Origin of the sequence: Agrilactobacillus yilanensis, from assembly GCF_003946725.1 — a bacterium.
GTDB lineage: Bacteria > Bacillota > Bacilli > Lactobacillales > Lactobacillaceae > Agrilactobacillus > Agrilactobacillus yilanensis.
Map to the genome: position 1 here is coordinate 115343 of NZ_RHOY01000003.1, position 115343 is coordinate 230685.

General features: G+C 38.4%; 116 protein-coding genes, 3 tRNA genes, 2 pseudogenes, 1 riboswitch and 2 other annotated features (2 of these 124 running past the window's edge). Of the genes and pseudogenes, 28 read left to right on the top strand and 93 right to left on the bottom strand.

Annotated features, from left to right (window positions below):
* The 6 genes from nusB to EKM93_RS03480 form a co-directional block, all read right to left on the bottom strand.
* Positions 1 to 88, bottom strand: partial view of a transcription antitermination factor NusB gene (nusB, locus tag EKM93_RS03455; protein ID WP_125713114.1) — the 5' portion only. The gene continues 359 nt to the left of window position 1, outside the view; the window shows 88 of its 447 coding nt (coding positions 1-88); the start codon lies at positions 86 to 88; its stop codon lies off the left edge, out of view.
* Entirely contained in the window at positions 88 to 564 is a 477-nt protein-coding gene (locus EKM93_RS03460; RefSeq protein WP_125713115.1) for an Asp23/Gls24 family envelope stress response protein, read from the bottom strand. The genes nusB and EKM93_RS03460 overlap by 1 nt, the downstream gene beginning before the upstream one ends.
* Before the next feature lie 207 nt (positions 565 to 771).
* Positions 772 to 1056 (bottom strand): 50S ribosomal protein L27, encoded by a 285-nt coding sequence (gene rpmA / locus EKM93_RS03465; RefSeq protein ID WP_125713117.1) that lies wholly within the window; start codon positions 1054 to 1056, stop codon positions 772 to 774.
* A gap of 19 nt (positions 1057 to 1075) precedes the next feature.
* Complete coding sequence (locus tag EKM93_RS03470; protein WP_125713119.1) at positions 1076 to 1423, bottom strand: ribosomal-processing cysteine protease Prp; 348 nt, start codon at positions 1421 to 1423, stop codon at positions 1076 to 1078.
* A gap of 57 nt (positions 1424 to 1480) precedes the next feature.
* On the bottom strand, positions 1481 to 1789 hold the full coding sequence (gene rplU / locus EKM93_RS03475; RefSeq protein ID WP_125713121.1) for a 50S ribosomal protein L21: 309 nt from the start codon (positions 1787 to 1789) through the stop codon (positions 1481 to 1483).
* Between the two features lie 15 nt (positions 1790 to 1804).
* Positions 1805 to 1870: a sequence feature (ribosomal protein L21 leader region), on the bottom strand.
* Between the two features lie 81 nt (positions 1871 to 1951).
* Positions 1952 to 2203 carry a hypothetical protein gene (locus EKM93_RS03480; protein ID WP_125713123.1) on the bottom strand — a complete coding sequence of 84 codons (252 nt, stop codon included), beginning with the start codon at positions 2201 to 2203 and terminating at the stop codon, positions 1952 to 1954.
* 132 nt (positions 2204 to 2335) lie between these two features.
* Here EKM93_RS03480 and EKM93_RS03485 point away from each other — a divergent pair, with 132 nt between their 5' ends.
* Both EKM93_RS03485 and EKM93_RS03490 read left to right on the top strand, forming a co-directional pair.
* Positions 2336 to 2950: a DUF5067 domain-containing protein gene (locus EKM93_RS03485; protein ID WP_125713125.1), complete on the top strand. Its 615-nt coding sequence runs from the start codon at positions 2336 to 2338 to the stop codon at positions 2948 to 2950.
* 217 nt (positions 2951 to 3167) lie between these two features.
* Positions 3168 to 4514, top strand: a complete 1347-nt coding sequence (locus EKM93_RS03490; protein ID WP_125713127.1) for an MATE family efflux transporter — start codon at positions 3168 to 3170, stop codon at positions 4512 to 4514.
* A 457-nt stretch (positions 4515 to 4971) separates the two neighbouring features.
* Here EKM93_RS03490 and EKM93_RS03495 read toward each other — a convergent pair.
* A tRNA-Arg gene (locus tag EKM93_RS03495) sits at positions 4972 to 5045 on the bottom strand.
* Between the two features lie 73 nt (positions 5046 to 5118).
* Here EKM93_RS03495 and EKM93_RS03500 point away from each other — a divergent pair.
* Positions 5119 to 7560, top strand: coding sequence for a Xaa-Pro dipeptidyl-peptidase (locus tag EKM93_RS03500; RefSeq protein WP_376923122.1), 2442 nt, complete (start codon positions 5119 to 5121; stop codon positions 7558 to 7560).
* 62 nt (positions 7561 to 7622) lie between these two features.
* On the opposite strand, the gene glnA is transcribed toward EKM93_RS03500, so the two are convergent.
* The 3 genes from glnA to miaA all read right to left on the bottom strand — a co-directional run bounded on the left by glnA (position 7623) and on the right by miaA (position 10401).
* Positions 7623 to 8966, bottom strand: coding sequence for a type I glutamate--ammonia ligase (glnA, locus tag EKM93_RS03505; protein ID WP_125713131.1), 1344 nt, complete (start codon positions 8964 to 8966; stop codon positions 7623 to 7625).
* A gap of 37 nt (positions 8967 to 9003) precedes the next feature.
* Positions 9004 to 9396, bottom strand: coding sequence for a MerR family transcriptional regulator (locus EKM93_RS03510; protein WP_125713133.1), 393 nt, complete (start codon positions 9394 to 9396; stop codon positions 9004 to 9006).
* Between the two features lie 81 nt (positions 9397 to 9477).
* Complete coding sequence (gene miaA / locus EKM93_RS03515) at positions 9478 to 10401, bottom strand: tRNA (adenosine(37)-N6)-dimethylallyltransferase MiaA (protein ID WP_125713135.1); 924 nt, start codon at positions 10399 to 10401, stop codon at positions 9478 to 9480.
* Positions 10402 to 10486: 85 nt separating this feature from the next.
* Between miaA and EKM93_RS03520 the strand changes: the two genes are divergently transcribed.
* Positions 10487 to 10666, top strand: coding sequence for a DUF3042 family protein (locus EKM93_RS03520; RefSeq protein WP_125713136.1), 180 nt, complete (start codon positions 10487 to 10489; stop codon positions 10664 to 10666).
* Positions 10667 to 10745: 79 nt separating this feature from the next.
* On the opposite strand, the gene EKM93_RS03525 is transcribed toward EKM93_RS03520, so the two are convergent.
* From EKM93_RS03525 to EKM93_RS03550, 6 genes are all read right to left on the bottom strand, one after another.
* Positions 10746 to 11150, bottom strand: coding sequence for a rhodanese-like domain-containing protein (locus EKM93_RS03525; RefSeq protein ID WP_376923127.1), 405 nt, complete (start codon positions 11148 to 11150; stop codon positions 10746 to 10748).
* Positions 11151 to 11189: 39 nt separating this feature from the next.
* Positions 11190 to 12164, bottom strand: a complete 975-nt coding sequence (locus tag EKM93_RS03530; RefSeq protein WP_125713138.1) for an ROK family glucokinase — start codon at positions 12162 to 12164, stop codon at positions 11190 to 11192.
* 25 nt (positions 12165 to 12189) lie between these two features.
* Positions 12190 to 12414 (bottom strand): YqgQ family protein, encoded by a 225-nt coding sequence (locus EKM93_RS03535; RefSeq protein WP_225423615.1) that lies wholly within the window; start codon positions 12412 to 12414, stop codon positions 12190 to 12192.
* Complete coding sequence (locus EKM93_RS03540; protein WP_125713140.1) at positions 12407 to 13090, bottom strand: rhomboid family intramembrane serine protease; 684 nt, start codon at positions 13088 to 13090, stop codon at positions 12407 to 12409. The genes EKM93_RS03535 and EKM93_RS03540 overlap by 8 nt, the downstream gene beginning before the upstream one ends.
* 12 nt (positions 13091 to 13102) lie before the next feature.
* Positions 13103 to 13657, bottom strand: a complete 555-nt coding sequence (locus tag EKM93_RS03545) for a 5-formyltetrahydrofolate cyclo-ligase (protein WP_125713142.1) — start codon at positions 13655 to 13657, stop codon at positions 13103 to 13105.
* Between the two features lie 78 nt (positions 13658 to 13735).
* Positions 13736 to 15847: a peptidoglycan D,D-transpeptidase FtsI family protein gene (locus EKM93_RS03550; RefSeq protein WP_125713144.1), complete on the bottom strand. Its 2112-nt coding sequence runs from the start codon at positions 15845 to 15847 to the stop codon at positions 13736 to 13738.
* A 189-nt stretch (positions 15848 to 16036) separates the two neighbouring features.
* Here EKM93_RS03550 and EKM93_RS03555 point away from each other — a divergent pair, with 189 nt between their 5' ends.
* The gene (locus EKM93_RS03555; RefSeq protein WP_125713145.1) at positions 16037 to 18670 is read left to right on the top strand and encodes a YfhO family protein; all 2634 of its coding nucleotides are present in this window, start codon (positions 16037 to 16039) and stop codon (positions 18668 to 18670) included.
* Positions 18671 to 19323: 653 nt separating this feature from the next.
* Here the strand turns inward: EKM93_RS03555 and EKM93_RS03560 are convergent.
* The 11 genes from EKM93_RS03560 to EKM93_RS03610 form a co-directional block, all read right to left on the bottom strand.
* On the bottom strand, positions 19324 to 19629 hold the full coding sequence (locus EKM93_RS03560) for a HesB/YadR/YfhF family protein (RefSeq protein WP_125713147.1): 306 nt from the start codon (positions 19627 to 19629) through the stop codon (positions 19324 to 19326).
* A 56-nt stretch (positions 19630 to 19685) separates the two neighbouring features.
* Complete coding sequence (locus EKM93_RS03565) at positions 19686 to 20318, bottom strand: response regulator transcription factor (RefSeq protein ID WP_125713149.1); 633 nt, start codon at positions 20316 to 20318, stop codon at positions 19686 to 19688.
* On the bottom strand, positions 20311 to 21378 hold the full coding sequence (locus EKM93_RS03570; RefSeq protein ID WP_125713151.1) for a sensor histidine kinase: 1068 nt from the start codon (positions 21376 to 21378) through the stop codon (positions 20311 to 20313). The genes EKM93_RS03565 and EKM93_RS03570 overlap by 8 nt, the downstream gene beginning before the upstream one ends.
* Positions 21375 to 22169, bottom strand: a complete 795-nt coding sequence (gene liaF, locus EKM93_RS03575; protein ID WP_125713153.1) for a cell wall-active antibiotics response protein LiaF — start codon at positions 22167 to 22169, stop codon at positions 21375 to 21377. The genes EKM93_RS03570 and liaF overlap by 4 nt, the downstream gene beginning before the upstream one ends.
* 238 nt (positions 22170 to 22407) lie before the next feature.
* Complete coding sequence (gene greA, locus EKM93_RS03580) at positions 22408 to 22881, bottom strand: transcription elongation factor GreA (protein ID WP_125713155.1); 474 nt, start codon at positions 22879 to 22881, stop codon at positions 22408 to 22410.
* Positions 22882 to 23090: 209 nt separating this feature from the next.
* Positions 23091 to 24236: an endolytic transglycosylase MltG gene (gene mltG / locus EKM93_RS03585; RefSeq protein ID WP_125713157.1), complete on the bottom strand. Its 1146-nt coding sequence runs from the start codon at positions 24234 to 24236 to the stop codon at positions 23091 to 23093.
* An 87-nt stretch (positions 24237 to 24323) separates the two neighbouring features.
* On the bottom strand, positions 24324 to 26741 hold the full coding sequence (gene pheT / locus EKM93_RS03590; protein WP_125713159.1) for a phenylalanine--tRNA ligase subunit beta: 2418 nt from the start codon (positions 26739 to 26741) through the stop codon (positions 24324 to 24326).
* Positions 26742 to 26749: 8 nt separating this feature from the next.
* The gene (pheS, locus tag EKM93_RS03595) at positions 26750 to 27796 is read right to left on the bottom strand and encodes a phenylalanine--tRNA ligase subunit alpha (protein WP_125713162.1); all 1047 of its coding nucleotides are present in this window, start codon (positions 27794 to 27796) and stop codon (positions 26750 to 26752) included.
* 48 nt (positions 27797 to 27844) lie between these two features.
* Positions 27845 to 28070, bottom strand: a binding site (T-box leader).
* Positions 28071 to 28116: 46 nt separating this feature from the next.
* Complete coding sequence (locus tag EKM93_RS03600; protein ID WP_191988483.1) at positions 28117 to 28482, bottom strand: winged helix-turn-helix transcriptional regulator; 366 nt, start codon at positions 28480 to 28482, stop codon at positions 28117 to 28119.
* 82 nt (positions 28483 to 28564) lie between these two features.
* The gene (locus EKM93_RS03605) at positions 28565 to 29065 is read right to left on the bottom strand and encodes an HD domain-containing protein (protein ID WP_125713166.1); all 501 of its coding nucleotides are present in this window, start codon (positions 29063 to 29065) and stop codon (positions 28565 to 28567) included.
* Positions 29066 to 29142: 77 nt separating this feature from the next.
* Complete coding sequence (locus EKM93_RS03610) at positions 29143 to 29901, bottom strand: TrmH family RNA methyltransferase (protein ID WP_125713168.1); 759 nt, start codon at positions 29899 to 29901, stop codon at positions 29143 to 29145.
* Between the two features lie 71 nt (positions 29902 to 29972).
* Here EKM93_RS03610 and EKM93_RS03615 point away from each other — a divergent pair, with 71 nt between their 5' ends.
* Positions 29973 to 30254 (top strand): acylphosphatase, encoded by a 282-nt coding sequence (locus EKM93_RS03615; protein WP_125713169.1) that lies wholly within the window; start codon positions 29973 to 29975, stop codon positions 30252 to 30254.
* Positions 30255 to 30325: 71 nt separating this feature from the next.
* Positions 30326 to 31324: a membrane protein insertase YidC gene (gene yidC, locus EKM93_RS03620; protein ID WP_125713171.1), complete on the top strand. Its 999-nt coding sequence runs from the start codon at positions 30326 to 30328 to the stop codon at positions 31322 to 31324.
* A 69-nt stretch (positions 31325 to 31393) separates the two neighbouring features.
* Here the strand turns inward: yidC and hemC are convergent, their stop codons facing one another.
* From hemC to EKM93_RS03645, 5 genes are all read right to left on the bottom strand, one after another.
* A complete protein-coding gene (gene hemC, locus EKM93_RS03625) occupies positions 31394 to 32302 on the bottom strand; it encodes a hydroxymethylbilane synthase (RefSeq protein ID WP_125713173.1) in 909 nt (302 codons plus the stop codon).
* Positions 32299 to 33321, bottom strand: a complete 1023-nt coding sequence (gene cobA, locus EKM93_RS03630) for a uroporphyrinogen-III C-methyltransferase (RefSeq protein ID WP_125713175.1) — start codon at positions 33319 to 33321, stop codon at positions 32299 to 32301. The genes hemC and cobA overlap by 4 nt, the downstream gene beginning before the upstream one ends.
* A 2-nt stretch (positions 33322 to 33323) precedes the next feature.
* Entirely contained in the window at positions 33324 to 33635 is a 312-nt protein-coding gene (gene nirD, locus EKM93_RS03635; protein ID WP_125713177.1) for a nitrite reductase small subunit NirD, read from the bottom strand.
* Complete coding sequence (gene nirB / locus EKM93_RS03640) at positions 33636 to 36089, bottom strand: nitrite reductase large subunit NirB (RefSeq protein ID WP_125713179.1); 2454 nt, start codon at positions 36087 to 36089, stop codon at positions 33636 to 33638.
* A gap of 107 nt (positions 36090 to 36196) precedes the next feature.
* Positions 36197 to 36634, bottom strand: a complete 438-nt coding sequence (locus EKM93_RS03645; RefSeq protein ID WP_125713181.1) for a precorrin-2 dehydrogenase/sirohydrochlorin ferrochelatase family protein — start codon at positions 36632 to 36634, stop codon at positions 36197 to 36199.
* Between the two features lie 89 nt (positions 36635 to 36723).
* Between EKM93_RS03645 and yjeM the strand changes: the two genes are divergently transcribed.
* Entirely contained in the window at positions 36724 to 38205 is a 1482-nt protein-coding gene (gene yjeM, locus EKM93_RS03650; protein WP_164506977.1) for a glutamate/gamma-aminobutyrate family transporter YjeM, read from the top strand.
* Positions 38206 to 38274: 69 nt separating this feature from the next.
* On the opposite strand, the gene EKM93_RS03655 is transcribed toward yjeM, so the two are convergent.
* From EKM93_RS03655 to EKM93_RS03785, 27 genes are all read right to left on the bottom strand, one after another.
* Entirely contained in the window at positions 38275 to 39837 is a 1563-nt protein-coding gene (locus EKM93_RS03655) for a HAMP domain-containing sensor histidine kinase (RefSeq protein ID WP_125713185.1), read from the bottom strand.
* A gap of 28 nt (positions 39838 to 39865) precedes the next feature.
* Entirely contained in the window at positions 39866 to 40552 is a 687-nt protein-coding gene (locus tag EKM93_RS03660) for a response regulator transcription factor (protein ID WP_125713187.1), read from the bottom strand.
* A gap of 347 nt (positions 40553 to 40899) precedes the next feature.
* The gene (gene gndA / locus EKM93_RS03665; protein ID WP_125713189.1) at positions 40900 to 42321 is read right to left on the bottom strand and encodes an NADP-dependent phosphogluconate dehydrogenase; all 1422 of its coding nucleotides are present in this window, start codon (positions 42319 to 42321) and stop codon (positions 40900 to 40902) included.
* A gap of 61 nt (positions 42322 to 42382) precedes the next feature.
* On the bottom strand, positions 42383 to 42949 hold the full coding sequence (locus tag EKM93_RS03670; RefSeq protein WP_125713191.1) for a YceD family protein: 567 nt from the start codon (positions 42947 to 42949) through the stop codon (positions 42383 to 42385).
* A gap of 3 nt (positions 42950 to 42952) precedes the next feature.
* Positions 42953 to 44128, bottom strand: coding sequence for a nucleotidyltransferase (locus EKM93_RS03675; RefSeq protein WP_125713193.1), 1176 nt, complete (start codon positions 44126 to 44128; stop codon positions 42953 to 42955).
* Positions 44110 to 44850, bottom strand: a complete 741-nt coding sequence (locus EKM93_RS03680) for a class I SAM-dependent DNA methyltransferase (RefSeq protein ID WP_125713195.1) — start codon at positions 44848 to 44850, stop codon at positions 44110 to 44112. The genes EKM93_RS03675 and EKM93_RS03680 overlap by 19 nt, the downstream gene beginning before the upstream one ends.
* Positions 44847 to 45188, bottom strand: a complete 342-nt coding sequence (gene rsfS, locus EKM93_RS03685; RefSeq protein ID WP_125713385.1) for a ribosome silencing factor — start codon at positions 45186 to 45188, stop codon at positions 44847 to 44849. The genes EKM93_RS03680 and rsfS overlap by 4 nt, the downstream gene beginning before the upstream one ends.
* Positions 45189 to 45249: 61 nt before the next feature.
* The gene (gene yqeK / locus EKM93_RS03690) at positions 45250 to 45855 is read right to left on the bottom strand and encodes a bis(5'-nucleosyl)-tetraphosphatase (symmetrical) YqeK (RefSeq protein WP_125713387.1); all 606 of its coding nucleotides are present in this window, start codon (positions 45853 to 45855) and stop codon (positions 45250 to 45252) included.
* Positions 45824 to 46477, bottom strand: a complete 654-nt coding sequence (locus EKM93_RS03695) for a nicotinate-nucleotide adenylyltransferase (protein WP_376923121.1) — start codon at positions 46475 to 46477, stop codon at positions 45824 to 45826. Before EKM93_RS03695 ends, yqeK begins: the two co-directional genes overlap by 32 nt.
* Before the next feature lie 23 nt (positions 46478 to 46500).
* Entirely contained in the window at positions 46501 to 46812 is a 312-nt protein-coding gene (locus EKM93_RS03700) for a YhbY family RNA-binding protein (protein WP_125713198.1), read from the bottom strand.
* Positions 46813 to 46824: 12 nt separating this feature from the next.
* Positions 46825 to 47946 (bottom strand): ribosome biogenesis GTPase YqeH, encoded by a 1122-nt coding sequence (yqeH, locus tag EKM93_RS03705; protein WP_125713200.1) that lies wholly within the window; start codon positions 47944 to 47946, stop codon positions 46825 to 46827.
* A 9-nt stretch (positions 47947 to 47955) separates the two neighbouring features.
* Positions 47956 to 48504, bottom strand: coding sequence for a YqeG family HAD IIIA-type phosphatase (locus EKM93_RS03710; RefSeq protein WP_125713202.1), 549 nt, complete (start codon positions 48502 to 48504; stop codon positions 47956 to 47958).
* Between the two features lie 212 nt (positions 48505 to 48716).
* Positions 48717 to 49070 (bottom strand): 50S ribosomal protein L20, encoded by a 354-nt coding sequence (rplT, locus tag EKM93_RS03715; RefSeq protein ID WP_125713204.1) that lies wholly within the window; start codon positions 49068 to 49070, stop codon positions 48717 to 48719.
* A gap of 64 nt (positions 49071 to 49134) precedes the next feature.
* On the bottom strand, positions 49135 to 49335 hold the full coding sequence (gene rpmI / locus EKM93_RS03720) for a 50S ribosomal protein L35 (RefSeq protein WP_125713206.1): 201 nt from the start codon (positions 49333 to 49335) through the stop codon (positions 49135 to 49137).
* A gap of 104 nt (positions 49336 to 49439) precedes the next feature.
* The gene (gene infC / locus EKM93_RS03725) at positions 49440 to 49964 is read right to left on the bottom strand and encodes a translation initiation factor IF-3 (protein WP_191988480.1); all 525 of its coding nucleotides are present in this window, start codon (positions 49962 to 49964) and stop codon (positions 49440 to 49442) included.
* Between the two features lie 190 nt (positions 49965 to 50154).
* Positions 50155 to 52095, bottom strand: coding sequence for a threonine--tRNA ligase (gene thrS / locus EKM93_RS03730; protein ID WP_125713208.1), 1941 nt, complete (start codon positions 52093 to 52095; stop codon positions 50155 to 50157).
* Positions 52096 to 52424: 329 nt separating this feature from the next.
* Positions 52425 to 53348, bottom strand: a complete 924-nt coding sequence (gene dnaI / locus EKM93_RS03735; RefSeq protein WP_125713210.1) for a primosomal protein DnaI — start codon at positions 53346 to 53348, stop codon at positions 52425 to 52427.
* A gap of 19 nt (positions 53349 to 53367) precedes the next feature.
* The gene (locus tag EKM93_RS03740; protein ID WP_125713211.1) at positions 53368 to 54723 is read right to left on the bottom strand and encodes a DnaD domain protein; all 1356 of its coding nucleotides are present in this window, start codon (positions 54721 to 54723) and stop codon (positions 53368 to 53370) included.
* A gap of 12 nt (positions 54724 to 54735) precedes the next feature.
* Entirely contained in the window at positions 54736 to 55230 is a 495-nt protein-coding gene (gene nrdR, locus EKM93_RS03745; protein ID WP_125713213.1) for a transcriptional regulator NrdR, read from the bottom strand.
* Between the two features lie 113 nt (positions 55231 to 55343).
* Positions 55344 to 55943 carry a dephospho-CoA kinase gene (gene coaE, locus EKM93_RS03750; RefSeq protein WP_125713391.1) on the bottom strand — a complete coding sequence of 200 codons (600 nt, stop codon included), beginning with the start codon at positions 55941 to 55943 and terminating at the stop codon, positions 55344 to 55346.
* 5 nt (positions 55944 to 55948) lie between these two features.
* Positions 55949 to 56776, bottom strand: coding sequence for a DNA-formamidopyrimidine glycosylase (mutM, locus tag EKM93_RS03755; protein WP_125713215.1), 828 nt, complete (start codon positions 56774 to 56776; stop codon positions 55949 to 55951).
* An 8-nt stretch (positions 56777 to 56784) separates the two neighbouring features.
* A complete protein-coding gene (gene polA / locus EKM93_RS03760) occupies positions 56785 to 59448 on the bottom strand; it encodes a DNA polymerase I (protein WP_125713217.1) in 2664 nt (887 codons plus the stop codon).
* 158 nt (positions 59449 to 59606) lie between these two features.
* Complete coding sequence (locus EKM93_RS03765; RefSeq protein WP_125713219.1) at positions 59607 to 60320, bottom strand: Bax inhibitor-1/YccA family protein; 714 nt, start codon at positions 60318 to 60320, stop codon at positions 59607 to 59609.
* A gap of 83 nt (positions 60321 to 60403) precedes the next feature.
* Positions 60404 to 61723: a UDP-N-acetylmuramate--L-alanine ligase gene (gene murC / locus EKM93_RS03770; RefSeq protein WP_125713221.1), complete on the bottom strand. Its 1320-nt coding sequence runs from the start codon at positions 61721 to 61723 to the stop codon at positions 60404 to 60406.
* A gap of 18 nt (positions 61724 to 61741) precedes the next feature.
* Positions 61742 to 64093: a DNA translocase FtsK gene (locus tag EKM93_RS03775; protein WP_125713223.1), complete on the bottom strand. Its 2352-nt coding sequence runs from the start codon at positions 64091 to 64093 to the stop codon at positions 61742 to 61744.
* 148 nt (positions 64094 to 64241) lie between these two features.
* Positions 64242 to 64877: a YtpR family tRNA-binding protein gene (ytpR, locus tag EKM93_RS03780; RefSeq protein WP_125713225.1), complete on the bottom strand. Its 636-nt coding sequence runs from the start codon at positions 64875 to 64877 to the stop codon at positions 64242 to 64244.
* 24 nt (positions 64878 to 64901) lie between these two features.
* The gene (locus tag EKM93_RS03785) at positions 64902 to 65225 is read right to left on the bottom strand and encodes a thioredoxin family protein (RefSeq protein WP_225423616.1); all 324 of its coding nucleotides are present in this window, start codon (positions 65223 to 65225) and stop codon (positions 64902 to 64904) included.
* A 131-nt stretch (positions 65226 to 65356) separates the two neighbouring features.
* Between EKM93_RS03785 and EKM93_RS03790 the strand changes: the two genes are divergently transcribed.
* The gene (locus EKM93_RS03790) at positions 65357 to 65671 is read left to right on the top strand and encodes a hypothetical protein (protein ID WP_125713229.1); all 315 of its coding nucleotides are present in this window, start codon (positions 65357 to 65359) and stop codon (positions 65669 to 65671) included.
* 48 nt (positions 65672 to 65719) lie between these two features.
* On the opposite strand, the gene trmB is transcribed toward EKM93_RS03790, so the two are convergent.
* From trmB to EKM93_RS03810, 4 genes are all read right to left on the bottom strand, one after another.
* The gene (trmB, locus tag EKM93_RS03795) at positions 65720 to 66361 is read right to left on the bottom strand and encodes a tRNA (guanosine(46)-N7)-methyltransferase TrmB (RefSeq protein ID WP_125713231.1); all 642 of its coding nucleotides are present in this window, start codon (positions 66359 to 66361) and stop codon (positions 65720 to 65722) included.
* Positions 66362 to 66369: 8 nt separating this feature from the next.
* On the bottom strand, positions 66370 to 67155 hold the full coding sequence (locus EKM93_RS03800; protein ID WP_125713232.1) for a phosphotransferase family protein: 786 nt from the start codon (positions 67153 to 67155) through the stop codon (positions 66370 to 66372).
* A gap of 262 nt (positions 67156 to 67417) precedes the next feature.
* Positions 67418 to 68635 carry an ABC transporter permease gene (locus EKM93_RS03805; protein WP_164506979.1) on the bottom strand — a complete coding sequence of 406 codons (1218 nt, stop codon included), beginning with the start codon at positions 68633 to 68635 and terminating at the stop codon, positions 67418 to 67420.
* A complete protein-coding gene (locus EKM93_RS03810; RefSeq protein WP_125713236.1) occupies positions 68628 to 69371 on the bottom strand; it encodes an ABC transporter ATP-binding protein in 744 nt (247 codons plus the stop codon). Before EKM93_RS03810 ends, EKM93_RS03805 begins: the two co-directional genes overlap by 8 nt.
* A 102-nt stretch (positions 69372 to 69473) precedes the next feature.
* On the opposite strand from EKM93_RS03810, the gene EKM93_RS03815 reads away from it, so the two are divergent.
* The 3 genes from EKM93_RS03815 to EKM93_RS03825 all read left to right on the top strand — a co-directional run bounded on the left by EKM93_RS03815 (position 69474) and on the right by EKM93_RS03825 (position 71299).
* Positions 69474 to 69902 carry an HIT family protein gene (locus EKM93_RS03815; protein WP_125713238.1) on the top strand — a complete coding sequence of 143 codons (429 nt, stop codon included), beginning with the start codon at positions 69474 to 69476 and terminating at the stop codon, positions 69900 to 69902.
* Between the two features lie 7 nt (positions 69903 to 69909).
* Positions 69910 to 70248 (top strand): YtxH domain-containing protein, encoded by a 339-nt coding sequence (locus tag EKM93_RS03820; protein WP_125713240.1) that lies wholly within the window; start codon positions 69910 to 69912, stop codon positions 70246 to 70248.
* A 163-nt stretch (positions 70249 to 70411) separates the two neighbouring features.
* Positions 70412 to 71299, top strand: a complete 888-nt coding sequence (locus tag EKM93_RS03825; RefSeq protein ID WP_164506983.1) for a peptidylprolyl isomerase PrsA — start codon at positions 70412 to 70414, stop codon at positions 71297 to 71299.
* Between the two features lie 63 nt (positions 71300 to 71362).
* Here EKM93_RS03825 and EKM93_RS03830 read toward each other — a convergent pair whose 3' ends face one another.
* The 5 genes from EKM93_RS03830 to EKM93_RS03850 all read right to left on the bottom strand — a co-directional run bounded on the left by EKM93_RS03830 (position 71363) and on the right by EKM93_RS03850 (position 78869).
* Entirely contained in the window at positions 71363 to 72298 is a 936-nt protein-coding gene (locus EKM93_RS03830) for a 3'-5' exoribonuclease YhaM family protein (RefSeq protein WP_125713243.1), read from the bottom strand.
* A gap of 9 nt (positions 72299 to 72307) precedes the next feature.
* A complete protein-coding gene (locus EKM93_RS03835; RefSeq protein WP_125713245.1) occupies positions 72308 to 74980 on the bottom strand; it encodes an ATP-binding protein in 2673 nt (890 codons plus the stop codon).
* Positions 74980 to 76191 (bottom strand): metallophosphoesterase family protein, encoded by a 1212-nt coding sequence (locus EKM93_RS03840; protein ID WP_125713247.1) that lies wholly within the window; start codon positions 76189 to 76191, stop codon positions 74980 to 74982. The genes EKM93_RS03835 and EKM93_RS03840 overlap by 1 nt, the downstream gene beginning before the upstream one ends.
* Before the next feature lie 169 nt (positions 76192 to 76360).
* Positions 76361 to 76705, bottom strand: a complete 345-nt coding sequence (locus EKM93_RS03845; protein WP_125713249.1) for a YlbF family regulator — start codon at positions 76703 to 76705, stop codon at positions 76361 to 76363.
* Between the two features lie 25 nt (positions 76706 to 76730).
* Positions 76731 to 78869, bottom strand: coding sequence for a PBP1A family penicillin-binding protein (locus EKM93_RS03850; RefSeq protein WP_125713251.1), 2139 nt, complete (start codon positions 78867 to 78869; stop codon positions 76731 to 76733).
* A 120-nt stretch (positions 78870 to 78989) separates the two neighbouring features.
* Between EKM93_RS03850 and EKM93_RS03855 the strand changes: the two genes are divergently transcribed.
* On the top strand, positions 78990 to 79868 hold the full coding sequence (locus tag EKM93_RS03855; protein WP_164506980.1) for an RluA family pseudouridine synthase: 879 nt from the start codon (positions 78990 to 78992) through the stop codon (positions 79866 to 79868).
* A gap of 56 nt (positions 79869 to 79924) precedes the next feature.
* Here the strand turns inward: EKM93_RS03855 and argR are convergent, their stop codons facing one another.
* The 3 genes from argR to EKM93_RS03870 form a co-directional block, all read right to left on the bottom strand.
* A complete protein-coding gene (gene argR / locus EKM93_RS03860; protein WP_125713253.1) occupies positions 79925 to 80380 on the bottom strand; it encodes an arginine repressor in 456 nt (151 codons plus the stop codon).
* A 16-nt stretch (positions 80381 to 80396) separates the two neighbouring features.
* Positions 80397 to 82088 carry an arginine--tRNA ligase gene (gene argS, locus EKM93_RS03865; RefSeq protein ID WP_125713254.1) on the bottom strand — a complete coding sequence of 564 codons (1692 nt, stop codon included), beginning with the start codon at positions 82086 to 82088 and terminating at the stop codon, positions 80397 to 80399.
* A gap of 368 nt (positions 82089 to 82456) precedes the next feature.
* Positions 82457 to 82527: transfer RNA gene (locus EKM93_RS03870), tRNA-Gly, on the bottom strand.
* A 199-nt stretch (positions 82528 to 82726) separates the two neighbouring features.
* On the opposite strand from EKM93_RS03870, the gene EKM93_RS03875 reads away from it, so the two are divergent.
* The 4 genes from EKM93_RS03875 to EKM93_RS03890 all read left to right on the top strand — a co-directional run bounded on the left by EKM93_RS03875 (position 82727) and on the right by EKM93_RS03890 (position 84230).
* Positions 82727 to 83116, top strand: a complete 390-nt coding sequence (locus EKM93_RS03875) for a hypothetical protein (protein WP_125713256.1) — start codon at positions 82727 to 82729, stop codon at positions 83114 to 83116.
* Between the two features lie 65 nt (positions 83117 to 83181).
* The gene (locus EKM93_RS03880) at positions 83182 to 83367 is read left to right on the top strand and encodes a hypothetical protein (RefSeq protein ID WP_125713258.1); all 186 of its coding nucleotides are present in this window, start codon (positions 83182 to 83184) and stop codon (positions 83365 to 83367) included.
* Between the two features lie 176 nt (positions 83368 to 83543).
* Complete coding sequence (locus EKM93_RS03885; protein ID WP_125713260.1) at positions 83544 to 84038, top strand: hypothetical protein; 495 nt, start codon at positions 83544 to 83546, stop codon at positions 84036 to 84038.
* A gap of 120 nt (positions 84039 to 84158) precedes the next feature.
* Positions 84159 to 84230: transfer RNA gene (locus EKM93_RS03890), tRNA-Gln, on the top strand.
* Positions 84231 to 84613: 383 nt separating this feature from the next.
* On the opposite strand, the gene EKM93_RS03895 is transcribed toward EKM93_RS03890, so the two are convergent.
* Entirely contained in the window at positions 84614 to 85270 is a 657-nt protein-coding gene (locus tag EKM93_RS03895; protein ID WP_125713262.1) for a hypothetical protein, read from the bottom strand.
* 123 nt (positions 85271 to 85393) lie between these two features.
* On the opposite strand from EKM93_RS03895, the gene EKM93_RS03900 reads away from it, so the two are divergent.
* Positions 85394 to 85990, top strand: a complete 597-nt coding sequence (locus tag EKM93_RS03900) for a class I SAM-dependent methyltransferase (RefSeq protein WP_125713264.1) — start codon at positions 85394 to 85396, stop codon at positions 85988 to 85990.
* A gap of 84 nt (positions 85991 to 86074) precedes the next feature.
* Here EKM93_RS03900 and EKM93_RS03905 read toward each other — a convergent pair whose 3' ends face one another.
* From EKM93_RS03905 to EKM93_RS03925, 6 genes are all read right to left on the bottom strand, one after another.
* Positions 86075 to 86614, bottom strand: coding sequence for a GNAT family N-acetyltransferase (locus EKM93_RS03905; protein ID WP_125713266.1), 540 nt, complete (start codon positions 86612 to 86614; stop codon positions 86075 to 86077).
* A gap of 179 nt (positions 86615 to 86793) precedes the next feature.
* Positions 86794 to 88131: a (Fe-S)-binding protein gene (locus EKM93_RS03910; protein WP_125713268.1), complete on the bottom strand. Its 1338-nt coding sequence runs from the start codon at positions 88129 to 88131 to the stop codon at positions 86794 to 86796.
* Positions 88124 to 89524 (bottom strand): FAD-linked oxidase C-terminal domain-containing protein, encoded by a 1401-nt coding sequence (locus tag EKM93_RS03915; RefSeq protein WP_125713271.1) that lies wholly within the window; start codon positions 89522 to 89524, stop codon positions 88124 to 88126. The genes EKM93_RS03910 and EKM93_RS03915 overlap by 8 nt, the downstream gene beginning before the upstream one ends.
* Before the next feature lie 480 nt (positions 89525 to 90004).
* Positions 90005 to 90130: a hypothetical protein gene (locus tag EKM93_RS13715; RefSeq protein WP_263853564.1), complete on the bottom strand. Its 126-nt coding sequence runs from the start codon at positions 90128 to 90130 to the stop codon at positions 90005 to 90007.
* 127 nt (positions 90131 to 90257) lie between these two features.
* Positions 90258 to 91553 (bottom strand): sensor histidine kinase, encoded by a 1296-nt coding sequence (locus tag EKM93_RS03920; RefSeq protein ID WP_225423617.1) that lies wholly within the window; start codon positions 91551 to 91553, stop codon positions 90258 to 90260.
* A complete protein-coding gene (locus EKM93_RS03925; RefSeq protein WP_125713273.1) occupies positions 91537 to 92223 on the bottom strand; it encodes a response regulator transcription factor in 687 nt (228 codons plus the stop codon). Before EKM93_RS03925 ends, EKM93_RS03920 begins: the two co-directional genes overlap by 17 nt.
* Before the next feature lie 234 nt (positions 92224 to 92457).
* On the opposite strand from EKM93_RS03925, the gene EKM93_RS03930 reads away from it, so the two are divergent.
* The 4 genes from EKM93_RS03930 (at position 92458) to EKM93_RS03945 (ending at position 98843) form a co-directional block, all read left to right on the top strand.
* Positions 92458 to 94611 (top strand): glycosyltransferase family 39 protein, encoded by a 2154-nt coding sequence (locus EKM93_RS03930; RefSeq protein ID WP_225423618.1) that lies wholly within the window; start codon positions 92458 to 92460, stop codon positions 94609 to 94611.
* A 14-nt stretch (positions 94612 to 94625) separates the two neighbouring features.
* A complete protein-coding gene (locus tag EKM93_RS03935) occupies positions 94626 to 95600 on the top strand; it encodes a glycosyltransferase family 2 protein (RefSeq protein ID WP_125713275.1) in 975 nt (324 codons plus the stop codon).
* A 478-nt stretch (positions 95601 to 96078) separates the two neighbouring features.
* A complete protein-coding gene (locus EKM93_RS03940; RefSeq protein ID WP_125713399.1) occupies positions 96079 to 97437 on the top strand; it encodes an amino acid permease in 1359 nt (452 codons plus the stop codon).
* A gap of 71 nt (positions 97438 to 97508) precedes the next feature.
* Positions 97509 to 98843 carry a D-serine ammonia-lyase gene (locus tag EKM93_RS03945; RefSeq protein WP_125713277.1) on the top strand — a complete coding sequence of 445 codons (1335 nt, stop codon included), beginning with the start codon at positions 97509 to 97511 and terminating at the stop codon, positions 98841 to 98843.
* A gap of 65 nt (positions 98844 to 98908) precedes the next feature.
* On the opposite strand, the gene EKM93_RS03950 is transcribed toward EKM93_RS03945, so the two are convergent.
* Genes EKM93_RS03950 through EKM93_RS03965 form a run of 4 tightly spaced genes read right to left on the bottom strand, consistent with a single transcriptional unit; the run spans position 98909 to position 101703 of the window.
* On the bottom strand, positions 98909 to 99649 hold the full coding sequence (locus tag EKM93_RS03950; protein ID WP_191988484.1) for an ABC transporter ATP-binding protein: 741 nt from the start codon (positions 99647 to 99649) through the stop codon (positions 98909 to 98911).
* Positions 99646 to 100671 (bottom strand): ABC transporter substrate-binding protein, encoded by a 1026-nt coding sequence (locus EKM93_RS03955; protein WP_125713280.1) that lies wholly within the window; start codon positions 100669 to 100671, stop codon positions 99646 to 99648. Before EKM93_RS03955 ends, EKM93_RS03950 begins: the two co-directional genes overlap by 4 nt.
* Positions 100668 to 101438, bottom strand: a complete 771-nt coding sequence (locus EKM93_RS03960) for an ABC transporter permease (RefSeq protein WP_125713282.1) — start codon at positions 101436 to 101438, stop codon at positions 100668 to 100670. The genes EKM93_RS03955 and EKM93_RS03960 overlap by 4 nt, the downstream gene beginning before the upstream one ends.
* Positions 101407 to 101703, bottom strand: a complete 297-nt coding sequence (locus EKM93_RS03965; protein WP_125713284.1) for a thiamine-binding protein — start codon at positions 101701 to 101703, stop codon at positions 101407 to 101409. Before EKM93_RS03965 ends, EKM93_RS03960 begins: the two co-directional genes overlap by 32 nt.
* A gap of 66 nt (positions 101704 to 101769) precedes the next feature.
* Positions 101770 to 101872, bottom strand: a riboswitch (TPP riboswitch).
* A gap of 142 nt (positions 101873 to 102014) precedes the next feature.
* Between EKM93_RS03965 and EKM93_RS03970 the strand changes: the two genes are divergently transcribed.
* Entirely contained in the window at positions 102015 to 102899 is an 885-nt protein-coding gene (locus tag EKM93_RS03970) for a phosphate ABC transporter substrate-binding protein PstS family protein (protein ID WP_125713286.1), read from the top strand.
* A gap of 85 nt (positions 102900 to 102984) precedes the next feature.
* On the opposite strand, the gene EKM93_RS03975 is transcribed toward EKM93_RS03970, so the two are convergent.
* Positions 102985 to 103197: a DUF3923 family protein gene (locus EKM93_RS03975; protein WP_125713288.1), complete on the bottom strand. Its 213-nt coding sequence runs from the start codon at positions 103195 to 103197 to the stop codon at positions 102985 to 102987.
* 172 nt (positions 103198 to 103369) lie between these two features.
* On the opposite strand from EKM93_RS03975, the gene aroD reads away from it, so the two are divergent.
* Complete coding sequence (gene aroD, locus EKM93_RS03980; protein WP_125713289.1) at positions 103370 to 104137, top strand: type I 3-dehydroquinate dehydratase; 768 nt, start codon at positions 103370 to 103372, stop codon at positions 104135 to 104137.
* Between the two features lie 74 nt (positions 104138 to 104211).
* Here the strand turns inward: aroD and EKM93_RS03985 are convergent, their stop codons facing one another.
* From EKM93_RS03985 to EKM93_RS04000, 4 genes are all read right to left on the bottom strand, one after another.
* Positions 104212 to 105555 carry a glucose-6-phosphate isomerase gene (locus EKM93_RS03985; protein WP_125713291.1) on the bottom strand — a complete coding sequence of 448 codons (1344 nt, stop codon included), beginning with the start codon at positions 105553 to 105555 and terminating at the stop codon, positions 104212 to 104214.
* Between the two features lie 107 nt (positions 105556 to 105662).
* Complete coding sequence (locus EKM93_RS03990; protein WP_125713293.1) at positions 105663 to 106544, bottom strand: GRP family sugar transporter; 882 nt, start codon at positions 106542 to 106544, stop codon at positions 105663 to 105665.
* Positions 106545 to 106729: 185 nt separating this feature from the next.
* A complete protein-coding gene (locus EKM93_RS03995; RefSeq protein ID WP_125713295.1) occupies positions 106730 to 106990 on the bottom strand; it encodes a LysR family transcriptional regulator in 261 nt (86 codons plus the stop codon).
* Positions 106991 to 107611, bottom strand: coding sequence for a VanZ family protein (locus EKM93_RS04000; RefSeq protein ID WP_125713296.1), 621 nt, complete (start codon positions 107609 to 107611; stop codon positions 106991 to 106993).
* A 347-nt stretch (positions 107612 to 107958) separates the two neighbouring features.
* Between EKM93_RS04000 and EKM93_RS04005 the strand changes: the two genes are divergently transcribed.
* Positions 107959 to 110193, top strand: coding sequence for an LTA synthase family protein (locus EKM93_RS04005; protein ID WP_125713299.1), 2235 nt, complete (start codon positions 107959 to 107961; stop codon positions 110191 to 110193).
* Positions 110194 to 110195: 2 nt separating this feature from the next.
* Here the strand turns inward: EKM93_RS04005 and EKM93_RS04010 are convergent, their stop codons facing one another.
* From EKM93_RS04010 to EKM93_RS13480, 4 genes are all read right to left on the bottom strand, one after another.
* Positions 110196 to 110492 carry a MazG-like family protein gene (locus EKM93_RS04010; RefSeq protein ID WP_125713401.1) on the bottom strand — a complete coding sequence of 99 codons (297 nt, stop codon included), beginning with the start codon at positions 110490 to 110492 and terminating at the stop codon, positions 110196 to 110198.
* Positions 110493 to 110575: 83 nt separating this feature from the next.
* A complete protein-coding gene (locus EKM93_RS04015; RefSeq protein WP_164506981.1) occupies positions 110576 to 110872 on the bottom strand; it encodes a DUF2314 domain-containing protein in 297 nt (98 codons plus the stop codon).
* 946 nt (positions 110873 to 111818) lie between these two features.
* Complete coding sequence (locus EKM93_RS04020) at positions 111819 to 112028, bottom strand: helix-turn-helix domain-containing protein (RefSeq protein ID WP_125713302.1); 210 nt, start codon at positions 112026 to 112028, stop codon at positions 111819 to 111821.
* A 141-nt stretch (positions 112029 to 112169) separates the two neighbouring features.
* On the bottom strand, positions 112170 to 112307 hold the full coding sequence (locus EKM93_RS13480) for a hypothetical protein (RefSeq protein ID WP_164506982.1): 138 nt from the start codon (positions 112305 to 112307) through the stop codon (positions 112170 to 112172).
* A 259-nt stretch (positions 112308 to 112566) separates the two neighbouring features.
* Between EKM93_RS13480 and EKM93_RS13600 the strand changes: the two are divergent.
* The 3 genes and pseudogenes from EKM93_RS13600 to EKM93_RS04040 all read left to right on the top strand — a co-directional run.
* Positions 112567 to 112734, top strand: a pseudogene (locus tag EKM93_RS13600) (zinc ribbon domain-containing protein); the annotation flags it as partial.
* Positions 112735 to 112788: 54 nt separating this feature from the next.
* A pseudogene (locus tag EKM93_RS04030) lies at positions 112789 to 113189 on the top strand (type II toxin-antitoxin system HicB family antitoxin).
* Positions 113190 to 113579: 390 nt separating this feature from the next.
* On the top strand, positions 113580 to 114260 hold the full coding sequence (locus EKM93_RS04040) for a YoaK family protein (RefSeq protein ID WP_125713306.1): 681 nt from the start codon (positions 113580 to 113582) through the stop codon (positions 114258 to 114260).
* 5 nt (positions 114261 to 114265) lie between these two features.
* Here EKM93_RS04040 and EKM93_RS04045 read toward each other — a convergent pair whose 3' ends face one another.
* The gene (locus EKM93_RS04045; protein ID WP_225423619.1) at positions 114266 to 115021 is read right to left on the bottom strand and encodes an ABC transporter permease; all 756 of its coding nucleotides are present in this window, start codon (positions 115019 to 115021) and stop codon (positions 114266 to 114268) included.
* Positions 115018 to 115343, bottom strand: partial view of an ABC transporter ATP-binding protein gene (locus tag EKM93_RS04050; RefSeq protein WP_125713309.1) — the end only. Its footprint extends 595 nt past the window's final position; 326 of the gene's 921 nt are visible here — the last part of the coding sequence; its start codon lies off the right edge, out of view; its stop codon occupies positions 115018 to 115020. The genes EKM93_RS04045 and EKM93_RS04050 overlap by 4 nt, the downstream gene beginning before the upstream one ends.

The following is a 115343-nucleotide window of genomic DNA, read 5'->3' on the forward strand; positions in this document are numbered from 1 at the left end:
CTTCTTTAGCATCCACGTCTGTCCCATCGGCGACCATGAACAAAACTTGAAAGGCAACTTTTCGAATATTATGTTGGTTTACTTCCATTAATCTTGAGCTCCATCTTCTGTAAGTGTTGCATCGGCAGCTGTATCTTCAGCTTCATCATCGTTATCGTTAAACAACGTACTTGGATCTAATTTTTGTGCTTCTTTTTCTGGAATTAAGCCAACGACGTGAATGTTGATCTCATCTACTTTTAAATCTGTCATATAAAGTAGTTGTTCTTTTAAAGCTTGCTGCAATGCCACTGCAACTTTAGGAACGGAAACGCCATAATTTAAATAGGCATAAATATCAACAATTAAACGACCATCTGAAATCTTAATCGTCACGCCTTTACCGCGATTGACTCGGCCGAATAATTCATTAATATTGTTGGTTAATGTGCCCCGCATTTCATAAACGCCATCAATTTGACTAGCTGCGATTCCTAAAATGATTTCTAAGACCTCTGGTGCAATCTCAATGCGTCCTCGACCGTCTTCTTGAGCCTGCACAATAATATTTGTATTTTCAGTCATCATTAAACTCCAATCTAGATCTTAATTGATCAGCTTTTCCTGTATTGTAGTCTTTATATTATAACATTTTCAACAAAACAATGCAGTTTAATCATAGCAAGCCAACCGCTATGATTGCAAGCTTTCTCAACAAAAAAGTCGATAAAATTAGCCTATTTTCGTATAAAAAAAGAGTTTGACACGAATTGGTCAAACTCCAAAAATTTATTAATCAGCTACTGGGTAAACTGAAACTTTCTTTTTATCTTTGCCAAGACGTTCGAAACGTACGATACCTTCAGCAGTTGCGAATAAAGTATCGTCACCACCACGGCTTACATTAGTGCCGGGATGAATTTTAGTACCACGTTGACGGAAGATAATAGAACCAGCAGTTACACGTTGACCATCTGCTGCTTTAGCGCCTAAACGACGACCAGCAGAGTCACGACCGTTAGCAGTAGAACCGCCACCTTTATGATGGGCGAAGAATTGTAAATTCATTTCTAACATAAGTTTCACCTCCAAAAAATTAATTTTCTGAATTATTGCGATTCACAATAATATAATCTTTATATTTAGTTTCAATACTTTGCAACGTTCCCAACAAATTCTCTAACAGAATTTGGCAGATTAACATTTTATCTTTGTCAATCTTCAAGGGGACGGCAACTTCAAGTAGACCACCGTTTTGCTCATCAGCGGTAATAATCGGTTCAATTCCCGCTAAATTCTCAAGACTATTAGTAGTCCCAATCGCAGTTGCAGATACTGCTGCACAGACAATATCTTGCCCATATTCACCAGCATCCGCATGTCCTGTAATGCGAAAACGTTCGATGTTACCATCACTGTTTCTAAAGAAATGCGCACTTATCATAATTAAACACTCTTCTTTAACAAAACTTTCGGTTAGTCAATCACAAAACGCGCTTAATTAAGCGTTGATCTTGTCAATAACAACTTTCGTGTATGGTTGACGATGACCCTTCTTTTGATGACTGTGTTTTTTAGGTTTGTATTTGAAAGTGACAACTTTCTTTTCCTTACCTTGTTTTTCAACAGTCCCTGTAACAGTGGCACCTTCTACAACAGGTGTGCCAATTTTAGTTTCATCACCGCTTACTAAGATTACTTGATCAAAAGAAACCTTTTCACCAGCTTCAACAGGTAATTTTTCAATATAGATTGGTTGACCTTCTTCAACCTTATATTGTTTACCACCAGTTTCAATAATTGCGTACATTCTTTTGCACCTCCTACTTTTTCTTAGACTCGCCGTCATAGGCGCTATGCTTTAACCTATTCCGAGCGGTTGCAGATGTGGCGTGCACAAATACAACTCGTTTAATATATCAAATTCTTTTATATTAGTCAAATAATTCTTGGCGTACCTCAAACACACCGATTACCTTTTATCTTTTTCATCAAAAATATCATAATGGACCATCGAATTTAAATCATAGCGTTGATCTTGACTATCGGTTAGTACCCCCCGCCGATCTCTAAGTTGTGCTGCCAGCGTATCTCGGGGCCCATAATTACCATTTTCGATCTTTACTGGGACTTCTAAAACCCGGCCATCTGCAAATTCCACATAAAAATAAATATAATGGCTAATAACTGGTTTCTTTTTTCGTCGCCTCAATTTCTTTTTCATAATAACACCGCCTCAAATTGTACCGCCTGATGCCTTATATATAAATATAACAGTTTTATTTTCAAGATAAAATCAATTTTCCTCAAATTTCTTGATATAATTTAAGGTGAGAATCTATTTTAGGAGTAAACCATGGCCCAAACAAGACGACAACGTTATCAAAAGAAAAGACCCTTTTATAAAAAAAATAAATTTTGGCTGTTCGTTTTAATCTTTCTGCTGGCTTTAGGCTTTGGCAGCAATTATTTGCTGCAGCAAAATACAGCGGGTCAAAAGTCATCAGCCGCTAAAAGGGAATCCCAAATTATTTCTAAAACCGCTAAGAAATCCAAACTTGCTAAAAGTAAAGCGCAATTCAAAAAAGATACTTTTGAAACAAAACAATTCAAATTAAGTTTAATCAGTGGTAAAATCACTGCTGACAAAGCAGGCAATCCTGTTTTATGGCTAGACTATCGTTTTAAAAATCAAAGTGATCAAAAGCTTAAAGCACAAACGGTGTGGCAGACAAATGCCAAACTTTATCAAAATCAAACACGTCTAAGCTCCACGGACCAGCTTATTTCAACTTTACCAACGAGTGATCAAACGGAAATTGACCAAACGTCTAAATGGACCCCTGCTCAAGCCACAACCACCGGGGCCATTGCTTATAAGCTTGTCAATAAACAGGATATTGTTTTAAAGTTTATTGATCCAACGACGCAAACTGTTGTGGGCACAAAAAACTATAAATTAACAGAATAACCCCTGATATAACTGGACTTTTTAGAAATAAATAAAAAAAATTAGAAATTTCAGAATTTTAAACTATACATTTATTTTTCAACATGTTAAACTAAGTACGTCACTTTCCTCCCAAAAAAAGTGGCGAGCTCTGACTCCTACCCGATGGTCAGAGCTTTTTTTTCGTTTATTTTTAATAAATTAAAATTTATCATAACTTAGCTTAGAGGTTAATATAATGCAAACAACTGATTTAACCACTGGGGCGCCTCTGCGGAAGATCCTTTTATTCGCATTACCTTTAGTGGGTGGCGCTTTATTTCAACAGCTCTACAATTTTACAGATACTGTCATTGTTGGCCATTTGATTGGCATTGACGGTGTCGCCGCAGTAGGTACTTTTTATCCTTTAAATTTTTTAATCCTAGGTTTTATCCAAGGCGCTTGTATCGGTTTTAGCATCCCGCTTTCTCAACAAGTTGGCGCTAAAAATAAAGCAGCGGTCAATCGTTTTTTCACAAACGCTTGGTGGTTATGTCTTGGTCTAACGTTGCTACTAACCCCGCTCATGATTCTTTTGACCCCCAGCCTTTTAACGCACTTACATACCCCCGCCAATATTTTAGAAATGGCGATAAAATTTACAACTATTTCGTTTATTGGTATACCTGCAAATATTCTTTATAATTATGCCGCTGCCGCATTACGCGCCTTTGGAGATTCCGTCCATCCGTTATATTTTTTAATAATATCTTTAATCATTAATGTGGGCTTGGATTTGTTTTTCATTGCAAAATTACATATGGGTATTGCCGGCGCTGCTTGGGCCACTGTCATTAGTGAATTTATCGGTGGCCTATTAAATTTGAGCTTATTTCTAATTGGTCCACAACGTTTAAAATTGATTAAATCGGATTGGCAAATCAAAGCCCAATCCATTAAAGAATTATGTCGAATTGGATTGCCCATGGGCTTTGAATATGCTGTCTCCGCTATTGGCGCGCTAATTATGCAAACGGGTATTAATCGTTTGGGCTCCAATATTGTAGCCGCACAATCCGCCGCTGAAAAAATTCGGCAGCTATTTACCTTGCCCATGGAAAGTGTTGGTGCGGCAATGGCGACTTACCAAGCACAAAATTACGGTGCCCATAATCGGCAGCGTTTAAAACAAGGCGTTCTCAGTGGTGTCCTGATCCAAATCATTTATGCCTGCAGTGCTTTTTTAATCTTGATGCTTTCAAAACAATACTTACTCACTTTAGTTTTAGGTACGAATGTGACGCCTATTTTAAATAACGCCAATCGTTATATTTTAATTATTAGTTTATTTTTCCCAATCCATGGTTTCTTAATGATTTTCAGAAATACTTTACAAGGTTGGGGCTATAGTTTGCCCGCCATTTTTTCTGGATTTGGTGAATTAATCGGTCGAGCAGCTGGCGGCTTTTTAGCCATGGGGGCCCTGGGTTTCACCGCAATTTGCTTCGCGAATCCACTGGCCTGGGGGTTAGCGTTGATTTATTGTCTGATTATGACCCGTATTATTTATAAAAATAAATTACAACAGATGTTGTTATCTTGATAGGTGTATAAAAATAACATCTTATTTGATATTTTGTTTTAAAAAATGAACTGAATAACTTCCACAAAAAAGATAGAACGCTTATAATATTGGATGTGGGTAAAAGTTCATTAATTAAAATTTTATATGTACACAATGCGTGTCACAAATAAAGGCATTAATCTAATTTAATTTCTGCTTATAGTGAAAGGGGATGCAAGCAATAGTAATCTCTACGGGACCATTTCAAAAACAAAAATCGATAAGACAATCAGCGCTTTACGAATGTTAAGTGTGTGACGGGATATTTTAAAAAAGTCCTAATCCATTGCTATAACTGCTCTGTTTTGTATAGTAGATTTTTCAAACTGGCCTTTTTTTCTAATTTTTAAAAAAAACAAAAATCGCTGTAACCCTTAACATGTAAGGACTACAGCGATAATCAGTAGTTTTAGATTTCTTTAGAAACCTGTTAAAGTGTCACAGGTGAGACTTGAACTCACGACCTACGGTTTAGAAGACCGTTGCTCTATCCAGCTGAGCCACTGTGACATATGGTGCGACGCAACGTTTACTATTTTACACAAGGATACCCTTTTTTGTCAATTATTATTTTAATCTCGAGGTGTTTTATTTGAAATTATATCAATTTGCCCATTATGAAACGACTAATGACCAGCGATTGGCAGATTTAAGCAATATAAACTTACTGCCAGATAACTATAATAAAATTTCTGAAAATGATTTATTTAATTATTTTATCCAACATCTATTTCCAGAGCAGCTGACCACTACCGCGCTGTTGGAGGCCTTGGATCACATCTTAATTAATTCTGCAACAACGCTTAAAATTTTTTACCAAGCCACTACAAAGACATTAGAGGTTTCAGACTTCTACAATTTAACATTACAACTACTAGGCTTTGAAGTCGGCGTTGATTTTGAACTTGACCAAGGCCAAGATTATCTACAAAATTTAGAACTACCACTTTTAAAAAATATTGAGCGCATCGCTACTAAAGCTTCTATAGTTGAAGCCACTTATTACCTACTTACTTTAAGATGTAAAAACGGCCTTATTTTTTTAGACGAACTTGCTAACCGTGGCTTTTTTAATGATTTTTTCCAGGCTAAAGCACCGCGGTTCATCATTTTTAATGGCCGGCTACAGGCAACTTTTGATGCCACTAAGACACTGCGGGAAGTCGTCTACGTCAAAAGTGACTTGGACACCGATCAAGACGGCAAACCAGATTTATTGGAGACGACCATCTTCAGACCAAAAGCAACAGATGCCGGTTTAAGAACCCCGGTGTTATATACCGCAAATCCTTATTTCAAGGGCACAAATGATATGACTGCCAGTTTACATGATGTTCAAACAACCTTAGAAACAAAGCCGGTCTTAAAAACTAGTTTAGCAACTCTCCACCAACAAAGCCAAAATCAGCCTGTGGATCAATTGAAACCTACATCTGACACGATTCAAGAAACCACTCAAACAGCAGAAATCCAGTCTACTGAAGAAAATATTTACAGTTTAAACGATTACTTTTTAGCCCGAGGACTCGCCACAGTTTACGCTGGCGGCATTGGTACCAGAAACTCTGATGGCATTCGTACTTGTGGCTCACCTGCGGAAACTTATGCCGCAACAGCCGTTATTGAGTGGCTCCATGGTGATCGAATTGCCTATACAAATAAAACAGATCATATTGCCATTAAAGCTTGGTGGTGTAACGGTAATGTAGCGATGACTGGTAAATCTTACTTAGGTACATTAGCTACCGCTGCTGCAACCACGGGTGTACCGGGGCTAAAAACAATTATTAGTGAATCGGCGATTTCCAGTTGGTATGACTATTACCGTGACAATGGCCTCGTTGTTGCACCTGAAGCTTGCCAAGGTGAAGATGCGGATGTTTTGGCCATTGATACGTTCAGCCGATTAAAAGATGCCGCGGACTATCAAAAAATCAAACCTGTTTTTGAGCAATCTTTAGCAGCCTTACGGACCGGACAAGATCGAACAACTGGCAACTACAACGCTTTTTGGGATGCTCGAAATTATCGAAAAAATGTGGCCAACATTAAATGCCCTATTTTGATCGTCCATGGTTTAAATGATTGGAACGTTAAATTACGAAATCCTGGAAAACTCTGGGCCGCTCTAAAGGCTCAGCAGCTGCCAGCTAAGATCTTTTTACACCAGGGGCAACATGTCTACATGAATAATATTCGCTCCATTGATTTTAACGACATGGCTAATTTATGGCTGACAGATAAGTTGCTAAACTATCCTAACCATAGCGACACTATACTGCCTAATGTTTTAATTCAAGATAATGCACAAGCTGAAACTTGGCATCATTATCACGACTGGGGCAATGCTGAAAATCCCGTACGCCGCTTTGCTTTTTCTAAAAACGAATTGGTGACCAAACCATTGAGAACAGATAATGTTCAAACATTTGTTGACAACGGAACAAAAACATTTTTAGCCCGTAAAGATACAGAACAACAGTGGCTGCAACAAATTATGGCAGATACCTCCCCTTACCAGACCAATCGGCTGCAGTTTAAGACCCAACCCCTGTCCGCTGATTTGTATATCGACGGCGATATAACGCTTACCGCACAAATCGCCAGCAATGTGGCTCACGGCTTTTTAAGTGCCATGGTCATTGATTACGGCTCAAGCCGGCGACTACAGCCGAATCCGACAATCCTAGAACGGGACGGCCTTAAATTAGGCTATAATTGGCACACTGAGGACTTAAAGGAATTTCAGCTGTCTAACCGACCAACGCCTTATAAAATGATTACAAAAGGGCATATTAACTTACAAAATCGGCTAAATAGCTATGAGAACCAAGCCGTCACCCCCAATGCCTTCTATACTTTACATTTTGAATTGCAACCAACGCATTATCATTTGTTGGCCGGCCATCAGTTAGGTATTTTACTCTATGCCACCGACATGGGCATGACCATTCGCAGTACTGAAGCAATTACCTATCAAGTCGATTTAAACGCTTGTCAATTAGCTGTCCCTTATATTAAATAATACAAAAAAATCACACGATCACTAGTTTCGTCATCGTGTGATTTTTTTATTTTTAATTTAAATTAATAAAGTTCTAGATATTGGTCTCTTTCCCATTGTGAAACGGTTTGACGATAAGCAGACCATTCCAAGTCTTTAGAATCCACAAAACTACGATATAGATGTGGGCCTAAAGCGCCTTTGATAACCTCATCTTTGGCCAGTGATTTCAGAGCATTATGCAAAGTTGATGGTAAATCGGTAATCTTATTATCTTTACGTTCATCTTCGTTCATCCGATAGATGTTACGATCTACGGCAGCTACTGGTTCTTTACCTTGTGCTAAGCCGTCTAAGCCAGCGTTTAATACTGAAGCAATCGCCAAGTATGGATTAGCGGTTGGATCAACAGAACGCATTTCTAATCGTGTAGATAGGCCTCTAGATTGAGGGACTCGAATTAATGGTGACCGGTTACGACCAGACCATGCCACATAAACCGGCGCTTCAAATCCTGGGACTAACCGTTTATAGGAATTGACAGTTGGATTATTGATTGCTGTTAATGCCCGGGCATGTTCCAATAAGCCAGCTAAGAAATGATAAGCCGTTTCAGAAAGTTGATCCTCACTATGGCTATCAAAAAAAGCATTTGTTTTATCATCTTTGAATAGGGACATGTTGATATGCATCCCTGAACCGTTAATACCTTCCAAAGGTTTCGGCATAAAGGTCGCATGCAAACCATGTTGTCTTGCGATTGTTTTAACAACCAATTTAAAGGTTTGGATATTATCTGCAGCATCCAAGGCATCTGCATATTTAAAATCAATTTCATGTTGTCCTGGTGCAACTTCATGGTGTGATGCTTCTACTTCAAAGCCCATCTTTTCTAATTCCAAGACGATATCACGCCGGGTATTTTCACCTAAATCAATCGGTGCAAAATCAAAATAACCGCCCTTGTCATTCAAATCCAATGTTGGTTTGTTCTCATCGTCCAACTTAAATAAGAAAAACTCTGGTTCAGGGCCGATGTTAAAATCAGAAAAGCCTTGTGCCTTCATTGTTTCCAACACCCGTTGTAAGTTACTCCGTGGATCTCCAGGGAACGGTGTGCCATCTGGATTATAAATATCACAGATTAAGCGGGCAACTTTACCATGTTCTGAACCCCAAGGAAATACTAGAAAAGTAGATAAATCAGGATATAAAAGCATATCACTTTCTTCAATTCTAACAAAACCATCAATAGAGGAACCGTCGAACATAATTTTGTTTGCAAGTACTTTTTCTAATTGATCCACTGGAACTTCAACATTTTTGATAATACCATTGATATCCGTAAACATTAACCGTAAGAATTGAACATTTTCCTTAACAACAGTTTCACGGATTTCATCTGCAGTGATCGTTTTTCTGGCCATTAATATCTATCTCCTTTATGCACTTCATACAAAACGCCTAGAGTGATTTTTTATGAAAGAAACCAGGGATGTCAGGTCCTTCAAAACCACCTGTTTGTAGTAATTCTTCCCTTAAAATGCGCCGAACATCATCATCCGTAAGTTCATGGGACGCCCCCTGAATACTTGTTAATTTGGACTTACGTTTCTGCTCTTCAAAAGCATACCTGATACCAGCAATATTCATCCCATCAGCTAGATAATCTTTGATCTCCAATAATCGGTCAATATCGTTTAGTGAAAACATCCGTTGATTGCCCTCATTGCGATGGGGATGAATCAAGTCTTGATCCTCATAATAACGAATTTGCCGAGCGCTTAAATCGGTCAATTTCATGGCCGTACCAATTGGGAGAACTGCCAGCGTTCGCCGTAATTCTTTTTCCTTCATAATTAACCTCCTCTCTGTTACGAAACCTATCATACCAATTCAAGTTTTCTCTGTCAATAAAAAGTGTTAGGTTTTATGACATTAATTTAACCATTGTGTCACGAGATCCGAAACCTTGTCGTACCAAAGATCGTCTGCAAATGGATCGAACCAATTCACCGTTAATTGGTTTCTAAAATACGTTAATTGCCGTTTTGCAAAATGTCGAGAGTTCCGTTTAATCAATTCAATGGCCTCTGGTAATGTTATTTCATTATCAAAATACATAAAAAGCTCTTTATAGCCAATCCCCCGACTGGCTTGAGGGCTGGAATCCCGTCGATCATAGAGCCAGCGGGCTTCAGCTTCCAATCCTTGTTTTAAAAATTGATCCACGCGCTGATTAATTCGATCATAGAGTAATGCGCGATTTGTATTTAGACCAATTATTAAACAATCTAAATTTGGCTCATTTTGAGTCTGTTCTGAAAACAGCTGATCCGTCTCATTAATAACTTCCAACGCTCGAATAATTCGGCGTGGATTATGCACCGATATTTTAGCAGCACTATTAGGATCCAGCTGTTTTAAACGTTGCCAAGCAGCTTCAGGCCCTACTTCTTCATAATAGTCTGTCCACTTTTGTCTATTTTTAAGCGCAACATCTGAATCCAGATGATCGCCTAAATTCAAATTGGCGCTGAGGGCATTCAAATAAAAGCCTGTGCCACCGGCAATAATCGGTAGCACTTTTCGGTCTGTCATTGCCGTAATCAACTGATTGGCCTGTGTCTTAAAATCATAAACCGTGTAACGTTGTGTCACATCACAGTTATTAATTAAATAATGTGGTACCCCCGCCATTTCTTCAGGAGTTACTTTCGCCGTTCCAATATCTAAATGTCGATAAATCTGCATTGAATCCCCGGAGATGACCTCTCCGCCGAATTGTTTGGCCAGACGAATACTTAACGCGGTTTTACCAACTGCGGTCGGTCCAGCGATCATTAATACTTTAGATTTCATAATTTTTACCCCAATTAACGATAATAATGGTAAATTCTGTTAAAATAAGTGATAATAGACTATAAACATATAGGAGGTTTAGGATATGGCAAATAAATTTGTTTCTGGCGTCGTTGTTGGCGCCTTAGCAACCGTTGGTTCAATTTGCGGTGCAGTCCTGGCATTCAAAAAGACAGTTATCGAACCCGAAGAAGCATTTAACGAAAAGGTAGAAGAAAACCGTCGTAAGGCCAACCGCAAACAACATGCCGCACATCAAGGCTAATATGTTCCAAATTAATAGAGGCTAAGTCAAAACAGCTGTTTTGAACCTAGCCTCTATTTATTTTGCCATAGTCATTCAATCAATAGTTTGATTTCTTTTTCTTAGTTTTACCTTGCCAACTACGATAGCCATCATTTAACCAATTTACTTTTTCAAATCCGGCTTTACGAAGTTTTAAGGTTGCTCGGATACTAATATTTTGACCATCGTCATAAACATAGACTGGTAAATCTTTGCGTAATTCACCGATCCGCTGTTTTAAAGTGGTATAAGGCAAGCTACGAGCGCCTAAAATATGACCCGCATCAAAATCCTTTTTTTCACGGAGATCAATTAATTGTGCTTTACGCATCGTACTTTCAAAGTCAGCTTCTGAAAGACCTGCTTTTAATTGCTTCGCTCTTAGCCAATAGTATAACCAGTTACCACCAAAACCTAAAATAACCGCTAGTAAAACGATATTAATCATCCAAAAACCTGAAATTGCACCAAAAAACAAATATTCCGCCTCCAACACTTTTTATTACTTAGATGCCATTACATTTTTTGCCAGCCAAGCAGCTCCAATTACCCCAGCTTCATTACCTAGAGTTGCTAAGCGAACTTGCGTTGTTTCACGTACATTAGGAAAAACGTTTTCTTTGAAGACTTTTGTAACCCGTTGCAATAAGAAGTCTCCGGCTGCTGAAACGCCACCGCCAATAACGATATAGGCTGGATTCAATAAGTTAGCCACATTCGCTAAAGAAATCCCTAGATAATTAGTGACACGATCGACAACCATAATTGCCAATGGGTCGTTAACTTTGGCCAAATCAAATACAATTTTAGCAGAAATTTCGTCCCCGTCATCTAAGCTGCGTTTTAGTTGGGAATCGCCAGAATATTCTTCAGCCATATCCCGAGCAACCCGGACAATCCCAGTTGCGGACGCAATTGTTTCTAAACAACCGTGCTTACCGCAAGTACACAAATAACCGCCTGGTTGCGCTGTCATATGACCGATCTCACCACCAGAACCTGCGATACCGTGGATTAATTGACCGTTGGAAATTAAACCGCCACCAACACCGGTGCCCAAAGTGATAAAGGCAACTTCATCTTCGTTTTCACCAGCGCCTTTCCAGCGTTCACCTAATGCAGCCACATTGGCGTCATTATCAATCGTAAAGGCCATTCCTGTACCAGCTTCAATATCTCTTTTAACATATTGCAATGTTTTCCAATTTAAGTTAAAAGCACCGATAACTGTCCCTGCTTTTAAATCAACAGAGCCTGGAGAACCCATACCAATACCAGCAAATTGATCCGCTGTCATTTGATAAAGTTTTAAATGATGATTAATAGAGTCAATAATATCTGGTACAATATGTGCCCCATCATCTAAAATATTTGTGTCAATGCTCCAACGTTGTTGAACTTCACCGTTGTTCGTTAAAATTGCAAACTTAATTGTTGTCCCGCCTAGGTCAACACCAATAAGTTTTTTTTCAGCCATAAAAATAATTACTCCCTTCGATTTCTTAAAGTTGCTCGTCTGTTTTTGCTTGTTCATACCGATGTTCGCGTTTTAATACAAGAGCAGCCGTTTGAAAAACTTTATCTTCAATTAATCGTGCATCATGAATTCGGATCAATTCTTCATGCATCAATTCAATATCCCAAAGTCGCTTACCCAAATGTACAAAAATACCATAACCTTTTAAAAGTTGCTGAACATCATATAAAGTTCTAATGTTTTCATCCATTTAAACCAATCCAATACAAAACGATACTTAATAATAATACCAGAATAATCGCTAAAATTTGATAAATTTTTGAGATATTTCCGAAACGTTTGGGGACCCCTAGACAAAAGGCGATCAATACACCGCCAATAAAGCCACCAATATGGCCCCAAATATCAATATTATTAGCAAAAAGATCAAAAACTAAATTAACTAAGACTAATACGCCGAATTGCTTAGCTACAGTTTGGATAAAAGGATTGTGCTTAAAAGATAACCCTAGCATGATAAATGCGCCAAACAAGCCAAATAATGCGGTACTGGCCCCGGCAGAAACGCTGTTGTCGCTGCCAAAAGCAAAACTTGCTAAATTTCCAAAAATACCGCTAAGGATAAAAATTACTAAAAAGCGGGTATGACCAAAAATATGTTCAATTTGCGTGCCCACATAATAGATCATGACGCCGTTCACGGCAATATGCAAAAATCCAACATGTAAAAATATCGGTGTTATCAAACGCCACCAATCGCCTTGGGCCACTAAATAATTTACCTTGGCACCATAGCGTACTAAAACACTGATGTTTTGACTGCCACCACTAAATACTTCAAGGATAAACATCACAACTGCCAGACCTAACATTGTCCAAGTCATAAACGCGGTATTGTCTATCCGTCGAAGTCGATTTTGAATCATACTAAATCCCCTTTATCCATGCGCAATTAACAAATCTTCCACCGGTACATCTAACATAGAAACCGGCCACTGTGGCGCATCATAGAGCATTGGTGACAGCACCAATGCCGTTGTTTTAGGTTGATACCGATTTAAATACCGATCATAATAGCCCGCACCAAAGCCAATGCGATAATGGCCATCTTTTGAAAAGGCAATACCTGGAACGATTACTAAATCCGGTGGATCTAAACGGGCAGTTTCATCCATTTTAGGTTCCAAAATACCAAATGAACTCTTTTCTAAATCCGTTTCTTTTTCAGGATAAGGCAAAAATGTCATTTGATAATCCGGTAACGTTCTAGGTACATAAACCTTCTTACCTAAGTTTTGAATCGCTTTAATCAAAGGTTTTGTATTAAATTCAATGGCTTGTCCAATCACAATACCAATTGTTTCGGCATTTTGAAAACTCGCTAACTGGTAAAGCGCCTTAGTTAGCTGTGCTTCTTCTGTTACCTTTTGATCTGTCTTTGAAAATTCAACTAGTCGATCAATTTGCTGCTTACGAAAAGTGACTTTATCCATTAGGTACCCCCTAAGAAAGTTAAGACTATCATACCATGTTTACATTTAATAACCTAAGTTATTCCGTAATTTCATACCCTAATCCGAAGTGGTATCCGAACTATCTGTTGATCCAAAATAATCTTGAATCATTTCCTGGGCCATATTTAGATTATAATGGGCTGTTGCGGATTCAGATAAGTTAGGGAAAACAATGGCAACGGCAATTTCTGGATCACTGGATGGTGCATAACCTACAAAACTTGAGGTAATTGTACTCGTCAAACTGTCCCCGTCGCTATAAAAAGATTGGGCCGTCCCAGTTTTACCGGAAACAGACGGTGAAATATCCTTTAATGTATGGGCCGTCCCCCAAGCATTACTACCATGAACAACGTTATAAAATCCTTGTTTTACAACAGCAAGCTCTGAAGAAGTAAAACCGACTCTGTTCAAAACTGTTGGGCTTGTGTTGGTTACAGATTTATTGGCATTCCCATTGTTATCGCTGCTTTCAACGGATTCCACCAAATAAGGTTTCATTCGATAACCGCCGTTAGCAATGGTTGAAACATATTGTGCCATTTGAATTAACGTATAGGCGTCATAGTTCCCATAGGATAAATCCAGTGCTGAACCTACTTTTAACAGACCTGATTCATTTAATGTACTACCTTCATACCCGGACAATTCTCCAGGAATATCAATGCCGGTTTTAACCCCTAAGCCAAACTGATTAAAGTAACCCCGTAATTTTGTAAAGATATCGTCGTCCATATGAATATACGAATTGGCAATATAATCCGCATTCCCTTCTTTTAGGGCTAAGCGCATCATATAGATATTTGAAGAAACTTCTAACGCCGTTACGGCATTCATGCTGCTAAACGTTCCTACTGGATAAACAGATTTTTTGACAGGTGTACTTGGCAAATAAATCGCATCATCTGACTGGACATTGTTGGTTGGCGAGATAACCCCATCCATCATCGCCCCTAAAACTGTCGCCCCTTTGACAGAAGAACCCATAACAAAAGTCCGGTTAATCGTACCTAATGCGTCATCGGTTGTCTTCCCTGTTTTAGGATCGTTATAAACGCCGGCTAGCGCTAATACTGCACCTGTTTTTGGATTCATAGCTACAGCATAAGCCCCATCGGAATAAGAAGCATCCCCAGCTGCCACTGCGGCAGAGAACTGCGTCTTTAAAGCCGCCTCAACTTTTGCTTGGTAGTCGGAATCTACGGTTAGTTTCAAATCATCACCTTTAGAGCCAGCATAAATCTGATTAGATTTTAAGACTTTATTGTTTGACCCCACGGTTACTTCAGTCTGGGATTTAGTACCTTTTAAAATACCTTCATATTCTTGTTCTAAATAACTTGTACCCACACGATCATTTCGAGAATAGCCTTCAGCTAACAAAGAATTGATCTGATCTTCTGGCAGACCTTGTTTTTCACTGGAAACACTGCCAATGATACTAGACATAGAATCCCCATTAGGATAAGCCCGCTCCCAATCAGTCCCAATATTAACGCCTGGTAAATCTTCCAAATGTTCACTGACTTCAGCAACTTCTTTTGAAGACACATCTGAATTTTTGATAAATACCGTCGATAATTGATAAGCGCCATTAATCGTTTTATAAATTGCCGCCTGCTGCTTTACTTTTTTGCTATAACTATGATCGGCCTTCATTACTTTAGCAACGGCCAATTTATAAATGGCCGTATCTGATATTTTATCGCTATTACTATTATGTGTCGCCGCATTGGATAAAGAATTCATCACTTTTTCTAATCGCTTTGTATCGGATAAATAGTAATCTGCTAAATCTCGCTCTGTCAGCTTACTGGTATCTACTGTAATATAATTGCTTAAGCGCTGGGCAACTTTTACCATATCAGAAGTTTTGACGTCCATTGATTTAGTATAGGCAATCGCACTATTGGCCTGATTGCCCACCATGACCCGGCCTTTGGAATCGTAGATCATCCCTCTAGGTACACTACCCTGGATTACCGTTCGATCCGTACGATCAACTTCGGACTGAAAAGACGCCCCATGAATGATTTGCAAGTAGGCTAATTGTGCAACTAACGCCGCAAATAATAAAAAGACGACGAAAAATAGTATATTTAAGCGAATTGGAATTTTAGAATTACTGGCTTGTCTTGAAGATTGTATTTGCTTTTTAAGATACTTCAAATTGTTAAACTCCTAATTATTTCATTGTATAAAGATTGTGAACTGACTGCATTGGTTGTAAACTGTTATTTATTGTAATATAAAACTGTGATTTTGATAAGAGGGCTGCCTTAAAGTTATAGTTTTTTTAAAGGCCAGTCCCCAGCTTCTACAAAATCCAAAAATCATTAAACATTGAGGTAATTCACGATGCTCAAGCACATCAAAAGAAACTATCAATACTATCTGAGCTTTTTTATTCCGGCTCTCTTAATATTACTCTATTTTGCTTGTCGAGGCACCTATCCTTTTGGAAAATCTTCATTATTGACTGTCGATCTCGGCCAACAATATATTGATTTTTTTGCCTACTATAAAGCAAGTCTTTTACATCATCCCACCACACTGCTGTATTCCTTTAGTAAAGCACTGGGCGGCGATATGGTTGGCGTTAGTGCCTATTACTTAATAAGTCCTTTTAACCTTATCTTTTTAATAACCCCCCAGAAATATTTTCCGGTGGCTATTTGGCTGATGACCATTTTAAAATTTGGCTGTGCCGGTTTAACCAGTGCCATTTTTTTCAAAAAATCTAAGCTGCTGGATGGCCTGCTCGTGCCTACTTTTGGCGTCAGCTATGGCTTAATGAGTTATTTAGTCGTCAACCATTTTAATCTGATGTGGTTAGATGGCGTCATTATGCTGCCATTAGTTGCCTTGAGCCTGTCTGATCTTTGGTATCGAAAATATCCATTTTGGTTTGCAATTACTTTAGGCGTGACCATTTTATTAAATTACTACATTGGATTTATGGTGGTTCTATTCAGTATTTTATACTTCTTATTTTTAGCCGTCATTCGTAATTTGAATTTTAAACAATGGTGGCAGTCTTTTCTAAAATTTACCACTGGCGGGCTTTTAGGTGCTGGCTTAGCTGCCGTTTTATTACTTCCAACTTTAAGTGCCCTCACTGAGAGTAAAGGCCAATACACCATCACTAAAATTCATTGGCACTTTGAATATGCGCCTTGGCAAGGTTTATTAAAATTATTTATCGGTACTTTTAATTTTGATCAAATGTCCACTGGCTATGCCAATATTTTTACAGGTTCTTTAGCCTTGTTCGGTTTTATTTTATTTTTCACCGTGCGTCGAATCCCACTGCGGGTAAAAATCACTGCGGGACTAATCAGTTTATTTTTAGCACTTTCTTTATGTTATGAACCCTTGGATCTATTATGGCATGGCTTACAATTTCCAGTTTGGTACCCCTATCGTTTCTCATTTGTCATCAGTTTTTGGCTCTTAATTTTAGCCGCCTACACCTTGCGTTATACCCGCCAAATCTCTACTTTACAAACCCTACTCTGTCTTGGGGTTACTAGTGGTTTGAGTATTTTAGCGCTAAGTGTTAATAAAGATTTTAATTTCTTAGATCGCTCCCAAATTATCATCACCGCTTTGTTTATGCTGTCCATTCTTGTCCTGTTGAACCTGCGAACAACGCATTTTCACGGCATCAATAATTTATTTTTAATTGTTGTCACCATCGAAATGGGCACTAATCTTTGGCTGAGCTTAGATCCTATCAGTTATTTGACCGAAAACGAATTTGCCAATTATACGACCCAGCTCGTTAAAGGCAGCAATGCGGTCAAACAAAAAGCAACCCAGCCTTTTTATCGTATTGGCAAAACTTATGAACGGACTAAAAATGATCCTATGGAGGCAGATTATTACGGGGCTTCCCAATTTAATTCTATGATGGAACCTAAAGTAACCAAATTCTTTGGCAAAATTGGGCAACCAAAAGGTGATGGCTTCGTCACTTATAATAACGGTACGTTATTGACAGACGCCTTGTTAGGGATGCAATATTTCATGCATGAACGCCAAGATACTTTGTTACCAGCTATTGGCTCAACAAATAACAGCGTTTTACCAGTGGTGTCCTCTAGACCGGACTTAGCAGAATATACCACGACAGACGTTTTGAGTTTACAAACCATTCATAAAAATCCTTATGCCCTCCCTATCGCCTACATGGTAAATCACCAAGTGACCACCACTAAGGCTTATACAAGCTTTCCTTTAGCGCAGCAGGAAGCCATTCTCCATAGCACCGCACCAAACTTAACCCAACCGCTCTTCACAGCTGAAAGCTATCAAATAAAACTACAGAATATGAAACTTAAGAAAAAAGCCATTGGGCTAGATTATACTAAAATCAATACATCTAATCCCGGCAAAGTGACCCTGACTTTCACCCCAACTACTGATGATCCATACTACATGACCTGGGGCGCTTCATTAAATAATAAAGTCGTCGGTCTAAACATCAATGGACAAACGATTAAATTAGATGATAGTTATGACAACACACTGGTTTATGGCATTGCCGATCATCAAAAAGACGAGCCCATCAAAATCACATTAACTTCAAAAGGCGATAATCTTTGGTTAGATAACTTGAGCATCTCGCAAATGAATCGAAAACTCTTTAAACGCTGGAATCAACAGTTACAAGCGCAAAGTCTGAAGTACACCAAAGTAACCCCATTGACAATCTCTGGCACCATCACCGCCAAAGAGGACCAAGTTTTAATGACCTCGATTCCTAATGGTAAAGGCTGGCACATTAAAGTCGATAATAAACACGTTAAAAAGCGCCAATTACTCAAAACATTCGTTGGCGCCCAGTTAAAACCCGGGAAACATAAAATTACAATCTATTATCGACCACCCTACCTCATTACCGGATTAATCATTACCAGCCTCGCAATTATCGGCATCGGCAGCAGCATCATCTTGGAAAAGAAAAGAGCGGGAAAGGGCACGGTTTGACTTTGAGCATAACCTAAAATTACGCTGGAAGTCCGAACTTGGCTTACAAGTAATTTGTAGTTATGTGAAAAGTCAGTGACCTTGAACGCGTTTAACTCAGAGCGCGAACTAGAGCGGGAAAGCCTCGAATACTAACCTAGAATCTTGCAGGGTGTCGTCAGACACACAAGAGATTCGTAGTTAGGTGAGAGCTTTGCTCTAGTGAGCGCGTTTAGGTCAGAGCGCGAACTAGAGCGGGACAAAAGACGAGTTGATTTTGAGCATAGCCTAGGCTAACGCCGTGAGCGGGCTTCGCTTACAAGTTAGACGTGGCTAAGCGCAGAAATCAGTCTTTTTGAACGCGTTTAAGCCAGAGCGTGAGCCAACACGGGTGATTTCGCAATATAACCTAGACTTGGTAGATAGTCGCCTGCGACTAGCAACAAGGCGTAGTTATATGTAGAAATCAGTGTTGGTGAACGCGTTTAGAGCGGGAAAGCCTCGAATACTAACTTAGAATTATAAAAGATCAATAGATAACCTAAAAGGAGCCTGAATCAAATTAATTTTTGACCCAAGCTCCTTTTATATTGTCCTGCATAGCCCCAATAACCGTTTAGCCATTGCACAAAAAAAGTGCTGGTAAAATCTGCCAACACTCAAAATCAAAAAAACTAAATTGAAGACTTCGCAGGTTCAAAGTGATAAACCGGACTATCCGCTGCAGCATCATAATCCACAGTTAAATCATATCCGGAAAAGAACCAATCATCTGTCGCATCTATAGAAAAAATTAAACCGTCAATTTCTGTCTTAACAAGTGGTGTTGTAGCAATTTCTCGGGCAATGCCAATTGAAAAACCTTCATGAACATTGGTCTTGCCATAAACTTTACCAAAAAAACGAATACCTTCACCAGCTACTAAATCCATTTCGGACTTAAACCATTGAATAGCCTCATTAGAAACGGTTATTTCCATCTGAAATACCCCTTTTCAATAAAATTACGGTACATTCTTATTATACCAAAATTAATCTAAGAAACTAGTCCGTGTTTAAAAGCATAAATTGCCGCCTGTGTTCGATCTTCTACTTGTAATTTAGATAAAATATTAGAAACATGGGTCTTAACTGTTTTTAACGTAATAAATAAAGCATCCGCAATTTCCTGATTACTTTTACCTTGCGCAATCAATTGCAACACTTCTTGTTCCCGATTCGTTAAATCTTCATAAAGCTCTGTCTTATTTTGATTAGAGATATGGTTCATCATTTTCGTGGTTACTTCAGGTTCCAATACCGATTCACCTGCAAAAGTCTGGCGAATGGCTTTAGCAATTTCCTCAGCCGTAGACGTCTTTAAAATATAAGACGCCGCACCAGCTTCAATCGCCGGATAAACCTTCTCATCATCAATAAAACTCGTCAAAATAATAATTTTAGCTTTAGGCCAAGCTTTTAGGATCTGCTTAGTTGCTTCAATGCCATCCATTTCTGGCATGACCACATCCATTAAAATGACATCTGGCTTTAAATCTAATGCCTTTTGCAAACCAATTGCCCCATTATCCGCTTCTCCAACAACATCAATATCATCTTGAATACTTAAGTAGGTTGAAATACCTAATCGAACCATTTCATGATCATCTACAATTAATACTTTAATCAACTTGCCCCTGCTCCTTTATGACGGGTATGCGAATTTCCACACTCGTACCTTTATTCGGAAAACTAATTAACTTGAAAGCCCCACCAATTGCATTCGTTCGTTCACGAATGTTATTCAAGCCATAACTGCCGGCCTCACTAACTTGTGCCATATCAAACCCAACACCGTCATCGACAACCTTTAATAAAATGACTTGATTTAATTTCTTTAAGTAAATATCAATTCGATTGGCCTTAGCATGACGTAAGGTATTAGAAAATAATTCTTGAACAATTCGGAACAAGTTATCTTCTACCCCCACAGGTAAGTGCACATCATCTAATTCTGCATTAATCTCAATCTTGATCTTAGTCTGTAATTCCTTCACCAAAGATTCAATCCCTTGGCGCAGACTCTTACCTTCTAAGTTCGTTGGCCGTAAGTGCAATAACAAAGCCCGCATTTCTGATTGTGCTTCATTAATGACCTTTTCAATCGTGGCTACTTGTTTCATGAGTTTGTCGCTATTTTCAGCAGAAGCCTGTCGTTGAACGACTTCATTCAATGCCGATAACATCATCATCGCCGCAAAAAGCTGCTGGCTCACTGAGTCATGGAGCTCTCGAGCTAAACGATGGCGCTCTTCTTCTAATATTTGTTCCTTAGATTGTCCAGACACATCAATCGGCTGCTCAGAATAAATTTGAACCTCTTGTTGTAATTTTACAAGTTGTTGCCGCAATTGTTCAAGCCCTAATTCAATATTATTATCCGAAACATCACTTTTAAACAGGTCATCTTGATATTGCTGACCTACTAATTTCTGTACTTTATTATTCAGTTGCTCATACTGCCGTTTTTGGCTCACAAAAACGACGAGTGTTGCAATCGCACCCGTCACAACTGCTATTAAAAACAAATAAACCCCAATGGGGACTTTAAAAATTCTTGTTCCTAAAACGGTTAATAATGCCGCTGCATCCCGATAAGCAATAAAATAAGCTAAACTGATAGCAACCATCAAAATCAAAGCACTAAACGTTGTTGCGAGAAATATAGAAATTCTAGATGATCTGGTCATACATAAATCACCTCTAGATCCCCAATCAAAACATTCGTAATGATACGTAACTCACGACTATCTTCTTGGTCATTTAAAGTCATATTAATTGTTTCGTTCTTCAGATTATATTGTTGTTCATCCAATGTCAACTTACCTAGCAACACCGAGTGGTTAATGCGTACTTTAGTGCCTACTGGTACTAAGATTCGTGTGCGGCCAAAACTCTTTCGTAGCAAAATGACATTTTCGCGATTTGTCGGCAATAAAGTATTACCCAAATCAATAATTGTATCACCCGCGATAACTGATAGATTAATATCATCCCAAGTATAAATTTGTTCACCAATTGTCGTATCCCCAAACCAGTGGTGCACTTGTCGTTCTTCAGTATTTAAATCTTTTGGGGCATCCGTCGTAATATCCGGTGCAATATAGGCTTTACGATTCCAAGGCATCAAACTGCCCAAACTCCGTGGTCCCTTACTCCAGCCCGTATTGGTACCAGTGACTAGAACCATAAAGAAAAATATGATCAGCAGTAAAAACCAAAAACTTATATTTTGTCCTAAAGCCAGTGCAATAAGAATTAAGCCCACAGCCTTCAAAGAATCTTTACGCCGAGGAGTTGTGTCCTGCGTTTTTTTAGCCTTTTTAGCAGCACGCTTTTGTTGCACTTTCGGATGTCTTAATAAACAAAGAATACCTAATACTAATAAAATCAGCGAACCGGGATTATTAAAAACTTGCCAGCCAAGAATTGCAAATACAAAACAAATCATAATGGCAAAAGCCGTCCAAATACCATTCATAATAATGCTCCCTTAAAATCCGTATTAAGTTATTATACACTATTTTAACAGCTTTTATAGCAAACAAATAACCAACTAAGCCTGATATTGCATCAGACTAAAGACCGAAAGATAGCACCGCTTTAATTATAATTTAACGACAAATAAAAACGAGGTCAAAATTGGTTTTTGGCCCCGCTGTTTTATTAAATTCAGTTATAACTTAAAGTTAAACTGGATCTCTTTACGTTATTTAAATTTACTTCACTTCTGTAATGGTAACATCCATCGTACCACCTGGTGTTTGAATGCTAACTTTTTCACCGGTACGTTTGCCTAACAAAGCAACGGCAATCGGTGATTCATTAGAAATTTTACCTTCAAGAGGATCTGATTCTGCAGCCCCAACGATCCGATAAGTCTCAGGATCATCTTCACCGTCTTCTAAAAATGTAACGCTCTTACCAACGGAAACTTCATCTTCCGCAACGGTTGATGCATCTACAACATCTGCAAAACGAATCATTTCTTCGATTTGAGAAATCCGTGATTCAACAACACTTTGTTCGTCTTTAGCAGATTCATATTCAGAGTTTTCAGATAAATCGCCAAAACTTCTAGCGATTTTGATCCGGTCAATAACTTCTGGTCGTTTGACTGTTTTTAAATTTTCTAATTCTTCTTCTAACTTTTCTTTACCTTCTGCGGTCATTGGAAAAGATTTTTGTGCCATGTTGATACACCTCATTAAATTAATTTGCTACTTTTAGTTTTTTCATTACAAGTAGATATCATATTTATTGAAAAGGTTTTTGTCAATAGACGGACTTAATTTACTTTTTCAAATCATATAATCTTAACAAGCTACAGATAGGAGGCCGACACAATATAGCTTACTAGTGTCAGCCTCCATCATCTGTGAATGCCTATTTTTAAAATTAATTATTGCCCTAAACTTGCATTAGTTTGTAAATGCTGGGAGTAGTTGTGGCTATAATAAACTTTACCAGTCTTCAAATTCGCTACAAAATAAAGATAATTTTGATCTCGATCTGATGGATCCAATACAGCTTGAATGGACTCTAGACTTGGTGAATTAAACGGTCCTGGCCCATAACCTGTATTCTTGTACAGATTATAAGGTGACTTAACCGAAGTATCTTTATTCGTCAAGCTTTCTTTATGGGTATTCAAAGCGTACATTACTGAAATATCAGATTGAATCGGCATATCTATGTCTAAGCGGTTCAAAAAGACCCCAGCTATCTTACGCCGGTCACTCTTTGTAACCCCTTCTCGTTCGACAAGGGATGCCAATGTTAAGGTTTCTTGAACTGTCATATCATTTTTAGAGATTTGACTATAATAAGGCGTCATCACTTGATTCATCTTCAAAACCATACTATCCACTAACGTCTTTAAAGTATCGCCTTGATAAACATCATAACGCGCTGGGAATAGATAACCTTCTAAATGGTAGCGCACCTTTTTAGAACTCATTGTAGAATCTAGCAACTTAGGATATTTCTTTTGCAGCCGTTTCAAATAACTTTCATCTTTCATCAGCTTCATAAAATCTGATTTTTTAAATTTCGTTTCTTTTTGAATGGCCGTCCCAATTTCTTCAATGGTTACCCCTTCTTTAACCGTCACCTTAGCAATCACCTTTTTAACTGGACCTTGCTGTAACTCGCTGGTAATTTGCGCTAAAGTTTGCGCTGGTGAAAAGGAATATGTGCCCGCTTGAAAGGCTGAGAAATTATGTGTTTTCACATAATAGTTAAAAACCGTGGCACTTTTAATAATATTTTTATTTTCTAATCTTGTAGCGACTTCTTTATTCGTAGAACCAATTGGAATCTTAACCGTTACTTGTGCTTTACTGTCTTTGTCTAACGGTTTTAATGAACTGCTCACATAATGATAACTGGCAAAGCCTAAAATAATTATCAAAACGATTAACACACCAATAACCCAAGTCACAATTTTATTTGCAGCTTTTTTCTCGGTCCGACGCTGGTGTTTTCGTTTTTGCGCGGCAGCTTCTAATTCCGTTTGGGAATCGTCTTTATTATTATTCTCACGCAAAACTAGCCCTCCTGAATGCTTAATCTATAACATTATACAAAACTTAGCTAGAATTTGCACGAGCTTATCACAGAAACATGATTAAATTTATCTAATTTCCGCATGAACCTCTGCTTTTAAATGATCAACAATCTTCGCCATTTGTTCATTAATCGCATCTTCTGTCAGCGTTGCTTCTGAATTTTGGAATGTCAAACTATAGGCTAATGATTTATGGCCTAGTTTAATATTTTTACCTTGATAAACATCAAATAGCTGAATGTTTTGCAAATATTGACCGCCACGGCGCTGGATAATCGTAACAACTTGTTCATTAGAAACATCTTTTTCCAATAATAAGGCAATATCCCGAGTCACTGCTGGATATTTAGGGGCACTTTGAGAAATCAACCGTTCTGAAGTTAAGGTCAAAAGTGTCGTTAAATCTAACTGGAAGACATAAGTTTCATTGATATCGTAAGCTTTGGCAATTGCGGGATGCACTTGACCAATAAAGCCTACAAACTGCGTCCCAACATAAATATCTGCTGTCCGCCCTGGATGCATCTCTGGCCGTTTCTCATTTGGCACATACGTTACCGCTCCGGTGTAATTATGGGCGGTTAAGAACTGGTCCACAATGCCCTTTAAATAATAAAAGTCAGCAGCTTGCTTTGTTTGTAGCCAATTTGCTTGTTTGACTAAGCCCGTTACGGCCCCTGCCAAATATTCCCGTTCATCTGGGCGAATGGCCGCTTCAGTCTTAGTAAAAGCACGACCTTGTTCATAAATCGCTAAATCCGTTTGATTCCGGGCAATATTATAAGCAACATCATTCAACAAACCACTAATCAAATTCAACCGTAAATAAGCGTGGTCTACAGTCATCGGCCAATCTAGTTTTGTTAAAACATCATTTTGCGTCATTAAAAATTGTGTTGCCTTTGTTTCAGTCGTTAAACCATAACTGATGACTTCAGATAAACCAGAAGCCTGCATCATTTGTTTTGCCCGTCGAATAAATTGTTGCTGCGGGTTAAATTTCCCAGGATTCATTGCCACAACGGGTAGGGTTGAAGGTAAGTTATCATAGCCGTACATCCGGGCAACTTCTTCAATCAAATCTGCTTGGATACTAATATCCCAGCGTCTTGGCGGTACACTGACCATTAATTGGTCATCCGTTTCTAATTTGACACCGAAACCTAAACGTTCAAAAATATCAGTGATTGTGTCTGTACTTAATGTTGTCCCTAAAACATGGTTAATTCGACTCACTTTAATAGCAACAACCGTATCTTCAGCCACATAGTCATTACCAACCAAGATACCTTTAGCAACTTGGGCATCTGCCAACTCTGTCAATAAGCTAGCTGCAGCTTCTAAAGCTTCTTGAATCGACGCATTATCAATACCTTTTTCAAAACGTGTTGAGGCGTCTGTTCGCAAATTATGACGTTGCGCGGTTTTACGAATACTTGTGCCGTTAAATAATGCAGATTCCAAAACAACTGTTTTTGTCGTATCTGTAATTTCAGAATCTAAGCCACCCATAACCCCAGCAAAGCCTAAAGGTGCAACACCATCTGTAATGACTAAATCTTCCGTTGTTAATGTCCGTTCAACCCCATCTAAGGTTGTTAAAGGTTCATCGGCTTTAGCATTACGGACCACAATTTGTTTTGGCCCTAATTTATCATAGTCAAAGGCGTGCAATGGTTGACCATAAGTCAGCATAATATAATTTGTAATATCGACCACATTATTAATTGGCCGAACACCCGCATGCCACAAACGAATTTGCAGCCACATTGGACTTGGTTTGATCTTGATATTTTCAACAACCCGCAAGTAATAAGCTGGTACTTTAGCTTTATTTTCAACGGTTACTTTCAACAAATCACGAGCTGGTGTCTGACTTTCAGTTACAACCGGCTTTTTGAATTGTGGTTTCTCATTGTACATCGCGCCGACTTCCCAGGCGGTCCCATGCATCCCTAATGTATCTGCCCGATTGGGGGTAATATCAAAATCTAAAATAGCATCATCCATCCCTAAATACTTAAAGACAGGTTCACCCACTGTAACAGGTTCAGTGAAAACATAAATTCCGTTGGCATAATCTTTAGGCACAACACTATCTGAAAAGCCGATTTCTTGCAAAGCACAAATCATGCCTTGAGAAACAACGCCACGCATTTTGCTTTTTTTGATCTTGACATTATCTGCAATTCTGGAATTTGGTAAGGCGACAATGACATCTTGTCCGGCAGCCACATTAGGTGCACCACAGACAATTTGATAAGCCTCAGCTTCACCGACGTCCACTTGGCAAATATGCAGATGATCTGAATCCGGGTGAGGTTCTACTTGATTAATATGCCCCACAACAATTTTTTTCAAGCCTCGGCTCGGATAATCGACCCCAGCCACTTCAATCCCTGTTCTAGAAACTTTGTCTGCTAAAACGTCAGGATCTTCCGTTAATTTAATATAATCTTGTAACCATTGATATGAAATCTTCATAACGTTTATTAATCCTCCACTTTGAATTGATGTAAGAAGCGAATATCATTCAAATAAAATTGCCGAATGTCATCAATGCCATACTTCAACATCGCAAATCGATCTGGGCCTAAACCAAAAGCAAAGCCACCGTAAACTTCCGGATCAACACCGGCATTTTTAATCACATTGGGATGCACCATGCCCGCACCTAAAACTTCAATCCAACCAGTATGTTTGCAGACCGCACACCCTTCACCGTTACAGTTAAAGCAAGAAACATCTACTTCTACAGAAGGTTCGGTAAATGGAAAATAACTTGGCCGCAATCTAATTTCGCGATCTTCACCGAAAAAGTGCCGTGCCAAAACTTCCAATGTGCCCTTTAAATCAGCCATTGTGATATGTTTGTCCACCACTAAGCCTTCAATTTGATGGAATTGATGGGAATGGGTAGCATCATCAGTATCCCGACGATAAACACGACCGGGACTGATCATTTTTAGCGGACCTTTAGAAAAATCATGTTTCTCTAAAGTTCTAGCTTGTACTGGTGATGTATGTGTCCGCATTAATACGTTTTGCGTAATATAAAATGTATCTTGCATATCCCGTGCGGGGTGATCTTTAGGCATATTCATCATTTCAAAGTTGTAATGATCTTCTTCAACTTCTGGACCATCGACTACTTGATAACCCATGCCAATAAATAATTCTTCAATGTTATCCATAACTTGGGATAATACATGGCTCGTCCCAACAGAAACCGGCCGACCTGGCAACGTCACATCGATCGTTTCTTCTTGTAATTTTTTATTTAAAACTTGTGCTTGTAGTTCGTCTTTTTTAGCTTCAATGGCTTCAGTCAATGTATCCCGTACTTCGTTTGCAAAAGCACCAACTTTTGGTCTTTCTTCAGCGCTGAGATCTTTCATCCCTCGAAGTACATTTGTAATTGGCCCCTTTTTCCCAAGCAAGCTGACTCTGATGTCATTTAAAACCTTTGTAGAATCTACTTCTTGAATTTGAGCCAAGCCTTTTTGTTTTAAGTTGTCCAAATCATTTTTTAAACTCATAATAAAATTCCTTTCGCCATTTTTATTCAAAAAAAGACCCCATCCCAAGAAAGGGACGAGGTCTACACGCGGTACCACCCTAATTTACAACACTGATCAGCATCAGTATTATACACTTCATGTTTAACGGCCACTCAACCGGAACACTTTCAATTAACTCTAGGTGTCAACTCAGGAAGTGAATTCATAATCATCAAGTTGGGTTTCCTCTCAGAACTTGGAAACTTCTCTGACAACTTCAAAAATTATTACTACTTTCCTTCAACGTTTTTAATGAATATAAAGTTATAATACCGCATTATGACTGATTGTCAACCGTCTTAATGACACTCGCTATCTTTGACAAACGTATCTGCCCAGCTATGAACGGCAGTCATGACAGGGCCTAAAGCCGCACCCTTTTCAGTAAGACGATATTCAATCAAAGCTGAATCACAAAATGTTACCCGTTGGACAAGACCTTCGCTTTCCAACTCCTTCAAACGTTCAACCAATACCCGGTCACTGCATTTTGCAATGTTGCTGGAAAGATCTTTAAAACGCAATGCGCCGTGCTCCAATAAAACCTCGATGATTAAGCCGTTCCATTTTTTACCTAGGATTGAGAAAGTTTTGGTAAATTTTGGACAAAGTTGTGCATTTTCGCCACAACAATCGGCTTCTACGCTACTTTTTGTTTTTTCAATCATAATGTCACCTCTACTTACTAAAAAAAAGTATAAACAAAAAGGCCGCTTATCGCAACCTTTTTGCTAGTATTTTTGATGATTAAATAGAAACACCAAATCTAAGTTTGATTTTATCGGCAACTCGATGATATAACGGATCACCAACTTCTTCTAAAGCACAATAATCATCTACTAGTGTGACAACCCAGCTTTCCTTATATCTAGGTAAAGCTTTGGTGGCACCAAACATATGTTTAACGATGATATCTTTTTCCATTGGGGTTAAGTCGGTTAACTTCTCAGCGTTTCTTAAAGCGATACGGGGATGGACATAGGCATGTGTGCCCATATCAAACTTCGTATTACGCCAATCGTAATAAAATAAATCGTGTAACAAACCGGCTCTTGCCAATGCTCTTGTGTTCAAATCTAATTTTTTGCCAATTAAATAGCTGCGGTAAGATACATGCAAAGAATGCTCCAACCGATTAGAGTAATAATGCTGCGTAAACTCTGCCAATCTTAACACTTCGTCACGTACCAATAAATCTGATACCAATGCGACATATTCAGAATCATTCTGCCAATTCTTTTCTGACATTCAAAAGCTCCTTTTATAGACAGTCACATAATCTTTAGCAACCTTAATTATAACATGCTTTTCACGTTAAATAAAGATTATTGGTGTAGGTAAAACATTAAAATACCTGCTGCAACCCCGGCATTAAGGGATTCTGCCTTGCCAAGAATTGGAATATACAAATTTTCATCCGTCTGCGCTAAAATCTCTGGACGGACCCCATTACCTTCATTACCAATAACCAAGCCAAAATCTTTTAAAGGCGTGACTGTTTGATAATTTTTAGCTTGAGGATCTAACGCTGTTCCAAAAACTGATAAACCTTGCTGTTGACATTGTGCCACAGCTTCGGTCAAATTTCCTTTATAAATCGGTAAATGGAATTGACTACCTTGCATCGCCCGCAAAACTTTGTCATTATAAATAGATACGGTCTTTTCGCCTAGAATAACGCCAGCAAAACCTGCCGCATCGGCAGTCCGCACCATTGTGCCTACATTACCAGGATCTTGCAAGTCATCTAGCAGCAGCCAAGCACCTGAAAGTTGTTTTGGCAAAGCGGTATCTGTAATTTGCATCACCGCAAAAACACCTTGGTTCGTTTTAGTGGCTGATAAATGCTGGCTCACTTGGGCGCTAATTTGAATAAGTTCAAAATCAGCGGCATATTTTAAATAAGGTAAGATTTGCGTTTCGGTAACTAGTAACTGCTGAATTGGCGCTTTACTTTGAATCGCCTCACTAATTTCATGCCGACCTTCCAGTAAATATTGCTGCTGGCGATTTTGATATTTTGTCTGCTTCAATTTGATGATTTCTTTAATCGTGTCGTTTTTTGGAGAATCAATTTGTTTCAATACTTTTACTCCTGACCGTTTTTTATTGTATTATAACATTTATTGATCACAAAAAAGAAAGTAGGTCCATTATGATTGAAATAGGTGTGGCTTTAACGGTTTACGGCCGTGTTCAAGGCGTTGGCTTTCGTTATTCTGCAAAAATTTTAGCAGATAACTTAGGTATCAAAGGTACTGTACAAAATAATCTGGACGGCAGCGTCTACATTGAAGCTGTGGGGCGGCCAAAACCACTAACCGCTTTCATCGATAATATTAAAGCCTCACCCACACCTTATGGTAAAGTGACCCATGTTGACGAAAAAAAACTAGGACTTTTGCCCGATTTTTCGGATTTTAAGGTAATTGGTTAAAAATCTATATTGAAAAGTCTATAACCTTAACGTATAGTATTTTTTGGATATATAGATGAAAGGAAGTAAACATGAAAAACAAGAAGCTTAAATATTTCTTGCTGATTATGGCTGCGGTTTCTTTAGTAGTCGTTTTGAGCGGTTGTCAAATGCAAAACATGTATAAAGCTGGTCAAAAACCGCCAACTGGGGCAATTTATGGTACTTTATATAATATATTAGCCGTTCCAATGCAACATTTAATCAACTGGACTGCCGCTAAAATTGGGGGCCCAAGTGGTTATGGTTGGGGTATTTTAATCATCACCTTTATCGTTCGATTGGCAATTTTACCATTGATGCTTTACCAATCTAACAAGGCAACGATTCAACAAGAAAAAACAAAAATGATCCAACCGCAATTAGCGTTAGTGCAACAAGCATTAAAAGATGTCAAATCTCAAGATGTCCAAGCCAAACTTACTGCTTTACAAATGGATGTTTATAAGAAAAATAATATGAGCATCATGGGCGGTATTGGTTGTTTACCATTACTAATTCAATTTCCATTTATGATTGCGATTTATCAAGCGGTTATGTACTCTCCAGAGATTTCTTCCGGCCGCTTCTTAGGCTTTAGCTTAGGACAATCCAATATTGTTGTTGTTATTATTTCCACATTGCTTTACTTAGTTCAAAGTTTCATCATGCTCAAAACAGTGCCTGAAGCACAGCGGCAAGCGATGCGAATCACTGCTTTGATGGGCCCAATGACGACTTTCTTCATCGCCTTAATCGCACCTGCTGGGTTAGGTTTATACTTCTTAGTCGGTGGGGTTATCGTCGTCATTCAGCAAATTATTGTAACTTACATTATGACACCTAGAATTCGTAAACGGATCGACAAACAATTAAAAACAAAACCCGTTGTAGAAGTCGTTACCGAACAAACCATCAGCAATTTGATGGCCCAAAACGGCACTGCGGCAGCTAGCGGTAACAGCGCAGCCTCATCAGCAACCGCTGCTAATTTAGAAAAAATTCATGAACGAAACCGTAAACGAAATACCGGTAAACAACGTAATCGTTAGGCGCTTAAAAAGGCCGCAATCAAAAAATATTTTTGGTTGCGGCCTTTTTATATTGTTAAACGATGCAGCTTACACTTTTTTTATAACTTCTAAAGCCAACTGACGCCCCAGTGCAGCTGGTTCTAGGCCGTGCCCACTGGCAAAAACGCCACACTGACTGTTTTGTTTATCGCCTAAAAAAGCAGTGGCTGTTAAGCCTGTTTTGGTCGTGACACAATGACAGCCTAACGGAATAGTACAATCGCCCTCTAACGTTTGTAAAAAACTACGCTCACAAGTCAAAGCCATATACGCCGCTGCATCATTTATTTTTGCCAACAAGGCTTTAACTTCAGCGTTTGTTTCATGACATTCTAAGGCCAACAAACCTTGCCCTGGCGCCGGTACAAAACGATCCATCGGCAAGGGTACAAAATTTAATCGACTGGCATCCAACAAACCTAAGCGCTGTAAGCCCGCTGCAGCTAAAATTAAGCCGTCAAAATCTTGTGTTTGCAGCTTTTCTAAGCGTGTTGGCACATTGCCCCGAATATTTTTAAATTGTAAATCATGCCGTAATTGCGTCAACAAGCTGACCCGTCTCGGACTACCTGTTCCAATAACTGCCCCTTTGGCCAATTGTGAAACTGCCGTTATACCTGGTTTTTTAAGCACTAAGACATCATAGGCAAGGGCTCTTGGCGGTACAGCCGTAATCATTAACTGCGGTGCCAATTTAGCTGGTAAGTCTTTAGCGCTATGCACTGCAAAATCGATGGTGCCATTTAACAGCTCAGTTTCTACTTCCCGGGCAAATAAGCCGTTACTGCCTAGTTTTGTTAAGGCGGTATGCGGCTTTAAATCCCCCTTGGTCTTAATGGGTACAATCTCAAAGCGACATTGCGGCACAACCGCTTCTAGCCGCTGAATCACTTCATTTGTTTGGGCCAAGGCTAGTCGGCTACCCCGAGTGCCAATGCGAAAAACTTTATCTATCAATGAATCCCCTTCTCATGTAAAAAAGTGACGTCTGTCTTGACTGGCAATGCTGCCAATTCAGCCATTGTTAACTTTGCTTGATATTGTGTCTCGGTTACCGCTTCAGTTAAGATAACTTGAGTTGGCGCCATCGTTGCACACCAAGATTTTGTAATCGCCTCAAAGCGTTGCCGCTCTGAATCATTTAGACTGATGGGCCACACATCTGCGCCTAACTTTGCATAGTCCAATACTTGATTATAGTCCAATTGCGACATTACTAACACTAAAGTTTCTCCAGCTAATGGTCGTTTTGCTGCCCAATTAGTCGTCGCTTCATAATTTTGAGCTACTGCGCCAAATAAAAATAAAGCTGGATTTTTTATCATTTTAGCGTGCACTGTTGAGACAAGGTTTATCAAAGTTGTTTTAAATAACCGTTGCCGGCCATAACTCACTTGCTGTCCGATTAAAACCGGTAAATCTTTGGGAAACTGCGCCAATAAACGCTGCTGTATCGCTGCAATCTGATGGACGCCCATATACACCACCAGCGTCTGTTCTTGGATCAGCTGATTTAAAACCGTCTGTTCTTCTTGAATCTGCTGACCCGTTATTAACGTTACCCCATGGCTAATCCCCCGTTGTGTCAACGAAACACTGCTATAAGCCCCCAATGCTGAAGCCGCAGTAATGCCGGGAATAATTTCAAAATCAAGCTTTGCTTGCTTAACAGCCTGTAATTCCTCATCTAACCGGCCAAAAATGCTAGGATCGCCACCTTTTAAGCGAACGATCGATTGAAATTTTTGTGCTGCGGTTATCAGCTGACTTGAAATTTCTATTTGAGCTGGCCCGGGTAAATCTGGATTTTTCCCAACATCCACCAGTTCTGCCTGGGGATTAGCCAACAATAATAATAATGGATTAATCAAACGATCGTAAAAAACAATTTCTGCCTGCGCAAGCGCATTTGCGCCGGACATGGTTAATAGCCCTGGATCCCCAGAGCTACCACCAACAAATATAATTTTTGCCATTTTTACACCATAATATAAAACTTACCAGCTTCAATCGCTGTTTCATAAACTGGAACATCTTCCAAATCATCTTCTGTGATTGGCTGCCCAGTCACTAAATTCAAATGCAAACTGTGTAGTGGACAAATCACTTCTTTACCACTAACCATACCGTCTGCTAGTGGTCCACCAGCGTGGGGGCAAATATTGCCGATAGCGTAAATTTCAGTATCGCTAAGTTTAAAAACGGCAATAGATTCGGCGCCATTTTTAACTTCTAAACCCATCTTCAATGGTAGATCGGCCACTTCTGCAATATAGACTTTTTGCGTCATTTATTGTCCCTCCTTTACTGTACGACCTGTAATATCAACAACTGTATAAAGTGCTTTTAAGGTCGTTTCATCTTGAAGCCGTGCTTGCCAAGGTTCCAAGCCGTTACGATAGTCACGATAAGCTTTTTTCGCAATTTCGCCCCGTTCAAGATAGGCATTGCGTTGACTTTCATCTTTTAGCATGGCAATGACATTATCCACACCAGCACGTTGCACAACTTTGAAAGTCCGTTCGCCATAATGGCCATGTTCCCGGTACCATTGTAGGTAAGCGCCAAAGTAAGTCATGATTTCATCTTCAGTTTCAACAACATCCAATAACGATGCCGCAACAACTTGTGTCCCATTATTACCGCCAATATAAAGCTGGTAGCCACCGTCAATACCGATAACTCCAAAATCTTTTGTTAAGACTTCTGAGCAATTCCGTGGGCAAGCTGTAATGCCTAATTTTACTTTATGCGGGGTATCAATACCGGCAAAAGCCACATCTAATTTTTCAGCTAATGTTTCTGTATTGATGTTGCCAAAACGACACCAATCTTTCCCAACACAAGTCTTAATTTCACGAATCGCCGTTTTTTCGTAAGCTTCCCCAGAATCCATATCTAGTTCATGCCAAACTTTTGGTAAATCTTCCTTGCGAATACCATATAGACCAATCCGAGAAGCGTTCACGACTTTGATCATTGGTACATGGAATTTTTCAGCAACTTTCGCAATCTTGATTAATTGTTCTGGTGTCGTACGACCGGCAATCATTCTTGGAATAACGGAGAACGTGCCATCATTTTGAATATTTGCTAAATAACGTTCATTGGCCCAACGTGCACTAACTTCTTCTTTATGTTCCCCAGGGAAGAGCATATTCAAGTAATAATTTATCGCTGGCCGACACTTATCGCAGCCATCTGGGTTCAGCCAATTTAAGCCTGCCCGGACTTCTGCAGAAGTTAGCCAATGATTTTCTTTAATCGCCTTGATAATCGCTTCATAGGATAATGTGGTACAGTCACACATAACTTCGTGCATCCCTTCAGCCTTATCCCCTAATTCTAATTTCAGTAACGCTTCAATGACGGGCTTACATTTACCACAAGACGTCCCGGCTCGAGTGGCTTTACCTACCCCTTCAACAGAGGTTAAATCTTTTTCACGGATTGCATCTAAGATCGTCCCTTTTGTGACCCCATTACAGCCACAGACAATCTCATCTAAAGGCATGCTCGCCACATCGTTACCATCATCGGCTTGACCATTATACAGCAAGGCTGTTGCTTGATATTCTTGAATATCTTCTTGATGTTTGATCATCCCGAAGTAACGATTGCCATCACTAACATCCCCATACAGAATTTCCCCGCAGACAATACCGTCTTTGACAAAAATTCGTTTATAAGCGTTGTTAACCTCATCCATGGCAATGATGGACTTCACTTGATCATTTTCTTTAATATGCCCAGCAGAAATCAAATCAATACCTGGTACTTTTAACTCAATTGTTTCCTGCACTTCTCTGAAAGGTTCCGTTGGTTCACCACACAAAACATCCGCGACAATTTTAGCTTGGACATAAGATGGTGCCACAGTCCCAATGCACGCGCCGGCGTGTTCCATACATTCGCCAATCGCATAAATACGGCTGTCTGAAGTCCGCATAAAGTCATCGACTTGAATACCCCGATCCACTTTTAAACCAGCAGCCTTGGCGATTGCTGTTTCTGGCCGAATCCCTAAGGACATCACAACCATCTGAACATCAATAACTTCACCATTATCAAATTGTAACCCTTTTACCTTACCAGATTCATCACCTAAAATTGATTTCGTCTGCGCACCTAAGTAAAATTTTAAACCTCTTGCTTCCAAATCTTTTTGCAATAATTTGGCTGCTGTTTCATCCAGTTGCGTGGCCATCAGCCAAGGGGCCAATTCAATGACGCTGACACTGGCGCCTTGATCCACCAAACCAGCAGCAGCTTCTAAACCTAATAATCCCCCACCAATGACCGCAATGCTCGCACCTTGTTGTGCCAGACGCTGCATATATTTGCCATCATTAATCGTTCGAAAAGCCACCACATTTGTCAACGTATGTCCCGGTACCGGTAAAACAAACGGATAAGAGCCCGTTGCCAGTACTAATTGATCATAAGGCACAACTTGTCCAGATGCCGTTGTCACCAACTGCTGGGTCCGGTCAATAGCTACCGCCGGATCATGATTAATCAAACGTACGTTATTTTCATCATACCAAGCCTCATTATTTGTAATAATGTCGGGCCAATCCATTTGTTTTTCTAAAACTTCAGATAATAAAATACGATTATAAGCTGGATAATTCTCATCACCAATTATAGTGATTTCAAAAAGGTCAGGATTGCACTGTAACACATTCTCAACAGCACGGATTCCGGCCATCCCATTACCAATGACCACCAGTCTCTCTGACATAAAAAAAGCCTCCCCATGTGATTTATTACACATATAAGTTGCCTAAATTATACCAGATCACTACTAAGGGCCCCACAAAATCCCGTTAAAATAGGGTATCCCCTTAGTTAAAGTTTCGCCAAATAGCGTTGAATGGCCTGTTTTACGCGCTGCACTTTATGAATATTTTGCCCATCGCTGCCAATATTAATCGTCACTTCATCATATGTAATGGTTGCAAAATTATAAAAATTAGAAGTTTGCTTATCAGAAGTATTATTTACCAATTGATCTTGCCCGACAGCGGCTGCAATACGCCGATTTAAAGTTGGCGCATCGGTACAGCAAAAAATAAGCTCCTGTTCCAATAAATCTTTAAATTCAAACGGCCGCTGCCGCTGATACTGAACTAAAGGCCCTATCTCCGGCAAAATAGTCGGTGCCACCACAGTAATAACTGCGCCTGTTTCTTGTAGGCCTTTAATTTTACGCAACGCAATCTGACCACCGCCTACGATTAAAACACGGCGTTGCTCTAAATCTAAGGCAATTGGGTATTTTTTCATGTTAAACCTCCAAAGTTAGTTGGATCTAAAGTCTACAAATCGTTATAATAAGATATTAAGTCTGCACGTTACACGTTGGGGGAATTTTTGTGTCAAAAAAAACTGTTGAGTTATCTTTTCCAAAATTAGTTTTAATCATTGCAACAACCGTCTTTTCATTTACAAGCATGTCCAATGCTTTTTATCTAATGTCTTATGCCGCTATGCCTTGGTATATTGTGGCCGGCTTACTATTCTTTGTACCTTATGCTTTAATCGTTTCAGAGTTCACCGGCAACTTAGGACAATACAGCGGCGGCCTATACAGTTGGATCGATCATAGCTTATCACAAAAAGCTGCTTTTTTAACAACGTTCTTGTGGTATAGCAGCTATACCATTTGGCTAGCTAGCCTATTTATGAAACTATGGATCCCGTTATCTATTTTAAGCTTTGGCCAAGATTTAACAACACGGACGGCTAGTTTTTGGCACATTCCGCAAATTTATTGGTTAGGGTTAGGCTCTTGTATTTTAGTTTTAATTGTTGTATTTCTGATCAATAAGGGCTTCTTCACAATTTCACGATTTATGCTGTTAGGTGGCAGTTTAATTGCCTTATTATTTGTAGTTATGGCCGTCAGTAATCTTATTTTACTGGTCAATCATCATGGTCAGTTGAGTCAGCCAATGCAACAACATATTTTATTAAATTCACCGAATCGTGATTATCAAGGCTTACTGGGCAATTTGGGCTTCTTCATCTTTGGCATCACGGCCTTTGGGGGGCTAGATACTGTGGCTAGTTTAGTCGATCGTGTCGGTCATAATAAACGTCGTTTTCCATTTGCAATTTTGATCGCGGCTATCTTAATCACAGTAACTTACTTAGCTGGTATTTTCCTATGGGGCGCCAGTGCAAATTGGGCAGCTATTTTTACAAATCAAAAAGTAAGCCTTGGTAATGCCATGTATTTTCTAATGTTTAACTTGGGCCATCAACTCGGTGGCGTTTTAGGCCTTTCCAGTGCGGGGACTTTAATTTTAAGCCAAATTTTCTTGCGCCTGACAGGTTTAGTTTTGTTCTGGGCTTATATTGGGCTTATTATGACTATCGCTTATGCACCTTTGAAGTCAATTATTACTGGAACACCTAAAAATTTCTGGCCGCACTTTTTAACTAAAGAAAACAAACAAGGTATCGCAAGCCATGCTGTTTTGGGTCAAGGTCTTTTAATTATCGGTCTCATTTGGCTCGTTGTCTTCAGTAATGCCCATGCGGTTAATCTATATAATAATTTAACGTTGATGACAAATGTGTCACGTTCTATTCCTTATTTGATCGTAGCCATTGCCTTTATCCAATTTCGCAAACAGCAACATGACTATCAATTGATTGCCCCACGTTATGCCAATTTGGCCAGTGGCTTAGTCATCACAACGATTTTAAGCGCCATTAGTTTTTCAATTATTTTACCGCTATTCAAAGCGCACTATTTAGAATCAATGCTCTTATTAATTGGGCCAATGATTTTTAGTATTATTGCCGTTATTTTGTACCATCACTTTAATCGTCAAATAGAATTATCCTAAAGTAAACTCAAAAAGAAGCTTAAACATTCCTGATTTCAAGAATATTTAAGCTTCTTTTTATGTTGTACATTATTCTATTGGTTTATCAGAATCAGAATCTGTTTCAGCTTTTGCTTCAGCAGCAACAGCATCGTTACGCTTGACCGCGAGGGGGACATCAATTCTAAAAATTGAGCCAGAACCGACACTGCTTTCCACAGAAATTCGACCTTGATAGCTTTCGATTAATTTTTGAGCAATGGACAGGCCTAAGCCATTCCCACCCTTATCTTGGTCACGATTCCGGGCTTTATCCACACGATAAAAACGATCAAAAATCTTCCGTCGATCTTCTTCAGGAATACCTAGTCCAAAGTCCTGAATTGCAACGTTCACAAAACGGGCATCCTGGGCCACTGAAATATGAATTGCTTTGCGCTTATCCGAATATTTCACGGCGTTATCCAACAAAATAATTAAAACTTGTTCCAAATGATTCCGATAAATTTGAACATAGACTTCCGGTTGATGGAGATCCAAATCTAAAACAATATTAAAATCCGGATGCAACATCTTGAAGTTATTATAAACTTCTTCCACTAAGGCATGCACGTCAATGGTTTCATGAGCATATTGTTCCTCAATTTGATCAGCCCGTGATAGATCTAACATTTCTTGAATTAAATACTTCATTCTTTGAATTTCTTGCAGTGACGCACCTAAAGATTCATCTAAAACTTCCGGGTCATCTTTCCCCCAGCGGTTTAACAGTTGTAAATGTCCTTCTAATACAGCCACTGGTGTCCGCAATTCATGGGAAACATCTTGGACAAAATGATTTTGAGCATCCACAAAACGCTGTGTCTTATCTAACATATGATTAAACTCATCTGTCAGATCCGCTAACTCATCCCCGGTATTTAACGCCGGTACCCGCATTTGTGTCCCCGGCTCTACTTTTATAACTTCAATAGCATCACTTAAGGCACCAATTGGCTTTAAGAAATGGCGAATAATCAAAAATGAAGCTAAGCCACCAATAACGACGGCAACAATAGAGTAGATCACAATAAATAACCGCAGTCGGCTCATATTATGTTGAAAGCTAGACATTGTGTTCACGACTTGAATGTAGCCAATTTTCTTATGGGTTGTCCGTGAATAAACAACCCCAATGCCAACCAATGCTTTTTGATTATTAACCTGGCGTTGGTGGACACCAACTTTTTTATTTTTTAATGGTAAAGAGGTTGCTTTTGTCGTAAATAACTGAATGCCTTTTGCATCATAGACGCCCACATTAATATCTTTACGAGATAGCTTTTGAATGACAGAATCTTGAAAAACATCTGTCTGATCCCAGCTTGCTGAGGATGCAATCGTTGTTTCATTATTAGTTTCAATATTTAATCTTGGCAATACTTTATTTGTCGTTAAGTTGGTCGTTGCCGTATCTAAACGCCGATCAACTGCCGTAATCGTTTCCCGGACAGTTGTCTCCTCTTGGCTAATCAAGACTTCCTGCACCGTATAATAAATCACGCAAAAAAAGATCAATAATGTCCCTAAAATGATGCCCGCCATCCCTAGCGTCCATTTTGCTTTAAGGGACCGCTTCAAACCTCTTTTTTTCTTTTGGTTTTGATCTTCCATGAAAATTAAAGATCCCCCTCATCAAGAACTAAGAGCGCATAACATAACCGGTTCCCCGGACAGTTTGGATGTAACTTGGTTTACCAGAGACGTCAATTTTATTTCTTAAGTAACGAATATAAACATCGACGACATTGGTTTCAGCATTAGAGTCATAACCCCATACTTTACGCAACAATAGTTCCCGTGACAAAACAACGTTGACGTTTTCCATCAAAGTTAGTAATAATTCGTATTCCCGTTTAGTTAATTCAATGACATCATCGCTACGACGAACGACGCGATTTTCTTTTTCAATCGTTAAGTCACGATAAGTAATCGTATGTTGCTTGTTGGCGTTATGTTCACCTTCAATATCAATTCGGCGTAACAAAGCCCGTAAACGTGCCAGTAATTCTTCAATTGCAAATGGCTTTACGATATAGTCATCCGCACCATGATCTAACCCAGAGACACGATCAATAACGGAATCTCTGGCAGTCATAATAATGATTGGCGTATTTTTGACTTGTCGAACACGTCTAGCAACTTCTAGACCATTTAATTCTGGTAACATCAAGTCTAGTAAAATGGCATCCCATTCTTCATTTAAAGCAGCATCTAAGCCCGTTCGGCCATTAAAATAGACCTCTGCATCATAACCTTCATGCTTTAATTCTAATTCAACAAACCGAGCTAAATTTTTTTCATCTTCAATTACTAATACTCTACTCATTAAAAGTGTGCGCTCCTTATCCTATCTTTTTATCGTTCTAATACGTTTACAATATAACCGATGTTACTAATTCACCAATTATAATTTTAACATAAGAACCCCAGCAATACATTAAAAACTGTTAAAGCTAGATCAAAATTATAAATAACAGCTTTAATCTAAATTTTATAAAATTAGAATCACTGATTCAAGGGGATGCCCTGTAGCTGTAAGTATTGGTTAATTCACCTCAAATACAGCCGTCATTTTGTTATTTTAAAACTAAATAATTCCTGACAAAATCATAAAAATAAGACTAGTGCCAAAATAGAATCCTGACACCAGTCTTATCTTAATTAAAAAATTAATTATTGTTCTTTATACCAAGTATAGTGGAAAATACCTTCTTTATCCACACGGTTATAAGTGTGTGCGCCAAAGTAATCCCGTTGTGCTTGGGTTAAATTAGCTGGTAAAACTTCACTACGGTAAGAATCGTAATAAGAAATAGCTGCACTCAAAACAGGTACCGGAATACCAGCTTGTGTTGCTAAAGCGACAATATCACGAATAGATTGTTGGTAGTTTTTAGCAATATCTAAGAAATATTGGTCTAATAATAAGTTTTGTAAATCTGGTTTGCGATCATAAGCATCTGTAATTTTTTGTAAGAATTGAGCTTTAATAATGCAGCCTTCACGCCAGATAGAGGCGATTTCACCATAATGTAAGTTCCAATCATAGTTTTCTGAAGCCACACGCATTTGTTCAAAACCTTGGGCATAGCTCATGATTTTGCCAAAATATAAAGCCTGTCTAACTTTTTCGACAACTGCTTTAACATCATCAACTGCTGGTTTTTGTGTTGGGCCAGGTAAAACTTTGCTTGCCTTAACACGTTCATCTTTTAATGCAGAAATATAACGGGCATAAACAGCTTCTGTAATTAGAGATTGAGGTACCCCTAATTCTAAAGCGTTTTGAGAACTCCATTTACCTGTTCCTTTATTACCGGCAGCATCTAAAATCATATCAACGATTGGTTTATCAGTGCCTTCGTCATCTTTACGAGTCAAGATATCAGCTGTAATTTCAGCTAAATAACTAGATAATTCGCCTTCATTCCATTCTTTAAAGACGTCAGCTAATTGTTCCACAGAATAGCCCAAAACGTTACGCATAATATTGTAACTTTCAGCAATTAATTCCATATCGCCGTATTCAATCCCGTTATGCACCATCTTGACATAATGACCAGCACCATTAGGCCCCATGTAAGCCACACAAGGTGCGCCATCTTCAGCTTTAGCCGAAATTTGTTCTAAAATCGGTGCAACTAAATCATAAGCTGCTTTTTGACCACCAGGCATCAAAGAAGGGCCTTGTAAGGCACCTAATTCACCGCCAGAAACGCCCATACCAATAAAGTTAATACCGGATTCGTCTAACTTTTCGCTACGACGCATTGTATCTTCAAAGAAAGTATTGCCGCCATCAATTAAAACATCACCAGCATCTAAAAGTGGTAACAATTCATCAATTACAGCGTCTGTCCCAGCACCAGCTTTGACCATCATCAAAATCCGACGTGGTTTTTCTAAAGATTTAACAAAATCTTCAACACTATAGCTTGGTACTAATTTCTTTTCACTATGATCTTTCATGACTGCTTCAGTTTTGGCAGCACTACGATTATAAATTGCAACCGTATAACCTCTGCTTTCAATATTTAAAGCTAAATTCTTGCCCATTACGGCCATACCAATAACGCCAATTTGTGGCTTATCCATTAATGATCATCCTCCTACAACTTTCTTATTTATCCTAGCACATTTACTGCAAAGACTGCAATCACTCTTTGTCATTTGACGCTTGTGAATCATCTTTAAACAGATCCTTAAGTTTGGCAAACTCCGGATTGGGCGCGCCTTCATCAGTGGCTACTTGTTCAAAATAATCATTTTCAGAAATAACATTCCAGTCTTGGCCCTCCGGCATCGCATCGCCGCTAATTTCGTCAGGTGTCAAAACTTGTGTAGGAATACTGATAATGACATTATCTTCAACGGCTTTTTTTAAATCAAATTTGCCTTCATCAAAAGTCATAATCACTTCATCGTCTTCAAATGCCTCAGCATCGGCATCATCAGCGACATAAATTTCGGTAAAACGTGTATCAATCGGCAAAATTACAGGTGCCAAACTTCTTGTAGAAGGTACCGTTAATTCTCCAGTAAGATGCATTTCTAAAATCCAAACAGGTTCATCAAAGGTAAAAGTTGCCGTAACTTTGAAAGGTTTTGCATCTAAAATATCGGCGAGTCGTTGCTGTAAATCAGCTTTTAAATCCAGTGTTGTATCAACTTCTAATGGTGCCTTTTGAAATTTAGCCAGTTCTGCTAATGTCCAACTTAACAATCGTTACCCTCCTATGGCGTAATTTATTGGTTGTCGACCAAAATTTTGTGTTTGGCCGGTTAACTGTTCAATTAATAAATCAACCCGGTTTTGCAAATAAAATATAGCGCCGGGTTTTGTGTTTTGGCGATCTAATCGAGTCACCAATGGCAAAGTCAATTGTTTTTTTACTTGGTGTAAATAGCGTTGCCCCCGATAATTAAAACCTAAGGGATGAATAAACAACTGACTTTCAAGCATTAAAGCATCGGTGACATTTAACAAAATATATAAAAATACCCGCTGTAATCTAGCAAAAGTATAACGCTTCGTTTTCACCGCAGTCAGCAATGCTTCAAATGACGTACATTTTCGGATGACATGTTTGATCCGATGTTCCAAGCCCTCAGTCACTTGATAAATGCCTGCTAATTCTGTCAAAGTCATACTGGTGATCCGATATTTTAATAGCTCAAAAACCCGAGACCAAGTTAAAAATTCTGTCGGCCATTGTGATAAAAGCCGCAAACTAGTTTTTGGTAGAAACGGGGCTGCTGCCGACCAATTTGTCACTGTGGTTAATTGTTTTCGCAGCCAACTTGCACTTGTAAATTGTGCCGCCGTTTCCTGCGCATCATGGGTCACCCCAATACGTTGAATCGGTAGTAAAGTCAATGTATGCGCTAACGCTGCGACACTTTTAGCATAGCTTGCTGCCAATAATAAATTCGGTTGATCTAACGTTATCCCAAGTTCAGCCTGTAACAATTCGTTGAGCTGCGTGGCATAAGTTTTTTTATAGTCCACAAAAAAATCATGCCGCTGTGGCAGCTGCAGCATTGCATCCCCTAATTTTGCATAGTCTAGATGACTGGTTTCCGTACCAAAAGCTAAATACTGACACTGCAAATCATTTAAAATAGCAACGGCACCATCACTAAACCGATCAGCAGGCTGACTGGCCACCTGAAAAGGCAGTTCAATCACTAAATCAGCCCCGCCTGCTAAAGCCATCTGGGCTCGAGTCCATTTGTCCACCAATGCCAGTTCACCGCGCTGCACAAAATTACCGCTCATTACCACTACTAAAACAGCATCACCGCTTTTTTGCCGTGCTTGCTGTAATTGATAAACGTGACCATTATGAAACGGATTATATTCGGCAATAATACCGCAGCCAACTAACTTTGATTCTTGCATTTGAAGAAATACCTCGTACTGGTTTCTAAAACAGACTGTGTCCCAAATTCACTGGTCACTTCAATATCTGTGAAGCCAGCTGCTTGTAGCGCTTCTTTATATGAAGCCACCGGATAAGTACGCTCACGATGTAGCTCTTCTAACGCTTGGTAGCCATCAATTGACTCATCATAAATGAAAAAAGTTAAGTCATGTTCCACGCTGTGGGGAAATTCACCGGCATAACTCTGCCACATAAATGCCATATCCTCAAACTTCGCATTATACATATAACCTGGGAAAACTTCATCCATTTGATATAGGCTATGGGCATCAAACATAAACGTACCCGCTGGCTTTAAAACTTGTGACACGTTTTTGAAAACTTGTGTTATCGCTGATAAATCCGGTAAATAACAAATAGAATCATCAAAACAAGTTACATAATCAAACTTTGTGTCCAACTTTAAGTCAAGGGCATCCCCTTGGATTAAGGGCAGCTCAATTTCAGCAGCCCGCGCTTTTTCATCTGCTAAAGTTAACATTTCTTCAGATAAATCAAAACCAGTGACCTCAAAACCAGCCTGGGCCAATTTCACGGCTAATGTGCCTGAACCACAGGCCAACTCTAATAAACGGCCCGTTTTTTTTGGTACGCGCTGTTCGACATAAGTTAACCATTGGTCATATAAATCTGAATCCATTAGCTGATCATAAACTTTGGCAAAGGTTGTATAAATCATTCCGCAACCCATTGTGAAACATTGACCATTGGGGCATCAGACCATAGTTTCTCTAAATTATAAAATTCCCGTTCTTCTTTCAAAAAGACATGCACAACCACATCAGCCATGTCGATCAAAATCCAACGTGACCCTTTTCTGCCTTCTTTACGCCGAATATCAATACCTGCTTCTTCAGCTTTATCAACGATTTCATCAACAATCGCTTCAACTTGCCGTTCAGAATTGGCATCCATAATTACAAAATAATCGGCCACCAAACTAACTTCTTGCATATCTAAAGCCACAATATCTTCAGCATGCTTACTATCCGCCGCTTTGACGGTAATTTCTAACATTTCTTTACTATCCAAAAATGAATCACTCCTTGATAATTGTTTTAATATATATTATTTAAATTTAATGTACCCAAGCATTATAACTATCAATTGTCTTGGGGTAAACTGTTTTATGATTTTTAATTAAAAATGATAAAGTTGACTGCAGCTCGCAAGCCACACCAGCCGCCAGTGAAACTTGGGCCGCTTGACGGGCAGCTTCTACACCTGGAAAATCACGGCCAGGTTCAATAAAATCTGCAATGAAAATAATTTGATCTAATTTTGTCATGGTTGGTGCACCGATCGTATGCTTTTTGACGGCATTTAAGATCTCTGAATCATAAATCTGTAGATCCTTTTGAACAAAATAAGTGCCAACAACACCATGCCAGATGCCGTTATTATAGGCTAATAATTCTGGATCAAACTTTTGACTCATAATCACAGATTTGAAGCGCTCATCTGAAAAATCCTTAGCATAGTCATGTACAATGCCCGCAATTCTTGCTCGAATTGGATCACCATCATATTGTTTTGCTAAAGCTTCAGCTGTATCTGCCACACGCTTAACGTGTTCAAAGCGTTTTGGTTTTAACACGGCTTGCACTTTTGTCAATAATGTTTCATAACTATACGGCAGAATTTCTGCGAAATCATTTGCCTTCAAGATAAAGCCCCTTTTCATAAATATAAGCTGCCACATCATCTGGCACTAAATAATGAATAGATTGCTGATTTTTAACCCGTTTCCGGATGGCACTGGACGAAATATCCACTAAAGGTGAGTCCACCCAAATAATCGGATAATTAGAATGCACCGCAAAATTACGGCGACGCACACCTACAAAGTGCACCAATTTGAGCAATTCATCAATTTTATGCCATTTCGGTAAATAGGCCACCATATCACCACCTATGATAAAATAGTAGTCCGTATCCGGATGTCTTTGTTTTAACGCTTTTATTGTATCATAAGTATAACTAATTCCGCCCCGTTGCAGCTCAATTGTTTCCAATTCAAAATTAGGATTATCCATAATCGCCCGAGAGACCATTTCTTTTCGATCTTTCCCAGGAATTGTCTTTTTTTCATCCACATGGGGGGGCTGGTTATCTGGCATAAATAAAACTTTTTCTAATTCTAATTGCTGCATTACTTGATCGGCCATAATCAGATGTCCGAGATGCGGTGGATTAAAAGTACCACCTAAAATACCGACTTGTCGGCGTTTATTCAGATTTAAAATTTTCTTTTGAACTTCAGTTGAAATAACCGGTTGTTTTAAAGTTACGATTCTAGTCTGCAACGTCATTCGTCCTTTTTATAAAATCAAAGTGCTTTAACTGCTTTAGAAAGAATTTGATATTCTGCTTTGTGTGAAGGTCGATAAGCCAACAATGTATGCCCAATAATTTGCGGAATTTGAATCGCTACATCTTGAGCAACAAGCCAATCAGCGGCTTCTTTTGGGGTTAAGCTCGCATTTTGTAAAATGCTAATTTTAACTAATTCTCGTTTTTCTAAAGTATCTGTCACCTGTTTTAAAAAATTTTCGGATAAATCATTTTTACCAATCTGAATTAATGGCCGCATAACAGCGCCTTTTGAACGTAAAAATCGTTTTTGTTTACCTGTTAACATGATCAACTTCCTTTAAATGAGTGCTTTACGGATAACAACATCGACATTTTCTGGTGCATAGGCCGCAATAACGCCAGGTTTTTGCACCGTAATCCAACCTAAACCGCCAAAGACAATATCTACTTTTTGGTCAATTGAAAATTCATGGCGGACTAGTTTTGGAAAATCAGCGATAGCCTCAGCTTTTGGTGGATTCAGTAGTTCACCCAAATGCTTTTCATAAAAAGCATCTGCATTTTCTAACTTAGTGCGATGCAAATATAGCTGATCATCCACATAGACGGTAAAGCCTTGACGCTCACCTTGAAGATAATCAAAGCGTGCTAAGCCAGCTAAAAATAGCGTTTGTGCTGCATTTAATTGGTAGACTTTTGGCTTTAAGGCTTTTTGCGGTGCAATTAAATTCAAATCATTAGGGCCTAATAAATGCGCCATCTGATGTTCATGAATAATCCCTGGGGTATCAATTAAATTCTTGCCATCCCCAAAAGGAATTTCAATCTGATCCAACGTCGTTCCTGGAAATCTAGACGTTGTAATCAAGTCTTTAATGGCCATATTCTGCTTGATAATTTGGTTAATTAAAGTCGATTTACCAACATTGGTCGTCCCCACAACGTAAACATCTTTACCATGACGATACTTATCAATTAAAGCCATCAGCTGATCCACATTCCGACCAGATTTAGATGAAACTAAAACTGTATCTACTGGCCGTAAGCCTTGATCATGACTTTGTTCAAATAGCCATTGACGTACTTTCCCACGGGAAACACCTTTTGGTAAAACATCTTCTTTATTACCGACAACAATCACCGGATTATCACCAACAAACCGGTGTAACCCTGGAATAATACTGCCATTAAAATCAAAAATATCAATGACATTTAAAATTAAAGCATCCCGATCACCAATTTCGTTTAATAAACGGACAAATTCATCGTCTGCAATTGAAACGGGCATAATTTCATTATAATGCCGTAGACGAAAACAGCGCTGGCAATACACATCTTGTGTATCGTCTGTTAGCTGTTTATCTAAGGCTGATTGGGGAATATAGCCGATTGCTGTTTTATCTTCTGTTTGAATTTTAGCACCGCAGCCGATGCAATATAAATCTGTTTTGCTATCCATGCAGCTCTCCTATCGTTGTTGGTCTGGGGGTAATGTTAACTTATCCCGCCATTCCAAACCAGTGAAATTTCGTTTTAAAACTTTAAAAAGATAATGTTCCATAAAACGATTCATTAATGTGTTCCAAGCATCTGAATTGACCAATGGCTTCACAAGGATCGTACGAATGCCTGCGCGATTGCCTGAACAAACATCAGTAATCAATTGATCCCCCACCATTACAGTTTCATCAGGATTTAAATGATACGTTGTTAATGCCTCTTTAATCCCTTTGACAGTGGGTTTCATTGCTCGAGCAATAAAAGGCATACCTAATTCTTCAAGTGCAATATCAACACGTTGCGCACTATTATTAGAAACAACAATGACCTTAATCCCGGCTTTTGTCATTTTCTGCAACCATAGCCGCAAGCGGTCATCTGGTTTTTTATTATTCCAAGGCAATAACGTATTATCCAAATCCGTTAAAATATTTTTAATGCCAAAATAAGCAAGTTGTTCAGCATCTAAGTCATATAAAGAATTTAGCATAAAAGTTGGTTTAAAACTTTGTAACATAAAGACTCCTCTTCATCATCCGTATTCAATTTAATATTATAACTGTTTATTATTTTTGCTTCGACAAAGGTTTACCTATTTATAATAAGTTATTTTCGGTAACTGCTCAAGGATTCTGCATAACAAACTAAGTTATTATATTGAAATTTTTAAAAAGGGTCCGGAACAAAACGCATGTCTTGTCCGGACCCTTTCATAGTCTTGATTAAAGATTAAAGTGCTTTTTTAGCGGCATCTGTTAGTGCTGTAAATGCAGCAGCATCATTAACTGCTAAATCAGCCAACATTTTACGGTTGATATCAATACCAGCTACTTTCAAACCATGCATCAATTTGCTGTAGCTAATATCATTTAAACGAGCAGCAGCATTGATCCGTGCAATCCATAATTTACGGAAATCACGTTTCTTTTGACGACGATCTCTAAATGCGTAACGATAAGAATTCATTACTTGTGCATTTGCAGATTTGAAAAGTAAATGTTTAGAACCTGTATAACCTTTAGCGAGCTTTAAAACTTTTTTACGACGTTTACGGGTAACCGTACCACCTTTAACACGAGCCATTGTATTTCCTCCTTGGGACTAACCTGATCATTTCAGGATAAATTTATTTTTTAAAATAGAAGTTTTATTTAACTTGAGAAAGCATCTTGCTATAACGCTTCAAATCGCTAGATGCTACTAAACCAGATTTTCTCAATTGACGACGTTGTTTCACTGTCTTACCGTGGAAACGGTGACGTGTGTAAGCATGGTGTCTTGAAAGTTGGCCGGAAGCCGTTTTCTTAAAGCGCTTTGCAGAAGCGCGATGTGTTTTTTGCTTTGGCATAATTAAAATTCCTCCTAAATATGACATCATACAATAAGATTTTATATGATGCTTTACAATTAAAATTGCTGATCCATAGACCAGCAATTTAATGAACTGATTAGTTATTCTTTTTCAGTCTTTGGTGCAAGCATTAAGAACATGCTGCGGCCGTCCATCTTAGGACGAGATTCCACATTTGCAATATCACTTGTCTTTTCAGCCAAGTTATCTAATACTTTGCGACCAATGTCTTTATGGGTAATTGCGCGGCCTTTGAATCGAATTGAAACTTTGACCTTATCGCCTTTTGCTAAGAATTTACGAGCATTATTTAACTTAGTGTTAAAATCATTTTCTTCAATTGTTGGACTTAAACGAACCTCTTTAACACTGATGGTCTTTTGTTTCTTACGAGCTTCGCGATCTTTCTTTTGAAGTTCAAAGCGATACTTCCCATAATCCATAATTTTGGCAACTGGGGGTTTTGCTTTGGGGGCAACAACAACAAGATCTAAATTAGCTTCTTCAGCTAATCGTAAAGCTTCTTGCTTTGTTTTCACACCAAGCTGATCCCCATTATCAGCGATCAAACGCAATTCACGAAAACGAATATTTTCATTTACCATCAAGTCTTTTGCTATGGTCAAGCACCTCCATTAATTAAGTAGAAAAAAGCGGATTTCCGTAGAAATCCGCCAATAATCTTCACCGTACATATCGAAAATTATGACCTAGAGGCTTAAAAGCATAGGCGAGAAGACGGGCTTCTACTTCTTATTTTTCACAACGTTGACTAGTATACTTTATATTAAGCGATCTTGTCAAGTCGTTTTTTAACTATTTACCTGTCCGACTAAAGTTCTTAACTTCAGAGACAATGGCATCAACGAAGACATTTAAATCTTCAGTACTTGGTTTATCTGAACCATAGGCACGAACGGAAACCGTGGCATCATTTTTTTCTTGATCCCCCACAACAAGTGTATAAGGTACTTTTTGTGTTTGGGCTTCACGGATCTTATAACCCATTTTTTCGTTACGTTTGTCTAATTTAACCCGGATGCCTTTAGCAGCCAAAGTCTTTTGTAAGGATTCAGCATAATCCATGTGTAAATCTAAATTAACTGGGATAATTTCAACTTGTGTTGGTGCCAACCAAGTTGGGAAAGCCCCTTTGTAGATTTCAGTTAGATAAGCGATGAACCGTTCCATTGTAGAGATAACCCCACGGTGAATCATAACTGGGCGATGTTCTTGACCATCTTCACCAGTATAAACTAAATGGAATTTTTCAGGCATCATAAAGTCTAATTGAATCGTTGACAATGTTTCATCGTTACCCAAGGCTGTTTTTGTTTGTACATCTAATTTAGGACCGTAAAAAGCAGCTTCGCCTTCTGCTTCGTAGTAATCTAAACCAAGATCATCCATAGCACCCTTTAACATAGATTGTGATTTGTTCCACATTTCATCATCATCAAAGTATTTTTCAGTGTTCTTAGGATCCCGATAACTGAGACGGAATGTGTAATCAGTTACGTCAAAATCTTCATAAACATTCATCATTAATTGCAAGATATTTTTAAATTCATCTTGAATTTGATCCGGTGTTACAAAAGTATGACCATCATTTAATGTCATTTCCCGAACCCGTTGCAAGCCAGACAATGCCCCAGATTTTTCATAACGGTGCATCATCCCTAATTCGGCAATCCGAATTGGTAATTCACGGTAACTACGAATATGATGTTGATAAATTTGAATATGAGATGGGCAGTTCATTGGCCGTAATTCAAGCATTTCGCCATCACCCATGTCCATTGGTGGGAACATGTCTTCACGGTAATGATCCCAGTGACCGGATTGTTTGTAAAGATCTAAGTTAGCCAAAATTGGTGTGTAAACATGTTCATACCCAGCGGCTAATTCACGGTCAATGATGTAACGTTCGATTGTCCGACGAATCGTAGAACCATTTGGCATCCAGTAAGGTAAGCCGGCGCCGACTTTTGGATCAACAAAGAATAAGTCTAATTCACGGCCTAGTGTCCGATGATCTCTTTCTTTGATTTCAGCCCGACGTTTCAAATCAGCATCTAAGTCTGCTTGTTTATAAAAAGCTGTGGCATAAATTCTTTGTAACATTGGATTACTAGATTTGCCTTGCCAATAAGCACCAGCAACTGAAAGTAATTCAAAGATTTTAGCTTCGCCTGCTTTATCTAATAAAGCACGGTAACCAAAGTCGACAAAATCGCCTAATTGGTAAGCTGGAATTTGAACGCCTGATTCAGCGTTAATTAAGGATTCCTTGTATGGATCGCCAGCGAAAGCTTTTAATAATTCATCTTTAGAAACGAATACGCGTTTAATTTCGCCATTTGCTTTTACTAAAGCTTGCATTTGAGCTTTAATATCTGCTAGATCATTAACAGTGACTTGGCCATCTTCATTGTCTGTGTCATAGAAGAAGCCATCAGCAGTTGAGTGACCTTCACCAAAATGCATTTTTGGATAAGCCGCTTTTAATGTGGCAGCCAATAAGAAAGCAGCAGTATCATTTAAAACGATTAAAGCATCGTCATCATTTGCTGTTAAAATTTGTAATTTACCATCTTGTTTTAAAGCCCGGTGCAAATCTACTAATTCGCCGTTAAATTTACCGGCGATTGCTTTTTTACCTAGGGATGTGCTGATTGATTTTGCGATCTCTAAAACTGATACACCATCATCAAATTGTTTTTTGGAGCCATCTGGAAATTCAATAGAAATTGACATAAATTAAACCCTCCGTTTTTTGAACTGACTTTAATTGCTGCAGCAAATTGTGGATAAAAAAAGCCCTAAGATAATTAAAAATTATCTTAGGGACGCTATATATGCGCGGTTCCACCCACATTAAAATCAGTTTGATTTTCACTCTTTGCTGATAACGGTAGCAGACCGCAATAAATTCGATCGAAAACCTGAGAGTGGTATTACTTTAAGGTTTTTACTGTCGCCGGTTTCAGCCAAGCCGTGACTCTCTGCTTCCTTAAATAACATGTCTCTCAATTCACAGACTATTAAACCACGATTTTGATTTTCATGCAAGCCCTGTTGACCAATTAGTTTTCAAAGCGCCGATTAATCCCAGCCACTTCGATTTCTGTTGTTAAGTATTGAACACGCTCCATGATTCGCCTTGCCTTAATCGGCTCACGGCCTTTTGCACTATTGGTCAAATACGCTTCAAGTTCTGCCATTGAAAAATTCGATGTGAAAAAAGTTGGCAACTGTTCTTGCATTCTATATTGCAAAATAACCCCTAAAATATCATCCCGAATCCAAGCATTGGCCGTATCTGCGCCAATATCATCCAACATCAAAATTTGTGCGCGTTTGATGCTTTCAATTTTAGTAATCACTGAATTATCTTTAATCGCACCTTTCATTTCCACTGATAAAGTGGGAAAGTGCAGCATTAACGAAGAATACCCGGCTTCCGCCAAGGCATTGGCAATGGCCCCTAATAAATAAGTTTTACCCACGCCAAAAGCGCCATGAAGATAAAGCCCTTTATGAAAAATAGTTGGGGCCGCACAAAATTCATGCACAAAATTTTGCGCTGCCGTCAAAGCCGCTTGCCGCCCAGGTGTAATAGTGTACCCTGCTAAAGTAGCGGTTTCGATGTCTTTAGGCATATTAATCCGCATGACCCGTTTTGCCAGGGCATTTTGCTGGTTCCGGGCAATGGTTTTTTTAGAAGGTACATAAGAAACATCAATGAGGCCATTACTGATGATTAATTCTGGTAAATACCCCGGTACTAAGCCAACCTCGCCCCGCTCTGCTTTTTGTTTTTCCCGCACAAATTCATACAGTTTAGAAGCACTTTTTTCAATCGCATTGGCCCCTAATTCTGCTTTATGTTTTGATAAAAATGTTAGCACATCAGGATAACGTAAAGTCTCGTGCATCACTTTTTCATAATTTTCATTCAATTTACGTTTATCCATATATTCCGCCAGTTGATCTTGCAAGTTTTTCACAATATCACCTCTTTTTTAGTTAGGAATCGTCTGCTTCAGATGTTGCTGACGTTTGTTCTTTAAACCATGAAGGGATTGGTTCTACGGTTTTAGTAGGACTCGTGGTGCGATAATTCTGCCGGCTATTATTGTTCGTTTTAGCCGTTTTTCCTAGTTTGGTGTACTGCCGCTCTTGAATCCGTTTTAAAGCAGCTTCAGGCGTCGTTATATGATGCTGCAGCCAATCGTTGGCCACACTATCTGTGAAGGCTTGGGTAACCGTTGTGGCTCCAGCCGTATGCAAATTGGCATAGGTCAACATGTTTAAAATTTGATCTGAAAAGATATGGCGGCTTTGTAATTCCCGTAAAACCCGGGTTTCACCCTTACCAACAAAGCCACCCAGCACTTGCTTCTGCCAAGCTAAAAAGTCAAAAACACTTAATCGCTGCGCTTGGGCCACCAATTCTTGGGTACTATCCGCCTGCGCTGTAGGTGCATCGCTTTGTGAAGCTGATGTCTGAGGTGGGGTTGGGGTCTCTGGCTCCGGCGCCATTTTTACTTGACTGCCTTGTGTTTGTGTATATTCTGCTAATGTCAGGCTTTCTAACTTTTTAATATTAATTTCATCAGTGACTATATCCAAAGTATTCGCAATCAAATTCGCCATTGTTGTTTCATCAATACCATAAAAGTGATGTAATTGATAAATCACTTGTTGATGTTTCGTTAACTCTGCTTTTGTCACTTGGAATTTAGCTAACAAATTTTGGAGAAAATCCCAATCAAAGGTATCCAAATCTGCTTCTGAATAGGCAACTGCTGGTCTTTGCTTTAATGTCATCTGTTTTTTTGTCTGCTGCAGTTCTGTAGGTGTCTGAACTGCCCGCGCAACAATTTCTGGGAAAACATTTGAAAAATTAGCCGTAATTTCAGTCAAATCTTTAGTAACTGGATGCAGCTGAAACCGTGTTGCCAAATCATCAAAAGCGCGTTGTCCAATGGTTTGCACCAACAATAAACTTAGTAAATCATCCTTAAAAAAAACGTCTGGGGTCAGTGGCGGATATAATTCATAAACAAAATATTTACCAATGACGTCTTCATTAGTAAATGTCCGCAACAATCCCATCGCTTCTAAGCGCCGCCGCGCAGCTTCAATTGCGACTAAATCCACACTCATATAATCCAATAAAATTCGATGCATTGGTCGCTGCGAACGCAATGCAGACGGATTTTCTAAAGTTTTTAATGTATTATATAGGCCCACTGCGACTGGCCCTAAAATAGGTTGGTATAAATAAATTAAATAGTTTTGCTGGGCATCATTAAAATAGCCTGCATGGGTGACTAAAAAACCATCTCGAGGCGAAAATTGTACATCTTGCCCATTCATTACAGACACCTTCTACTCTGATGATTTTGATTCTTGTGCATCTGAACCGCGTCGGCCGCGCTCCATCATTTCTTGAACTTCTTCCATAAAGCCATTCATATCTTTAAATTCCCGATAAACACTGGCAAAACGGATATAGGCCACATCATCAATATAAGCTAATAGATGCATGACATAGTTCCCAATTTCAACGGATTTAATTTCGGTATCGCCGGTTGCCCGGATTTGATTCTCCACTTGATCGACGAGTTCTGTCATCTGTTCCATTGAAACCGGTCGTTTTTCAGCTGCCCGGACAACGCCTCTTAATATTTTTTCTCGATTAAATTCTTCTCGAGTACCATCTTTTTTAATCACCAATAATGGTGTTTGTTCAATTCTTTCAAAAGTTGTAAAACGATAACCGCAATTTTCACATTCTCGGCGACGCCGAATCACGCGACCTTCGTCAGTTGGTCGACTATCAATGACCCGAGAACTGTTGTGGTGACAATGTGGGCAAATCATAACTATCTCTCCTAATATATTCCAAGCATTAAAATACGAATATTAATCAAATTGTAGTACTAAAATAGCGTAAATTGCAGTAATATGCAAGTCCTACTTAAGTTGGCACCGATTTAAATAAAATTATGTGTCTGTAAAAACCGCTGAATCTGCGCTTTTAGCATTTCAATATCACCACTGTTATCCGTATAAAAATCAGCTAACTGACGTTTTTCTTCGATATTTATTTGACTCTCTATCCGATGTCTTGCGTCGGTTTCGTTGTACCCATCCCGAGCCATCAGCCGTTTTATTTGTAACGCTTCTGGCACATAGGCAACCATAACCCCATCTGTATATTCTTCATAATGAGATTCATACAAAAGCGGAATATCTAATATAATTAAGGGCTGTTTTTGCGCCCGTAAATCAGCGACTTGTTTAAAAATTTCTTGACGAATTAAATGGCCGTTTAAGCGATTTAATAATTGCCGTTTATTTTCATCTGCAAAAACAATCTGCCCTAATTTTTTACGATCCAATTGACCATCAGCTTGTAAAATTTCTGGGCCAAAATTTTCAACAATATTTTTTAAACCTGGTGTGCCTGGTGCCACAACTTCATGCGCAATAATATCGGCATCTACCACCGGAAAGCCATAGCTTTTAAAAATTTGAGATACCGTAGATTTACCAGTGGCGATACTACCCGTTAAGCCTAAAACATAAGTCATTTTCTTCACCTCAGCTGTTGTTCTTTTGGACAAATATGCGTCCCTCGACCGCCGACTTTGAATTTCTCAATTGTGGTACCACATCGTTCACAAGGATCCCCTTGATGACCATAAACATGCAGCTGTAATTGAAAATGACCTTGATGCCCTGCAGCGTCAACGTACGAACGAATCGTCGTTCCACCGGCTTCAATGGCAATTTTCATTTCTTCACGAATGGCGCTAAACAATGCGCTGATTTCCGCATCAGTCAATGAATTGGCCGGCTGTAAGGGATGAATTTTACTAAGCCATAAAACTTCATCCACATAGATATTTCCTAAACCAGCCACACTATGCTGATCTAATAAGGCGGATTTGATGTTTTTATGCCGGCGCTTTAAGGCGGCTTTAAACGCAGGTATTGTAAATTCTGGAGAAAGTGGCTCTGGTCCTAGGGCTTGAATGCCGGATAATTGCTTTTCAAATCCCGTGTCGCCCAAGGTCATCCGCCCAAATTTACGGACATCATTATAAAAAAGTTGTTGGCCATCGGTGAATTCAAAGATAACATGGGTATGTTTTTCAGGAGGTACGCCAGCTGCTTCTAAATGATACTTGCCTTCCATCCGTAAATGGCTGACCAGCGTCAAATGATTGGATAAACGAAACAACAAATATTTTCCCCGTCGATCAATGGTTTCAATCGTCTGTCCGCTTAATCTTTGATCAAACTCTGTTAAATCATTCGTTACAATTCTAGGCCACAGTACTGTGACTTTGGCAATTTTTTTAGATTGGACTAACTTTAGTAACCCTTGACGGACTGTTTCTACTTCTGGTAATTCTGGCATGCTTTCACCTAACCTTTAACATCGTACCAAGTTGCCCCATGACCGGAATCAACTTTCAATGGCACGGCCAATGAAACTGCTGAATCCATGACACTAGGGACTAATTGTTCTAAAATTGGAATTTCTGATTTTGGCGCTTCAAAAATAAGTTCATCATGTACTTGCAACAGCATGACAGCCTTTAAATCAGAATCTTGTAGTTTTTGAACCATATTAATCATCGCTACTTTGATAATATCCGCAGCACTGCCTTGAATTGGCGTATTCATTGCGGTTCTTTCAGCAAAAGAACGGAGATTGAAGTTCTTAGAATGAATTTCTGGCAAATACCGACGCCGATGCATCAATGTTTCTACATAGCCCTGCTCCCGGGCAGTTTTAACAATTTCATCCATCCATGCTTTAACTTTTGGATACTGTTCAAAGTAAGCTTCAATAAATTGTTTGGCTTGCTTTCGCGTAATACCAATGTTTTGTGACAGGCCATAATCACTAATGCCATAGACAATCCCGAAGTTTGTGGCTTTAGCTTGGCGCCGCATATTTGGAGTAACTTCACTAGGATCACTGAGTCCAAATATCTTCATTGCGGTATTCGCATGAATATCACGATTTTCTTTAAACGCTGCTTGCATATTTTTATCTCCAGAAATGTGGGCCAATACCCGTAATTCCACTTGTGAATAATCTGAAGAAAAAATTTCCCAATCTGGATGTCTGGGCACAAAGGCTTGGCGAATTTGTCGACCTTCTTCAATACGCACCGGGATATTTTGTAGATTTGGATCCACGGAAGAAAGCCGACCAGTTTGGGTTAAGGTCTGCATGTAACGGGTATGGACTTTATGATCGGGATGAATTTGTTTTAATAAGCCCGTGACATAAGTGGACTGAATCTTTGAAATTTGTCGATAGTTTAAAATCTGGTCAATAATTGGTGACGCTGTTCGGAGCTTTTCTAAAACTTCTACGGAGGTAGAATACCCTGTTTTTGTTTTTTTAATCACTGGCAGCTGCAGTTTTTCAAATAAAATCTGACTTAATTGCTTTGGTGAATTGATATTAAATTCTGTCCCGGCAATCGTGTAGATTTCAGTTTCAATCGCTGCTAATCGCGTCTTAAATTCCCCTTGCATTTTTACAAGCCGTTGTGCATCCACCGTAATACCGGCGATTTCCATATCTGCCAATACTAAAGCAAGCGGCATTTCTAAGTTTTGAAATAAATCCGTCTGCTGATGGGCATCTAATTCTTTCATGAGTTGCTGCCGTAATTCAAAAACAGCCTTTGCCTTTTTTGCAAGATGGTCAAAATAGACCGCCTGATCTTCAGGCAATGCACGTTTAGCACCTTTACCATAAATGGCTTCATCGGTTTGTACCCCGGTGTAACCATGAAGTTGGGCAACATCCCCGAGATCATTACTATTATTATTGGTATTCAACAAATAAGAAGCCAACAATAGATCGAAGGTTGCCCCGGCTAATTTAATATTTAACCGGTTCAAGGCCACGTAAGTTCGTTTTAAATCAAACACGTATTTCGTTTTTTCAGAATTCTCTAAAAAAGCGGTTAATTCTGGTGTCTGCAGCAACGTCACATCATTTGAGACATACCAATGTTGGTCATCCCCGATAACAAAACCATCCAATTGTGCCGTATGATAATTATCATCTAGCATTTCAATTGTAAAACTTTGAGGTCCAGTTAATGCGGTAATCAATTGTAAATTGTCTTTGGTTAAAATTTGATAGTCCAAAGCTTTGGCTGCCGTTTCGGCAACGGCTTCTGTGACATTCAACTGACTCAAAAAGGCATTAAAATCCATCGCTTTGTAAAATGCGGTCAAAGCCTCTAAATTCACGCCGTTATAAGCCAAATCTTCTAATGCCAGCTCTACCGGAGCATCTGTTTTAATTTGTGCCAAATCTCGGCTCATAAATGCCTGGTCTTTATCATTAATTAGGTTTTCTTTTAACTTACTTTTTTTCATTTCATCAACATGGTCATATAAATTGGCCATAGAACCATATTCAGCCAGCAATTTTAAAGCTGTTTTTTCGCCGACTTTAGTAACCCCAGGATAATTATCCGAAGTATCCCCCATTAAGCCCTTCATATCCACAATTTGTGCTGGCGTAATGCCTAATTTTTCTTGGACGTGTTCAGGTGTATAGGTTTCCAGTTGATTAACCCCTTTGACGGTCACTGCCACAGTTGTATTGGCGGTTGTCAATTGCGTCAAATCCCGATCCCCGGTTACAATGGTTACCTTAAAGCCCTCTGCTTCAGCGCGCTTAGCCATTGTACCCACAATATCATCGGCTTCAAAGTTGGGCAGTTCGTACCACTTGACACCGTAACATTCTAAAAACTCCCGCATGTAAGGTAATTGTTCTGCGAGTTCACTAGGCATCTTAGCCCGACCACTTTTGTAATCGTCAAATTTAGCCGTTCTAAAAGTTGTCTTCCCAGCATCAAAAGCCACTAAAATATGAGTTGGCTCAACGGATTTTAAAATGCTATCCAACATATTTTTAAAGGCATAAATCGCATTCGTATGCAGCCCATCTTGATTTGTAAACTTATCCAAAACATTGTGTAAGGCAAAAAATGCCCGAAACATTAATGAGTTACCATCAATTAACAACAATTTTTTATTCTTTTTCACGGGATACCTACTTTCTGAAAGAAATCTATTTTATTTTCTTTTGATTACTATAAGGTCACTTTATATTCTAACATACCTTGCAGGCTCTGAAAAAACGGTATAAAAAAAGCTCGGCGTACACGCAGAAAACTGCCACCGAGTTTTTAAAATCCTGTTTATTAATCGCTATTACTGAAACCAAAAATTTGTAAAATGTATAAGAACATATTGATGAAATCAAGATACAAATTCAAGGCACCCATAATGGCAATTGTATTTAAGTTGATTTCAGCACCACTATTCGTTGCTTGGTAATAAACTTGTTTTAACATTTGGTTGTCATAAGCTGTTAATAGTGAAAAGATCACTACGCCGGCATAAGACATTAAGAGTTGCATGAAGCCTGAACCAACAAATAAGTTGATCACAGAGGCTAAAATTAAACCGATCAGCATAGCCATTGCCATTTGACCGATTCGACTTAAATTCCGTTTAGTAACATAGCCGACAATTGCTAAAGCGACGAATAAAGCCGCCCCAGTCACAAAGGCTACCGTAATATCTGCCACGCGATAATAAGATAACGTCACTGACAACACCAGCCCGTTCACTGCTGAAAAGGCAAAAAACAAAGCGGCATTCGCAGAACTAGATCGTTTGGCAGTTGCTCTAAAGCCAAAAACCATCCCGATTTCTGCAATCATCAAAATCCATAAAATTGCTGGACTGCTTTGTAACAAGGCACTATATTGTGCTCTAAATGTGGTTAAAGCTAAAAATGAGACTAAAGCCGATACTAGGACACCCGCAGCCATGTAACTGTAGACCCGGGAGAAAAAACGGCTCAAACCAGCATCTTTAGCGACAATTTCTCTCGAAGGTACTTGTTGCATAGATAGCGCTCCTTTTTTCTTTCAAAATTATAAACTGGTTCAATTATAAATTAATTTTACCAGCAAACCATCGGCCTTAATACCTATTTTTCATTTTTTAACAAGTCTTCATAGGCCACTTCATATTTTGGAATATCGCCAGCCCCCATGAAAACAACCACGGCATTATGATACTGCAATAATGGAGACATATCGTCAACTTTTAAGACTTCGCCACCATTTGGCAAACGATCGGTTAAATCTTGAATGGTAATGTTGCCAGAGTTTTCGCGAATAGAGCCAAAAATATCTGTCAGATAGACGATATCTGCTTTGCTCAAACTTTGTACAAAGCCTTCTAATAGGGCTTGTAATCTAGAATAAGTGTGGGGCTGAAAAACGGCAATGATTTGACGATCTGGGAATTTTTGCCGTGCCGCATCTAACGTTGCATTGATTTCAGAGGGATGGTGGGCATAGTCATCAATAATCTTAATGTCTGCAATATCCTTTTCCGCAAAGCGCCGTTTTGCACCTTTGTAAGTTAAAAATTCTGCAGCTAATTTGGCAGCATCAATTTTTTCAAGATAGCTAATGCCGACGACGGCTAGACTATTCAAAATACTGTGTTCACCAAATAATGGGACACTGTAATGTCCAATATTTTTACCATGATGCAAGGCATCAAACTCAGAACCAGTCGTTGTCCGTTTGATGTTTACCGCTTGGAAATCATCAGTATCTTTTAAGCCATAAGAATAAATTGGCACATTGGCTGTTATCTTTTTAAGATGTTCATCGTCACCCCAGACAAACAATGCTTTTTGAACTTGATTGGCCTCTGTTTGAAAAGCAGCTACCACATCATCAATATCTTTGTAGCAATCTGGATGATCAAAATCAATGTTGGTCATGATCAGGTAATCTGGATGATAAGCTAAGAAATGACGGCGATATTCGTCGGCTTCGAAGACAAAAAAGCGTGCATCTTTAAGGCCTTTGCCCATGCCATCACCAATCAAATAAGCTGTTTTATCAATGCCCTTTAGCACATGGGCTAACAAACCAGTGGTACTTGTTTTGCCATGGGTACCGGCAACGCCAATACTTGTGTAATTCGCCATTAATTTACCCACATATTCGTGATAGCGATAAAAAGGTAAGCCCATTGTCTTGGCTTGTTGAATTTCAATTTGATCATCATTAAAAGCATTCCCTGCAATAACAATCATATTATCCTTAAGATTCGCTTCAGAAAAATCATAAATCGGTATCCCGGCAGCTTCTAATGGCCCCTGTGTAAAAGTATGTTTACTAATATCTGAGCCGGCAACCGTCTCACCCATATCATGCAAAATTAAGGCCAAGGCAGCCATCCCAGTTCCTTTGATACCAATAAAATAATAAATTGAAGGCTTTGTCATTACAATAAAAACTCCTTATTAAGATTCTTTAATTTTTTCTAAATCCTGCCGGTCAAAAAAGACATCCCGTGGCTTTGAACCTTGGGCTTGGCCGATATAGTTATGTGCTTCTAAATCTTCAATGATATTCGCTGCACGATTATAACCAATATTAAAAGTACGCTGTAATTTAGAGGTAGAAATTGTTTTTTCTGTCGTCAAATAATCTAAAATTTGTGGCATTAAATCATCTTCTTGAGACTTGGCAATGGATTTTTTCAGCAGGTCATTGGGCTTAAATTGATAAGCACTAGGCCGTTGCTGCTTCACAAAATCAATAACAGCATCAATCTCATTATCAATAAATGTGCCCTGCAGTCGAATCGGATGATTTTGACCATTCCCTAAATAAAGCATATCCCCTCGGCCTAATAGTCGTTCAGCACCACTCGCATCAATAATCGTTCGCGAATCAATTTGACTGGAAACCATAAATGCAATTCTTGTAGGAATGTTATTTTTGATCGTACCGGTGACCACATCCACGCTAGGCCGCTGGGTTGCAACAATTAAATGAATGCCGGCAGCCCGTGCCTTTTGGGTGATCCGGGCAATACTATCTTGAACATCATTAGATGCAGACATCATCAAATCTGCCAATTCATCAATAATGACCACAATGTACGCCATCTTCAAGCCGTTACGCCCAGAAGTCTGCGCTTTTTCATTAAATTGTTCAATATTCCGGACACTAGCTGCAGCAAACCGCTGATAACGTTTTTCCATCTCATCTACAGTCCATTCTAAGGCTGCTGAAGCTTCTCTTGTATCCGAAACAACCGGTGCCAAGAGATGTGGTAACCCGTTATAAGGCGCCAATTCTACAACTTTTGGATCAATCAGCAATAGTTTAACTTGCTCTGGTGTGGCTTTATACATAATTGAGGTTAACAATGAATTGATGAAAACACTCTTACCAGAACCGGTGGAGCCGGCAATTAAAGCATGGGGCATTTTGGCCAAATCACCAATAATTGGCTGTCCGAATAAATTAACCCCTAGTGCAACAGTTAGCGGTGATTGACTTTCTTTAAAAGCCGTGGACCCAATGACTTCTGACAACAATACCGGTCGAGATTTGAGATTAGGAATTTCAATCCCCACCGTACTGCGACCAGGAATAGGGGCTTCGATTCGGATATCTTTAGCCGCTAAAGCCAATCTTAAGTCATCATTCAAATTGGTGATTTTGCTAACTTTAACCCCACGATCTAAAGCAACTTCAAATTGCGTAACCGTTGGTCCAATTGTATATTTAGCCACATTACCAGCCACATGAAAGGCTTCTAAAGTTTCATCCAATGTTTCTTTTTGCTGTTCCGCCCATTGATGCATATCTGGGACTTGATCAGCTGTTGGTGCTGGTAAAAGCGTTAAGGCTGGGAATTGATAGGTCAGCTCTGAAGTATCCGGTGGCGGTGTCGTGGTAAATGACCTTACTTTCCGCTCATTTTCAGATTTTACAGGCGTTTTCTTTTCTGGTAAAGCAGCTGTCACTGGCGGTACTTTAGGGCTAGTTACCGCTGTACTTTTTTGTGTCAATTGTGCTTGTAATTTTTCAAGCTGACGTTGCGCGATAGATTGGGCAACGGGTGCTTTTGGTGCAGGTGTCTTAGTTGGTGTCTCTAATTTAGCAACGGGCACCGTTTGTGGTTCTGGTTTTGGTTCTGATTTTAGTTCTGGCTTTGGTGTTATCACATTACGCATTGAATTGGTTTTTTCAACCGGTTTAACGGATTCTTCGGCTTTTGAAACGGCTGCTTTTGAGTCTGATGCTGTTGCCGTCTCTAGCGGCCTTGGTTGATCGTGTGCTTCACTTGCAGCCGTTTGAACTAATGGTGTTTCAGCCGTTTTTGCGGTTGGTTCTACTGGCTCTTGCGCTATCGCCGCTTTTGTTGGCTCTGGTTGTGTTTTTATTGGTGCTGCGGTGTCATTATTTTTGTCATCAATGGAAATATAATTTATCCGAATTGGCTCGTTAGCTTCCGCCACAACCGCTGTATCAAACAGATAATAACTTGCGCTTGTTTTTTCTAAAGCAGCTAAAATTTGTTGATAAAAGCGTTGTTCACTTAAAGCTCGATTATAAGTAACCACATGTGTTTTCGCTGAATTTCTAAAGGCACTAACCTCTGGTGTTTCTTCAGTGGCCGGCGCCTTTAATTGTGTTTTCGGCTGGGATGTTTTCTCAGGGTTCACATTTGTTTGTGCTTCAGGGGGCACTGTGACTTCAACATCTTCTGGCAACACATCAATGACTTCATTTTTTGTAGACCGCTTTTTAAGTTTTTCTTGTTTTCGATAAAAAGCTGGGCCATCATAATGTGACATAGTTCTCCCCCTTTCATAGTCAATTAACATTATATAACAACTCGCTTGATGAAAGTAGCGCTTTTAACAGACAAACAAAAAAGCTAGGTCAAAATTTAACTTTTTGACCCAACTTTATGCATAGCTTATTTAAAATAGCCTTCAGTCGTTACACAAAAATTTGGCCGGCTTTTTCAAAATCAAATGGACTGCCGACTTCAATATCATCACTGAGCACTAAAATGCCCCGAGCTTGCGGTGCGTTTGGCAAATCTAATTCCCGTGCGGCACAGATCATACCATCAGAAGCAACACCGCGTAAACTACCGGGCCAGATAATGGCGCCGTCTGGCATCATTGCGCCAACTTTTGCCACAACGACTTTTTGTCCTTGTTCAATATTGGGTGCGCCGCAAACGATCTGTAACATTTGCCCGCCATCAACTTCAACTTGTGCCACATGCAGGTGATCGGAATCGGGATGTGCTTTTAAGGTTTGAACGTAACCAATTACAAACTTAGGTGTCTCGTCATTTTCAAGATCTGCTTCAAAACCGTTTTTTTCAAGAATTTGCGTTAATGTATTTACAAATTTAGCGTTAACCGCAACTTGGCCATTAACTGATAAATTTGGCAGATAATCTGTAATATTGAAAAAATTATAGCCTAAGCTTTGGTTTGTTTCAGGGTCATAGATACGGACAACATCCCCCTTTTGAGCGACTGCTTGCACCGGTTTATCTGGTGCTAAAACAGTGATTAAAACATCCCCCAGTGCTTTTCGATTATAACTTGCAATTAGCATATTTAAAGCTCCTTTAACTTGATTCTATTGTGGTAATGTATTGATAAAGTCAGTGACTTGTTTCTTAGTTTTGCGTTCTTTATTAACATAACGACCGATTTCTTTACCGTCTTTTGTAGCAACAAAAGATGGAATGCCAAAAATCTGCCATTTTTGTGCTAAATCCATAAATTTATCACGATCAACCGAAATGAAATCATAATCCGGATGTTCTGCTTCGATTTCTGGTAACGATGGGGCCAATGCCCGGCAGTCCCCACACCAAGAAGCTGTAAATAAAAACATATGCTTCCCGGTCTTGGTTAATTCTTCTAATGTTTCATCGGTTAAATTTTCTAATTGTTTCACAACAATCACCATCCCATTTATAAGTTTCTAACCTTAAGTTTACTATAAGTAAGTAAATAATTAAATGATTTTGTTTGAATTTACCTCAAGTTATATTAAGATATAAGGAAACAGATGTTAGGAGGCAGCGTATGACAAAAAGTAAATATTATGGCTATGGCTTTTTAGCGGGGACATTATTAGGCAGTAGCTTAGTCTATAGTTATCAAGCTCGCAAGCAGCAAAAACGCGCACAAATTTTAGATCATGTCAAAGCATTGTTTCTTCGAGAAGGCCCAATTGAAGGCGCCTGGATTGAAGAAGATATCGAACCTTATTCTGATCAAACCCACCTTACAAAAGCTTACTTTGGCGGTGTCACTCGAATGGAAGATGATGTTTTAAGACAATATCAATTTGCAGCAGATGCCACAACCGGTGAACTATTAGACGTTTATAAAATTTAATGCCATTATTTAAATCTAGAGACTGGACATATTTGTGTTCAGTCTTTTTTAATTGAACGTTGCCTTCAATTGATAAATCGGCTGTCCTTTTTTGGCAAATTTAGCCTCATATTCGGTTTCAATATTAAAGGTTACCCGGTCATCATGGTGCAGATCTAAGGCCACAAAATCTAATGTCATCCCATATTGACTCAAACTAACCAACGAATATTGAAATAAGCCAAGATTATCAGTTTTAAATTCTAACATGCCCTTTGGCTTCATAATTGTTTGGTATTGTTTCAAAAAATTACGATAAGTCAAGCGGCGCTTTTCATGGCGTGTTTTAGGCCATGGATCTGAAAAATTCAAATAAATATGCGCCACTTCATCTTCAGCAAAGTATTCCGTTAAACTAGCCCCGTTGGCCAAAAGCAATTGCAAATTTGGTAATTTTTCTTCAACTTGCTTTTTCAAAATCATAGCAATGGCCGCTTTTTGAACATCCATCGCAATAAAATTATATTGTGGCAAGGCTTTAGCCATCTCAACAATAAACTGTCCTTTACCAGAGCCTACTTCAACATATAACGGCTGTGGTTTGGCAAAACGCGCCTGCCATTGACCTTGACTATCTTTGGGCTGTACTAAAATATACTCACTATGGGCTTCAATCAATTCCTTAGCCCATGGTTTATTTCTTAATCGCATAAAAACTCCTATTTCTTCTCATTAATCAATGTGTTTAATTTTTTTATTTGTGTTGCTTCTGTTTGCTGCGTCTGGGTGTAAGCCAAACTAATGTCATTAATTTGCTGTAAAATAGCATACCATTGTATACGCTGCATCAGAAATTCATCTAATTTCAAACCATACTTTTCCAACCACTGACCCCAGTTTTTGAAAGGAATATAGCTCATTAAAACAGTTGTTAAATCATAAATTGGATCTGCAAGCATTGCTTGATCCCAATCCACTAAATAAAGTGCGCCTGTCTTTGTTTTTAACCAGTTTTTCTTATTCAGGTCTCCATGACAAACACGATAGCTGGAGACTGGAATTTGTAACGTATGCAACTCTAACCAATGCAATCCTGCGCTAATCGCGCCTTGGATTTCTACTTGATTTTGAATTTGTTGTGTCAATTGCTGCAGCATTTGGTCCGGTGTTACGAAACTGCCACCGATTTTTTCCAACATGTTTTTTAATAAATTGGAACTGTGAACTTTAGCGAGTAACTGTGCCGTTGCATCAGATGCCATTTCCGTTTTTGTTAAAGTCCAGCCATTGATCCACTCTTGGGCCGTAATAACATCCCCGTTTGATAAACGCTTTGTCCACAATAACTTAGGGGTAATGCCCTCTGCAGATAAAGCCGCTAAAAATGGTGATGTATTCCGTTTCAAAAATATCTTATCTTTGCCAGTATGAATACCTACAAAAGCATTCCCTGTACTGCCCCCAGCAGATTCTACTTTCCAATTTTGACTGAGTCCAAAAGCCATACAGTCAAACTCCTCTTGTAACGGCTAGGATAAAACTTACTTCATCTCAACCTTGATTTTAAATTATCTAACTTTAAAAGCTAAAGTTTAACTTTTATTGTGTTGTGATCAACACGTTACCATCGAATTGAACCCACGCAATTCGTTTAATACCGATCTATCCTTCGTTTACTACATTGTAACGATACTATTTGTGCCTAAGGATAGCAATAACGATCTTTTTACAATTACTAAATTATTTTGACAACGCCGGCCCAACGGTTTAATTTTTCAAACGCATCTGCGTATAACCTAAAATAAACGCACCAGTAAAAATAAGGCCAACAAGCACCATCAAACCGGACATAACGGTCAGCCCAAAAGTAACTAATAGTGGGATCGATGTAATCAGCCACTGCAATCCTAAAACAAGCCATAGCAATTGTTGAAATGACTTTAATTTATCTTGAACGGCCACCGGATATAATTTTGTAAAAACAATACTATCATATTGATCGTAAAAAGGTAATAATTGAAAGCCGGACAGATATAATAATAACAAATATAAGATAACTGCCAGCCAAAGCTGTTTAATAAAAAATAAAATTAAAGTGCCAATCACTAAAAAGCGCATATAAAAGCCTAAATACTCCGTGCCACGCAAAAAGCCCCGACCAAATAAATACAAGTAGCTTTGCTTATGGTTTTTAGGTAATCTGTTTACTAGCCAATCCAAATACTTCCGGCGTTTGGCACTTCGTTGTAGACTTGGAATATCTGTAAATAAATTATAAATTTTTAAAATTCTAAATTGACGGCCTGTTTCTTGGACAATCACTTCTTGAAACTTTAACTGTCCCTCTAACGCCTCATTGGTCACATTACGCCGAATTAATAAGTTCAAAATAAGCGCTGCAATCACACTAATAATCGGTGTTACATAAACACCTACCCCTAAAACAATAAAACTTATAAGATAAAAATAGCCTTTTTCCATATACCAGGCTGTTTTTTTGCCAGGTACAGCATAGCAATTTAAAAATTCAAGCCATAACTGTAAATCTTTCAAAATCCATAAGGCGATGACTGCCGTTATCCCACTTGTTAATGAAAAATTAGGTGCAATAACCATTGCAAATGGAAAAACGGCGACACCAGTCAAAATTAACACTAACGTCGGTACCAATAAACTGTATTTACGCGCCGCCACTAGATAATGAAATAAGTCAGATTCTTTAGGCAGTAAAAAGGTACTGTCCGCAGATTCAAACAGCGTGGCCAAATGTCCAATTGAAAGGACAAATGTATAAATCCCGGCAATCACCAGTGGCCCCCACCAATAACTTTGCTGAATTAACTTTAAGACATTGGCATAGCCTAAAGCTAAAGCACCAATTAAAAAAATTACGGCGATTACAAAATGATCATTAAAAACCAGCCGTAAATATTTAAACTGCTGAGCTTGATGCTGTCTCAGTCGTTTTCGCCACAACTCAAGCATGGTCATCAACCGCCTCTTTACTCATTTGCAAATAAATATCATCCAAATTTGCATCCGCCATGCCAAAAGTTTCTTTTAATTCTTCTAGCGTCCCGGCAGCTTTTACTTGACCACTATTTAATAAGACAAATTGATCTGCATATTGCTGCGCTGTGGCTAAAATATGCGTGGACATCAAAATTGCTGCACCCTGGGTCTTCTTTTCTTCAACAATATCTAATAAATCATGAATTGCCAAAGGATCTAACCCTGTAAACGGTTCGTCAATGATGAATAGTTTGGCGTCGGTCATAAAGGCACAAACAATCATCACCTTTTGTTTCATCCCTTTAGAAAAATTACTTGGGAACCAATCTAATTTATTATCTAATCGAAATTTCTTTAATAGTTCCGTTGCCTTAGTCATTGTTTTTTCTTTATCAAGATCATAAGCCAAAATTGTTAGTTCAATATGTTCTTTTAAAGTTAATTCTGGATAAAGCACGGGTGTTTCTGGAACATAAGCAATTTGCTTATGATAGTCATCTTTATTTTTATTCAATGTTAGCCCATTTACTAAAATTTCGCCCTTATGGGGGAGTAATAAGCCGATAACATGCTTAATTGTCGTAGATTTCCCGGCACCGTTCAAACCAATAAGTCCCGTAATCTCGCCATCTTTTGCAACAAAAGAGACATCTTTTAAAACAGCTACATGGGCATAGCCGCCGGTTAAATTCTTAATTTCTAAGCTCAATTTTTTGCCCCTCATTTTCTAATTCTGTAAAAGTTAATCACTTTATGATAGCATGAAATTTAAAGTTTAGAAATTATTTATCTATGCAAGGAGGACTTTTTCATGGAAGATTGTATCTTTTGTAAAATTATTCGTAATGAAATTCCTAGTACAACGGTTTACGAAGATGATTATGTGAAGGCGTTTTTGGATATTTCGCAAGTTACCCCAGGCCACACACTGATGGTGCCTAAGGTTCATGTGGCCGATATCTTCGAATATGATGAAAAACTGGCGGCTGAGATTTTTGCCCGGATTCCAATCATTGCTAAAGCCATCAAGGCAAGTGATCCAAAAATTGCTGGGATGAATATCATTAATAATAACGGCGCTTTAGCTTATCAATCTGTTTTTCATTCACATATCCACTTTATTCCCCGTTATACAAAAGACGATGACTTTGCCATTCGCTTTGGTGACCACACTGACCAATATACCCCAGCGCAATTACAAACAATTGCCGACAATATTAAAGCAAATTTGGAGGTTTAACGATTAGATGGCAAATTTTTCTAAAGGCCTTTTATTAGGCGCGCTAATTGGTAGTGCTTACGGCCTATTAACTACAAAAAAAACCGGCCCTCAGCGTATCCGTAGTTTAACAGAATACGTTGGTGCCGTGACCGATGCAAGTATTGAATTTCAAGGCAGCTTAGCAGAAGTTAAGCGTGCGGTTGCTGATTTGAGTCATGAACTGCAAACAACTGCTAAAAGTGCTGCTGAAGATTTAAACGATACGATGAATACCTTTCAATTTGAAACTGAACCACGCATTAAACAGATCAATGCTGAAGTTGAAGAATTGAACGATTCTTTGAACCAAATGAAGCCATCTTAACAGTATACTCTATAAAATCTGTGAAAAATGTGTGAAAATGTAAGGAATCCTTTCTGAATTTGATATTATTTAAGGTTTAATTATGGTATATTATTCAAGAACATTACTGCATGAACAGTAAAAAATTTAGGAATTAGGATGTGTATTTTTAATGTCAAAGCGTATTAAGAAGCTTTTACTAGCTTTCGCTGGTTTAATGCTTGTTGTCGTCGCTGCTGGTTGCTCTAGCAACAGTACCGTCGCTACAACAAATGGTGGTAAGATTACCAAAGATGAATACTACGATGAAATGAAAAAATCATCTGCTGGTAAATCTACATTGCAAAACCTGATTATCACTAAAGTTCTTGAAGAACAATATGGTGATAAAGTTTCTAAGAAGGCCGTTACAAAAGAATACAACAAGTATAAGAGCCAATATGGTTCTTCATTCTCCGCAATTCTTCAACAAAATGGCTTGACTGCTTCAAGCTTCAAGAAAAACATCAGAACGAACTTATTAACTGAAGCTGCTTTAAAGGCAAACAAAAAAGTAACCAAAGCTAATCTTGAGAAACAATGGAAATCTTATCAACCAAAAGTTACCGTTGCACATATTTTAGTTGCTAAAAAAGCTGACGCTGAAGATATTATTAACCAACTAAATAACGGTGGCGATTTCACTAAGCTTGCAAAAGAATACTCAACAGACACTGCTACTAAGAATAAGGGCGGTAAATTAGCTGCATTTGATAACAGCGATACTTCCTTAGATTCTACTTTCAAAAAAGCAGCCTTCAAGTTAAAACAAGGCGAAATCACACAAACACCTGTTAAAACAGATTATGGCTATCATGTTATCAAGATGGTCAAGAATCCTGGTAAGGGTAAGATGTCTGATCATACTGCTGAATTGAAAGAACAACTTTATACTAAATGGATGCAAGATTCTACTGTCATGCAAAAAGTAATTGCCAAAGTCTTGAAGAAGGGCGACATTACAATTAAAGATGATGACCTTAAAGATATCCTTGCAGGTTATCTTGGTTCTTCTTCTAGCTCAAGTAAATAAACCAAAAAAAAATTAGTCGCATAATTATGCGGCTATTTTTTTTGGCTTATTTAAACTTATAATTTATGGTTTATAAAACTGACGCTGATCCATGGCAAAAATCCGCTGAGTGTAATGTCCACTGGGCGTGTGATTTAGAGCGTCTGAAATCATAGTCACTGAAGCATCCATCTCATCTAATTGATGTAATACCTCTGCTTCTAAAATTTTAGGAATTACTGGGGAACCATATTCCAATTTGCCATGATGGGCTAAAATCACATGGCGCAAGATAACAATTTTTTCATCATCTAAATCAAAATGCAGTTCATTACAAGCCCGACTGATCGCTTCATCAATTAAGACAATATGGCCCACTAAATTTCCTGCTAAGGTATAACTCGTTGTTTCTGCACCACTCAATTCAATGGTTTTACCAAGATCATGCAAGATGATCCCTGCATAAAGCAACGATTGATTAATGGTGGCATATTGGCGACACATCGCTTCAGCCAAATGCAACATACTAATCGTATGAAAGGCTAAGCCGCCTTCATAAGCATGATGGTTTGTTTTTGCTGCCGGATACTTAAAAAAGTCATCCCCCCGCTCATTTAATAAGTAGCGGACAATTCGATTCCATTTAGCTTCTGTAATTTTGAAAATAAAAGCATTTAATTCCGACTGCAAATCTGTTTTAGGCAAGGGCGCTTTAGGTACAAAATCCTCTGCTTTTAAAGTTTCGTTGGTCATAACGGTCATCTTATCAATTCTAATTTGTGGTTTCGTCTGATAAATTTCCCGCAAGCCCTTTAGATGGACAATACGCCCCTTTTTAAAATTAGCAATATCTTCTGGTTGTGCCGCCCAGAATTTACCTGTGATTTGCCCGGTGACATCTGAAAAAACTAAAGCAATAAATGGTTTGCCATTTTTAGCCGTTCGAATATCGGCATCCTTAATTAAAACATTCTGATCCACACGATCCCCATCTTGATAATCTCTTAAACCCTTTTCCATAAACTCTCCTTATAAACGAATCACTGTTTGTTCTTGAAATTGTGCTAAAAATTCCTGATGCGCTGTTGTAAAAATGATTTGATTTTGCTGACTAATTTCTTTAATCAGCGCAATAAGTTGTTCTTGTCGTTGTTGATCTGCATTGATTAGTGCGTCATCTAATAAAATTGGCATTTTAACAAGATCTGACAAGGTCATCGTAAATGCCAGGCGTAGTGCTAAATAAAGCTGTTCCATTGTGCCTAAAGAAAGCTCGTTCACATTAAATTCATGGGCATCCGCTGTCTGAACATAGATATTTTGATCTCTAAATAAAATCTTTTCATATTTTTCAATCGTTAAAACTTTAAAGTACCGTTCTGCCTGTTCCAAAATTTGTGGCAATCGATTTTGGCTAGCGGCTTCTAACGTTTTACGAATCCATTGGGCTGTTAGTGTTTCTAACAGATAATCTTGAATTTCATCTAACAATTCAGTTTGCAAATTAGCCAGCTGCTGCTGTAATTCTTGGAGCTTGTCGCTCGTCGCTAATTGGGCCAGATCCACTGTCAAATCGTTGGCATTTTGGCTTAATTGATTGGCCTGCTCGGTGATTTGTGCAAGTTGCTGTTTTTGACTATCTAATTGGGCCTCTAGTCCTTTTAGATTATCAAATTGATGCAATTGGTCTAAGTTAGCTTGTAACTGTTCAGATAAGAATTTATAGCGTTCTTGGTTACTGGCCACCGTTTTTAAATCTTGCGTTGCCTGTTGTAATTGCTCAAAATCAGCAAACTGATATTGCTGCAGTAATTGCTGCTGCTGCCATTTCAAATCGGCTATTTCTGCTTTTTGCTGTTTTAACCAGCCTTGAAGCTGTTCTTGGGCTAAAATCGTTTCTTGATTTTCAGCCGCATCCCGCTCATAAGTCTGCACAGCTTGTTTTAAAGTATCAAAATATGCCTTCGAAAAGATTGGTGACTGGCTCAATGATTCTTGTAAAAATTCTGTTAAATTGTCAAACGCTTTTAAAGTTTGCTGCATTTCAGCTAATTCGGACTCTTGTTTTTGAATATCCTCGGCCAATTGCGTCATTGTCGTTAATAATGGCTGTAGCTTTAGCGGATCAAATTCCGGACTCAAATTATACTTTTGGTTAATGCTTGCTAATTCCTGGGTCAAAGCTGCAATTTTTTGATTCGTATCTTGTAACTTAACGCCTAAATCATGGCGCCGGGCTTTGATCTGATCAACTTGCTGCAACATTACCTGGGCATTAGGATCTTCAGCCATATCTTCATGCTGTCGAGCCACAACAACCCGTTTTTGATAGAGGCTTAAGCCAATAATACCGACCCCCGCCAATGCAATAATTTTAACAATGCTTGGCATAAACAAACCCACAACCGTTAATAATGCCCCTAATAAAATCAAGCCATTTAAGAATTTCTGATTTTCTGCAGGAGAATCATCGGTTTGCTGCGCGGCTTGGATTTGATTTAAGTCCCGTACATATTTATTTTCCTCTAACTGCAGCTCAGTATCGCTTTGGGTCAATTGCTCTTTCAAAGCTGACTGGGTCTGCAATTGCGTATTATCTTGACTGACTAAACTCAAATCTTCACTGGATAACGGTGTCATATCCGCGGTAATCATTTCGTTACTCTGCTGTAGTTGCTGCAGCTGATCTTTATTTTCAGCAATGCGTTTTTGCAACGTTTCCCGGCGGCTAACTAACGTTTGAATATGCGGCAATTGCTGTTGAATCTTTTGATAATCTTCAGCGTATTTCACATAATTTTCATTTACAGATTGATTGGCTGCGTTTTCTGAACGCCGTTTTTCAATAAAGTCCGTTTGCAGATCAATTTTAGTTTGAATTTGCTGATATTGTTCATAAGTTGTTTCAATTTGCGCCGCATTCACCGTTTCATCCAAATGCTGCTGCAACGATAAGTATTGTTCATAGCTCGGCCATAATTGTTGCAGGTGGGTTAACGTTTGAACTCGATGGTCTGTTTCTTGCTGGCTTTGTATTAAGTAATTCAGCTTAGTTGTTACTTGATCGCTTTGTTGCTGCAAGCTCAAATATTTCGGTAAACTCCGCTTTGCTTGCGTTATTTTTTCTTCTAACTGGTGGTAATGCAACAGTTTTTGGTTAATTGGCGGTTTACGGCCGCTGGATTTATAAAGGGCCTTAGCCTCATTTTCAAAATTTTGAGCTGTGGCTAACCAATCACCACTATTAACCGCCCCAATGGCTAAAATTTGCTGCATCAATTCATTTTTATTTAGATCACTAATTTTTAACATTTCATTTGTATCAAAATAAAATAATGATTTAAATAAGTCCTTCGTTAAGGGATGAATCATTTTGTAAAATGTATCATTATCTACTTTTTGCTGATCGATAAAAGTTTCTAATTCACCGCCTGTACTGCCGCCAGTTCGCCGAAGCAATAGTTCATGCTGATTAACACTTAAAACTAATTCGCCACCATAACGCCCCGTTGTTTTAGGGATATATTGTTCATAAGGTCTCTTCTTCGTTGCAAAACCAAATAAAATACTGGTGATAAAAGCTAGTAATGTACTTTTTCCGGCTTCATTCGGTCCAAAAACAACCGTTAGATTTGAATCAAATTCAAATTCCTGTTCCACTAAATTGCCAAAACCAAAAATTTTTGCGCTTTTGATATACATTAGTCAGCAGCCTCGTCTTTCGTATTATTTAAAATCTTCAATTCAGCAGCCTGGCGTAATTCTTGCAATGCCTCCGTTTGTACAAACTTATCTGTTACAAAACGTTCCTTGTTCAAATTACCGAGCACTTCTTGTAAATTTGTTGCGCTAAAAATCTCATCAACGCTTACCTGCCAATATTTTGTATCAATTTCTGGCAAGTCCAAATCCGCATCTGCCGCAACCTGAACACTAATCGGATAAATAATCTGATCTGAATTTAATGCTTTTAATTCGGTTCGCAAAATATCTAGTAATTGACCATTAGCGGCAGCTTGTTGCGTGTTTGCATCAATCGAATCTGCCTTTAAAATAATCCGCAACAAAAAATTCGTTTTTTCTGGCAGCGAAATCAGCATGCTCTTAAGATGCTGTACCACCTCCGGTACCGTTAAACGCTGCTGATCTTCAATTGTCATTTGTTGCCATTGAAACGGTGCAACCGGCACAAAGGCAGTCGCCAAATCATTATATTGGTAATTAATTTCATAAAAACCCTTAACGCCGCTTTCATCAATGTTACGGCCCTGTAAATTACCCGCATAAATAATATCCGGCCGCCGATTTAATGCCCGCCGATGATGAATATGCCCCAAAGCCCAGTAATCATAACCTTTTTGTAACAGATCATTTAATTCAAAAGGCGCATAATTTGCATCCCCAGCACCTTTTAGCCCGCCGTGTAGTAAACCAATGGCTAAATCTGCATCTAAGCGCCGCTCAGGATAGTCCGCGGCCACATTCTCGGTAATATGCCGCTGATCGTAACTAAACCCGGTAATATCAATTTTAAAGCCTTCTGCACTAATATAGCGCATCACTTCTGGCTGTGCGCCGAATATATGCACATTTTCAGGATAAGTTAACTGTGTCGTTGTTTCATTTAAATAATCATGATTGCCAAAAATTAAATAAACTTGAATCCCCACAGCTTGTAGTCGCTGAAATTGATTTTTTAAAAACCACTGAACTTTTAAATTTTGATTTTGAGAGTCAAATGTATCCCCTGCAATCAAAATAAAAGCTACCTCATCAGCAATCGCGCGATCAATCATCCGTTCAAAAGCAGTAAACGGCGCTTGATAAAGCTTGTCACCCACGGTTTGATCAATTTGCTTCAGTCCAAAAAACGGACTATCTAAATGTGCATCTGCGCAATGAATAAATTTCATAGGCCCACCTCGTTTTATCGCAATTCTAATATCTTATTGTATCCTATACACCAAAAAAACAAAAGTTCCCTTTTGTATTAACCATTTCGAAAAAAATAAAGGGTTGAGATACAAAACAGCAACGTTTTGTCTCAGCCCCCTATTTACTTAATCCCGCCAAAGTTAAAAACTATGGTTGGTAAATATCTGAAATTGGTTTAGAGATAATCCGGTTAAGATCATCCATTAATGTGCTCATACTTCTTTCTTCAGTCATCAATTTATTAATTGTGTCGAATTTAGAAAGTTGATCACTCATATTTTGCATTTCTGTAATATCTTCTTCAGTGAAGTCTTGCCCGTTCATTTGTTTTTGTTGTAATTCCATTTGTTTTTCTTGGAATTTTTTAAATGAAGCATAAGCAAAATCGTCATTTTTAACATCTGCAAAAGCCTTTTGCAATGCTAAAAATTCAGGTGTTTGTTGTAATTCTTGTTCCAATTGGTTCGCAGTATCATAAATATTGACAGCCATAACGTTCTCCTTTAAGGTTGAGATTTTAATTGCTAAAAAACGATTTCACATCATTATACCATTCATTGGCCTTCTCTTGGGCATTCTTTAATGCATTTTTTCCATTTTCAATGCCATCTTGAATATTTGAGCCAATATCATCAAACCAATTTCCACTGCTGCCCTCATTATTATTGGCTTCAGCCGCAATTGTTGATGCTGATTTTGTATCGAAATTATAGGTTGGTGCATTAGGTAACATTTTTTCCATTTCTAATTTAAAGATTGGCGCTACCCCTTGTTCACTAGTGCCTGCCAAAAAGTGATTGGCATCCGTACTGTCAAAGCCGATCCAAGTTGCCACCACTAAATTCGGCGTATAACCCACGATCCACTGATCTTTAGTCCCATAGCCATAACTGCTTGGCACTTCAGTACTCCCAGTTTTACCCGCAACTTGATAGCCGCTTGGTTTTGCCGTTTGCCCAGTCCCATTGTTAAACACATCTAACATCATACTGGTCATTTCTTTAGCATTCTTTTTAGAAATAATCTGCTTGCTCTTCAAATCGCTATTATCCACGATGACAGCACCAGTGGCATCCACAACTTTACGAATAAAGTGCGTATTGGCTAACTTGCCTTCATTGGCAAACGCTGTATAAGCTCGAGCCATTTGATAAGGCGAAACACCTTTGCCCCAGCCACCAAAGCCCAGTGCTAAGTTTTGATCACTTTTAGGCACATTAATGCCAAATTTTTCGACCGATGCCACCCCTTTGTTCAGTCCAATTTTATCCAGCAGCCAAACTGCCGGTGCATTTTTACTTTGGGCTAAGGCAACATACATCGGTACTTCACCGGCATATTGATTGTCCGCATTAGCGGGTCGGTAATTATTTTTACCATAACTTGTCAGCTTATCTTGCAATACACTGTCATAGTGATAGCCGGCTTCTAGTGCTGGTTCATAAACAGCCAGTGGCTTCATTGTGGAGCCTGGCTGACGTTTGATCTGAGTGGCTCGATTCAAGCCTCGAAAAACATGCTCACCGCGACCGCCCACAACCGCACTCACATAACCATTCGTTGGATTAATCGCAATTGAACCGCCTTGAACCTCGGTCCCATCTGCGGCATTCGCTGGAAAAGCCCAGTTTTGTTCGAAAGCCGATTGCATTGCCTTTTGATAACTTTGATCCAAAGTTGTATAAATACGATACCCTTTATTCATGATATCCTCTTCTTTAAGCCCGTATTTATTGACAGCTTCGTCAATCACCGCATCAAAGAAGTAAGGATATTTATAACCATCTTCTTGCGTATAGGTATCATTTAAGGCCAGACTTGTTTGCTTCGTTGTATCTGCTTGTGTTTTTGTTATTTTGCCGTTATCTACCATTAAATCTAAAACTAAATTTCGCCGACTGATCGCATTATCCATATGATCAATAGGATTATAGAAACTAGGGCTACGTAAAATTGCTGCAAAGGTTGCCCCTTCAGATAGCGTCAACTCAGAAGCATTTTTACCAAAATATTTATTGGCCGCATCTTGAACACCCCAGACGCCGCTGCCAAAATAAGCGTTATTTAAGTACATCGCTAAAATATCTTTTTTGCTATAAACTCGATTAATTTCCACAGCTAAGAATATCTCTTCTAGCTTTCGTGCAAAAGTTTGCTTTTGGGTTAGTAATGCATTCTTAGCTAATTGCTGCGTAATCGTGCTCCCGCCACCGGTGATCTGACCTCGATGAACCACATAACTTACAACCGATCGCAAAATACCTTTGATATCAAACCCTGGATTTGAATAAAAGCTTCGATCCTCAGTGGAAATAACCGCATTTTGTACATTTTCGCTAATTTGGTCTAACTCCACAAAAGTCCCTTTTTGCGCATATAATGAGCCAGCTTTTTGATTATCTGCATCATAAATCGTGGTGGTGGTCTGCAGTGCAGACTTTAAATTTTGAACATCTGCTGTTTTCGCTTTGTAAGTATAAAAAACACTAATACATAAAAATAAAACTAAGCCAATTAGTAGGCACCAGCGGATCAAATGAAACCGCTGATTTACTAATCGCAGCCAATGGCCAAAACGTCCAAGGATTGCCCGCAACCAATGCCAAAAACGTTGCAGGTAAAGCTTCAACTGATCTTTAAACGAATTATTATCCATAATACACTCCAATATAATTCACAAAAACACTTTAAGTATTGTAACATTATATAATAGTTGGTACACCGTTCTTAAGATTGATTTATTAGAGATTTAATTTATTCAAAGGAGTCCAAATTCATGTTGACGCGTCAGTTCACATTACCTGCAGATTTTCAACCACTTAATATTCGTCAAGCTTTAAAGACTTGGTTCATTCCAAGAAAATGGCAGCATTTTTTACGGATTGAAAAAAACATTTTAGTTAACGGCACTTATCACCATTTTGACACTATCTTACAGCCTAATGATCAACTAACCCTTCATTTTAGTCACGTTGACTCCCAGCAGCAAGTTTATCAACCTAGTGACGGTACCCATTTAACGATTTTTTATGAAGATCAAGATTTTTTAGTTGTCGCCAAACCTAACAATATTAAAACGCATCCCAATCAACCCGATGAAACGGATACCTTGCTTAATCAAGTTGCAGGCTATTTAGCACCAAAACAGCAACAGCCCTATATTTTACATCGTTTAGATATGTATACCAGCGGCCTAATTATGATCGCAAAAAATCCCTTAGTTGTCCCGATTCTAAACGCACAACTAAGAGATAAACTGATTAAACGTAATTATTTAGCGATGGTCGCCTATAATTTTGCACTCCCAAGTCAAGGCCAAATTACTTGGCCAATCGGTCTGGATCCAAAAGATCCCCGCAAACGGATGGTCTCGGCAAATGGTTTGCCCGCTATCACTGATTTTAAAATTCTTGCTCAAAATCGAAACTACCAATTACTGCATTTGAGTTTACAAACTGGTCGCACGCATCAAATTCGTGTCCACCTCGCTGCTGAAGGCGTCCCGATTTTAGGAGACCCGCTTTATAATCCACATTCTAAAATGCCAATGATGTTTTTACATGCTTATCAAATGAAAATTCCTTTACCTTTTTCAAAAAATATTATTACGGTAACAACACCTGCCCCCAGTAGTTTTGAAAATTTATTGCGTTAAAAAAACGCTAAATCCCCTAAAAATTGGCGGATCTAGCGTTTTTTATAGCCTAAATTTTATTCCACAATATTTTCTTGAATTCGTTGATACATTCGGTCTGCGGCATTATTATCTTGTGAAATGATCACTACAGTATCATGACCAGCAACGGTGCCAACAACATCTTTTAATGGCAAATCATCAATAACTGCTGCCAAAACATTGCCGTTACTAGGTAGTGTTTTCACCACGTTCAAAAATTGAACCTGTGTCACAGATAAAACCACATTGCTAATTGTATCTTCTAAGCGCTCATCATTATTATCCGAATCTCCTTGGAAAACCATATAGCGTAAATTGCCGCTCTCATCTCTAGCTTTGACAATCTGTAAATCCCGAATATCCCGAGAAATAGTCGCCTGCGTTGCATCTACACCTTGGTCTTTTAGAAGCCCGAGCAATTCATCTTGAGTACTGACAATATGTTCATTGATGATCTGTTCTAAGATCATTTGACGTTCCGTCTTTTTCATAATTTGACCTCTTAAATTACATTTCTTCTGGACTGGTAACACCTAATAGGCTCAATGCATTTTCCAGAACTAAGCTTACTGCTTTTACTAAGCCTAACTTAGCCATCATCATCCCATCATCTTCTAAAATGCGCGTATGGGCATAATATTTATTAAAGCTCTTAGCCAAATGCAAACTATATTTTGCAATAACAGAAGGTTCATATTCCCGCAATGCGCGTTGAATCACGTTAGGATAATCATTTAACTGTTTCAAAATTTCCCAAGCTTCATCATCTTCTAAAACATAACTTGCATTTTCATCAACCGTTTTGCCACTCTTGCGTAAAATGCTTTGCGCTCTGGCATTTGTATATTGCACATACGGCCCAGTTTCACCTTCAAAACGGACAACTTCTTCTAAGTTAAAATCAAAATTATCTAATCGGTCATTTTTTAAATCATGGAAAATAACAGCGCCGACACCGACTTGTTTAGCAACCTCATCTTTATTGGCTAAAGTTGGATTCTTAGCTTCAATTTGCTGACGTGCCAAATCAATCGCATCATTTAATACTTTTTCCAATAAGATAACCCGACCTTGACGCGTTGACAGTTTTTTACCATTTTCGGTAATCAAACCAAATGGAATATGAATGATATCATCTGCCCAATCATAACCCATTTCCTTAATAATTGCCTTCAATTGTTGGAAATGTTCTCTTTGTTCATTCCCTACAACGTACAACGACTTGGCAAAATGGTACGTCCGTTTCCGATAAATTGCCGCACATAGGTCACGAGTCATATATAACGTTGCCCCATCAGACTTACGAATTAAAGCAGGATTTAAATCATATTTTGATAGATCGACAATTTCAGCGCCTTGGCTTTCTTTTAACAATTGCTTTTCAACTAATTCATTAACGGTATCTGCCATCTTATCATTATAAAACGCTTCACCATTAAAGGAGTCAAAAGTAACCCCTAACATATCATAAATTTTTTCAAATTCTTTTAATGATTCTGACCGGAACCAAGCCCATAATTTCGTAGCTTCCTCATCGCCATCTTCTAGTCGTTTGAACCATTCTCGAGCCTCATCATCCAGTTCTGGATTGGCCACATCTTCTTGATGGAACCGAACATAATATTTCAACAGATTTGTGATAGGATCAGCTTTGACTTCCGCTTCAGAACCCCATTTTTTGTAAGCTACGATTAGTTTACCAAACTGTGTGCCCCAGTCGCCTAAATGATTAATTTTGACTGGTTTATAATTTGTTTTTGCTAAAATTTTCGCAATTGAATTGCCGATAACCGTTGACCGTAAATGCCCCATAGAAATTGGTTTTGCAATATTTGGTGAAGACATATCAATGGGTACATTGGCACCATCGCCTAAATCTTGATCGCCAAAATGTGCTTTTTGAGTTAATACTTCCTGTAGAGTTACTTGACTGAAATTGGCTTTATTTAAAAAGAAATTCAAATAAGGCCCTGTTGCAACAACCTTTTCAAAAGGCGTTTGATCAATTTCTGCAACTAAATCAACCGCAATTTGCTGCGGTGCTTTGTGCAAAGTTTTCGCCAAAATGAATGTTGGAAAAGCATAATCACCTAAGCTTGAATTTTTTGGTACTTCAATTAATTTGTTAATTGTTGCTTCATCTACTGCTTGTCCCACCACTGGTGCCAAAGCTGTAATAACCTGTTGTTTAAAATCCATAATAACCTCCTAAAATCGTATAAAAAAAGCCCCTCTGTATTATACAGAAGAGACGAAATAATCCGCGGTACCACTCTAATTGACTAAAAAGTCCACTTAATATTCATTTAATTAGCATCAAAGTGCGACGGCAACTGTTAAAAGGCAAAATTCTCACTAAACATCTGCTCACTAAACTTTTGAATCAGTCACTTATTCTTTGATATTCTAGTCAATTCTAATTGAAATTAGATTGGATTGTCAACTAGAAAATACAATTTGTCATAGATCCCTAGCGAGTTACTGTATTTTATCAATTTAAAAAAATAAAAAAGCTAAATCAAAATTCAAAATTTTTGACTTAGCTCGACTATGTATTTAAAATAAAAAGCGGGTGACGAGAATCGAACTCGCGACATCAGCTTGGGAAGCTGGAATTTTACCACTAAACTACACCCGCATTGCCTTTTTATTCTATCAATAAATATTGAAAATGTAAAACACTTTTTTGACTTTTAATCAAATTCTTACTAATTTCTAATAAAAATGTACAATTCTACTTGATAAAATAGTCTCAAACCTTTAAGATTAAAATATGATTAATAAACGATACGGGCTGTAGTTTTACAACGCTCAAAATATCAATCGGAGGATTGTTTATGGATTATGATGTATCCAGTCCAAAATTTGTTTTTGGAGCCAAAAATATAAAAACACATGAAGGGTATATGATTACTTTTTTAGATATTCCAAATATTTTTGCAAAAGGCGTCACTTATGAAGAAACGGTCTATTATTCTTACCGGGTCCTCTCCAACTTTTTGACACCACTCATTGGAAAAACCGAAAGTATTGACAAATATACATTTCACAGAGTCGCAGATATGGATCTAACCGACGACTCTTTTTATTCTTTAATTTTGGCAACACCTGATTTAGATCCGCACAAAATGGAAACCTCGTTTATTCTGCCTCAAACTACTGCTGATCATGTAGGCCAAGAAGCAGATGCTTTAAGCAAACTGATCAATTATCAAAATATCTTTTAAAACCCACTGAATTCTCTTTACCAATAGCTTATAATGTAGTTAATACTTGAAAGGAATTTGATAATATGTCAGAGCATAAAGACCAGGCGAAGACACCAGATTTTCTTTGCCCTGGTTGTCACGAAAAAATCACTTATGGATTAAAAGAATGTCCTAGTTGTCATATTAAAATCTATTATCGTGATATGTCTGAAACATTTTGGAATGCACGTAAATTGAAATTATTAAAGAATAGTCCTGCTATTCAATGAGGTTCCGCCTTGACGCCGATGAGGCGTTTTTTATTTTTCATTATTTTTGCTATCTATAGCTCTAATTTCAACTTTTGATAAAGTTTCTGCTAAATACTGGAATTTTTTACGTTTTTTAAATAGTATAATTAAAGTGTCTCTTAAGATTGAACGTATCTAGTAAAGGGGTATCCATTATGAGTAACTATCGCAGTCAGCGGCTATTAGAAACTTTTGGTCTGTTACAATTTGTGAATCACGAATTTTTACCAGAGAATGTCGATATTATTGATCTGTCCGATTTTAATATTGTTGCTGGAATTTTAGATCAACAAATCAGTTGGGATTTTAACCATGGTCATTACAATACGGTGATGGCGTTATTAGATACGGTAAGATTATTGAGTAAAAATTACCAGCAATATATTGATTTAATTATTGCGGATCTCTCTGAGCTTTATATTTACAACATTAGTGCAACAATTCAACGGCCCGCAGAATTTGTCCCTGAAATAGTTACAGAACTGCGTCAGCACATTTTAGCGCTACGACTCACCCCTGAAATAATTACAGACTACTTAAAACGGATTATTGCTAATTTCCCACCAAACCCTAGTTTTTCATCAGACGACTTCATCAAAGATATTTTGAGACTTTTAGATCAGAAGAATATCTCTTTATCGTCCTTTTAAGGGTATAACTTGCTATATTTAAGCGCTAGGATTGTTTCTTTTTTGATAAAATCACATAATTTTTCCAATATAATTGACAAAATTTAAAATATTTTTTATACTAATAAAGTTGATTATTACTGGGTAATCGCCAAATGGTAAGGCAGCGGACTCTGAATCCGCAATTTGTAGGTTCGAGCCCTACTTACCCAATAAATTGATTTAAGGGTTGTCATAGGGTTGCAAAATCCTGATATGACAGCTTTTTATTTTTTACCGTTGTCATTAGTTTTGAATGATTAGGACTAAAAGTGAGCCTTGAGTGAGCCTCGAGAATCTCACAACAATAAACAATCGGCTGGACGATATGACTTAGGAATTAAAAATTATATTAACTTTTCTGCTATTTTTACTGAAGCCTTAAAAGAACGCTTGGGTTGATGCCTAGGCGTTTTTTATTTACTTAAACAAAAAGCAGTTTTACGTCTTGCTGGGGACAAAGTGAGTACAAAAACAGCACTCTAGGGCGTCATTTTACGGTTATGTAGTAAAATAAAAATGAGCATTATCTTAACTAAGACAACACTCACCTTTATTTAATTCACCGTTGCTTTAAATGTAATACCATTAGAAACATCGTCATTTGTATAGTCGATTTCAATCTTATTATTTTCAGACACTGCTTTTGGCAAATTAACCCAGAAAGTCATCTCTGCTGATTGGCCCTTTAAAACTTCAATTTGATCAGCTTCTTGGTTTAATATTGTCGCTTCTTGATTTCCTTGATAAACCGTGAATTCGTCTAACTCTGGTTCAAAATCATCATTATCGCCATAATTCTTATACTTAAGCGTGATCTGGACACCTTTTGTTTTAGATAGACTATCGTCAATTTCTCGGCCGTTTAAAAGTGTTTGCCCTTGGCTGTTAAAATCTTGAGTTGCCTGAATTAGAGTCATACCATACATTTTTTTATTTGTTAGTGTTTTTAAAATAGCCTCTTTTTGAATACTGTACTTTTTATTGTTCTGACGATTCCCCGTCTGACGCTGCAAAATATTATTATCGACTGCAACATCAGCTGTATTGGTCTTTTTAGGCGGCTTGTTATCTTCAATCGCCTCGATCTTGTCTTCAAGATGTTCATTGGCCGTTTCAGCATTGTGATATAAACCTAGACTAACGATTGCAACAATCGCCGAAATGACAAATAGCCAGAACCAAATATTTTTATAAAACCGCTGTTTTGTCATTTTCATCCCTCCTCAATTTTATTCTATATTAAATCTAGTATATTTTCATTATTTACATGAATGTTTTCTTAATATAAAATTTTATTTTATAAAATTAAAAAATAAATGGAAGGTGATCTTAAAATGAGTGAAAATATTTTTGAAACACTGGCAAAACGCTATGATACCCCAAAGCAGCAAGCATTAGCCACAACTATTCGTGCAAAAATCCAAACAAAGTTGCCCGAAACAGCTCAAAAAACGCTTCTAGATTATGGTGCTGGCACCGGTTTAATCAGCCTACCCTTAGCGAAAAAATTTAAAAAAGTCTATTTAGTAGATACAGCTGCCGAAATGCTAAAAATCAGCAAAATAAAAATTAAGCAGCAAAATCTCACTAACGTTACGCTGCAACAACAAGATTTTGCAAGCACCACGCCCACGATACAAGCAGATGTCATTTTATTATCTCTAGTTTTACTACATATTCCAGATACTAAAAAAATTTTGACTAGCCTTTATCAAACACTTCACACCAATGGCCAGCTGATCATCGTAGACTTTGACAAAAACACAGCCGTCCATCATCCAAAAATTCACAGCGGCTTTGACCACAATGCACTGGAAAAACTACTCGCCGACATTGGCTTTAAAGAAATCAACATCCAGACGTTTTATACTGGCGACAAAATTTTTATGAATCAAAAAGCAGCTTTATTTATAGCAACCAGCGTTAAATAAGCTCACATTATAAAAAAGGCAGCTTAGGTTTTTAGCCTAAACTGCCTTTTTAGTGCCCCTATAAAGGGGACACACCGACTCGCTTTAATACATATAAATTGGTGTCCGCAATAATTTCTCATAAACAAAGCTTAATCCGGTATCACTATAAGCACCATGCATTTCGCCCACTTTTTTAAAAGTAAGTTTGTGGAAAACATGCTGCATTGGCTGATTATCTTTATGTGTATCCATTCGAATACTACGGATATTAGGTCGATTTTCGCGAATTTCTGTGATTAGTGTTCTCAGAAAAGCCGAGCCATGACCTTGCCCAGCATATTTAGAATGAATCGCAACACGATGGATACTCACATAATCCACCGTATCCACCAGCCATTGGCCAGTCATATTATCATAAATTTGGTCTGGTGCAGGTGTTAAAGCTGCTGTACCAACATTATTGTAAGCGTCATCTTGATATAATACCGTGTAGCCCGCCTCGATATCTTTAACGATTTGGCGAACAGATGGATAACCTGCTTGCCATTGATCGATACCTTGCGCTGCAAGCTGCTGTTGACCATCTTTTAAAATTTTATAAATTGTATCCAAATCATGGATAGTTGCTTTTATCAGTCTCATCGGCAACGTCCCTTCACTCAAAAATTTAAAGTATCGAGTTTTTATGCTAACAAGTCTGATAAAAAATGTCAATGCAAATTTCATGTTAATATTATCATCAAAATGACTTAATTCTAATTCAAAGACGTGCTTTTATCATAATAATTCTTATTTATAAAATATATTATTTAATATAATGACTATTTTTGTGAGTAATCCACCGCTAGCATTAGGAAATCTGACAGTGACAAAACTTGCACCTTATTTTCAATACCAGCTTGATGCACCCCAAGATTCATCTGCATAAAGCAGCCTGGGTTAGCAGTAATAATGTATTGCAATTCAGGAATCGCCGTGATTTTTTGCATCTTAATATCCAAAATCTCATTAGCCGCCTCTGGTTCTACCATATTATAAATCCCAGCAGAGCCGCAACAGCTCACCCGTTCTTCCATTTCGACCAATTCTACCCCTTGCACATGCTGCAGCAATGCCCTTGGCTCTTTTGCCACATTCACCACGTTTAACTGATGACAAGAATCTTGATAGGTAATTCTTGTGGTCGGTAAACTTAATGGCAATTTCGTAAAATCTGCCTGGACTAAAATAGCTGCCAAATCCTTAACTTTCGCCGAAAAAGCCTCTGCCCGCGGTAACCAATCCGGATCATCTTTTAATAATCTTGGATACTCGATTAATTCCGCCTCACAACCCCCGGCATTATTCACAATAAAATCAACATCCATTGTTTCAAAAATCTCAATATTTTTTTGCGCCATCTTGCGCGCCAAATCTTTTTCACCACTATGATCTGCCAACGCACCGCAACAAATCTGATTTTTTGGTGAGATCACCTCACAACCCGCTAACTCTAACAGCTTTTTAGAAGTGCTATTCACATGCTGGAACATTGAGCCCATCAGACAACCCTCAAAAAAAGCAACCCGATATTTCTTAACGGCAGGTATTAGCGGTTGATAGGCCGCATTTGCTAATGGTTTTTTATAAGCGTGAACATTAGGTAAAACAGCTTCCATCGTTTGTAAACTCGTTGGGAACAAATTCATGATCCGTAAGCCATGGGCCAGTTTTTGAAGCCCTGATCTTTGATAAAACGATGTAAAATCAGCTACAAAATTTAAGCGGCCAGGATGGGGGAATAAACCACGAACAGTCATTGAACGAATTATCTTTTCTTGGCGGCTCTCTTTATGATACTCAAATAGAATTTGTTTTGCTTCCTCAATCAGTTCACCATATTCCACACCTGATGGGCAAACCGCCTCACAAGCACGACAGTCTAAACAAGTTTCGATCGTCCGGTAGAAATCTTCATCCGGTTTTTTCTCCCCATCTGCCACAGCTTTCATTAAAGCGATTCTCCCTCTTGGCGAATGGGATTCTTTGTAACCTGACGCAATATACGTGGGACAAGTTGGTAAACAAAAGCCACAGCGCATACACTGCAATAATTTATCTCGATCCAAACGTTGATCAAATGCCTGTTGGATTTCAATTTGACTGCTACGTTTAGTCATGATTCATCACCTCTTCACCATAAAGCTTTTGCGGATTTAAAATATTATCCGGATCTAACGCCTTTTTAATAGCTTGATCAGCCCGCATCCCAGCACGGCCTAATTTCCAAGGTAAATACGGTAATTTCGCTAAACCAACCCCATGTTCACCAGTTACCGTACCACCTAATTCAATTGTTTTTTGATAAATTTCATCAAAAGCCAGATGTACCCGCTTAATTTCATCCTCATCCCGCAAATCCGTTAAACAAGTGGGATGCATATTTCCATCCCCAGCATGTCCAAAAGTACCAATATATAAATTATATTTTTTAGCAGTTTCATTAACAAATTTCACTAAAGCCGCAATTTCAGAACGAGGCACTGTGGCATCTTCTAAAATCGTTGTCGGTTTAACCCGAGCCAAAGCGGATAGCGCCGTTCGTCTAGCCGCCATTAACTTAGCCCCTTCCGCCTCGTCTTTAGCCACTTGAACATCAATAGCATCCCCATCACGGCACACTTTTGCCATTGTTTTAATATCTTCATCAATTTCTCTAGGATGTCCATCTTGTTGAATTAACAACATTGCCGCAGCATCTGTCGGTAACCCCACATGGGCAAAATCCTCCACCGCTTTAATGGTCACTTGATCTAAAAACTCCATCGTCGCTGGTGTGATTTTAGCCGCAATAATATCACTAACAGATTGCGCCGCAGCTTCCATAGAACGATAAGTTGCAATCATTGTTTTATTCGTCTCAGGCACCGGCATCAATTTCAAAATCGCTTTAGTGATAATCCCCAACGTACCTTCTGAACCAACCATTAATTGTGTCAAATCTAACCCCGCCACATCCTTGGTTAGTTTGCCCCCGGTCTGTAAAACATCCCCATTGCTCAAAACGACCTCTAAACCTAAAATATAATCTTTGATGACACCATATTTTAAAGCCCGTAAGCCACCGGAGTTCTCACTGATATTGCCACCAATCGTAGAAATTTGCATCGAACCAGGATCTGGCGGGAAGAATAGACCACTCGCCGCAATATGTTGATTAATAGCCTTTGTAATAACCCCTGGCTCCACTGTTAGCGTTAAGTTTTGTTTGTCAAATTCTAATATTTTATTCATCCGGGTGAACAGCATCACCAAACCGCCCTCAACCGGTACCGTCCCGCCACTCAAATTAGAACCGCTGCCGCGGGCAACAATTGCAATATGATTTGTCCGACAAATTGCCAAAATTTGAATAATTTCTTCTTTAGAGCCCGGTGCAACAACCATCTCTGGAAGATGGTAGAATTCAGGACTTGCATCATAGCCATAAGCATAAAGATCAGTTTCTTCCAACTGCACATTTTCCGAGCCAACAATTTGCTTAATCGCTTCTATTACAGATTCTTTCAGCATAAGGCACCTCCAAAATAAAAAGTAAGCACTTTCACCATTCTGATCAAAGAATATCATATTTCACAAATTTAACAGACCCAAAACCCCTGGAAAAAAGAAACATAGGGAAGACCCTTACACTAATTAGAGCGGGAACCAACACGGGTTGATTTCGCAATATAACCTAGACTTGGCAGATAGTCGCTTGCGACATAAGACCGCTTTTGTCTTGTGAGTAAGACGTAGTTATGTAAATTATCAGTAAACTCGATCGCGTTTCAGAACCAGAGCGCAAACTAGGGCGGGAAAACCTTGAGCACTAACCTAGAATTATGAAATAAGTGCACTTCGCTTATGAATAATTCGTAGTTAGGCAAAAATTTTGCCCTAGTGAGCGCGTTTCAGAACCTAAACACAAAAAAAGACCAAGTACAAAATAAGCTGTACTTGGTCCATAGGTTTCATTGAATTCATATTTTAGACGCTAATTGCGCCATCAGACTATTCGTTTTTAAGGTCTTGGATTGCTTCTTGAATCGTACGGCCATTACCAGTCAAACGATCATCGTTTCTGCTGATAACTGTAAAAATCTGTGTGTCCGTATTCAATAAAATTCTGTATTGCATATAATTTACCTCCATTCAACGTTCCGAATGGTATACGGTAGCGAATATAAACATTATAGACGATACAATCCTAAAAGTTCTCAGCCTTAAGACTGATTTTGCTAACAAAAAGTTAGTCGCTTATTTCTTAATACGGCAGCCGAATTATAAAACAAGCGCCCTTGGGATGAACATCTTCAACTTTAATCGTGCCATGATGCTGTCTAACAATCCATTGGGCAATCGTTAAGCCTAAGCCATTACCGCCAGTATATTTATTTCGCGCTGCATCCGCACGATAAAAGCGATCGAAAATTTTTCGCTTGTCCCCATCCGAAATAACTAAACCACTATCTCCCACCGTTAATTCATAATAATTCTCCTTAGTCACTCCACTAATCCAAATACTATCGTGACTATTTGTATACTGTAACGCATTATTTAATAAAATAATGACTAATTGCTTAATTAATTTTACATCAATTTTTAAAGTAACCTGCTCATCAATTTGATAAGTTAACGCCTTTTGCTGGCTAGAAGCAATTTCTTGATAGGTACCGGCCAAAGTCGATAACCACGTTAAATCCGTCGTTATTTGTTTTTGAACCGACATCTGATCCACATCTGTCCGTGCCAACACCAAAAGATTATCTGTTAAAGTCTGAAGTCGTTTAATTTCATTTAACGTTTCCGAAATTTCATCAGCCACATCCATAATCACCTGATCAGGCTTCGTCAATAAATATTCTTGCTGGCTTTGAATTACGGCTAATGGCGCCCGTAATTCATGGGCTGCATCAGCCGTAAATTCTTTTTGCCGCTGCCACGCCCGTAAAATCGGCCGCATCGACCAGTAAGATAAGCCATAGCTAAAAATTAAAGCCAAAAGCCAAAAAATACCAATAGCAATACTGAGCGCCTTAATAAAAGCATTTAATGACTGTAATTCACCATCAATATTTTGCAAAATTAAAACATAGTGTCCGGCATACATCTTGTTTTTATTCTTTGCGGAAACCTTAATTAATAGCGTCCGAAAAGTCCCATTATTTGTTTGAATGGTCTGTTTTTTATTGACTGAACTCTTGTGTAATTTTAAATCTTGTAAATAGTAATAGTTCCGTTCACCTAAATTCAATTTATTTATAATTTTTCCTTTATTATTATAAATTAACTGAATCGCCTTAAATGGCTGATTATCCGGATTAGGTGGCTTTTTACCAGTAGGCATCGGCTGTATTGGCTTTGCCTTTTGCTTTGGCTGAGTCAAGACACTTTGTTTTTCTTGGTCCAACGTCTGATCAATATTGCGATAAACACTCGTTTTAAAAATATTAAAAATAACTAAGCCTAAAATCACAAAGAGAACCGAAAAACTGATAAATTCACCCAAAAATAAAAATAAGCGTTGCTTTTTAGCAGAGTCTTTAATCTTGAGTTTCAACTTTTAAAATATACCCCACATTCCGTAATGTCTGGATCTCAAATCCAGTTTCTTGGGAGATCTTCTTTCGCAAATTACTCATATATACCTCCACAACAGTGAGCGCTGTTGTGGCATCAAAGCCCCAAATACGATCAAACAATCGAGATTTAGTAACGATCATATTTTTGTTTTGAATAAGGTAGACTAAAATATCAAATTCTTTAGCATTCAAAATAACAGGCATATCTTGGATTAAAACTTGATGCTTGGAAATATCAACAACTAAATTACCCACCTGCAAGTTATCACTGGCTAGCAATAACCCATTACGTTTTAATAACGCCTTCACCCGGGCAATTAATTCTTCACGATGAAAAGGCTTAGTCAAATAATCGTCGGCGCCAATTTCAAAGCCTCGTAGTTTATCAGCGAGTGTGTCCTTTGCTGTTAAAACTAAAACTGGTGTTGAAATAAAATTCTGTCGCAATTCTTTTAAAATATCAAATCCATTTTTATTCGGCAACATAATATCCATAATAATTAAATCATAAATACCGCTTTGAGCTAACTTTGCCCCCTCAAAACCATCAAAACAGACCTTTGTATCTGCGAAATCAATAAAGCGCGCAATATTGCGTGCCAATTCTTGATCGTCTTCAATAATTAAAATACTTGGTTTAGTATCCATTTTCAAAATCCTTTACATCTTTTTAACTAACGGCTTTATCTTTAAAGCATAACATGTTTAATCAGCAACCGTCATGTCCCTACGCCTCTAATTTCACCGAATAAAATTGATAAAATTATGAATGTTTTGTGAACCTTTAAGAATTTTAAGGTTCATTTATGTTAACCCCTTTAAACTCATTTTCAGAACCTAGCTAAAGCTATTATAAAAAATTAATTCAAGGATGTGACATATTTGGCAAACAGAATTAAAGCACAGAGAACTGATAGGCATAAACGAAAAATTGATATTTATCTTATTTTAATCTTAGTCCTAGCATTATTCCTATATGGCTGGAACATTTGGAACGCAGGTACCGCCAATACCTATTATACCGCGGCCATTAAGAGTATGACGATGAGCTGGCATAATTTCTGGTATGGTGCCTTTGATCCCGCTGGCTACATTACTGTAGATAAACCCCCCGTTGCCTTATGGTTCATGGCGATTTCAGCCAAAATCTTCGGTGTTCATGGCTGGAGTGTGGTCTTGCCATCCGTCTTATTCGGCGTTGGTTCCGTTTTCTTACTCTACAAGATGGTTGTGCCTAAATTTGGCCCAATTCCAGCACGTTTAACCGCGTTAGCAATGACCCTAACACCTATTGTTGTTGCAGATTCTCGGACTAACAACATGGACGCAACTTTAGTCTTTTTCCTATTATTGGCAGGTTGGTTTTTACAAAAATCAGTTTACACACACAAAGTACGTTATCTACTCATTAGTTTTGCCCTAATTGGGGTCGCCTTTAATGTCAAGATGCTGCAAGCCTATATGGTTGTTCCAGCAATGCTTGTCTATTATTGGATTGCTACCCGCAAGAAATGGACTAAAAAATTGGGCTGGGCTACGGTTGCAATGGTATTTTTAGCAATCTTCACGCTAATCTGGCCATTAGCTGTCGATAGTACCGATGCAAGTAAACGGCCGTATATTGGTAGTTCTGAAACAAACTCCGTTATGGAATTGGCTTTTGGCTACAACGGCAGTCAACGGCTGCTAGGTCAAAGTACCGGCACTGGCAGTCGTTTTCCAGGTATGAGTGGCAGTAAAGAATCTGGTACTAGTCAAATGGGCGGTTACGGCATGCAGGCGCCTTCTAGTACCGGCACTGGTAGTAGTACGAATAACACGGGCAATGGCGCTGGTAATCCACCTTCTAACGGCGCTGGTCCTGGCAGCAGTACAACTGGCACCGGTGGTAGTACAAATAATGGTGCGCCACAGCCACCATCTGGTATGAAAAATGGCAAGATGGGTAAAGGCGGTGCAGCAGGTGGTGCTGGCGGCGGTGCTTTTGATATTGGTACTGCTGGCGTCACCCGTATTTTCCAAACTTCTCTTGGCCGTCAAGTTAGCTGGTTGTTACCATTTGCTATCATTGGCATCCTCAGTTCGTTTGTTTACTACATTGACCGGAAACGGCATTGGTATCAAATGTCTGACCAACAAAAAGAGATTATCTATTGGGTCGGCTGGCTCGTTCCTGTCTTTGCCTTCTTCTCAGTTGCTTCCTTCTTCCACCCTTACTACATGATTATGTTAGCTCCACCAATTGCCGCATTATTTGGGATTGGCGCTTATACAGCTTACAAACAATTTAAAGAAAGCAGTCTTAAGAAATGGACAACTTATCTTTTACCACTGGCCTTCTTATCAACGATCGCCCTTCAAGCTTACTACGTTTACGCTTATTATCCTTGGTTAACTTGGATTTTAATCGGCGGTAGTATTTTATTAAGTATCTTAGGCTTTGGTTTACGCTCTAAGAAAAACTTTAAACCGGTTGGTATTGTTGCCCTAATACTACTATTAGTTTCACCAGGCTGGTGGTCCTTAACCCCGACATTAGCCTCTGAATCTGCGCAAATTCCAACCGCTGGCCCTGATCTGTTAACCCAAGGCAGCGGCGGTGGTAGTGCTGGTAGCATGGATCAAAGCATCAGTACCAGCATGCTGAACTACTTGTTAAAACATCAAGGCAATGCAAAATACTTGTATGCAACTTCAGATACTGGTTCTGCAGCGCCTGTTATCATTAAAACTGGTAAAGCTGTCATGGCTATCGGTGGTTTTAATGGGACTGATCCAAGTATTACATTGAAAGAATTTAAGAAACTTGTGGCTAAAGGCGAAGTGAAATACTATCTTGCGTCTGGCAAATCTAGCAGTAGCGCTATTGCCAAATGGGTCGCTAAATATGGTAAAGCCGTTACTATTTCAAGTAGCTCAAGTACAAGTAAATCATCTAGCACCAATAATAACGCCCAAGGACAACCTGGTGGCGGCATGGGTGGCGACCAACAAGGTACGCTTTATTATCTAAGTCCATCTATTGCGAAAAAATAGGAGGTCGGCATTTTATGGACAGAGAATTAATTTCAATTGTTCTCCCAGTATTTAACGAAGAACAAGGCATTCAAAAAACAATCGATGTATTATTAAACTATTGTGACAATCGCCCTGAACGTTACGAATTGATTTTTGTAAATGATGGCTCCAGTGACCAAACAAAAGCCATTATCAGTAAAGCAATTCGTGAACATCCCGAAATAAAACTGGTTGATTTTTCAAGGAATTTCGGACATCAATTGGCAATTTCTGCGGGTATTCGATATACAAGCGGTCAAGCCGTTGTCGTCATGGATGCCGATTTACAAGATCCCCCAAGCATCATTCCGGAAATGATCAACAAATGGCACCACGGCTATGATGTTGTATATGGCCAGCGGCTGCACCGTGATGGGGAAACACTGTTTAAGAAAGCCACAGCAAGCCTATTTTATCGATTGCTCAAAGAAATGACGAGTATTGAAATTCCCCTGGATACCGGTGATTTCCGTCTGATGGACCGTCGGGTAGTAGATGTTTTAAAACAAATGCCTGAAAAAGATCCCTTTGTCAGAGGGATGGTCAGTTGGGTGGGCTTTAGACAGACCGCCGTTAAATACGATCGTCAAGAACGTTTTGCCGGTGAATCCAAATATCCATTACGTAAAATGATCAAACTGGCCTTAGATGGCTTAAGTTCTTTTTCACTAGTCCCACTAAAACTTGCCCAGTGGTTAGGTACGCTAGCTTTAATCACCAGTTTAATCACTTTAGTTGTCGGGCTAATCACCAGCTTTAGCCTTGGTGTTGAAATTCTCTTCTTGAGTACTTTATTAGGTGGCGTTATCTTATTAACTATCGGTATTTTAGGTAACTATCTTGGTCGAATTTTCATTCAATCAAGAGAACGGCCCTTATATATCGTTTCAGATACAAAAGGATTTCGCAGTCAATTAAATCAAATTAACCTTGAGGAGCATAACAGTCGTTTAGTAAACTCTAACTAAGCCTTCTTAAATAAAAGCCGATTTAAAACTTAATTCGTTTTAAACCGGCTTTTTTGTGGTCTTAATCTTGTATAAATTTAAATTTTATAGAATTAGCTGCTGAATCATTGGATTTTTATTAACTTTTGATGAGAATAAAAAATAGCTCTTTTTTAGCGAAAATTGCCTTATTTTCAGCTGCTTTTTTTATAAGAATGTGTCTCGACCTGTCCTTGTTGATACCAATTATAGCCACATAAATCGAGAATATCACTTTTCTAAAATAACTCAATCTTGAGTCTAATGATTAACATTATAAAATTCTCATAAACCGCTAGAACACTTGACGATTATTAATTTGTATCTTATCATTTTACAGTATGTTTCTCACGGATTATTCATATTTTTAATGAAGTGGTATTTTAAATAATTCTCACCTTAAGGAGTTCTCATTTTGCAAATAAAACGATTTTTTACTAAACGACCGATCGATCTCGATATGATTCATAATAGTCCTTTAGAACGAACGATTGGCCCAGTAGGATTAACTGCGATGGGCGTGGGCGCTGTGGTTGGGGCTGGTATCTTCATTACCCCCGGGATCATTGCGGCCAGCTATGCAGGGCCTAGTGTTATTATTTCCTATGTTGTGGCCGCGGCAGTTTGTGCCTTAGCCGCCCTTTGTTACTCTGAGTTTTCTTCAACAATTCCGTTATCTGGTAGCGCTTATACTTATGTTTATATGGTTTTTGGGGAATTACCTGCCTGGGTTGTAGGCTGGGCTTTAATTTCTGAATACTTATTTGCGGTATCCTCTGTTGCTGTAAGCTGGTCGGCTTATTTCCAAAATTTATTATCCAGCTTAAGTATTGATTTACCAAACTTTTTGACCGCAGCTACGGGAACCCCAGGGCATGAAGGCTTTGGCATTAACTTAGTTGCCGGTATTATCACACTATTAGTCGGAATTTTACTTGCCGGTGGTTTAAGAGAATCTACCCGGGTCAATACCGTGATGGTTTTCGTTAAAGTTGCTGTTATTATTTTGTTTGTCGCTGTTGCTGCTTTTCATATTAAAGCTAAAAACTATCATCCCTTCACACCTTATGGCTTCACTGGTATTTTTTCAGGCGCATCTTTAGCCTTTTACGCTTACATTGGCTTTGATGCTGTTTCCACAGCTTCTGAAGAAGTTAAAGATCCCCAAAAAACGATGCCCATTGGGATTATCTCTTCCCTACTGATCGCTTCTTTACTTTATTCCTTAGTCTCTTTTGTTTTAGTCGGTGTTGTTCACTATAGCCGATTAAACGTTGGCGATCCAGTGGCCTTTGTTTTACAAGTGATTCATCAAGATTGGGTTGCTGGTATTGTTTCATTAGGGGCCATTGTTGGGATGACCACTGTCTTATTGGTTATGTCTTATGGTGGGACGCGACTATTGTTTGCCATCAGTCGGGATGGCTTGTTACCAAAGATTTTTTCTAAGATTACCGTTAAAAGTCATGTTCCTTTAGAAAGTACTTGGATTTTTGCCATTATCACCAGTATTTTAGCAATGTTTATCCCCTTAGATATCATCGCCGAATTAGTGAACATTGGGACCTTATTTGCCTTTGCTATGGTCTCTATTGGCGTTATTTTCCTAAGAAGACTCCCTGAAATTAATAAACTACCAAACGCTTACAAAGTACCGCTATATCCAGTTGTTCCAATTCTTTCTTTCCTACTATGTATTGGTTTGATGGTCAAATTGCGCGCAATCACTTGGGTCGTCTTTAGTATTTGGTTCGTTGTGGGCTTAATCATTTATATGATCTACGGTCACCGCCACAGTAAGTTGCAAAAAGAGCTTTAACAGACATTTTTTATGCATAAATCAGACAACTATACTACAATAGAATTATGACATTGTTGGAGGTTATTTGAATGACGCTAAGTAAAGATGAACTGATCAAAAAGTACCCAATTATTGAACAACTAGCAAATGAACAACCTACTTTTTGGGAAAATACAAATTTTGGCAAAGCAGCCGAACAAACCGTTCTATCCAAAATAGATATTTTTGATGCAGCTGCTAGATTACAACGTTTTCAGCCTTACATTAAAGCCGCTTTTTCTGAGACTTACAATCGTCAGGGCCGGCTTGAATCACCTTTAATTCAAATCAAAACGACCCAACAGAATTTAGAAAACCTCTGGCAGCACCCCGTCGCTGGACAGCTTTTTGTTAAAGCAGATCATCAGCTGCCCATCAGTGGTACCATCCAAGACCGTGGCGGACTTTATGCTGTTTTAAAAATTGCCGAAGATATTGCCATGCAGTATTCTAACTTAGCTTATGAAGATGACTATGCCATGTTGGCTTCCAACGACTTTATTCAACTATTTAATCATTTTGAAATTGTAACTGCCAGTAACGGAAATTTAGGCTTAAGTGTTGGCATAATTGCCCATAAATTAGGTTTTAAAGTTACTGTCTATTTACCAAAACACACTTCTGATTGGAAAAAACAAAAATTAACCGAAACTGGCATCCAAGTTATTGAAGCCGAGGGTGATTTCCCAAACGCTTTAGCGACGGCACAAACCTATGCCAAAAATCAAGATAATACCCTATTCATTGATAGTCTTAATGACAAAGAAATGCTTGCGGGCCACAGTACAGCAGCGCTGCACTTTCAGATGCAGTTGAAAACGCAAAATATCACTGTTGATCAAACACATCCTTTGTTTATCTATTTACCCGCCGATAGTGGTGTCGCCGCAGCCGGTATCAGTTACAGTCTACAAAGTATTTTTGGGTCTAATGTTTATCCAATTTTAATTGAGTCAACACATGCCCCTGCCCTCACTTTAGCCTTAAGCACGGCCACTGATGATCAGCCTTCAGTATCTGACATTGGTTTAGACAATCAGACCATTGCGGATGACTTAACCCTGCCAATCGCAAGTCCATTTGTAAACACAGTGGCCCAAAATTTAATTTTTGCCACCACTACATTAACTGACGAAGATTTCTTAAAATATGTCGGCTTACTGGCGCTGAATGAAAATATTTTAACAGAACCAGCGGCGGCCGGTGGTTTTGGCGGCTTAGCCCAAGTGTTAACCCACTATAATACACAATTTAATTTAGCCGACGCCACCCATATCATTTGGACAACTGGCGGCCGATTAGTACCTAAAATACAAATGGCTGAATATATTAAAAAAGGTGAAGGTTATCTAAATCCAGAACTAGATGATTTTATTAAATTCTGATAATTATATTGCATATAAAATCCCCAACGCTTACCAAATTAATGTGCGTTGGGGATTTTTTGTATCTAAATATTTAGATCCGTAATAATGCGTCGTTTCAATTGCAAAAATTCATCTGATAATTCAAATTCTGGCTGCTGATGTAACGCCTCTGGAATGTTTATTTCGTCCACAATAATGCTGGGCTTTTGAGCTAATACATAAATTCGATTGGATAAAACCAGCGCCTCATCAATATCATGTGTAATTAGTAACGTTGATAAGTGAATCTTACCCATAATCTCCAAATACCACCGGTGCAATGCTCGTTTTGTAATGGCATCTAAAGCTGAAAATGGCTCATCTAACAACGCCACCGGTTTATGGAACAAGTAAGTCCGCAGTAACGCTGCCCGCTGCCGCATCCCGCCAGACAACTCATCTGGATAACTTTTAGCATACCCCGTTAATCCAAATTCTTCAAAAAATGGAAGGGCCTGTTTTCGAGCCAATTTTTTCGATGTCCCCGTAATCAACAGCGGCAAAATGACATTATCTAAAACCGTCCGGTAAGGCATTAATAAATCTTTTTGCAGCATATAACTCACTTGTCCTGGCTGATTTAAAATACTTGTACCAGCTAACAAAACATCCCCGCTGGCGGGTTGATTCAACCCAGCAATAACATTAAAAAGTGTCGTTTTACCAGAACCAGAAACCCCTAGTAAGCTTACAATTTCACCCTTTGCCACCTGTAAATTTATTTTTTGAATAATCTGCTGTCCATCAAAGCTCTGAGTCACATTCTTAACATCTAATATCATTATTTAGCCTGAACTGGTAGATACTTATTGGTGAATCCTTGATCCTTAGTGAGCTTTTGCTTAACCAAACCATTATCATTCAGCCACGTATAAAAAGCATTCCAACGCTTACTGTCAATATAACCGAACTGCTTAGCGTCAGCAATATATTGTTTAGATAAGAAATTCTGGGATGCATCTACCAATTCGCTGCTCTTCCCCCGTTCTAATTCTGGATTGGCTTGTTTCAAAATCGTTGCACTCGCCTTAGGATGTTTAGCTGCGTATTCATACCCTTGTGCCACAGCTTTGACAAAATCTTTAGTTAGTTTTGGATGAGCTTTCATATACGTGTTATTGCCCACTAATACAGGTGTGTAATAATCGAACGTCGGATTGATATCCCGGAATGCAAAATAATTCACGGGATAATCTTGAATATTGGCATTTTGAACCGCCCAACCTTCATAAACCCAGATGGCATCAATTTTCTTAGATTTTAAGGCGGCAACCTCATCGCTAAAATTACTTGGTACTAACTTAACATCGTTATAGTTACCACCATCTTGATCCACCACTTGTTTGATTATTGCCTGTTCAATCGGCAATCCCCAAGTACCATATTTTTGTCCAGTCATTGCCTTAGGCGTCGTAATACCGTCCGCTTTTCTAGACATAATGCCGGACGTATTATGTTGTACTAACGCCGCAATTGCCGTGATTGGTTGTTTATTTTTACCAGTAATAACACCGGCCATAACATCTTGATAAGATACCCCAAATTGTGCTTTACCCGCACCAATTAAGCCTTCAGGACCATTTTGTGGTGGCTGGATAAATCTAACTTTTATGCCATATTTTTTGAAATAGCCTTTCGCTTTTGCCACATATAGGCCGGTATGGTTTGTGTTTGGTGTATAGTCTAAAGCCAATGTAATCGTTGTTGTTTTATTAGCAGCTTTCTTATCTGATGTCTTTGCACAAGCACTTAATCCAACAACCAATAAGCAAATTAATGCAATAAATCCCAATTGATGCTTTTTCATTTATGGGAACCTCTCTTCCAGGGCATCGTTAATCGTTGCAAGCCATCAACAATTAAAATCAATAACAGGCTTACAAACGAAATTAAGACGATAACCGCAAACATTTTATCATAAGCATAAACTTTCATAACCCGCGTCATATACACACCTAAGCCAGCCTCCCCGCCGACCCATTCTGCAATGACCGCACCGATAATCGAATAGGAAACCGAAATTCTCAAACTTGCAAAGAAATGTTCTAAACTAGCTGGCAACTTAACGTACCAAAGGATCTGAAGCCGATTAGAACCCATCGTCTTCATTAGTTTTATCAAATCCTGATCGGCACTGCGTAAACCTGTCAGCATTTCTACAGCGACTGGGAAAAATGTCGTCACAATAATCAATAAAATTTTAGGCAGCATGCCATAGCCAAACCATAAAATTAAAATAGGTGCAATCGCATAGGTTGGAATTGTTTGACTCAGTACCAATAAGGGATAAACAGCTCGATACAATAGCTCAAACCGTTCCATAACAATGGCAATACTGACACCCAAAACAACCCCGAGCAATAACCCCCAAAACGCCTCAGTCAACGTTACCCAAGCATTTTGTAATAAGAAAGTAAAGTCGTCTTTGAAGGCCTGTACCACATCTCCCGGTGTCGGCAAGAAAAATCTAGGAATCAAGCCGGTAGCCGTTACAACATACCAGACCAATATGGTTAATAAAACGACATATACTGGTAGGAGTTTAATGTTGATACTTTGTAGTTTTTTCAGCAATAGTTAAAGCCTCACCCTGTGGTTGATAATTGATTTTGACATAAGTCATAACTGAGTCTGCGCCAGCTTTAGCAGCAACTTTTGGGACTTCCGTAACCACAGCCATCAATTGATCATAATCGCCTTCAATCGTTGTTTCAAACGCACTCACTTCATAAGTTAACCCTTGTGCCTGAATATATTGAATTACCGCATCTACCGTTGTTAAAACTTTAGTCCTATCATCACTCATTGGTAGAACTTGAATCGCCACACTTGCATTCATTTTGTCAACCTCCTTAAAAATGAAAAAAGCCCAAGACGCCCTCGCCTTAGACCTATACCAATCCAAATAATTGAATTATTTATATTCCTACGATGGCATTGCCCACATCAGGTCTAAGGGTCGAAAGTCAAACTTTCCTCTCAGCAAAAAAGCTCCCCTATTCAAATTGTATAACGGGGTTAATTGTAGCACACCAATTTTGAAAATGTAATATTTTACACAAATAATATCAACTATTTACAATAAGATGACGATACATTTACATTAAAAAACTAAAATGAAAATACCATCTTGAAAGGGAGATTAAAAATATGAAAAAGAAATTGCTTCTGCCACTAATTAGCTTAGTTGGTGTTTTCACACTAGCCGGCTGTGGTTCCAAAAGTGCCAATGCAACACAAAGCTCTGAATCTACGAAAGTAACGATTGTAGGGTCCACCGCTTTACAGCCTTTAGTTGAACAAGCGGCTGAAAAGTACCAAGATAAGAATCCAAACATGCAGATTACAGTTCAAGGCGGCGGTTCAGGTGCAGGTTTAAGTCAAGTTTCTGATGGCTCTGTTACCGTTGGGAATAGTGATATTTTTGCAGAAGAAAAAGATGGTGTCGATGCTAAGAAATTAGTAGATCACAAAGTAGCCGTTGTTGGCATTGCACCAGTTGCCAACAAAGATGTTGGTGTTACCAACTTAACACAGCAACAATTAATCGATATTTTCACGAAGAAGATTACTAATTGGAAAGACGTTGGCGGCAAAGACGAAAATATTGTCTTAATCAACCGTGCTCAAGGTAGTGGGACGCGGGCAACCTTTGAAAGTCTCGCATTAAATGGTCAAAAATCCGCAACTGCTTCTGAACAAGACTCTTCAGGCACTGTTCAAAAAATGGTACAAAAGACACCAGGTGCGATTAGCTACCTTGCCTTTTCTTACCTAAATGACGATGTTCAAGCTCTAGATATCGACGGTGTACAACCAACTGAAGATAACGTTAAGATCAATAAATGGAAGATCTGGTCTTATGAACATATGTATACTAAAGGCGCCCCAAGCGCTAACGTTGCAAAATTCATTAAATATATCCAAGGTAGCTCTATCCAAGATTCATTAGTTAATAAACTTGGTTATATTTCTATTAGCAGCATGAAAGTTGAAAGAACTGCTGATGGCCAAGTCAATGATGTTAAACCATAATCCTAACCTAGAATAGCTTTAAAAAGGCTGATCAAATTAAATTTGGTCAGCCTTTTTTATTTATAATTGTATTTTAGATTATGTATTAATGCTTTTGTTTTCGCCAAGCAAAATAACCCCATGTTAATTGGATTACAGTAACCACTAAAAAGATGATGCCTAACAACAATAGTGTTACTAGTCTTAATTCAGGTGTTATTATTACACCAGATGAATCCTTTTCACTAACAGCAATATAAATTGTTCCTGCTGCAAAAAGGAACATCCAGACAACATTAACGGCCCACCATTTTTTCACTTTGGTCCCTCCTACTTAATATATTCAGTTTACCAAATCATTCACAGACTACATCATACAAAAGACCGAACTCAAATTAAGCCAAACGTTAGATGTAAAGTAATTTCAACATATTTACAGATAATGTGTATAATTGAAAGTAAAGTTTAAGCCTATATTTGGAGGTAATTAAATGTCCAACTCTACTTTTAAAATCGGTTCTGTGCAGCTAGGCGCTGATTTAGAAACTAAAACTGTTGTGCCGATCACAGCTACTGATTTAGCAAATGTCCGAACTCAAAGTGATGCAATTCTACATAGTACCGCAAATTTAGCGGAGTGGCGCCTGGATTACTTAGACCAGACGATTAGCTCACAAGCTATCTTTAAAACGGCACAGGCCTTAAAAATGAACTTAAAATCCGTAAATAAGGGCCTTTTAGTAACAGTTCGAACAAAAGCCCAAGGCGGTGAATTTGAAGATGATGCGGAGGCTTATCTAAAACAATATCAATTTATTTTGAAACAAGAACTGGCTGATGCCATTGATGTGGAATTTACGACAGCCCCTGATATTAGACATCAACTTTTAAAAGCCAGTGGTCTGTTAGCTGTTCCTGTCGTCTTGAGCTACCATGATTTCGAAAAAACACCGGATCTGACGGCTTTAAAGCGCCTAGCAATGGAAATGGCTGAATTGAACGTAGCGGCCGTTAAACTCGCATTAATGCCGACTAAGCCACAAGACATTTTGACACTCTTCCAACTAGCTGATTGGGCTAAAACTGAGCTCACTAAACCATTAGCTATTATGGGCATGGGCAATCTTGGCCGAATCACTCGCGCCAGTGGCAATCTTTTTCCTTCTATCTTCACTTTTGCAACTTTAGACGATGCCTCAGCCCCCGGCCAGATGCCTTTATCAACGGTTGAAACCCAACTACAGCTTTTTAAAAAATAGCGCTGTATATGTTTAAACAACAAAAAATCCTCGAGAAAATTAATGCTCGAGGATTTTTTATTGTTCATTTTAAATTATAGACGTTCGCTTAAAGTTTTGCCTAAAGCTTCAAACCCAGGTTTGCCTAATAAGCCAAACATGTTCTTCTTGTAAGCTTCAACCCCTGGTTGGTTGAATGGATTAATGCCATTCAAGTAGCCAGAAATGCCAACAGCAATTTCAAAGAAATAAATCATGTAACCTAATGTGTAAGCATCTCTTTGTGGAATACTTACTGTCATTACAGGTACGCCACCATCAGTATGCGCTAAGACAACGCCTTGATAAGCTTTTGTATTTACAAAATCCATTGTCTTACCTTCAAGATAGCCTAAACCGTCTAAATCTTTTTCGGCAGTCGGAATTTCAACATCATGATTCGGTTTTTCAACCTTAACGACTGTTTCAAACATCGTATTGCGACGACCTTCTTGAATGTATTGGCCTAATGAGTGCAAATCTGTTGAGAAGTTCGCTGAAGTTGGATAGATCCCTTTTTGGTCTTTCCCTTCAGATTCACCCATCAATTGTTTCCACCATTCACCGAAATATTGCAAGGATGGTTCATAGTTTTCCAAAATTTCTGTTACATAGCCCTTACGGTATAAAATGTTCCGTAAAGCGGCATAACGATAGGCTTCGTTTTTAGTAACATCTGGATCAGTATATGCCACACGTGCGTCAGCGGCCCCTTGCATTAAGTTATCAAGATCAGCGCCAGCAGCAGCAATTGGTAATAAACCAACGGCTGATAAAACAGAGAAACGACCGCCAATATCATCAGGTACAACAAATTCTTCATAGCCTTCAGTATCCGCTTCAGTTTTCAAAGCGCCCTTAGCCTTATCTGTTGTGACATAAATCCGTTTTGCAGCTTCTGCTTTACCGTATTTTTCGATCAACTTTTCTTTTAACACACGAAAGGCGATCGCTGGTTCAGTAGTTGTCCCGGATTTAGAGATAACGTTTAAACTGAAGTCCTTATCGCCAATTTGTTGCAATAAATCATACAAATAAGATGGGCTGATAGAGTTACCAGCAAAAAATACTTGCGGTACTTTACGATCTGGTGCGAAATTATAAAATGTGCTTCCTAAGAAATCAATTGCAGCTCGGGCACCCAAATAAGAACCACCAATACCAATTGCAACTAAGATTTCGGAATCGCCTTGAATTTTTTCAGCGGCTTTTTTAATCCGAGCAAATTCATCCTTATCGTAATCGACAGGCAAATCTAAAAAGCCTCTAAAATCATTCCCAGCACCTGTGCCTTCACGCAATTCTTTATCGGCAGCGTTTACCATTGCTTGAATTTCTCCAAGCTCATTGCTGTGTACAAATGGTGTTAATTTTGAATCGTCAAAAGTAATGTGAGCCATCAAAGTAACCTCCTGTGTGATTTAAATATGCTATTACAATTAAAACTTTACTATTTTCATGAAAAAAAGCAAGTTGATTCAGCTTAATTTCGATAATTTTTCATTATTTATTGAACAAAGCCTAGTGAAACACCGCCTGCAATAACGATTAAACAGCCAATCACTGTAAAAATTAATTCACGACGAGATTTTTTCTCACCTAGTAATAAAATACTGCCGACAGTTGAAATAATAATACCGGTTTGTGACAACGAATAGCTGATTGCCAAGCCAACACGACTCATTGCAATAAACATTGCTGCATTCCCGATGCCCCAACTAACACCTGTAATGATGTTTTTGGCAGTTGCCTTAGTCCAAGGTTTTTTAGGTTGCCCGTCAACTTTACCTCGAGCCAAGAATAACGCACCGATAAACATCCCGACTGCCTGCGGTAAAATAATTGAGGTTGAATCAGGGAAGTTCGCCCATTTTACAATTACTGTGTAGCCTAGATAGCCTGCTGTCGAAAGTAATAAGGCATTAAAGCCCTTTCTAAATTCTGTACCATCATCGTTTTTATTGTAGATACTGTTTTTATCCCGTAAAGAAGTCAATGTTGCACCGATAACCAATAATACTAAGGCCATCGTGCCAATAGAAATTTGCTTAGTGGTTTGCCATTCATGAAAAACTAAAGCACCTGCCAACGTATTAAAAACCAATTGCATCCCAGTGGACATCGGCACCGCTCTAGAAATACCCATGTTTTTCATGGCTCTAAACTGATTACCTTGTCCAACGGCCCAAAAAACACCAGATAACAAACCAACGACAACAACTTTCATATCAATAGTTGGTCTAACAACAAGATACATTCCTAAACTAAAAATGAACGCACCAATTGTCATACCCACGGTTTGTTGATAAGCATTACCACCTAACTTACCGCTGATCAGACCGATACTGCCCCAAGCAACTGCAGGGATAAGTGCAATTAAAATATTCACAAATTCGCCTCATTCCAAAATTTATCTAACTAATGTAAACAAGGTGTTATTTTATCAAGAAATCGTTTTTATTTCCACTAAAATTTTTAAATTAAAAATTGGTATAGATCAATAAGCGCTAATTATCTTAGATTTGTAAATAAAATAATACCATTGATCTAATTTAAATTGCCCTTTATCACGGACTAATCATCTAAATCATGTTCAATATTTAAGCCATAAAGTTCACTGACTGGCTGATCTTTTTTAGCTTGATGGACAATAACTATCGCAATCGCCCCTTTGCTGGTCACGTAATTGGCAAATTGGGCGACTTCTTCGACAAAATAAGATAAACCATCAGAATTAATAATGTACTGCCCGGTCACTGGCATACTTTCAAAATATACTTTATTCATTCGAATGTAATCATCCCCATCATGTAAAACAATTAAAACCTTTATCATTCAAACAACTTCCTTCTTATTTTTATATGAAAAAGCGGAATAAAGTCCATAACCAATCATGGCCCCTACCGTATTAAAAATGACATCATCAATATCACTAACACCGGTATAAAGGAAAAACTGCATAACTTCAATACTGACTGACAAAGCCAGTCCCATCATTGTAATCTTAAAAAATGAACGCGATTTTTCTGTGAGCGCCTGACAACCAAAGCCAAACGGTATAAACCAAAGAATATTACCAAAAAAATTATAGAAGAAATCTAATTTTGAAAGACCTCTCGTTAGTTTCATCGTTTCTACTATTGGTATTAAATTAATCCGACTCAAAGATCGATGCAGATGCAATTTAATTTGCCAAGGATAATAAAAATCACGGAAAACGGTTAAGAACAGCAGCATTAATAAATAAAACGTAAATCCAAAAACTTTAAGCTCATGTTTTAATGTTAATTTTTTATGTCGGATGCTTAACCAAATAAAACGTAGCCCCAAAATAATCAACAAATATAAAATTGTTTTATCTAGACTATAAATAATTAGTTCAATTAATGGAAAATGATTGATACGTGTTTGCAGATGTACTTTAATAAATTGATATAACGGTCCTAAAAATATCATGTTCTTGCCCCAACTATTCCGACAGAATTACCCCAACTAACTATAGTGATACTTTGCAGTGTTTGCAATCATCAACTATATGTATTAAATTGCTTCAAAAAATATAGATTCTGACCTAATAATACAACCCTTTAATTCAAATAAATGCACCGTCTTATTTAGGTTAGTGTCATTTTAACATATAACAGTCCGTTTATTGTGCGTATTTTCAGACAACGCCTTAGAAATATGCACCTTTTTTAAAGTCGGCAGTTTCTCGGTTAAATTTGTGCTGAAAATTGTATCCTCTCGTTGCAAGGGTTATAATACAAAGAGCTACAAAAGGTTAAGTTGAAAGGACTATCTCAATGAAAAACACCAAATTCAAAGCCTTTTTAAAAAGTCGTCTAGGCTTTTTTGCATTATTAGTTGCCTTGATTTGGATCAAATCACTTTTTATCTACTATACTGATTTTTCGTTAGGCATCGAAAATCTGTTCCAGCATTTTATACTGTGGTTAAATCCTATCGGTACCAGTGCACTATTATTAAGTCTTGCGCTTTACATACGAAAGCCTATTGTATCTTATATCGGCATGTTCTCTGTATATGTTTTGCAAGTCCTGCTTTTATTCGCCAATGTCATCTATTATCGACAGGCAACAGATTTTTTAACAATTAATACAATTATGAGTTCTAGCAAAGTCTCTCAAGGTTTAGGTAAGAGTACTTTGAGTTTACTGGCACCTCAAGATATTTTGTTATGGTTAGACATTATTATCATTTTAGTTTTATTATTCAGACACATTATCCCAATTGATAAGCGGCCTTTTCCTACTAAAAAAGCATTCATCATCAGTCTATGCTCGTTTACTTTTTTCTTGTTTAATCTCTTTTTAGCAGAAACCAATCGGCCACAGCTATTAACGCGGACTTTTGACCGAAACTATATTGTAAAATATCTTGGTTTGGAAAATTTTATGTTTTACGATGGTATTAAAACTGCTCAAAACAATCAAGTTCGAGCAAACAGTGATGGCAGCGAAATGACGGCGGCCTATAATTATATCCAAGACAATTACGCGGCACCAAACCCGGCTTATTTCGGTAAAGCTAAAGGGAAAAATGTGCTTATTATTCATTTGGAAAGCTTCCAGCAATTTTTAATTGATAAAAAGATTAATGGCCAAGAAGTAACCCCGTTCTTAAATTCTATTTATCACGATAAATCTACTTTAGGCTTTAGCAACTTCTTCCACGAGGTTGGTCAGGGCCGTACAAGTGATGCAGAAACGATGCTAGAAACCGGTCTTTTTGGTTTGCCAGAAGGCTCTGTATTTACTTCTTTAGGTAGTGATAATACTTTTGAAGCAGCACCGGCTATCCTACAGCAACAGCAAGATTATACTAGTGCTGTCTTCCACGGCAATACCGGTAGCTTTTGGAATCGGAAAGATGTTTATCGTAATTTAGGCTACAATTACTTCTTTGACGCTTCTTATTTTGATACTTCTAAAGATAGCGCCATTGGTTATGGCTTAAAGGACAAACTGCTATTCGCCGAAAGTATTAAGTATTTAGAACGCATGCAACAACCATTTTATGCAAAATTCATCACGGTAACTAACCATTTTCCATTTTCTTTGAGTGATACTGACAGTGATTTTCCTAAGCCAGATACAGGGGATGATGTGGTTGATAACTATTTCAGTACAGCTCATTATTTAGACCAATCGCTGGAACAGTTTTTTACTTACTTAAAATCTTCCGGTCTCTATGATAATTCAATGATTGTTATCTATGGCGATCACTATGGTTTAAGTAATACAAACAACCAAGCATTGGCACCATTGCTCGATAAAAACGCCAGTGACTGGACGGCTTATGACAACGCTCAGCTGCAGCGGGTACCTTTTATGATCCATATGCCTGGTTTAAAAGGCGGTATTGATGATACTTATGGTGGTGAGATCGATGTTTTACCAACTATAATGCAGTTACTAGGTATCAAAACTAAGCCTTATATGTTCTTAGGCACAGATCTCTTGTCTAAAGATCATAACGCAACTGTCGCGTTTAGAAATCAAGACTTTGTAACACCTGAATATACTGTTTTAGGCGGAAAAGGTGCCAAGAGTACTGTCTATGACAATGCCACTGGTAAAGTGCTCACCGATCTGACCAAAACTCAAATAAACACTATCAATGCCGCTCAAGCTAACGTTTCCAAACGATTGAGTATTTCAGACAGCATCAATAATAAAAACCTACTACGTTTTTATACACCTAATGGCTTTACCCCGGTCAATCCGTTAAACCAAGACTATACAAAGAATTGGTTAAATATGATTGATATTGAAAATCAGCTGGGGAAAAAATCTACGAGTCTTTATTCTAAAAATAATGGTACGACAACTGGGATGTACAATACAGACGCTCCTGAACTTGCAGATGATCCGACAGCCATCACACAATTGCCGGAAGACATTTTAGAAAGTAATAACGCAACAAGTGATGGTACGATAGACAAATCCGCTCAAAGCACCAGTACAAAAAACGCTGCTGCTCATAGTTCCAGCAGCAACGCGATAACATCAAAATAAGCTTAATGCTTTTGATGGCTTAACCACTTCGTTACTTTTTGAGTAAGCAAGGCGTTTAATGCTTCATCCGAAATATCTAACTTATAAAGTATGGCGTAAGTTACCAATAATACGTCCACTAATTCTTCTTGTACATCTACTTTAGTCAGCTGCTTATAATCATTGCCAGAGACCTTCATTGCTGCTAAATAAGCTTGTGCAGCTTCGCCAACTTCTTCAGAAAGTTTTAGAAATTGCTGTTCTACAGTTTTGGGTTCTTTTAGCGCTGCAGCTTTAATTTGATTTTGTATTGTTGTCATCATCATGCACATCCTTTTATCCAAATAAATCGAGGTTACTTTTAAATTGTGTTTTGTTTAAAAGTAACCTCGATTTTTATAATTTAACATTTACATTCATAAGTCATTCTAGGATTCATGATGCCAATGATATTATTCTTTTGAAATGTTACCGTGTCGTTTTCACTTAAATCAGCAACTTGACTTGGACAGTTGATCAAAACACCGGTGAATTGATCATCTTCAATTTTATCAACTCTAACCCACATGCGTTCTAAAATAGTATCGCCGTTTTTAAATCCCAATTTCACTAACGTATGATTATCAATTGTTGCTAATTGTAATTGTGATGGGCGTTGCACATTTTCTAAAGTTTCAATATTTAATAATGCATAAGCCACAATAAATACCTCCATAATTTATATGATTTATCATTTTCATTATAGCACGGTTTATTTAGGATGATTAAATTAATTGATTAGGTCAAATTCAATTATTTGATTTAATTTTACGTTGGATTGCTCAATAATTATCAATTATAATTGCTTTACACAACTGAATCAGTTATACTTGACATAGTTATTTTGATAACTCCTTAATTTTATTACTTTCCTTTCCAAAAAAGAGTTGACGTCATCAGCTCTTTTTTATTTTTGTTGAATATAAAATTAATAATATAAATTTAAATTTAAATAACTTGACTAAGACTAAGAATATATAAATATCCTAGCTTAGTCTATTTTTTTCTTATAATCTTTTTAAGATTTACTTCACAGATCATTCAAACTTTTTATGTACTATAATAATTGTGTTAAAGCCTAACACGTAACTTCAACAGTTTATAAATGAACAACCAATGGGCTATAGCTTTCGGTAACTGGGCAAGATACACTCTTAGTGTATTACTAAGTCTGAAACAGGTTCGACTCCTGTTAGCTCGATAAGTAGTTTCTTGTACCTTTCATTTTGTCTAAAATTAGCTATAAATCAGCATTTATTGTAATTTTACTTTCTATATTATCTTAATATGTTTTAAAAAAGTATGTTCAAAAGTATGTTCATTTTATAGGAGGTAGCTAAGCTACCGACCTCTCATGCCACCGTACGTACGGATCCGTATACGGCAGTTTTTTATGCAATTAGGACAAAATAGGACTGATTTTTGACTTAAATTGTCAACCCAAACGGTGATCTGGGCTTTTTGCGTATATAAACAGGGCGTGAGAAACTCCCCTGTGCGTTGCACTGTGCCATCTGACTCCGGGTATGGCACCCGGAGTACATAAAAAGCCCGACCAGGGTCAGGCTTGGTCGCCGGTGTATCTCGGCCAGTATTTTCGGCGTAGCTCACTTCTTCCGTGGATCAAGTTCACCTGTCACGGCTTCCATACCGGCGACCGTGACGACAATCTGTCGGCCGTCAAACTTGCGCCATGATCCAGCCGGCCACTTATGGGGTGATTGTCGAATACTGACGCGCACATAGTCCTTATTCTTTCCCCAGATGCGGGCTGCCTCTGCGGCGCCCATCAGCTCACTACTACTTAAATCAACCACGATAAAATCTCCTTAATCGCCCACAAAAACAATGCCACCGATAGTGCAAGGCCAGCGAGTTTATAGTATTTCTTTTCTTGTTTGCTCATGCTATCATATAGCTATGACAAGAGCCAGGGTGTTTCCGCCCCAGCCTTGCTATTAGGTTAAACGCTTGATGATGAATTTGATGAGGTCTATCAACTGTGTTACTAGTATGGCCCACGCTCCCAAGGCAACGTATCTGGCGGTGCGAACCTTGAGCTCATCTTCAGGCGTTTTCTTTTCGTGCTTTGCCATATCTTTCCGCCTTCCATGTTTATATAATAACCCGTTAGAGTATTAAAACCAATACACTAACGGGTTTTATTTTGCAAAATAATAAGCCCCCACTCAAATTTAATCGAGTAGAGGCTTCTTTGCATGTTATTTTGCGGATTCGTGCGTCACCACCAGCAGCAATATAATCCTGATCTGATACCTGATAGTGTAACTCATCATTAACCATTTTTATGCTTAAAACTCGCCATTGGCTTTGCCCCTTTAAAGTAATACTCGCCCTAAAAATACGACGCAAACATGTAGCGATTGCAGTTTTGTAATGAGTGGTGACCAAAAACTCACGCTTGCTGACCGCGAATGAACGTGCCCACTATGTGGTGCCTATCACATTCGTGACCACAACGCTGCAATAAATATCCTAGCTAAAGGTCTAGCACTTAATTAGAGAATACAGTCCGCCTGGTAACCCGCGGACTTTAAAGGCTTTGATAATTAGTCGGTGAAATACTTAGTTCATTTTCCTGATTTCGACAGCACTGGCACTCATGGTAAAGATATTTCGAATGCAATATTTATGGCTTCTGACTGGCTAGGAATGATGCTCTCTACGATAATTGCAGATGAAGAATCCCTCCCAACTCCATCGGCCATTAACAAGCTATCACTAATTGATGATAATCCATTCAAAGATGATAAGAATTTTTCAACTACTTTCGATCTCTCTAAATCTTTTATTTCTATGGTCTTAGTTGACGTATCTAAATATCTCAGCGATATGGAACCAGTCAAAAAACACTCACTATTCCCAAGTGGGCCGATCGTGCAGGCAAAAAGCTAAGAATCAACTTCTCGCAAACACTAACCGAAGCAATCGCAGAGCAAATCTCAAGTAAAGATTAGTGACTTTAATAAAAAGCACTGTCAAAAATGGCAGTGCTTTTTATTTACTAGACGGCTCATCACCACTTTTTGCAAACTGTTCTCTAAAATCTTGATTACTTTTATTCTGACAATTTTTTAAACCATGCTGGAACTGGCTCTGCCAGTTTAGCATCTTAGCTGCTGTTAACCTTGTTTGCTTTATAATCCCGATTAGCTTAAGCGGCAAGTTGTCCCTTTTGAATTCGTAAGTCACTTTTTCAGCCGCAATGCTTTTTGGAGTTACCTCAATCTCTACCTTATTATCGCAATTCAATTCAACGAAAAATACTTTTTTAATAATTTGAAAAATAAAATAAATAGGTTCATCATAGATTAGTTACAAAATTCATAACTAGGTCAGGTGCAACTATGATTAGATACAAAACGCCAAATATTTTTCAGCTTCGAGAAATCGCCATTGGCTTAACTTTTATTGGTGGTTTCATCGACGCCTATACTTTTGTTCAAAGAGGTGGTGTTTTAGCTGCTGGGCAAACTGGGAATATTATTTTTTTGAGTGTTGATCTTGCAAATCATAATATGCCCAATGCTTTAACAAAATTACTCACCATTATTTGTTTTGTGCTTGGTATTTTTATTGTTGGTTTTTTCAAGCATCGTCCTAATCGATCTCATTACTGGCGCCTAATTTTTTTAATCTTAGAATTTGTGGTTTGTTTAATCGTTGGCCTATTGCCTCAATCTGCACCGAATGATCTTGTAGTGCCTCTATTAGCCTTAGTGATGGCCATGCAGACCACGGCCTTCAGTCAAATAGAAGGTAACGCCTATAACAATGTCTTTTCAACAGGAAATTTAAAAAAAGCAATCAATAGTTTGACTGACTATTTATTTAAAAAAGATAAAACTGCATTAGCGACCGGTTTAATTTATTTGGAACTTGTTTTGGGGTTTGCTAGTGGTGCCATTTTCTCTGCCTACTTGCAAAAAATACTCGGTCTAAGTACTATTTTAATCACTTGTGGGTTACTTTTATTAATCGGTGGTTATTATACGCTACTATTACATAAACGAGCTTTAACCAATTAAAATACCTATAATTTCTTACGATCAAATAATTTAACCGTTAAATATAATAAACCAATAGCTAGGCCAACTGTAATACACATGCTGGGCCATAAATCAAAAAATTTAGTGTCATCCTTTACAATTGTCAAATTTTTGGAAACTAGCGAAATAGGATTATAATTCACAGCACCTTTATAAAGATTAATTAAATTAAAAATAATCATTACGATAACTGTCCCCAATAACCCACCAAAATTATTATTTATCATAGTTGATGTAAATAATAATAAACTCACTAAAAGCAAACCGAATATAAATAGTGGCCAAAGCGCCAACCAAATATGAGGACTTTTATTGTCTGGGAAATAATAATGTGTATAGCCTAAAGTTACTATAAAACATAGCCCAATACTCAACAGCCATTGTCCAAACAAAACGAAGCCTTTACTAAAAATTACAACCCGTCTCTGTAGCCCTTTCGTCAATAGATTCGTCAAACTACCTTTAGCTAATTCGTGACTCATCGTACCACTAAAAATAATGGCAAATAAATAAAGCCCCATCTGACTGATATTTTTATAAAATTGTAACCATGAGTCTAAAGAAGTTGGATCAGGAAATGGAATTGTTGTTTTTAAGCTCATTTTTAAAAGTTCTGGCGTTAATTTTGCAGTTAAAGGATTTAAAATACCAAATATAAAAAATACAATTACTAAAATTAATATTTTTCTTGTACGCCAAGTTTCCATAATTTCTTTTTTTATAAATGCGATTGTTATCATGATTGCATCACCTGTAAAAATATTTGTTCTAATGTTGGTTCTACTTGATTAAAGGCCAATGGCACTAGGTCATGAGTCAATAACAAACTCAATATTTTCTGGCTAGCTGTTTTATAATCTGACCCATAAGAAACCAGCAATTTATTTTCTTGAACTTCACCAATTAAGGCCAGTTCGTTTATGATTAGCTGTTGTCCTGCTTTTGCCTGTGCTATATCTTGGAATGTTAATGCAATCTGCGGCTTTAAATAAGTTTTTTTAAGATTTGTTAAAGTGTCGGTAACTTGTAGTTGCCCATGGTGCAAAATACCAATTTCATCAC

Bases quoted from the DNA above. Each gene is read 5' to 3' on its own strand.
- EKM93_RS03545 (WP_125713142.1), bottom strand. From the start codon at position 13,657: ATGGATAAAGTCACTTTTCGTAAGCAGCAAATTGATCGACTAGTTGAA.
- EKM93_RS03470 (WP_125713119.1), bottom strand. From the start codon at position 1,423: ATGATAAGTGCGCATTTCTTTAGAAACAGTGATGGTAACATCGAACGT.
- EKM93_RS04005 (WP_125713299.1), top strand. From the start codon at position 107,959: ATGAAAAACACCAAATTCAAAGCCTTTTTAAAAAGTCGTCTAGGCTTT.
- coaE (WP_125713391.1), bottom strand. From the start codon at position 55,943: ATGACTTATGTTTTAGGCTTAACGGGTAGTATCGCCACTGGTAAATCT.
- rpmA (WP_125713117.1), bottom strand. From the start codon at position 1,056: ATGTTAGAAATGAATTTACAATTCTTCGCCCATCATAAAGGTGGCGGT.
- rsfS (WP_125713385.1), bottom strand. From the start codon at position 45,188: ATGTTAGAAATTACCGTCAAAGCGGCGGATAGTAAGCATGCTGAAGAT.
- EKM93_RS04040 (WP_125713306.1), top strand. From the start codon at position 113,580: ATGATTAGATACAAAACGCCAAATATTTTTCAGCTTCGAGAAATCGCC.
- EKM93_RS03940 (WP_125713399.1), top strand. From the start codon at position 96,079: ATGATTCATAATAGTCCTTTAGAACGAACGATTGGCCCAGTAGGATTA.
- EKM93_RS03535 (WP_225423615.1), bottom strand. From the start codon at position 12,414: ATGGATGAAAACATTAGAACTTTATATGATGTTCAGCAACTTTTAAAA.
- argR (WP_125713253.1), bottom strand. From the start codon at position 80,380: ATGAAAAAGACGGAACGTCAAATGATCTTAGAACAGATCATCAATGAA.
- EKM93_RS03910 (WP_125713268.1), bottom strand. From the start codon at position 88,131: ATGACTAAACGTAGCAGTCAAATTGAAATCCAACAGGCATTTGATCAA.
- pheS (WP_125713162.1), bottom strand. From the start codon at position 27,796: ATGAGTTTAAAAAATGATTTGGACAACTTAAAACAAAAAGGCTTGGCT.
- EKM93_RS03915 (WP_125713271.1), bottom strand. From the start codon at position 89,524: ATGCTGAAAGAATCTGTAATAGAAGCGATTAAGCAAATTGTTGGCTCG.
- cobA (WP_125713175.1), bottom strand. From the start codon at position 33,321: ATGGCAAAAATTATATTTGTTGGTGGTAGCTCTGGGGATCCAGGGCTA.
- EKM93_RS03850 (WP_125713251.1), bottom strand. From the start codon at position 78,869: ATGGATAATAATTCGTTTAAAGATCAGTTGAAGCTTTACCTGCAACGT.
- glnA (WP_125713131.1), bottom strand. From the start codon at position 8,966: ATGGCCAGAAAAACGATCACTGCAGATGAAATCCGTGAAACTGTTGTT.
- EKM93_RS03805 (WP_164506979.1), bottom strand. From the start codon at position 68,635: ATGCTTGAGTTGTGGCGAAAACGACTGAGACAGCATCAAGCTCAGCAG.
- EKM93_RS03800 (WP_125713232.1), bottom strand. From the start codon at position 67,155: ATGGCTTTTGGACTCAGTCAAAATTGGAAAGTAGAATCTGCTGGGGGC.
- EKM93_RS04000 (WP_125713296.1), bottom strand. From the start codon at position 107,611: ATGATATTTTTAGGACCGTTATATCAATTTATTAAAGTACATCTGCAA.
- EKM93_RS03845 (WP_125713249.1), bottom strand. From the start codon at position 76,705: ATGGCTGTCAATATTTATGATACTGCGAACCAATTGGAACAAGAATTA.
- EKM93_RS03555 (WP_125713145.1), top strand. From the start codon at position 16,037: ATGCTCAAGCACATCAAAAGAAACTATCAATACTATCTGAGCTTTTTT.
- pheT (WP_125713159.1), bottom strand. From the start codon at position 26,741: ATGAAGATTTCATATCAATGGTTACAAGATTATATTAAATTAACGGAA.
- rplU (WP_125713121.1), bottom strand. From the start codon at position 1,789: ATGTACGCAATTATTGAAACTGGTGGTAAACAATATAAGGTTGAAGAA.
- EKM93_RS04010 (WP_125713401.1), bottom strand. From the start codon at position 110,492: ATGACAACAATACAAAATCAAATTAAAGCTGCAGCGCTAAAAGAACCC.
- yqeK (WP_125713387.1), bottom strand. From the start codon at position 45,855: ATGAAAAGGGGCTTTATCTTGAAGGCAAATGATTTCGCAGAAATTCTG.
- EKM93_RS03900 (WP_125713264.1), top strand. From the start codon at position 85,394: ATGAGTGAAAATATTTTTGAAACACTGGCAAAACGCTATGATACCCCA.
- EKM93_RS03955 (WP_125713280.1), bottom strand. From the start codon at position 100,671: ATGAAAAAGCATCAATTGGGATTTATTGCATTAATTTGCTTATTGGTT.
- EKM93_RS03925 (WP_125713273.1), bottom strand. From the start codon at position 92,223: ATGGATACTAAACCAAGTATTTTAATTATTGAAGACGATCAAGAATTG.
- EKM93_RS03615 (WP_125713169.1), top strand. From the start codon at position 29,973: ATGATTGAAATAGGTGTGGCTTTAACGGTTTACGGCCGTGTTCAAGGC.
- EKM93_RS03520 (WP_125713136.1), top strand. From the start codon at position 10,487: ATGGCAAATAAATTTGTTTCTGGCGTCGTTGTTGGCGCCTTAGCAACC.
- EKM93_RS03970 (WP_125713286.1), top strand. From the start codon at position 102,015: ATGAAAAAGAAATTGCTTCTGCCACTAATTAGCTTAGTTGGTGTTTTC.
- EKM93_RS03855 (WP_164506980.1), top strand. From the start codon at position 78,990: ATGTTGACGCGTCAGTTCACATTACCTGCAGATTTTCAACCACTTAAT.
- EKM93_RS03605 (WP_125713166.1), bottom strand. From the start codon at position 29,065: ATGTCAGAAAAGAATTGGCAGAATGATTCTGAATATGTCGCATTGGTA.
- EKM93_RS03765 (WP_125713219.1), bottom strand. From the start codon at position 60,320: ATGCAACAAGTACCTTCGAGAGAAATTGTCGCTAAAGATGCTGGTTTG.
- EKM93_RS03490 (WP_125713127.1), top strand. From the start codon at position 3,168: ATGCAAACAACTGATTTAACCACTGGGGCGCCTCTGCGGAAGATCCTT.
- EKM93_RS03895 (WP_125713262.1), bottom strand. From the start codon at position 85,270: ATGACAAAACAGCGGTTTTATAAAAATATTTGGTTCTGGCTATTTGTC.
- nirB (WP_125713179.1), bottom strand. From the start codon at position 36,089: ATGTCAGAGAGACTGGTGGTCATTGGTAATGGGATGGCCGGAATCCGT.
- EKM93_RS03885 (WP_125713260.1), top strand. From the start codon at position 83,544: ATGAGTAACTATCGCAGTCAGCGGCTATTAGAAACTTTTGGTCTGTTA.
- EKM93_RS03830 (WP_125713243.1), bottom strand. From the start codon at position 72,298: ATGGAAAAGGGTTTAAGAGATTATCAAGATGGGGATCGTGTGGATCAG.
- EKM93_RS03905 (WP_125713266.1), bottom strand. From the start codon at position 86,614: ATGAGACTGATAAAAGCAACTATCCATGATTTGGATACAATTTATAAA.
- EKM93_RS03775 (WP_125713223.1), bottom strand. From the start codon at position 64,093: ATGTCACATTATGATGGCCCAGCTTTTTATCGAAAACAAGAAAAACTT.
- mutM (WP_125713215.1), bottom strand. From the start codon at position 56,776: ATGCCAGAATTACCAGAAGTAGAAACAGTCCGTCAAGGGTTACTAAAG.
- EKM93_RS03985 (WP_125713291.1), bottom strand. From the start codon at position 105,555: ATGGCTCACATTACTTTTGACGATTCAAAATTAACACCATTTGTACAC.
- EKM93_RS03835 (WP_125713245.1), bottom strand. From the start codon at position 74,980: ATGTATATCAAAAGCGCAAAAATTTTTGGTTTTGGCAATTTAGTGGAA.
- EKM93_RS03680 (WP_125713195.1), bottom strand. From the start codon at position 44,850: ATGATTTATACAACCTTTGCCAAAGTTTATGATCAGCTAATGGATTCA.
- rpmI (WP_125713206.1), bottom strand. From the start codon at position 49,335: ATGCCAAAGCAAAAAACACATCGCGCTTCTGCAAAGCGCTTTAAGAAA.
- greA (WP_125713155.1), bottom strand. From the start codon at position 22,881: ATGGCACAAAAATCTTTTCCAATGACCGCAGAAGGTAAAGAAAAGTTA.
- EKM93_RS03660 (WP_125713187.1), bottom strand. From the start codon at position 40,552: ATGAGTAGAGTATTAGTAATTGAAGATGAAAAAAATTTAGCTCGGTTT.
- EKM93_RS03460 (WP_125713115.1), bottom strand. From the start codon at position 564: ATGACTGAAAATACAAATATTATTGTGCAGGCTCAAGAAGACGGTCGA.
- aroD (WP_125713289.1), top strand. From the start codon at position 103,370: ATGTCCAACTCTACTTTTAAAATCGGTTCTGTGCAGCTAGGCGCTGAT.
- argS (WP_125713254.1), bottom strand. From the start codon at position 82,088: ATGGATTTTAAACAACAGGTTATTACAGCTTTGGCACCAGTGGTGGGA.
- EKM93_RS03560 (WP_125713147.1), bottom strand. From the start codon at position 19,629: ATGGAAATAACCGTTTCTAATGAGGCTATTCAATGGTTTAAGTCCGAA.
- gndA (WP_125713189.1), bottom strand. From the start codon at position 42,321: ATGGATAAGCCACAAATTGGCGTTATTGGTATGGCCGTAATGGGCAAG.
- EKM93_RS03510 (WP_125713133.1), bottom strand. From the start codon at position 9,396: ATGAAGGAAAAAGAATTACGGCGAACGCTGGCAGTTCTCCCAATTGGT.
- trmB (WP_125713231.1), bottom strand. From the start codon at position 66,361: ATGCGATTAAGAAATAAACCATGGGCTAAGGAATTGATTGAAGCCCAT.
- EKM93_RS03645 (WP_125713181.1), bottom strand. From the start codon at position 36,634: ATGAAAAAATACCCAATTGCCTTAGATTTAGAGCAACGCCGTGTTTTA.
- yqeH (WP_125713200.1), bottom strand. From the start codon at position 47,946: ATGGATAGCAAAACAGATTTATATTGCATCGGCTGCGGTGCTAAAATT.
- EKM93_RS03530 (WP_125713138.1), bottom strand. From the start codon at position 12,164: ATGGCTGAAAAAAAACTTATTGGTGTTGACCTAGGCGGGACAACAATT.
- EKM93_RS13715 (WP_263853564.1), bottom strand. From the start codon at position 90,130: ATGCAATACAGAATTTTATTGAATACGGACACACAGATTTTTACAGTT.
- EKM93_RS03540 (WP_125713140.1), bottom strand. From the start codon at position 13,090: ATGATTCAAAATCGACTTCGACGGATAGACAATACCGCGTTTATGACT.
- EKM93_RS03480 (WP_125713123.1), bottom strand. From the start codon at position 2,203: ATGAAAAAGAAATTGAGGCGACGAAAAAAGAAACCAGTTATTAGCCAT.
- thrS (WP_125713208.1), bottom strand. From the start codon at position 52,095: ATGTCAATTTCTATTGAATTTCCAGATGGCTCCAAAAAACAATTTGAT.
- EKM93_RS03655 (WP_125713185.1), bottom strand. From the start codon at position 39,837: ATGGAAGATCAAAACCAAAAGAAAAAAAGAGGTTTGAAGCGGTCCCTT.
- nirD (WP_125713177.1), bottom strand. From the start codon at position 33,635: ATGACGCAAAAAGTCTATATTGCAGAAGTGGCCGATCTACCATTGAAG.
- EKM93_RS03945 (WP_125713277.1), top strand. From the start codon at position 97,509: ATGACGCTAAGTAAAGATGAACTGATCAAAAAGTACCCAATTATTGAA.
- EKM93_RS13480 (WP_164506982.1), bottom strand. From the start codon at position 112,307: ATGGCAAAGCACGAAAAGAAAACGCCTGAAGATGAGCTCAAGGTTCGC.
- liaF (WP_125713153.1), bottom strand. From the start codon at position 22,169: ATGAATGGTATTTGGACGGCTTTTGCCATTATGATTTGTTTTGTATTT.
- nrdR (WP_125713213.1), bottom strand. From the start codon at position 55,230: ATGATTTGCCCACATTGTCACCACAACAGTTCTCGGGTCATTGATAGT.
- EKM93_RS03840 (WP_125713247.1), bottom strand. From the start codon at position 76,191: ATGAAATTTATTCATTGCGCAGATGCACATTTAGATAGTCCGTTTTTT.
- EKM93_RS03570 (WP_125713151.1), bottom strand. From the start codon at position 21,378: ATGACCAGATCATCTAGAATTTCTATATTTCTCGCAACAACGTTTAGT.
- EKM93_RS03820 (WP_125713240.1), top strand. From the start codon at position 69,910: ATGGCAAATTTTTCTAAAGGCCTTTTATTAGGCGCGCTAATTGGTAGT.
- EKM93_RS04045 (WP_225423619.1), bottom strand. From the start codon at position 115,021: ATGATAACAATCGCATTTATAAAAAAAGAAATTATGGAAACTTGGCGT.
- rplT (WP_125713204.1), bottom strand. From the start codon at position 49,070: ATGGCTCGTGTTAAAGGTGGTACGGTTACCCGTAAACGTCGTAAAAAA.
- EKM93_RS03935 (WP_125713275.1), top strand. From the start codon at position 94,626: ATGGACAGAGAATTAATTTCAATTGTTCTCCCAGTATTTAACGAAGAA.
- EKM93_RS03995 (WP_125713295.1), bottom strand. From the start codon at position 106,990: ATGATAAAGGTTTTAATTGTTTTACATGATGGGGATGATTACATTCGA.
- EKM93_RS03485 (WP_125713125.1), top strand. From the start codon at position 2,336: ATGGCCCAAACAAGACGACAACGTTATCAAAAGAAAAGACCCTTTTAT.
- EKM93_RS03965 (WP_125713284.1), bottom strand. From the start codon at position 101,703: ATGAATGCAAGTGTGGCGATTCAAGTTCTACCAATGAGTGATGATAGG.
- EKM93_RS03710 (WP_125713202.1), bottom strand. From the start codon at position 48,504: ATGTTACAAAGTTTTAAACCAACTTTTATGCTAAATTCTTTATATGAC.
- EKM93_RS03790 (WP_125713229.1), top strand. From the start codon at position 65,357: ATGACAAAAAGTAAATATTATGGCTATGGCTTTTTAGCGGGGACATTA.
- EKM93_RS03740 (WP_125713211.1), bottom strand. From the start codon at position 54,723: ATGAATGGGCAAGATGTACAATTTTCGCCTCGAGATGGTTTTTTAGTC.
- EKM93_RS03700 (WP_125713198.1), bottom strand. From the start codon at position 46,812: ATGTTAACAGGTAAACAAAAACGATTTTTACGTTCAAAAGGCGCTGTT.
- EKM93_RS03875 (WP_125713256.1), top strand. From the start codon at position 82,727: ATGGATTATGATGTATCCAGTCCAAAATTTGTTTTTGGAGCCAAAAAT.
- yidC (WP_125713171.1), top strand. From the start codon at position 30,326: ATGAAAAACAAGAAGCTTAAATATTTCTTGCTGATTATGGCTGCGGTT.
- EKM93_RS03675 (WP_125713193.1), bottom strand. From the start codon at position 44,128: ATGCAAGAATCAAAGTTAGTTGGCTGCGGTATTATTGCCGAATATAAT.
- miaA (WP_125713135.1), bottom strand. From the start codon at position 10,401: ATGAAATCTAAAGTATTAATGATCGCTGGACCGACCGCAGTTGGTAAA.
- EKM93_RS03815 (WP_125713238.1), top strand. From the start codon at position 69,474: ATGGAAGATTGTATCTTTTGTAAAATTATTCGTAATGAAATTCCTAGT.
- ytpR (WP_125713225.1), bottom strand. From the start codon at position 64,877: ATGCTAATTGCAAGTTATAATCGAAAAGCACTGGGGGATGTTTTAATC.
- murC (WP_125713221.1), bottom strand. From the start codon at position 61,723: ATGACAAAGCCTTCAATTTATTATTTTATTGGTATCAAAGGAACTGGG.
- EKM93_RS03880 (WP_125713258.1), top strand. From the start codon at position 83,182: ATGTCAGAGCATAAAGACCAGGCGAAGACACCAGATTTTCTTTGCCCT.